Source organism: Undibacterium sp. Ji42W, assembly GCF_049340405.1.
Lineage (GTDB): Bacteria > Pseudomonadota > Gammaproteobacteria > Burkholderiales > Burkholderiaceae_D > Undibacterium.
Map to the genome: position 1 here is coordinate 230,083 of NZ_JBMPOV010000009.1, position 115,343 is coordinate 345,425.

The 115,343-nt window shown below is 50.7% G+C and carries 90 protein-coding genes and 1 pseudogene (2 of these 91 only partly in view); 43 read left to right on the forward strand and 48 right to left on the reverse strand.

Annotated features, from left to right (window positions below; all coding sequences use genetic code 11):
* From hydA to ACO0LG_RS20405, 3 genes are all read left to right on the forward strand, one after another.
* Nucleotides 1–790, forward strand: partial view of a dihydropyrimidinase gene (gene hydA / locus ACO0LG_RS20395; RefSeq protein WP_423029391.1) — the 3' portion only. The gene continues 623 nt to the left of window position 1, outside the view; 790 of the gene's 1,413 nt are visible here — the last part of the coding sequence; its start codon lies off the left edge, out of view; it ends in the stop codon at nt 788–790.
* A gap of 23 nt (nt 791–813) precedes the next feature.
* Nucleotides 814–2,058 carry a Zn-dependent hydrolase gene (locus tag ACO0LG_RS20400; protein WP_423029392.1) on the forward strand — a complete coding sequence of 415 codons (1,245 nt, stop codon included), beginning with the start codon at nt 814–816 and terminating at the stop codon, nt 2,056–2,058.
* A gap of 239 nt (nt 2,059–2,297) precedes the next feature.
* A complete protein-coding gene (locus tag ACO0LG_RS20405; RefSeq protein WP_423029393.1) occupies nt 2,298–2,858 on the forward strand; it encodes a hypothetical protein in 561 nt (186 codons plus the stop codon).
* A 237-nt stretch (nt 2,859–3,095) separates the two neighbouring features.
* Here ACO0LG_RS20405 and ACO0LG_RS20410 read toward each other — a convergent pair whose 3' ends face one another.
* Entirely contained in the window at nt 3,096–4,076 is a 981-nt protein-coding gene (locus tag ACO0LG_RS20410; RefSeq protein ID WP_423029394.1) for an alpha/beta fold hydrolase, read from the reverse strand.
* A 165-nt stretch (nt 4,077–4,241) separates the two neighbouring features.
* On the opposite strand from ACO0LG_RS20410, the gene ACO0LG_RS20415 reads away from it, so the two are divergent.
* From ACO0LG_RS20415 to ACO0LG_RS20425, 3 genes are all read left to right on the forward strand, one after another.
* A complete protein-coding gene (locus tag ACO0LG_RS20415) occupies nt 4,242–4,676 on the forward strand; it encodes an Rrf2 family transcriptional regulator (protein ID WP_423029395.1) in 435 nt (144 codons plus the stop codon).
* 12 nt (nt 4,677–4,688) lie between these two features.
* The gene (locus tag ACO0LG_RS20420; protein WP_423029396.1) at nt 4,689–5,252 is read left to right on the forward strand and encodes a hypothetical protein; all 564 of its coding nucleotides are present in this window, start codon (nt 4,689–4,691) and stop codon (nt 5,250–5,252) included.
* A gap of 189 nt (nt 5,253–5,441) precedes the next feature.
* The gene (locus tag ACO0LG_RS20425) at nt 5,442–5,657 is read left to right on the forward strand and encodes a hypothetical protein (RefSeq protein ID WP_423029397.1); all 216 of its coding nucleotides are present in this window, start codon (nt 5,442–5,444) and stop codon (nt 5,655–5,657) included.
* A 242-nt stretch (nt 5,658–5,899) separates the two neighbouring features.
* On the opposite strand, the gene ACO0LG_RS20430 is transcribed toward ACO0LG_RS20425, so the two are convergent.
* Both ACO0LG_RS20430 and ACO0LG_RS20435 read right to left on the reverse strand, forming a co-directional pair.
* A complete protein-coding gene (locus tag ACO0LG_RS20430) occupies nt 5,900–6,181 on the reverse strand; it encodes a LysR substrate-binding domain-containing protein (RefSeq protein ID WP_423029398.1) in 282 nt (93 codons plus the stop codon).
* The gene (locus ACO0LG_RS20435) at nt 6,172–6,462 is read right to left on the reverse strand and encodes a LysR substrate-binding domain-containing protein (RefSeq protein ID WP_423029399.1); all 291 of its coding nucleotides are present in this window, start codon (nt 6,460–6,462) and stop codon (nt 6,172–6,174) included. The genes ACO0LG_RS20430 and ACO0LG_RS20435 overlap by 10 nt, the downstream gene beginning before the upstream one ends.
* 255 nt (nt 6,463–6,717) lie before the next feature.
* Here ACO0LG_RS20435 and ACO0LG_RS20440 point away from each other — a divergent pair, with 255 nt between their 5' ends.
* The 5 genes and pseudogenes from ACO0LG_RS20440 (at nt 6,718) to ACO0LG_RS20460 (ending at nt 14,802) form a co-directional block, all read left to right on the forward strand.
* Nucleotides 6,718–10,314, forward strand: a complete 3,597-nt coding sequence (locus ACO0LG_RS20440; RefSeq protein ID WP_423029400.1) for a hypothetical protein — start codon at nt 6,718–6,720, stop codon at nt 10,312–10,314.
* Between the two features lie 17 nt (nt 10,315–10,331).
* Entirely contained in the window at nt 10,332–12,071 is a 1,740-nt protein-coding gene (locus tag ACO0LG_RS20445) for a pentapeptide repeat-containing protein (protein WP_423029401.1), read from the forward strand.
* Between the two features lie 154 nt (nt 12,072–12,225).
* Nucleotides 12,226–12,657 (forward strand): annotated as a pseudogene (locus tag ACO0LG_RS20450) (isochorismatase family protein); the annotation flags it as partial.
* Between the two features lie 221 nt (nt 12,658–12,878).
* Nucleotides 12,879–13,703: a helix-turn-helix transcriptional regulator gene (locus tag ACO0LG_RS20455; protein WP_423029402.1), complete on the forward strand. Its 825-nt coding sequence runs from the start codon at nt 12,879–12,881 to the stop codon at nt 13,701–13,703.
* Between the two features lie 19 nt (nt 13,704–13,722).
* Nucleotides 13,723–14,802, forward strand: coding sequence for a serine hydrolase domain-containing protein (locus ACO0LG_RS20460; protein WP_423029403.1), 1,080 nt, complete (start codon nt 13,723–13,725; stop codon nt 14,800–14,802).
* A 156-nt stretch (nt 14,803–14,958) separates the two neighbouring features.
* Here the strand turns inward: ACO0LG_RS20460 and ACO0LG_RS20465 are convergent, their stop codons facing one another.
* The 6 genes from ACO0LG_RS20465 to ACO0LG_RS20490 all read right to left on the reverse strand — a co-directional run bounded on the left by ACO0LG_RS20465 (nt 14,959) and on the right by ACO0LG_RS20490 (nt 24,434).
* Nucleotides 14,959–17,877, reverse strand: coding sequence for an HD domain-containing phosphohydrolase (locus tag ACO0LG_RS20465; RefSeq protein WP_423029404.1), 2,919 nt, complete (start codon nt 17,875–17,877; stop codon nt 14,959–14,961).
* A gap of 241 nt (nt 17,878–18,118) precedes the next feature.
* Nucleotides 18,119–21,472: a PAS domain S-box protein gene (locus ACO0LG_RS20470; RefSeq protein WP_423029405.1), complete on the reverse strand. Its 3,354-nt coding sequence runs from the start codon at nt 21,470–21,472 to the stop codon at nt 18,119–18,121.
* 6 nt (nt 21,473–21,478) lie between these two features.
* The gene (locus ACO0LG_RS20475) at nt 21,479–23,596 is read right to left on the reverse strand and encodes a putative bifunctional diguanylate cyclase/phosphodiesterase (protein WP_423029406.1); all 2,118 of its coding nucleotides are present in this window, start codon (nt 23,594–23,596) and stop codon (nt 21,479–21,481) included.
* A 124-nt stretch (nt 23,597–23,720) separates the two neighbouring features.
* A complete protein-coding gene (locus tag ACO0LG_RS20480) occupies nt 23,721–23,930 on the reverse strand; it encodes a hypothetical protein (protein ID WP_423029407.1) in 210 nt (69 codons plus the stop codon).
* Nucleotides 23,927–24,070, reverse strand: coding sequence for a hypothetical protein (locus tag ACO0LG_RS20485; RefSeq protein WP_423029408.1), 144 nt, complete (start codon nt 24,068–24,070; stop codon nt 23,927–23,929). The genes ACO0LG_RS20480 and ACO0LG_RS20485 overlap by 4 nt, the downstream gene beginning before the upstream one ends.
* Nucleotides 24,063–24,434 (reverse strand): hypothetical protein, encoded by a 372-nt coding sequence (locus ACO0LG_RS20490; RefSeq protein ID WP_423029409.1) that lies wholly within the window; start codon nt 24,432–24,434, stop codon nt 24,063–24,065. The genes ACO0LG_RS20485 and ACO0LG_RS20490 overlap by 8 nt, the downstream gene beginning before the upstream one ends.
* Before the next feature lie 327 nt (nt 24,435–24,761).
* Between ACO0LG_RS20490 and nirB the strand changes: the two genes are divergently transcribed.
* The 4 genes from nirB to ACO0LG_RS20510 all read left to right on the forward strand — a co-directional run bounded on the left by nirB (nt 24,762) and on the right by ACO0LG_RS20510 (nt 30,980).
* On the forward strand, nt 24,762–27,191 hold the full coding sequence (gene nirB, locus ACO0LG_RS20495) for a nitrite reductase large subunit NirB (protein WP_423029410.1): 2,430 nt from the start codon (nt 24,762–24,764) through the stop codon (nt 27,189–27,191).
* A gap of 24 nt (nt 27,192–27,215) precedes the next feature.
* On the forward strand, nt 27,216–27,560 hold the full coding sequence (nirD, locus tag ACO0LG_RS20500; protein WP_423029411.1) for a nitrite reductase small subunit NirD: 345 nt from the start codon (nt 27,216–27,218) through the stop codon (nt 27,558–27,560).
* A 170-nt stretch (nt 27,561–27,730) separates the two neighbouring features.
* Nucleotides 27,731–30,508: a molybdopterin-dependent oxidoreductase gene (locus ACO0LG_RS20505; protein WP_423029412.1), complete on the forward strand. Its 2,778-nt coding sequence runs from the start codon at nt 27,731–27,733 to the stop codon at nt 30,506–30,508.
* Nucleotide 30,509: 1 nt separating this feature from the next.
* Nucleotides 30,510–30,980 (forward strand): GNAT family N-acetyltransferase, encoded by a 471-nt coding sequence (locus tag ACO0LG_RS20510; RefSeq protein ID WP_423029413.1) that lies wholly within the window; start codon nt 30,510–30,512, stop codon nt 30,978–30,980.
* 4 nt (nt 30,981–30,984) lie between these two features.
* Here ACO0LG_RS20510 and ACO0LG_RS20515 read toward each other — a convergent pair whose 3' ends face one another.
* Both ACO0LG_RS20515 and ACO0LG_RS20520 read right to left on the reverse strand, forming a co-directional pair.
* A complete protein-coding gene (locus tag ACO0LG_RS20515; protein ID WP_423029414.1) occupies nt 30,985–31,626 on the reverse strand; it encodes a LysE family translocator in 642 nt (213 codons plus the stop codon).
* 34 nt (nt 31,627–31,660) lie between these two features.
* Nucleotides 31,661–32,032 (reverse strand): GFA family protein, encoded by a 372-nt coding sequence (locus ACO0LG_RS20520; protein ID WP_423029415.1) that lies wholly within the window; start codon nt 32,030–32,032, stop codon nt 31,661–31,663.
* Nucleotides 32,033–32,391: 359 nt separating this feature from the next.
* Between ACO0LG_RS20520 and ACO0LG_RS20525 the strand changes: the two genes are divergently transcribed.
* From ACO0LG_RS20525 to ACO0LG_RS20545, 5 genes are read left to right on the forward strand one after another with little or no spacing between them, the layout of a single operon-like run.
* Nucleotides 32,392–34,002 (forward strand): ShlB/FhaC/HecB family hemolysin secretion/activation protein, encoded by a 1,611-nt coding sequence (locus ACO0LG_RS20525; RefSeq protein ID WP_423029416.1) that lies wholly within the window; start codon nt 32,392–32,394, stop codon nt 34,000–34,002.
* Between the two features lie 11 nt (nt 34,003–34,013).
* Nucleotides 34,014–36,323: a CHAT domain-containing protein gene (locus ACO0LG_RS20530; RefSeq protein WP_423029417.1), complete on the forward strand. Its 2,310-nt coding sequence runs from the start codon at nt 34,014–34,016 to the stop codon at nt 36,321–36,323.
* The gene (locus ACO0LG_RS20535) at nt 36,320–39,493 is read left to right on the forward strand and encodes a beta strand repeat-containing protein (protein ID WP_423029418.1); all 3,174 of its coding nucleotides are present in this window, start codon (nt 36,320–36,322) and stop codon (nt 39,491–39,493) included. Before ACO0LG_RS20530 ends, ACO0LG_RS20535 begins: the two co-directional genes overlap by 4 nt.
* A 6-nt stretch (nt 39,494–39,499) precedes the next feature.
* Nucleotides 39,500–41,338, forward strand: coding sequence for a CHASE2 domain-containing protein (locus tag ACO0LG_RS20540; protein ID WP_423029419.1), 1,839 nt, complete (start codon nt 39,500–39,502; stop codon nt 41,336–41,338).
* A gap of 41 nt (nt 41,339–41,379) precedes the next feature.
* On the forward strand, nt 41,380–42,234 hold the full coding sequence (locus tag ACO0LG_RS20545) for a hypothetical protein (RefSeq protein ID WP_423029420.1): 855 nt from the start codon (nt 41,380–41,382) through the stop codon (nt 42,232–42,234).
* Between the two features lie 80 nt (nt 42,235–42,314).
* On the opposite strand, the gene ACO0LG_RS20550 is transcribed toward ACO0LG_RS20545, so the two are convergent.
* From ACO0LG_RS20550 to ACO0LG_RS20570, 5 genes are all read right to left on the reverse strand, one after another.
* Nucleotides 42,315–43,610, reverse strand: coding sequence for a GAF domain-containing protein (locus ACO0LG_RS20550; protein WP_423029421.1), 1,296 nt, complete (start codon nt 43,608–43,610; stop codon nt 42,315–42,317).
* A 326-nt stretch (nt 43,611–43,936) separates the two neighbouring features.
* Nucleotides 43,937–44,305, reverse strand: coding sequence for a hypothetical protein (locus ACO0LG_RS20555; RefSeq protein WP_423029422.1), 369 nt, complete (start codon nt 44,303–44,305; stop codon nt 43,937–43,939).
* A gap of 111 nt (nt 44,306–44,416) precedes the next feature.
* Entirely contained in the window at nt 44,417–44,881 is a 465-nt protein-coding gene (locus ACO0LG_RS20560) for a GNAT family N-acetyltransferase (protein WP_423029423.1), read from the reverse strand.
* A gap of 22 nt (nt 44,882–44,903) precedes the next feature.
* Entirely contained in the window at nt 44,904–45,554 is a 651-nt protein-coding gene (locus tag ACO0LG_RS20565; protein ID WP_423029424.1) for an FMN-binding negative transcriptional regulator, read from the reverse strand.
* A 3-nt stretch (nt 45,555–45,557) separates the two neighbouring features.
* Nucleotides 45,558–46,019 (reverse strand): OsmC family protein, encoded by a 462-nt coding sequence (locus ACO0LG_RS20570; RefSeq protein WP_423029425.1) that lies wholly within the window; start codon nt 46,017–46,019, stop codon nt 45,558–45,560.
* An 83-nt stretch (nt 46,020–46,102) separates the two neighbouring features.
* On the opposite strand from ACO0LG_RS20570, the gene ACO0LG_RS20575 reads away from it, so the two are divergent.
* Nucleotides 46,103–47,620 carry a PLP-dependent aminotransferase family protein gene (locus ACO0LG_RS20575; RefSeq protein WP_423029426.1) on the forward strand — a complete coding sequence of 506 codons (1,518 nt, stop codon included), beginning with the start codon at nt 46,103–46,105 and terminating at the stop codon, nt 47,618–47,620.
* A 14-nt stretch (nt 47,621–47,634) separates the two neighbouring features.
* On the opposite strand, the gene leuA is transcribed toward ACO0LG_RS20575, so the two are convergent.
* The 4 genes from leuA to ACO0LG_RS20595 all read right to left on the reverse strand — a co-directional run bounded on the left by leuA (nt 47,635) and on the right by ACO0LG_RS20595 (nt 52,006).
* Nucleotides 47,635–49,347 carry a 2-isopropylmalate synthase gene (gene leuA / locus ACO0LG_RS20580; protein WP_423029504.1) on the reverse strand — a complete coding sequence of 571 codons (1,713 nt, stop codon included), beginning with the start codon at nt 49,345–49,347 and terminating at the stop codon, nt 47,635–47,637.
* A gap of 629 nt (nt 49,348–49,976) precedes the next feature.
* The gene (lgt, locus tag ACO0LG_RS20585) at nt 49,977–50,780 is read right to left on the reverse strand and encodes a prolipoprotein diacylglyceryl transferase (RefSeq protein WP_423029427.1); all 804 of its coding nucleotides are present in this window, start codon (nt 50,778–50,780) and stop codon (nt 49,977–49,979) included.
* A complete protein-coding gene (locus tag ACO0LG_RS20590) occupies nt 50,774–51,691 on the reverse strand; it encodes a LysR family transcriptional regulator (RefSeq protein WP_423029428.1) in 918 nt (305 codons plus the stop codon). The genes lgt and ACO0LG_RS20590 overlap by 7 nt, the downstream gene beginning before the upstream one ends.
* An 84-nt stretch (nt 51,692–51,775) precedes the next feature.
* Nucleotides 51,776–52,006: a TIGR04438 family Trp-rich protein gene (locus ACO0LG_RS20595; protein WP_423029429.1), complete on the reverse strand. Its 231-nt coding sequence runs from the start codon at nt 52,004–52,006 to the stop codon at nt 51,776–51,778.
* Between the two features lie 154 nt (nt 52,007–52,160).
* Between ACO0LG_RS20595 and ACO0LG_RS20600 the strand changes: the two genes are divergently transcribed.
* Nucleotides 52,161–52,469: a c-type cytochrome gene (locus ACO0LG_RS20600; protein WP_422953199.1), complete on the forward strand. Its 309-nt coding sequence runs from the start codon at nt 52,161–52,163 to the stop codon at nt 52,467–52,469.
* Between the two features lie 204 nt (nt 52,470–52,673).
* On the opposite strand, the gene ACO0LG_RS20605 is transcribed toward ACO0LG_RS20600, so the two are convergent.
* Nucleotides 52,674–53,819 (reverse strand): branched-chain amino acid ABC transporter substrate-binding protein, encoded by a 1,146-nt coding sequence (locus tag ACO0LG_RS20605; protein ID WP_423029430.1) that lies wholly within the window; start codon nt 53,817–53,819, stop codon nt 52,674–52,676.
* A 145-nt stretch (nt 53,820–53,964) separates the two neighbouring features.
* On the opposite strand from ACO0LG_RS20605, the gene ACO0LG_RS20610 reads away from it, so the two are divergent.
* Nucleotides 53,965–54,483, forward strand: coding sequence for an Lrp/AsnC family transcriptional regulator (locus tag ACO0LG_RS20610; RefSeq protein WP_423029431.1), 519 nt, complete (start codon nt 53,965–53,967; stop codon nt 54,481–54,483).
* Between the two features lie 186 nt (nt 54,484–54,669).
* Here ACO0LG_RS20610 and ACO0LG_RS20615 read toward each other — a convergent pair whose 3' ends face one another.
* From ACO0LG_RS20615 to folD, 6 genes are all read right to left on the reverse strand, one after another.
* Nucleotides 54,670–55,974, reverse strand: coding sequence for a D-amino acid dehydrogenase (locus tag ACO0LG_RS20615; RefSeq protein WP_423029432.1), 1,305 nt, complete (start codon nt 55,972–55,974; stop codon nt 54,670–54,672).
* Nucleotides 55,975–56,138: 164 nt separating this feature from the next.
* Nucleotides 56,139–56,540: a hypothetical protein gene (locus tag ACO0LG_RS20620; protein ID WP_423029433.1), complete on the reverse strand. Its 402-nt coding sequence runs from the start codon at nt 56,538–56,540 to the stop codon at nt 56,139–56,141.
* Nucleotide 56,541: 1 nt separating this feature from the next.
* Complete coding sequence (locus tag ACO0LG_RS20625; RefSeq protein WP_423029434.1) at nt 56,542–56,961, reverse strand: DNA polymerase III subunit chi; 420 nt, start codon at nt 56,959–56,961, stop codon at nt 56,542–56,544.
* A 6-nt stretch (nt 56,962–56,967) separates the two neighbouring features.
* Nucleotides 56,968–57,573 (reverse strand): DUF4124 domain-containing protein, encoded by a 606-nt coding sequence (locus tag ACO0LG_RS20630; RefSeq protein WP_423029435.1) that lies wholly within the window; start codon nt 57,571–57,573, stop codon nt 56,968–56,970.
* An 18-nt stretch (nt 57,574–57,591) separates the two neighbouring features.
* Nucleotides 57,592–59,655: a M3 family metallopeptidase gene (locus ACO0LG_RS20635; RefSeq protein WP_423029436.1), complete on the reverse strand. Its 2,064-nt coding sequence runs from the start codon at nt 59,653–59,655 to the stop codon at nt 57,592–57,594.
* Between the two features lies 1 nt (nt 59,656).
* On the reverse strand, nt 59,657–60,502 hold the full coding sequence (folD, locus tag ACO0LG_RS20640) for a bifunctional methylenetetrahydrofolate dehydrogenase/methenyltetrahydrofolate cyclohydrolase FolD (protein ID WP_423029437.1): 846 nt from the start codon (nt 60,500–60,502) through the stop codon (nt 59,657–59,659).
* A 391-nt stretch (nt 60,503–60,893) separates the two neighbouring features.
* On the opposite strand from folD, the gene ACO0LG_RS20645 reads away from it, so the two are divergent.
* The 5 genes from ACO0LG_RS20645 to ACO0LG_RS20665 all read left to right on the forward strand — a co-directional run bounded on the left by ACO0LG_RS20645 (nt 60,894) and on the right by ACO0LG_RS20665 (nt 73,464).
* Nucleotides 60,894–63,683 carry a TonB-dependent receptor gene (locus ACO0LG_RS20645; protein WP_423029438.1) on the forward strand — a complete coding sequence of 930 codons (2,790 nt, stop codon included), beginning with the start codon at nt 60,894–60,896 and terminating at the stop codon, nt 63,681–63,683.
* A gap of 417 nt (nt 63,684–64,100) precedes the next feature.
* Nucleotides 64,101–66,797 carry a pyruvate dehydrogenase (acetyl-transferring), homodimeric type gene (aceE, locus tag ACO0LG_RS20650; protein ID WP_423029439.1) on the forward strand — a complete coding sequence of 899 codons (2,697 nt, stop codon included), beginning with the start codon at nt 64,101–64,103 and terminating at the stop codon, nt 66,795–66,797.
* Nucleotides 66,798–66,933: 136 nt separating this feature from the next.
* Nucleotides 66,934–68,262 carry a dihydrolipoyllysine-residue acetyltransferase gene (gene aceF, locus ACO0LG_RS20655; protein WP_423029440.1) on the forward strand — a complete coding sequence of 443 codons (1,329 nt, stop codon included), beginning with the start codon at nt 66,934–66,936 and terminating at the stop codon, nt 68,260–68,262.
* A 14-nt stretch (nt 68,263–68,276) separates the two neighbouring features.
* Nucleotides 68,277–70,391 carry a dihydrolipoyl dehydrogenase gene (gene lpdA / locus ACO0LG_RS20660; protein ID WP_423029441.1) on the forward strand — a complete coding sequence of 705 codons (2,115 nt, stop codon included), beginning with the start codon at nt 68,277–68,279 and terminating at the stop codon, nt 70,389–70,391.
* A 190-nt stretch (nt 70,392–70,581) separates the two neighbouring features.
* Nucleotides 70,582–73,464, forward strand: coding sequence for a M16 family metallopeptidase (locus tag ACO0LG_RS20665; protein ID WP_423029442.1), 2,883 nt, complete (start codon nt 70,582–70,584; stop codon nt 73,462–73,464).
* Between the two features lie 82 nt (nt 73,465–73,546).
* Here ACO0LG_RS20665 and ACO0LG_RS20670 read toward each other — a convergent pair whose 3' ends face one another.
* Entirely contained in the window at nt 73,547–74,590 is a 1,044-nt protein-coding gene (locus tag ACO0LG_RS20670; protein WP_423029443.1) for an SAM-dependent methyltransferase, read from the reverse strand.
* Nucleotides 74,591–74,876: 286 nt separating this feature from the next.
* Between ACO0LG_RS20670 and ACO0LG_RS20675 the strand changes: the two genes are divergently transcribed.
* The 3 genes from ACO0LG_RS20675 to ACO0LG_RS20685 all read left to right on the forward strand — a co-directional run bounded on the left by ACO0LG_RS20675 (nt 74,877) and on the right by ACO0LG_RS20685 (nt 77,681).
* On the forward strand, nt 74,877–75,983 hold the full coding sequence (locus tag ACO0LG_RS20675) for an HD-GYP domain-containing protein (protein WP_423029444.1): 1,107 nt from the start codon (nt 74,877–74,879) through the stop codon (nt 75,981–75,983).
* Between the two features lie 21 nt (nt 75,984–76,004).
* A complete protein-coding gene (locus tag ACO0LG_RS20680; RefSeq protein WP_423029445.1) occupies nt 76,005–76,547 on the forward strand; it encodes a GNAT family N-acetyltransferase in 543 nt (180 codons plus the stop codon).
* Between the two features lie 156 nt (nt 76,548–76,703).
* Nucleotides 76,704–77,681 (forward strand): GGDEF domain-containing protein, encoded by a 978-nt coding sequence (locus tag ACO0LG_RS20685; RefSeq protein WP_423029446.1) that lies wholly within the window; start codon nt 76,704–76,706, stop codon nt 77,679–77,681.
* Between the two features lie 18 nt (nt 77,682–77,699).
* Here ACO0LG_RS20685 and ACO0LG_RS20690 read toward each other — a convergent pair whose 3' ends face one another.
* From ACO0LG_RS20690 to ACO0LG_RS20715, 6 genes are read right to left on the reverse strand one after another with little or no spacing between them, the layout of a single operon-like run.
* Nucleotides 77,700–78,374 carry a hypothetical protein gene (locus ACO0LG_RS20690; protein WP_423029447.1) on the reverse strand — a complete coding sequence of 225 codons (675 nt, stop codon included), beginning with the start codon at nt 78,372–78,374 and terminating at the stop codon, nt 77,700–77,702.
* Nucleotides 78,375–78,397: 23 nt separating this feature from the next.
* Complete coding sequence (locus tag ACO0LG_RS20695; protein WP_423029448.1) at nt 78,398–79,651, reverse strand: hypothetical protein; 1,254 nt, start codon at nt 79,649–79,651, stop codon at nt 78,398–78,400.
* 2 nt (nt 79,652–79,653) lie between these two features.
* Nucleotides 79,654–80,394, reverse strand: a complete 741-nt coding sequence (locus ACO0LG_RS20700) for an outer membrane lipoprotein-sorting protein (protein ID WP_423029449.1) — start codon at nt 80,392–80,394, stop codon at nt 79,654–79,656.
* A 13-nt stretch (nt 80,395–80,407) separates the two neighbouring features.
* Nucleotides 80,408–81,625, reverse strand: coding sequence for an ABC transporter permease (locus ACO0LG_RS20705; protein WP_423029450.1), 1,218 nt, complete (start codon nt 81,623–81,625; stop codon nt 80,408–80,410).
* Nucleotides 81,622–82,299, reverse strand: coding sequence for an ABC transporter ATP-binding protein (locus ACO0LG_RS20710; protein ID WP_110255816.1), 678 nt, complete (start codon nt 82,297–82,299; stop codon nt 81,622–81,624). The genes ACO0LG_RS20705 and ACO0LG_RS20710 overlap by 4 nt, the downstream gene beginning before the upstream one ends.
* On the reverse strand, nt 82,296–82,943 hold the full coding sequence (locus ACO0LG_RS20715) for a hypothetical protein (protein WP_423029451.1): 648 nt from the start codon (nt 82,941–82,943) through the stop codon (nt 82,296–82,298). The genes ACO0LG_RS20710 and ACO0LG_RS20715 overlap by 4 nt, the downstream gene beginning before the upstream one ends.
* Nucleotides 82,944–83,199: 256 nt before the next feature.
* Between ACO0LG_RS20715 and ACO0LG_RS20720 the strand changes: the two genes are divergently transcribed.
* Nucleotides 83,200–84,321, forward strand: a complete 1,122-nt coding sequence (locus ACO0LG_RS20720; RefSeq protein WP_423029452.1) for a DUF2855 family protein — start codon at nt 83,200–83,202, stop codon at nt 84,319–84,321.
* On the opposite strand, the gene ACO0LG_RS20725 is transcribed toward ACO0LG_RS20720, so the two are convergent.
* Complete coding sequence (locus ACO0LG_RS20725) at nt 84,318–85,115, reverse strand: substrate-binding periplasmic protein (protein ID WP_423029453.1); 798 nt, start codon at nt 85,113–85,115, stop codon at nt 84,318–84,320. The genes ACO0LG_RS20720 and ACO0LG_RS20725 overlap by 4 nt on opposite strands.
* Nucleotides 85,116–85,336: 221 nt before the next feature.
* On the opposite strand from ACO0LG_RS20725, the gene ACO0LG_RS20730 reads away from it, so the two are divergent.
* The 3 genes from ACO0LG_RS20730 to ACO0LG_RS20740 all read left to right on the forward strand — a co-directional run bounded on the left by ACO0LG_RS20730 (nt 85,337) and on the right by ACO0LG_RS20740 (nt 87,435).
* Entirely contained in the window at nt 85,337–85,717 is a 381-nt protein-coding gene (locus ACO0LG_RS20730; RefSeq protein WP_422978289.1) for a tautomerase family protein, read from the forward strand.
* A 120-nt stretch (nt 85,718–85,837) separates the two neighbouring features.
* Complete coding sequence (locus ACO0LG_RS20735) at nt 85,838–86,422, forward strand: TMEM175 family protein (RefSeq protein ID WP_423029505.1); 585 nt, start codon at nt 85,838–85,840, stop codon at nt 86,420–86,422.
* Between the two features lie 5 nt (nt 86,423–86,427).
* Complete coding sequence (locus tag ACO0LG_RS20740; RefSeq protein WP_423029454.1) at nt 86,428–87,435, forward strand: alpha/beta hydrolase family protein; 1,008 nt, start codon at nt 86,428–86,430, stop codon at nt 87,433–87,435.
* 5 nt (nt 87,436–87,440) lie between these two features.
* Here the strand turns inward: ACO0LG_RS20740 and ACO0LG_RS20745 are convergent, their stop codons facing one another.
* Nucleotides 87,441–89,441 (reverse strand): hypothetical protein, encoded by a 2,001-nt coding sequence (locus tag ACO0LG_RS20745; RefSeq protein WP_423029455.1) that lies wholly within the window; start codon nt 89,439–89,441, stop codon nt 87,441–87,443.
* A gap of 161 nt (nt 89,442–89,602) precedes the next feature.
* Entirely contained in the window at nt 89,603–92,947 is a 3,345-nt protein-coding gene (locus ACO0LG_RS20750; RefSeq protein ID WP_423029456.1) for a S41 family peptidase, read from the reverse strand.
* A gap of 345 nt (nt 92,948–93,292) precedes the next feature.
* On the opposite strand from ACO0LG_RS20750, the gene ACO0LG_RS20755 reads away from it, so the two are divergent.
* Nucleotides 93,293–95,074 (forward strand): glycoside hydrolase family 44 protein, encoded by a 1,782-nt coding sequence (locus tag ACO0LG_RS20755; protein ID WP_423029457.1) that lies wholly within the window; start codon nt 93,293–93,295, stop codon nt 95,072–95,074.
* Nucleotides 95,075–95,170: 96 nt separating this feature from the next.
* Here the strand turns inward: ACO0LG_RS20755 and ACO0LG_RS20760 are convergent, their stop codons facing one another.
* Complete coding sequence (locus ACO0LG_RS20760) at nt 95,171–96,181, reverse strand: NADP-dependent oxidoreductase (RefSeq protein ID WP_423029458.1); 1,011 nt, start codon at nt 96,179–96,181, stop codon at nt 95,171–95,173.
* A gap of 168 nt (nt 96,182–96,349) precedes the next feature.
* Between ACO0LG_RS20760 and ACO0LG_RS20765 the strand changes: the two genes are divergently transcribed.
* A complete protein-coding gene (locus ACO0LG_RS20765; RefSeq protein WP_423029459.1) occupies nt 96,350–97,243 on the forward strand; it encodes a LysR family transcriptional regulator in 894 nt (297 codons plus the stop codon).
* Here ACO0LG_RS20765 and ACO0LG_RS20770 read toward each other — a convergent pair.
* The 3 genes from ACO0LG_RS20770 to ACO0LG_RS20780 form a co-directional block, all read right to left on the reverse strand.
* The gene (locus ACO0LG_RS20770) at nt 97,226–99,247 is read right to left on the reverse strand and encodes an alpha/beta fold hydrolase (protein ID WP_423029460.1); all 2,022 of its coding nucleotides are present in this window, start codon (nt 99,245–99,247) and stop codon (nt 97,226–97,228) included. The genes ACO0LG_RS20765 and ACO0LG_RS20770 overlap by 18 nt on opposite strands.
* Before the next feature lie 138 nt (nt 99,248–99,385).
* A complete protein-coding gene (locus ACO0LG_RS20775; protein WP_423029461.1) occupies nt 99,386–100,576 on the reverse strand; it encodes an acetylornithine transaminase in 1,191 nt (396 codons plus the stop codon).
* 274 nt (nt 100,577–100,850) lie between these two features.
* Nucleotides 100,851–101,876, reverse strand: a complete 1,026-nt coding sequence (locus tag ACO0LG_RS20780; RefSeq protein WP_423029462.1) for a CDP-6-deoxy-delta-3,4-glucoseen reductase — start codon at nt 101,874–101,876, stop codon at nt 100,851–100,853.
* 12 nt (nt 101,877–101,888) lie between these two features.
* Here ACO0LG_RS20780 and ACO0LG_RS20785 point away from each other — a divergent pair, with 12 nt between their 5' ends.
* Entirely contained in the window at nt 101,889–102,797 is a 909-nt protein-coding gene (locus ACO0LG_RS20785) for an NAD-dependent epimerase/dehydratase family protein (RefSeq protein ID WP_423029463.1), read from the forward strand.
* On the opposite strand, the gene ACO0LG_RS20790 is transcribed toward ACO0LG_RS20785, so the two are convergent.
* Genes ACO0LG_RS20790 through ACO0LG_RS20800 form a run of 3 tightly spaced genes read right to left on the reverse strand, consistent with a single transcriptional unit; the run spans nt 102,731 to nt 108,121 of the window.
* Nucleotides 102,731–105,463, reverse strand: coding sequence for a CHASE domain-containing protein (locus tag ACO0LG_RS20790; RefSeq protein ID WP_423029464.1), 2,733 nt, complete (start codon nt 105,461–105,463; stop codon nt 102,731–102,733). The genes ACO0LG_RS20785 and ACO0LG_RS20790 overlap by 67 nt on opposite strands.
* Nucleotides 105,464–105,486: 23 nt before the next feature.
* Nucleotides 105,487–107,268 (reverse strand): GspE/PulE family protein, encoded by a 1,782-nt coding sequence (locus tag ACO0LG_RS20795; protein ID WP_423029465.1) that lies wholly within the window; start codon nt 107,266–107,268, stop codon nt 105,487–105,489.
* Nucleotides 107,269–107,302: 34 nt separating this feature from the next.
* On the reverse strand, nt 107,303–108,121 hold the full coding sequence (locus ACO0LG_RS20800) for a spermidine synthase (protein ID WP_423029466.1): 819 nt from the start codon (nt 108,119–108,121) through the stop codon (nt 107,303–107,305).
* On the opposite strand from ACO0LG_RS20800, the gene ACO0LG_RS20805 reads away from it, so the two are divergent.
* Together ACO0LG_RS20805 and ACO0LG_RS20810 are read left to right on the forward strand one after the other, a co-directional pair.
* Nucleotides 108,080–108,859 carry a hypothetical protein gene (locus tag ACO0LG_RS20805; RefSeq protein ID WP_423029467.1) on the forward strand — a complete coding sequence of 260 codons (780 nt, stop codon included), beginning with the start codon at nt 108,080–108,082 and terminating at the stop codon, nt 108,857–108,859. The genes ACO0LG_RS20800 and ACO0LG_RS20805 overlap by 42 nt on opposite strands.
* A gap of 33 nt (nt 108,860–108,892) precedes the next feature.
* Nucleotides 108,893–109,324, forward strand: a complete 432-nt coding sequence (locus ACO0LG_RS20810; RefSeq protein WP_423029468.1) for a hypothetical protein — start codon at nt 108,893–108,895, stop codon at nt 109,322–109,324.
* A gap of 45 nt (nt 109,325–109,369) precedes the next feature.
* Here the strand turns inward: ACO0LG_RS20810 and ACO0LG_RS20815 are convergent, their stop codons facing one another.
* Nucleotides 109,370–109,930, reverse strand: coding sequence for a DNA-deoxyinosine glycosylase (locus tag ACO0LG_RS20815; protein ID WP_423029469.1), 561 nt, complete (start codon nt 109,928–109,930; stop codon nt 109,370–109,372).
* A gap of 221 nt (nt 109,931–110,151) precedes the next feature.
* Here ACO0LG_RS20815 and ACO0LG_RS20820 point away from each other — a divergent pair, with 221 nt between their 5' ends.
* Nucleotides 110,152–110,658, forward strand: coding sequence for a DUF3016 domain-containing protein (locus ACO0LG_RS20820; protein WP_423029470.1), 507 nt, complete (start codon nt 110,152–110,154; stop codon nt 110,656–110,658).
* Between the two features lie 75 nt (nt 110,659–110,733).
* Here the strand turns inward: ACO0LG_RS20820 and htpG are convergent, their stop codons facing one another.
* A complete protein-coding gene (htpG, locus tag ACO0LG_RS20825) occupies nt 110,734–112,641 on the reverse strand; it encodes a molecular chaperone HtpG (RefSeq protein WP_423029471.1) in 1,908 nt (635 codons plus the stop codon).
* A gap of 292 nt (nt 112,642–112,933) precedes the next feature.
* On the opposite strand from htpG, the gene ACO0LG_RS20830 reads away from it, so the two are divergent.
* Together ACO0LG_RS20830 and ACO0LG_RS20835 are read left to right on the forward strand one after the other, a co-directional pair.
* Nucleotides 112,934–113,713, forward strand: coding sequence for a hypothetical protein (locus ACO0LG_RS20830; RefSeq protein WP_423029472.1), 780 nt, complete (start codon nt 112,934–112,936; stop codon nt 113,711–113,713).
* A 197-nt stretch (nt 113,714–113,910) separates the two neighbouring features.
* Nucleotides 113,911–114,156, forward strand: coding sequence for a hypothetical protein (locus ACO0LG_RS20835; RefSeq protein ID WP_423029473.1), 246 nt, complete (start codon nt 113,911–113,913; stop codon nt 114,154–114,156).
* Between the two features lie 128 nt (nt 114,157–114,284).
* On the opposite strand, the gene ACO0LG_RS20840 is transcribed toward ACO0LG_RS20835, so the two are convergent.
* Together ACO0LG_RS20840 and cysS are read right to left on the reverse strand one after the other, a co-directional pair.
* Nucleotides 114,285–114,905: a hypothetical protein gene (locus tag ACO0LG_RS20840; RefSeq protein WP_423029474.1), complete on the reverse strand. Its 621-nt coding sequence runs from the start codon at nt 114,903–114,905 to the stop codon at nt 114,285–114,287.
* Between the two features lie 107 nt (nt 114,906–115,012).
* Nucleotides 115,013–115,343, reverse strand: the end of a protein-coding gene (cysS, locus tag ACO0LG_RS20845) for a cysteine--tRNA ligase (RefSeq protein ID WP_423029475.1). 1,043 nt of this gene lie beyond the right edge of the window; only the last 331 of its 1,374 coding nucleotides appear in the window; its start codon lies off the right edge, out of view; the stop codon is at nt 115,013–115,015.

The following is a 115,343-nucleotide window of genomic DNA, read 5'->3' on the forward strand; positions in this document are numbered from 1 at the left end:
CTCACTGTCACGCCCGCCCATGGTAGAAGGCGAAGCCGCTCAGCGCGCGATTGCCATTGCCAACGTGCTTAACACGCCGCTGTATATCGTCCACGTATCCTGCCAGGAATCGCTGGACGCCATCACCCGCGCCCGTGCCCATGGACAGCGCGTGTTCGGTGAAGTGCTGGCAGGCCATCTCGTTGTTGATGACAGTGTTTACAAGAACCCGGATTTTGTCCAGTCCGCAGGCCATGTCATGAGCCCACCTTTCCGCAGCAGCCATCATCAAGAGGCATTGTGGCAAGGCCTGCAAGGCGGCAATCTGCATACCACCGCCACTGATCACTGCACCTTCTGTGCGGCCCAAAAAGCCGCAGGCAAGGATGACTTCACCAAGATACCCAACGGCTGCGGCGGCGTAGAAGAACGCATGATGATCTTGTGGGATGCAGGTGTGAACACAGGTCGCCTGACGCCATCAGAATTCGTCAAGGTCACCTCCGCCAACTGTGCGCAGATTTTCAATATCTATCCACGCAAAGGTGTCATTACTGAAGGGGCAGATGCCGACATCGTGCTGTGGGATGTCAATGGCACCAAGACACTGTCCGCCAAAACACAATTCTCCAAAGGCGACTTCAATATTTTTGAAGGCCGCACCGTCAAAGGCATACCAACCCACACCATCAGCGGTGGCAAGCTGGTGTTCAAACAAGGTGAATTAATGGCAGAGATGGGAGCAGGGCGTTATATCAAGCGTCCGTCCTTCTCGCCCATGTTTCAAGCGCTGAATAAAATGCGCGCTTAAGGACTTACTGTAAAGGATTCAACATGTCTACCGCAAATTTACGTATCAATGGAGACCGCCTCTGGGCCTCATTGATGGAACTGGCACAAATCGGTGCCACCCCAAAAGGTGGCGTCAAACGCCTGGCCCTGACTGATCTCGACAAACAAGGCCGCGACCTCGTCGTCTCCTGGGCCAAGCAGGCTGGCCTTGCAGTCACCATAGACCAGATAGGCAATGTCTTCATGCGCAGGGCAGGCAAGAACCCGGCACTGCCACCCATCATGTCCGGCAGCCATATTGATACGCAGCCCACAGGCGGCAAGTTCGACGGCAACTACGGCGTGCTGGCCGCACTCGAAGTGGTGCGCACCCTCAATGACCACAACATAGAAACAGAGGCACCAATCGAAGTCGCCTTCTGGACCAATGAAGAAGGCTCACGCTTCGTTCCCGTCATGATGGGTTCAGGCGTATTCTGCGGCGCATTCTCGCTGGAAACAGCTTACGCCGCCAAAGACACCGAAGGCAAAACCGTAGGCGATGAGCTAGCACGCATAGGCTACAAAGGCACAGAAGTGCCAGGCCAGCATCCCATCGGTGCCTACTTTGAAACCCATATAGAACAAGGCCCGGTACTCGAAGATGCCGACAAGGTCATCGGCGTTGTCCCCGGTGTGCTTGGCCTCTCATGGTACGACTGCATCGTCACCGGCATGGAAGCCCACGCAGGCCCCACCCCCATGGCCCTGCGCAAAGACGCCCTGCAAATCTCCACTAAAATCATGCAAGAAGTCGTCAACATCGGCAACCGCTACCCGCCCTATGGCCGTGGCACGGTAGGCATGGTGCAGGTGTTCCCCAACAGCCGCAACGTCATCCCCGGTGAAGTCAAATTCAGCATGGACTTGCGCAATGTCTCCGCAGAATTACTGGACACCATGCACAATGAAATCCTCGCCTTCGTCGACAAAACCAGCAAAGACAGTGGCCTGAGCATCAGCGTAGAACGCGTATCCTACTACCCCCCATGCCCTTTCCACCCAGACTGCGTCAACGCCGTGCGAGAAGCTACAGCTACCCTGGGTTACAGCACCATGGACGTCGTCTCCGGTGCAGGCCACGACGCCATCTACACCGCCAGACTGGCCCCGTCAGGTATGATCTTCGTGCCCTGCAAGGATGGCATCAGTCACAATGAAATTGAAGATGCAAAATCAGAACACCTGGAGGCCGGGTGCAATGTGTTGTTGCATGCGATGCTGGGGCGTGCTGGGGTGGTCGGATAATTTATTTTACTCAAACAAATTTTGCTAAGCTCCTGATTTATCAAGAGCGTCTGCTGCAATTTTTTTTGAGAGAGGAATTCGTATGGATTTAACATTATTTTTGAATTCCTCTCTTGTGATGATCTTTATTTCACGGTATTAATAAATAAATATTTATTTTTGATACGGCTTGATTTTCAGAATATGAATATATTTTGTGTAGTATGGATAACTATTTCAATTCTGGATGATTAGTGAGTATGAAGACTAAATTACTGTTAATAGCATTGCTTCTCTGTCTTGGCGCCTGCGATAGCACAACTTTTGATAATGCCATGCGAAGGGCAGTTCGTGAAAAACTCAAAGACCCCGATTCGGCGAAATGGGGAGAATCATATGCCTACAAAAATCGCGCCTGCCTTGAAGTCAATTCCAAAAATTCCTTTGGCGGTTATGCAGGGAAGCAGGTTGCCTGGTTAAGAACATTTGATTCTGGAGCAAGCTGGTATGTCAATAAAATTGAGGAAGCCGAGTGCTTCGAAGCACCAGTAAAGAAACTTGCTGAGAATGATGAGGCTGAAAAAGTGGCTGAGGAAAAGGTGCTGGAAATACTTAAATCAAAAGCTTATAAAATCACCGCTCAAGAACTATCAATGCTGGACAAAAATAGCCCATCAACCGATAAATGTCTGTTACAAGCACAAGACGCACTGACTTCAAAGAGGCTGGCTATTCAGGCAAACGAAGTAGAAAAGTTTGCATGGGAAATGGAATATGAAAATAAGATAAAGCTTGTCATTTCTGGTGATTGTAAAAGTTAATGATAGTGCAGGCGGCAGAGCTTGCTTGAATGTTTAACCAAGTACAGATCGCTTCTCATTGCTGAGTATGCAAAGTTGGGGTAGGGCTGTAGTGGTGAAGTATTACATCTTAAGTGATTTATGCAGGATTTGAAACTATGCTCGCTGCAAAACTGGAAGATATCAGATCTGAACCAGTTTTACAGCGAGCATTATTTTTGCGAGTTGTAATGGCGAAAAGTGGGAATTTTTTGCTATTTAAAGCGCATGCAAAAAATCAATAATCGCTTTATTGACGACCTCAGGTTTTTCTTGTGGCACCCAATGGCCACACTCAGGTATCCTTATACAGCCGCGTAACATAGGTGCCAGTGCAGGCATGTTTGCGATGATCTCTTCCATGCCTGGCATGTTTAAACCCGCATCTGCTTCACCTGCTATATATAGTGCACGTACATCTACCCGCATGCCTATCAAGGCAGATTGTAATTCCCAGTTTCTATCCAGATTTCTGTAGAAATTCAAACCGCCGCGAAAGCCGCTGATGGCATACGCTTTAATATATTCATCCAGATCAGCTTGTGAGAGCCATGTCGGTAAATGTAGAGGTAAAGGCAGTGATGCAAGCAAGCCATAGTCACGCGACACCATACTGAAGGGATTCGCTGCGGCCTGGCCTGGCTCATCACTTCTTGCTTCAGCGGATGCTGCGCAGAGTATTTTACGTAAGGTGCTTGCGATGTCTTTTTCAAATTCCTTCTCTGCCACGCCTTCATCCTGAAAGTACAGGGTATAAAACAGTTCTAAGGCCGTTTGTGGAAATAATTTCGTCGGTGGCATGGGTGGCTGCCCCATCAGCGGCACACCGATTCCAACCACGCCACGAAAACGGTCGGGTCGCATCAGTGCTGCCTGCCATGCCAGTGTCGCTCCCCAGTCATTGCCGACGATCACCGCATCTTTAGCACCAAGAGTATCGAGAAGCCCGACCATATCGCCCACCAGATGCATCAAGGTATATTGATCTACCCTGGCTGGCCTGTCTGATCCACCATAGCCACGCAAGTCCGGCGCGACAACATGATATCCAGCAGCCGCCAGTGCCGGAATCTGATGCCTCCAGGCATAAGAAGTTTCCGGAAAACCATGGCACAGCAAAACAAGCGGCCCCTCACCCTGTTCTGCAACATTCATAGTGATGCCGTTCGCTTGCACCTGGCGATATGTCAAGTTAGTCATAAGCACTCCATAGGTTGGTACGCACTGCATTCCCATTCGTGGGGGGAGGGCAGCGCAGTAATTTTCTCATATCGCAATATTTGAAGTTACGATATCACGTAAAAAAGTATACTGCAACTCCACATGTTACGATATCGTATCGAATTGCTGGCTATGGACATAAAAATGAGACTCGATTACCGACTGGCGCGCATGCTACATGTACTGATACATATCTATGGTCGCCAGGGGGCTGCTACATCAGAAGACATTGCGAGAATGCTTAAAACCAATCCGGTCGTTGTAAGACGCACCATGTCGGGTTTGAGAAATGCCGGTTATGTACGCTCTACGCAGGGGAGAGGCGGTGGCTGGGAAATCATTGTGGATCTGAAAAAGGTCAGCGTGCTTGACATCTATCAGGCCCTTGACCGCCCAGCAATCTACGCCATGGGTGCAGCAGATGATCACCCTGATTGTCCGGTAGAACGGGCCGTCACCAGTGTACTTGACCGTACTTTTATGAATGCCGAAAAAGCCTTGCTTGAAGAATTTGGCAAGCTTATGCTGTCCGATTTTATTCCGGTCAGCAATCTCAGGGCTGGTAGTTCTTATAATTAAGGGATCAAAAAAATGATTTTAGAAATTTCCAATCTAAAGCAGCGCATGTCTGAAGGTGGCAATTGGCAATCATTTCATGATGAAATTACCGCTTTACATACAAAAGCCACGACTGAAGAAGAATATGTAATTTTGCTTGAGGCCCATGCAATTCTTGTCGAATTAAGTAAATCTTGTTTTGATGATGCGACTTATCGGAGACTGCTACCAATAATTGCATCTGAATATCTTTTGTTGCTGAATAAAGAAGCGACGCAGAACGGATTAGTAAATTCTAATTTGTTAGAACGTATAACACGGAGAGAAGTAGAAACAGGCAGACTTGATCCAAATGATGAGTTCAGGAAACTCGCTGTGGCCGGAGAGGATATGATCGGCAAAACTTCAGGTGTAACTGCTCATAAGTGCAAACATGGAGATTGGTTCTTCTATGGAATGTCATTTGCTACTATCCTCGTTTACGGGCTTGAGATGATTTCGTGGTCGCCACTTTGGTTGATCGTGATAGGTCTTGTAGCTGGTTGGAAAATCAACGAACGCGAACGAAGTAAAATTAAAAATCTGCGGGCTCATTAAAATAGATACTTTCTAATTACATACGCATACTGATTCTAAATTCTAATCTGCGAGAAGTCCTTCAACTGCCATTGGACATCATCATTTAGTTATGCCACGCGCCCGAAACGGAAATTCCGCAGATTATTAAGTCGCATATCCAACCCTTCCTAGATGACTATATCCGGCTGATAGTTCAATACTGTCAGCATGAATTTTAGTCTTGTCGGTCTCTCCGGTCGCTGTATCTTTACCTTGCCTGCGGATGGCAAAGTCAGTTCTGTTGCGGGCAATGCCACCCTTGAACTGTTCACAGATAGCACGACGCTGCGCACACCTAAATTTGAGAGCGTCAAATCATGGACCTTGGAATCGCTGTTCGAGCGAGCGGACTTACTGGCCGGCCATGTCATCGCGGATTGCTGATAGCCGAGAAAAAATTTTCTGATTTCCTGTTTATTCGTTCTTCTTTCCAGAAAAACACCCACAATCGCATCAGCAACGGCCCTGACCCACGCAGCGCGGGCAAGATGCGCCTTGCATGACCAGCCACACATCATAGCTGTCTTTCTGCTCTGGTCACAGGCGGGTGAGTAGTGGATCGTTCTCTGCGATGTGGACTGCCAGTTCCGCAATGCCCATGCCAGCACGCACGGCTTCCAGCATCATCATCGCGCTGCTGACTTCCATGGTGACGCGGGCGTTGGTGATGGGCAGGCCGCAATTTTTTCTGCGTGGCGGGGTGCGATGCGGTGCTGGTAGGTGATGATGTCGTGGCCTTCGAGGCCTTTGCTGTCTGCTGTTACTTCATGTTCTTTCAGATAGGATTTTGCCGCGAACAGGCCCAGCTCGCGCTTGGTCAGGTGGCGGGCTATGAGGCCGGGGTCGGTGGGTCTGACGAGGCGTGCGGCAATGTCGGCTTCGCGCCGGGTGAGGTTGCTCAGTTGCATTGGGTGCTCAGTACGATGCGGATATCGGGATGGCTGGCGTGCAGCTTTTGCATGGCGGGGATGACGAAGTGGCTGGCCATGGTATCGGACGTGGCAACACGCACTACGCCTGACAGGTGGTTGTCTATCCCGGCGACTTCACGCTGTATTTTGTCCGAGGCTTTTCCATCATCTCTGCGGCTACCAGTGCATGTTCGCCTGCTGGTGTCGCCACATAACCTGAAGGTGCGCGCAAGAACAGTCGCCCATTCACGGCTTGCTCTAGCGCGATAAATCGCCAAGAAAATCCAGGTGTGGTTTCAATCCATGATTAAGCCAGTCATTCCTGTGTTCATATTTGGACAGGACTTACACATCACCACACTATAAATTTTCCAAACTCGTAACAATTTGTAAAAATTGTTCTTGTGATCACTGCCCGAATAATGGATACTTTGCCAGCTTCCATTTGCTTTTCTGCCTTTTCTGTTCGTCCCATCCATTTTGTTTATTTGCAGTAATTCTCTACGTTGATTTTTTCATCAAAGGAAATATGCATGGCTTTGCTTGAGCGCGCGACTGAGCGCCACCTTCTTCATTTTGATCTAGCGCGGCATTTGCCGGCCCGCACTTCTGACCCTTCTGAATCTTCTGACGCTGCTGTCACCGACTCCAATACCAACACCTTGCATGCTGCTGGCCCTGCGCCCAGCTTCAAGCTGCATGTGGCGATGAATGAATATGATATTACGCCGCATACTGAACAGTCGCTGGTCGAGGGGCGGCAGAAAAATGGTTTCCTGAAAATGGTGCCTGACGAAGTCGTCAGTCATTATGCCGAGGTGCCTTTGCCATCTGATGCGGTGGCGTTGATGTGGGTGACTACGCCAGTGATCGTCGATGGGTATGAAACCGAGCGTACGATTTCCATGGGTATCCATGTGCCTCGTGATGCGCGGTTGCGCGATGTCAGGCGCAAGCTTTTGCGTGCCAATCCTGATAAGGCCTTGCACCCCAAGCTTGCTTACCGTCAGTTTGGGCAAAATTTCTTGTCGGCGCAATTGCAGGCGCTGGAAACTACGCCTGACCATATCGCCAATTACCAGGATGCGTATGAGACTGCGGTGGCGTTGCTGTTCAAGCATCCTGAGCTGATCAATCTCAACCAAGCTGCTGTTGAAGGCGGGCCGGTGACGGTGATCGAGGCGTGTATACGGCGCGCCCTGAATGAATTCAACCTGCTGGTGCTGAGGATACTTGAGCATCCTGATGACTGGTCAACGGTCGAGCGCGTCTATGACGGTGACCAGCCCGCAGTGGACGATGACGGCAAGCCGGTGTTTACCATGGGCTTGCATCAGGATGTGCTTGATGCTGTTAGCAAGGCGCTGTCGCGGGCGCTGGTGTATGCCAGCCAGGCAGAAGAATTGCGCGGTCAGACCTGGTCTACCCAGTACGGCACGACAGATGCTGCCTATGATGGCAAGGTGCAGCCCAAACATAAACTGCGTGCTGAAAAACTGCGTGGCGCAAACGATGTGCGCTGGAAGCTGAAGAACCTGACGCCAACCGACGGCCTGGTGTTCGAGCCTGATGTGCGTTACCAGGCAGCACCTGCGGGCAGCAACTGGCGGGCCGAGGGTACATGGTCTAGCCGTGAAGATAAACCCGCCTATGCCTTTGATGAAGAAGCGCAAAAGGCGCTGGCCGACCAGAACCTGTTTGTCGTACTTGATGATATGACGGGGCCACTGCGGCCCTTGCCTAACACTCCAGGCCATTATGCGGCGCTGGTTGTTTCGCCCAGCGGCAGATATGCGCAGGTTGAATGCATGCTGATGGGGGGCGGTACGATTTTGCAGTATCTGATCACCTCGAATGGCGTTGGCTTTGGCAAATCATATTTTGCGGTAGGCAAAGTTGATGAAGCCAAGAAAGTGTTTCACTTCCCCATGCTGTCCAGCGGTGCCAATGGCAATTTGACCATCGTGGTGAAAAACCACTGGTTGCGCCATTTGTCTTGCTATGTTGAGTTTCTCGATGCCAGCGGCAAGGCCAAGGCACCTGAGAACTGGGCTTCACGCTTCCCCTTGCTAGACTCAGTGTTTGACGGCGACACCTATAAACGCTATGTGGGCATGGTGGACCCGGTAGAAACCATTATGGGTATCCCCCTGTCTGCTGATTCATCTCATTTCAATGTGCCGGTGCCGCATGATGCCGGCACCCTACGTTTCACCTGGGGTGGCCTGGGTTGCGGTGCGAATGACCCGGTGGCTTGCCCGCCAGGCGTGATCATGACGGTGGTCATAGAAATGGCGCTGCCGACGATGTTGCTGGTGGCGGGCGCCGCCCTCACGGCATCGGGCGGCATGATGAAACTGCTGAAGCAAAAGCCGGTCTATGGTGCATTGCTGGCAGCCTTTGTCGGGATGTATATCGGTTTTGCTGACAACCCTGCCAAGGCTGCGTGGACAGTGGGTAAAAAGCTGCTGGTTGTGCTGGCCAAAGCAGGTCTCGGCCAGGTAACACAAATCATTGCCGAGATGATCGCCGTTGGCGCTGCCAAGAAAGCCATCCCCTTCATCAACGTTGCCCTGTTACTGGCCGATATTGCTGCTACTGCGGCGCAACTGGCGCAAACTACCAGCGCCATGCGCCAGTCACCACGCGCCCACGTTACTGAAGTCACCCGCAGCATAGACTTGCGCATCACAATCACGTCCAGCAAGCTGTACAAAAAGTTTCCTGATCACCATCATCATTTGAGTGTGGTGATCGCTTATGACAATGGGGCAACCTTGCCCAAACTGGTCAAGACCTTGCCGCCAGAAACCATTAGCGACGATATCTCCGTTAGCTTTGATGGGGTGCCTGCGGCGGGTAATTTGCGCGTGCTGGTATTCTTCTATGCCGAGAATGGCTGGCAATCGGGGCAGGGGGCGAGTGGCTGGCTCAAGGCCGAGGGCAGCAATGGCCAGGCTGTGCTGACTGTGCCACCTATAGAAATCGACATCAATGAAGTGCCGCTCGGTGCCTGGTCTGTGTATGAACACCAGGAAAAAATCGTCATGCAAAATGGTGAGCATGTCTGGCAGGCCGGGCCCGCACCGCTGGCGACCATGAAGTCGCCTTCCAGTCAGCATGGCATCATCGAGAAGCTGCATTCCATCACCATGGCCCAGTATCCGGAAATGATAGGCTATGCCTGGAAAGCCACTGACCTGCACCTGCCGCCTGACGTGGCGACCCGGCCTGCGACCAATACCAGCATGTACACCACGCAAAACCTGTCGGTGCTGCAGCATCCGCAAAAAGCGTATGCCACCCAGCATGTGGGCTTTACCGGTGGCGGCGGCATAGGCTATGACGTGGTGTCGCCTGATGATGGCAGCGGCCGCAATTTCCTGATTGACCCCAGTCGTGGTGTCTATCATGAAACCAATAATCCTGACGGCGGTTTCCATTTGCGCCGGGTGGCTTTGCAGTATGGCCGCGTGCCAGAATTTAACGCCACTGCCAACCAGAGTTGGGGGCGTTTTCCTGACAGCATAGACCAGATGGTAGTACACCCGCATGGTTATGTATTTGGTATCAGCCGCAGCATCCACAAAATCTTCCGCATCAGATTGTCGGCACAGGCTGGCAGCGATAGCGGTGCGCCGCTGGCTACCCTGATGTCGGGTGAGGGCAAGCGCCATGGCCTCATCAAGACACCTGTGGCAGTGGCCCTGGCTGTTGACGGGCGCGTGCTGGTGCTGGAGTCAGGCAATGCCCGCGTCCAGTGTTTTGATGTGAATGGCAACCCGGTCAATTACTTTAGCAACCCCGAGGGCAAGGCACTGGCCAAAGTGCCGGTGATGGCGCTGCGCCCGGGCAAGCTCAATCTGCTTGATATGGCGGTTGAGGCCAAGGGCCATATCTTTATACTTGGTCATACTGGCAGTGGTGCCAAGCCTGAAGACTATCGCATGGATTTGTATGACCCGGCTGGTGTTTTCCTGGCAAGCACGGGCAATTTCACTGCGGCGCGTATCACGGTTGACCTGCTGCGCAACTTGTTTGCGCTCAATTATGAAGTGCTGGCCGGCAAAGATGGGCGGCCCGAACCTGGTATCAGCCACTGGCGTCCACCTGCACCCCCACAACACTGAGTCAACAGGATACGACTATGAAAACATTCGCCGGAAAATTCCAGTTCACCATCGGTGACCATAAGCTCATTTTTTGGGAGCAAAGACTGGGTCTGATCAGTAAAAACCGTACCACCATCCGCAAGAATGGCAGCGACACCTATGTGCCACTGCCAGCCGATGCGGGCAGTTTTCTTGCTATTGCCAAGGGGGATGGCACATTTGTGCTGCAAGCCAGCAACGGTGAGATTGTCAGCTTCAACGAGAATACCCCGCATTTGATTGCCACCACGCTGCCGACAGGCATGCCTCTCTATCGCGTGCCCGTCCGCGCATTACGCCTGAAGCTTGACCGTTTGCGTAACCCTGTAGGCGGCAAAGTCAATCTGCGTTTTTATCTTGAAGGCCGGGATTCGACAAAACTGTTTGACCTGATATGCAACCCCCATTTTGTCGAAGTCGACAATATCAGCAATGCGCGTCACCTGAGCAACCTTAACAGTGTTCCTATGCAGGGTGACACGAATGCTGTGTGGACAGCCGTGCAGCTTGGCGATGGCGTAGACCAGATGCAGGCCAGCAAGACGGTTACGCATTTTGATTTTACGCCGGCTGGTGCTGCCATCGTCGAGTTGTCCGGCGAAAATCTGGCGGGCATCAATTTTGGTCACGCCAATTTTAGTCGTGCTTTGCTCAAGGACACCATTCTTACCGGTGGCACCTTCAACAAGGCCAGTTTTAGTCGCGCGACACTTAGCGGTGCCGACTTTAGTGGTTCGTCCATGACTGGGGTAGATTTTACTTTCGCTACGATGAAGGGTACCAGGCTCAATACGCTGACCGGTGGTAACTGTGATTTTTCTGACTGTGACCTGCTCACGGTGATCAATAGTGCACCACTGGTGCTAACTTCCACCGCTGAAGCACCCATGCGATTTGTGCGTAGCCAACTCAAATATTCCCTGATAGGCAAGACCTGGAGCTATAAGATACTGGCTTATGCGAAGATCACTGACCGGCCTGCCGCCATAGACGATCTGAACGCCACCTTCGCTGATGTTACTGCCGTTGACCTGAGCGGGCTTAGCGGGGCCAGGGCCAACTTCAATAATGCCATCATGCGTGGGGTGAAGCTATCGAATGCCAACCTGCCTAGCGCCCAGTTCAAGGCCAGCATCCTTGAAACCACACTGGAACTGCCCGCCGCAGATTTCACCAATGCCAGCCTGACCGGTTGCAGCTTTGAAAATGCGCTCATCTCTGGTGCAAGCTTTTCAGGTGCGCGCATGGACGAAACGAAATTCGACGGCGCCACACTGCGTCTTGCCAACTTTAGCAATGCTTATCTAAAGGCAGTCAGTTTTAGCGCTGTAGAACAAAAAATGATGACAGGAGTCGCTTTTACACGCGCCTTTTTGGTTGGATGCGACTTCAGTAATGCTGACTTATCGACCTATGACACCATCGCAGTCAACATGACCGGTGCTTATCTGCAAGGTGCTAATTTCACAGGTGCTAAGCTCGATGGTACTTTCTTGACTGACGCTGGCATTTCCGAAGGTGAAGGTAGTCTCACCGTCAATATTGGTGAGATTACTTTCCCTGTCACTTATGAGGCGACGGAGATTGATCCAGAACTCTCCACCAGCGCCAATACCACCTGTCCGATAGGTGCAGCTGGCCCTTGTACTGGCAACAAAATGCATACCCACAAAACTTTTCCGACCTCGTGGCCACCGCCAGCGCGGCTCAAGCAGTTGCAGAAGAAACGACGGTAATCAGGCAGGGGGTGGTCAGTGTGTGAAAAAGGTGAAGCTGAGATAATTAGTCCGCACCAGAGAACAGAATGACCAACTCCCTGAAGTGCCGGGGGCCTCATGCTCTTTGCTGTAAACAATAAATGCAAGGTCCGGCTTTTTTGAGAGAGTCGACATGAGTAAAGATATCTGCAAACGTTTGAATAAAGATGATGCAGTGATTTACTGGTTGACCACCAGACTGGCTTGTTGTCAATGGTAGGTGATATCCGGCCTGACTAGTTCAAGAACAATGTGCTGGCGTTGGCTGACGTAGCGAAGTTTTAATTTGCCAACGATATTGACTGCCAGTGTTGAAGATAGAACAAATGACCAGTTGGGGCCGGAGTTGTGTGAGATTCTCCAGGAGGTGCCTTTCATCGCAGGTCATGTACAAATCAATACCTGGGACAATGAAGACTTTGTTGCTGCAGTCAAGGCAACGGGCCGTAAGCAAATCATCACCGCTAGTGTGGTGACTGAAGTGTGCGTGGCTTTCTCAACCTTGTTGGCATTAAGTGGGGATTATGAGGTGTTTGTGATGACCGATGCATCTGGCACCTTCAACGACAAGAAAACGAGTTTGCGCTGATGCACAGTAGCCTTCGACGGGAATCCGCAAAAAATCCCAATGCGGCACCTCGATGTCCAAATCGAAACCGGATAAAAATATTATTTTATGTAAAAAAATCATTAGCTTACGATTCCCTGATGTGAAAAGGCTGGACACTATTGATATATATATTTAGGCTTATCTTCATATTTAAATCACTCAGTCCTGGCAAAATCATGGTCATTCGCCGTACTCGTACCGAATTTTGGGGTACAGACCCGCAGAGGCTTGAAACGCCGGGCTTCAGCTTTCACCTGATGGCAGCCAATCCGCCCGAAGATGAAGTGCAGACGCATATGCATGAAGAGGCGCATTTTGTATTGGTTTTGTCCGGGGCCTACATGTCGTCGGCCAAACATGCTCCCGTCATTTCAACTACACCGTTGCTGATTTTCAACCCCGCTGGTACAACGCATCGAGACAGGTTCCTGGGTGGGCGTGGCCGTTTTCTCGCGATTTCTGGAGGCGACACCGAAGGTTTTGGTTTTGCCACGTCCTTGCGTGATCTGTATGCTTTGCAGGTGGCTACACGTGTAGCGCTTGATTTTGAAAGGCAAAATCTTAGCCAGTTACAACTAGAAGGAAGTGTGCAACAACTGCTGGCCGCGTGCAGCCCTTTGACTTCTGACGAAAGCGGGCGCGCATCTCAACCCCCTGCCTGGCTCAGGGATGCTTTTGAAATGATTTTTATCAGCGACGATCCCGATCTGAGCGTTGCCAATGTCGCTGCCTTTGCAGGCGTGCACCCGGTTCACCTTGCGCGTGTATTTCGTCGCTATCTGCATTGTTCTCCGGGCGAATATTTGCGTGGCAGGCGGCTGGAAAGGGTCGCCGCCGTTATCGGCGCTGCCACCGCTTCCCTGGCAGATGCCGCCTGTGCGACTGGCTTTGTCGATCAGGCCCACATGACCCGCAGCTTTCACCAAACCTTTGGCCTTACCCCGGGTGACTGGCGCTCAAGGCGCGCAGAACAGGATGTTTCGCCGATACAATCCGGCTGAGCAAATAATTGCCATAATCATGGCTTACCATCTGATTGTCCTGATACCTGTCATGAAATTTTACCTGTGCCCACGAGCGAAATGTGCTTTCGTTTTCATCTGCTTCATGCTGCTGTTTTCTCCAACGCACGGGCAAGAATCCCGGCCCGATAACAAACTCAATACCATACTGGCGCAATGGGATCAGGACGAGCATAAAGACCTGCACAGCGTCCTGATCCTGCAACAAGGTAAAATGATCGCTGAGCACTATTACAACGGCGCAACGGCAGCGTCTCTGCATGATGCCCGCTCTGTCGGCAAAAGCATCACATCCTTGCTGCTTGGAATTGCCGTGGACCGTGGCAGCATACGAAGTACAAGCGAGCCAGTGTGGCACTATTGGCCTGCCAGCAAAGGCAGTGTGGCAGGCGAGGCGACTCTGGCCCAAGTGCTGAGCATGCGTTCCGGCCTGGCTGCCTATGATGCTGACCCGGCATCTCCAGGCAATGAAGAAAAGCTCGATGCTGCATCTGATCCGCTCGCTTTTATTCTCGCATTGCCAGGAGACGGCATTCCTGGCAAAAGCTACCGCTATAACTCCGTCACCGCCTGTCTGGCTGGCATTACAGTCGAAAAAGCCACCGGACAGGACCTGGAATCATTCGCCCGTACAAGCTTGTTCCAGCCAATGGCTATCAGCCATTGGCAGTGGGGTCGCGATGTGGCGGGGCATCCCAAAGGGCAGGGCAACCTGTCGCTGACCGCGCGAGACTTCGCCAAAATTGGTCAACTGGTGCTCGATAAGGGTATGTATCAAGGCCAGCGTGTCATCAGCGCTACCTGGATAGAAGCCATGCTGACACCGCAGGTAGTTATTGCTGATGTAGATAATTATGCCGACAACTATGCTTATTTCTGGTATTCGAAAACACAGATAATCAAAGGGAAGACTGTCTCTGTCTTTTTTGCATCTGGCAACGGCGGTAATAAAATCTATGTCATCCCATCTCTTCATGCGGTCGTCGTCGTCACCTCCAGCGCCTATGGACAAGGCTATGGTCAGCGCCGTTCAGAAAACATCCTGAGGTCGATTCTTGCAGAAAAATTGAATCAATGATGTTGATCGCAGCTACGGCTACATCGCAGGATGACTTCACCATTCGGAAGCTTATGAAAACTGGAGCAAGCGGTATTTCATGATAGCTAGCTAGTGTGACCGAGCTACTGAATAAATGCTTCTCTCATGTTTTGCGTCAACTCGCCTGGTACAGATTCACACATACGCATGTATATCAAACTCATCAATCTGTTCAGGATTCATGAACGTCTTTCCGTACTCCAGATAAACTCCTGATTTCAGGAATAAAGCAAACAATTCACCATCAATGTGCTGGTCTTTTTTCATGAAGCTCATGATCTTGACGGCTTCTGACAGTGTTTTGCCCTTTTTGTAGGGGCGGTCGGCGGCGGTCAGGGCTTCGAAGATGTCGGCTATCGCCATCATGCGGGCGGGTACGCTCATTTCTTCTGCGTTCAGGCGTTTCGGGTAGCCAGTGCCATCCATTTTTTCGTGATGTCCACCAGCAATTTCCGGCACCTTGGCGAGGTGGCGTGGGAAGGGAAGCTTTTCCAGCATCATGATGGTTTGTATCATGTGTTCGTTGATCTTATAGCGCTCTTCTTCTGACAGGGTGCCGCGTGCTACTGATAGGTTATAGACTTCGCCGCGGTTGTAAAGGTGTTCTGGCACCTTGACCTTGAAACCCCATGGGTTGTCGGGTGCGATGGTGTCGCGGGCCGATCTTGCGAAGATATGTTCGACCTTGTCGCTTAGCAGTTGTTCCTGCACTGGCAAAGAAGGTTCTGTGGTGCGGTTCTTGCGTTCTTTTTCATCGTGTGAAATGCCGATGCGGTCAGACAAAGTTCGTAGCCAGTGGCGTCCGGCGATGTCTTGTATGCGCGCGATTTTATCAGAGGCCATGAATTCGCCACCTTCATTGCATTCGGCGATGAAGGCGAAGTCACTGTCTAACTGCGCGAGGCTGTCGTCGAGTTTTTTCTTGAGCTCCGCCGCATCATTGCCAGCACTGTCCTTGGCAACGGCTTGCCAGTAATCGATATGGGCATCGCGTTTCAAGACTTCAAAGCGCATGCGGATTTCATGGATGCGGTCGTACAGGGTCTCGAGTTTTGTCGCTTTGTCGACAATGTATTCTGGCGTGGTGACTTTGCCGCAGTCATGCAGCCAGGCAGCGATGTGCAGTTCTTCCCATTCTTCATCGCTGAGCTGGAAACTGGCAAACGTGCCTTCGGTCTCTTTGCAAGCGGCCTGGGCCAATAACTTTGTCAGTAAAGGCACGCGCTGGCAATGGCCGCCGGTATACGGGCTTTTGGCATCGATGGCGCTGGCGATCAGTTGTATGAAGGCTTCGAGCAGGGCTTTTTGTTCCTGTATCAGCCGTTGGTTTTCTATGGCAATAGCGGCCGCACCTGAGACTGCTTCTGCCATGGCTTGCCTGCCGGGGTCGATATCGGCATCATCAATGACGAGGGCGATTGCGCCGACCAGGGTGTTGTTTCGGTCCTTGAGGGGGATGGCAATCAGGGTAGTGGTGTGGTCGGTGGCCGGCAGGCTACTGAAATAACGGGCCAGGTCTGCTGCCTGCAACTGGCAGATGCTGCTACGGGATTTGCAAGCCAGGATGACGGGGTGGTTTTCATCTGCCATGCTAATGCTTTGCGTACCAGTTTCCAGCACCAGATGATCAACATAGGTTTGCACGGTGTGCATGGACTTGTCTTGCGGCTGGTAAAGATAGAGTATGCCGGATTTTGCTCCGGTGATTTCTGACATTTCTTTTAGCACGCGCGCCAGTAGTTTGTCGTAATTGGTTTCTGATGCCAGGCTGCTGGCAATGTCGAGGAAGGAGCGTATCGTCGATTTCATACCGCGCATGGAGTTGCTGAGGTCAGCAATTTCCTTGATGCGGGACTGTATATTGATGGGGCTTTTGAAATCGAAGCGGGCGATCTTGCTGGCTTCGTCATTCAATTGTTTCAGCGGGTTCGATGCCAACCGGGAAAAATAAATGGTGATGCCCACACTGACCGCCAGCATGACCAAGAAGAGGATGCTGGTTTGCTTGCGCATCCTGATGATGTCGGCCAACAATTCTTCATGTGGACTGGCGATCAGTATGCGCAGGTCGTGGCCGCCTGGAACCTGTATCTTGCCCTGGTAGGTGGCCCATGTTTTTTCTATGACATCCAAGGTCTGGCTACTGTCCTTGCTGCTATCGAGTTCCCGGATACTGTTAAGTACGGGTGCATTTTGCTCAGCCAGGGTGGGCATGCCTTGCGTGCCATCGAGCTTGGTGACAATCTGCGGCTTATAGGCTGGCTGATTGCCGTTTTGCCAGGCCAGTAATTGGCCCTTGCTGTCTATCAGGGCTATCCTGGTGGATGGCGTGACATGACTGTTCCTGATGGTTTCATGGATCGTGGGCATTTCTATATCAATGCCAACCACTGCATCGGCACCAACTATTTTTTGTGCATAGGTAATACCTATCTGGCGGGTCGTGAAAAAATAATACGGCTCGCTGACATGGGCCTGCTCAGGGTTTTTCATTGCAGTTTCATACCAACCACGCTGGCGCGGATCATAGTTGCGCAAGGGAATTTGCTGGCGGTTGATTTCATTGAGCCTGTCATCCAGATAGACTATATGCTCAGTCAGTTTTCCTGTATCCATGCTGGTGCTTTGTACTATCCAGTCGGTTTTTTCTGGCGCTTTGAATACTTCCTTGCTGCCATTGGATTTGGCATATTGGCGCAACAGGAAAAATTCGCCGTTGGCAAATCCCACATAAGCGGATGTCGCTGATTTGACACTGATGATGGCCTTGGCCATGTAGTTGACGTGGGCGAGGCGTTCATTGAGGTCTTTGCCCGAGACGGGATGTGACTGCGCCAGCATTTCCGTCTGGTTTTTTACCGGCTCATAAATGTCTTTGACATTGCTGGCAACTTCATTGCCTATCAGGGCATAGCTGCTATTGGCCTGTGCCAGTATGATCGTGCTCATGCGGCTGAATTGCATGGTACCCATGGCAATACCAAAAACGAGAATCAGGGCGGTAAAGAAATACGAGATGTAGATATAGAACTGAACATTTCTGGTCGCACGCATTGCCTGTTCCGCCTGTAATGGTGGGTGATGCGGTGGGAGAAGTGATGCTATTTTCAAAGCAGTAATCAGACAAAGATGCCGCTTCAGTGAGCATATCTAAAAAGCAAGAATTATGGTAGTGATTTATTCATCAATACATGAAACTTTTTAGCATCTAGTGCCGACAGACAATTGCCGTGGGGCGAGATGTAATGAAGATGGATTACTTTGGAGATTGCCTGGTGGATTACTTCAGGGCATTTCAGGAGATGGGCAAATCCACATAAAACCTGGTGGCTTGTCCTGGTGTGGATTCAAAGCCTATGGTGCCGCCCATTCTTTCCACCAGTTCACGGGTGATGGCAAGGCCCAGGCCGGTGCCACCGTTTTGTCTGGTGTCGGAGGAATCTGCCTGGGCAAATTTCTGGAATATCCTGTCGCGGAATTCATGGGGTACACCTACGCCGTGATCAATGATACTGATACGTAGCACAGGCAATAGCGGCAGCTTGTCCGCACGTTTTTCTGCTTCGATATTGACGACATCATTTTCTGGCGAATACTTGATGGCATTCGACAGGAGATTGGACAGGACCTGCATGAAGCGCTGGGTATCTACCGTGATGCTGATATCGGGCAGTTGTTTTGCCAGACGCAGGCTGACCCCGCGTTCGCTGCCAAAAGTCTGGTTGGCATCGACTGCCTGTTGTAGCAAGTCGCGGATCGCAATGGTTTCGAGTCTGAACACCATCTTGCCTGCGGTGAGTTTTTCCATATCCAGCAGGTCATTGATGAGGAAGGTCAGGCGCTGGCAATTTTTATTGGCAACATCGAGCATCTGTTTCATGCGGTCAGGATATGTGCCAAAGACGCCGCCAGAAATCAGGCCGAGTGCGCCTGAGATTGAGGTCAGTGGCGTGCGCAGTTCATGGCTGACCGTGGAGATGAATTCATTCTTGATGGTTTCGGTACGTTTGCGTTCGGTAATATCACGCATCAGGGCGATGAACAGGGGTTGCCCCAGACGAGTGACTGTCGATACCGACAAATCGATGGGGAACAGGCTGCCATCCTGGCGACGTGCTTCCACTTCGCGGCCTATGCCTATGATGCTTTGTATGCCAGCTTCTTGTGCTTGAATAGTGTTGTCGTCATGCGCAGGACAGGGGATGATGTGGCGTATGCTGCGGCCCAGTAATTCGTCAGCCGCATAATCAAAAATATGAGCGGCTGCATTATTGACACTGAGGATGATTTGCTGGTCATCAAAGGTGATGATGCCATCAAGCACATGGTCGAGTACGGCACTGGTGTGGGCGGCCTGGTCACGCAAGTCTTCTGCTGCGGCTCTTCTCTCGCTGATGTCCTGGAAGGTACCATATACGCGCACGCATGCGCCGCCTTCAAATTGCGGGAAGCCGATGACATGTACCCATCTGTCATTACCCCTGGCAGTGCGTATGCAGAATTCGCAATCAAAGGAGATGTTTTCGCGTATGGCACGGGCAAATAGCGTGCGTATTTCTTGCTGGCTTTGCAGACCTTTGTAGAAAGAAATTGCATTATCAACGCCACATACAAAGTCATCATCTACTTCATGTATCTGCCGGGTGACCTTGCTCCATTCCAGCTTGCGGGCTTTGACTTCAAAATCCCAGGTACCAATACGGGCGGCTGTATTGGATTTTTCCAGTAATTCATAGGCGTGTTCGAGTTCTGCCTCAGCCTCTTTTTGCTTGGTGATGTCAGCATGGCTGCCTGACATGATCAGTGGTTCACCATTAGGGCCCCAACTGACAACGCAGCCACGGTCATGTATCCATATCCAGTGGCCGTCCTTGTGACGCATGCGGCTCTTCAGGTCGAAGTATTCTATCTCGCCCCTGAAGTGCTGCTCTATCATGGCACTGGTCAATTCCAGGTCGTCGGGATGGCATAGTCTGAGCCAGGTATCGACAGTAGTAGGTTCAAGTTCTGCCAGAGTGTAACCCAGCATCTCGGCCCAGCGCTCGTTATACACGGTTTCACCGGTAACTATATTGCACTCCCAGGTACCGATATTGGTACCCTTGATGACATTGATCAACTGGCGTTCAGTTTCATACCTGTGCTTTTGCGCGCGTGCCGCACTGATCAACTGGCCCAGTGTGCTAAACAGGGGATTGAGGAAATCAATCACCCACTGATGATAGGCCTCTGGCTTGTTGGCTATGCCTACCAGCGCAATCAATTGACCGTCATATTGCACAGGTATGCACAAGAAACATTGTAAGGCATCGAAATGCGCCGGGAATACCTGATCGAGCGCGCCAGCAGCCAGCGCATTGTCGATGACGGGCTGACCAGATTTGAGGGCAGCACCATACCGTGACTTCAATTGCAGGCAAGCCACATCCCTGGCTACAGTATCCAGGCTGGTGCTGGAAATATGTGAGGTGGCGGTATTCCAGGCCAGCATCATGCTTTTCAGGGCCGGATTGCTGACGGTATTATCTTTGACTTCGCAGATAAAACCATAGGAGCTGCCTGTCAGCTTCAAGATTGCTGCCAGCAATGATTCAAAGCCTTTTTCCTGGTCGGTTTCGCGGATGAATAAAGCTTGCGCCATGGCGATGGCATCACTGAGTGCACGCTGCTTTTGTAATTGCCGGTCAAGCTCCTGTCTTTTCATAACACCGGTAATCCAGTCAGCCAGCAGACGTACAAATTCTGTTTCTACTTCTGAAAACGGGAATGACCTTGGCTCGGTATGCCAGATGCACAATGCGGCATCGTCCCTGGCATTGATATGCAGGCGCAGGCCTATCAGGCATTGTATCTGTACTGGTATGGTGTTTCTGTACTTGCTATCCGCCAGGTCTGCCGCATGAATGAGCCCCTTGTGTGCATCTTCTGGCAGTATGCACAGTGGTGCCGAATGTGAAAGCGCCATTTCAGGATGCAGCGAATCCCCGGACTGGCAGACCAGGCTGGCTTTGCCGCCGGCTTGTACGCGGCTGATCTGAGCACAGCTCATGCCCAGATAGTCGCAGGCCATGGCCAGGGTCTGTTGCAGGGCTGCTTCAGGGTTTTGGTGCGACAGGGCAGTGATGGCAGTCAGCGATAGCAGGGCATGCAATTGTCTTTGCTGTTCCTCGCGAGCAAATTCACTCTCTACACAATCAGCGAGGTCACGCAGGGCAGCCAAGTCTTCTGCGCTGAGTATGCGCGGTTTGGTGTCGATGATGCACAGGGTGCCCAGACTCTGGCCATTGCGTGCACGCAAGGGTGCACCAGCATAAAAGCGGATATTGGGGGCATCGCTGACCAGAGGATTGTCGCTGAAACGCGCATCCTGGCTGGCATCGGCGACATACAGGATATCAGGCTTGAGTATCGCATGGCCGCAGAAAGAAATATCTCTCGCCGTCTCGCTGACATCCAGACCCTGTTTTGACTTGAACCATTGGCGCTCGCTATCGATGATGGAAACCAGGGCGATGGGCGTCTTGAACAAATGGCTCGCGAGCCGCGTCAGCCGGTCAAAACGCTCTTCTGGCGGTGTGTCGATTATGGCGCAGGCTTGCAGGGTTTGCAGGCGCAATATTTCATCGACAGGAAAATCAGGTGCTTGCATAGTGAATCAGTCGCCAGCGTGGCTTGCCAGAGCATCCAGCCATTTTTGTAAGCCTTCGCCATACAGAGGTTTGCTGGCGAAATAGCCTTGCATGGAGTCACAACCAAGCTGGCGTAAGCATTCCCGTTCTGCTGCGGTTTCTATGCCCTCGGCTATCACGCTCAGGCCCAGGCCATGGCCCATTTCTATAATGGCCTTGACCAGGCCCTGGGTCGCTGGCAGTTGATCTATGTCGATGACAAAGCTGCGGTCTATCTTGAGTTCACTGACAGGCAGGCGTTGCAGGTAAGACAGGGAAGAATAGCCGGTACCAAAATCATCAATGGATAAATCCAGGCCGATGGCGCGCAGGCGGTTCAGCAACTCTATGGTACTGCCGGGGTCCTCCATGATGCCGCTCTCAGTAATCTCCAACTTCAGCAATTTTGGGTTGAGCTCATATTGACGCAGCAGTGCGGCTATTTGATCTGGGAATCTGGTGTCGCGTAAATCATGGGTGCTGACATTGACTGCGATGGTCTGACCAGGATATTTGTCTTGCCAGTTCTTGAGCGTGACGATGGCCTGTTCCAGCATCCACATGGTGAGCATGCTGATATAACCGGTACGCTCGGCAAACGGAACAAATTCTGCTGGCGAAATAAAACCACGCACAGGATGTTGCCAGCGCACCAGTGCTTCAAAACCATACGCTTTGCCAGATTGCAGATACAGCTTGGGTTGCAACCACATTTGCAATTCTGAGCCCCTGACGGCAGAGCGCAAATCAGACAAGAGGCTCAGGTGGGTCAGGCGTGAAGCCTCCTGCGCATCGGTATACCAGGCAGATGAGTTGGCGCTGCGTTTGGCGGCATACAGGGCAACCTCGGCATTGCGTATCAATGTCATCAAGGGCAACGGTGTGGTTGCGGTGATGGCAAAGCCATACACCAGGCTGACATCGACAGAATGCTGGCCGCATCTGACCGGTTCATCCATGGCTGCATCTATGCGTTGATGCAGGTCTTCTAGCGCGGCGTTGGAAACATCATGGCAGAGTATCGCAAATGCACCGCCAGCCAGTCTGGCCAGCCAGGGTTTTTGCACGACGGCGTCCTGGCTGATGACAGTTTTAAGACGCAAGGCCACATCTGAGATAACAGTGTCGCCAGTATCAAACCCCAGTGTTTCGTTGATGACCTTCAACCGTGCCAGGTCCATCAGGATAAATCCCTGGTATGGCAAGCCCTGTCCTTCATGGATCTTGAGCAGCAGGGTGCGGTTGGGCAGGCCGGTCAGGCTGTCGTAATAAGCCAGGCGCTCGACCGTTTGTTCGCGTATGCCTATGGCTTCTGCCATGGTATTGAGGGCTTCGCCTACGCGCGCGACTTCTTCTGTCTTGCTGGGAATAAAACGGGTCTGGTAATCACCTTTGGCAATTTGCAGGGCGCTGCTTTCCAATCTTGCCAGAGGCCTGACTACGCTGCGGGTAGTCAGCCAGGCCAGCACCGCTGCCAGGACTACGCCAAAGACAGACAGCATGGCGACCATGGTGCCGGTTTTTTCCAGTTCCAATTGCGCGTCAGCCTGATGGGCCTGGATTAATTCCTGTTCTCGCTTGAGAAATGTTTTGGACTGATCGAGCAAGGCATCCAGTGCTGGTTTGACGCGCGTGCTAAAGCTGGCTTTGGCAGCATCCTGACCTTCGTCCTCGAGTTGATTGACAGTATCAAGATAGTGCTGCTGATAAATTGCGCGCTTTTGCTTGAGCAGTTTGAGGCTGTTTAATTGCTCGTCGTCACTGAGGCTGGCCTCGAGATCGCCGATGAGCTGGTCTATGCGGCGATTTTTTTCATCGACGATGGTGTATTCAGGTACCCGTTGTTCATAAGGAACTGTCAGGAATTGCAATAAGGCCCTGCCGACGTTTTCTGTAGCAACGCTGAGTTCTTGCACATACAAGAGACTTTGCACCTCTTTGCGGGCAAATTGCTCATTGCGCGCAGTCATGTTGCGGATTTGTGAAATTGGCAACAGCAAGACGATGCTGAACAGTATCAACAACAAACCATAGCTCAATGCCAGCCGCATGCCTATACGGCGCAAGCGCAGGAGCTGGATCAGGCGTTGAAAGCTGTTAGACATGAATATGGCCGCAATATAGTCTTGAGTCTTGGTCTTGTAAAAAGCTGTGGGCACACAAGCGCCTGCTACTACAGGCTTATGTTAATGCACTATTAACAGCGAGGGCAATACTATTGTGCAGGGATCAACGGGCGATCAGTATATACAACATCAGCACATTGGCGACGATGGACAAGACTGCCAGCATGCACCAGGTGGCCAGCGGATCGTGCTGTGCCAGTGGTTTGGCTTGCGGGGGTGGCAGGTGGTAGATGATGGGTTGCACCGCGTTCCAGTGCCAGGCATGGCGGCAAAGCACCAGGTTGCGCGCCAGCGTTTCTTGCCTAATGATCATCCCAGCCAGGCGACTATGGCGAGGTTGGCAAAAATCGATAGTCCTATTTGATAGCTCTCAGTAATCTGGCCTGAATAACCCATGCTGGCAGCCAGATAGAAACCTCCTGTGCCACCTGCCATACTTACGAGGCTAGTCATGACACCCATCTCTCAGCGAAAGCGCCGGGGTACCAGCTGGAATACTGCGCCATTGCCCTTGCAAACAGGGTAGCAAAAGCAGTGCCCAGATGTTCCGATGGATACCAGCACCTCTCATCAAAATACGCAGCAAAGCTCCAACCAATAATGGCTTAGCAAACGTCAGGCCTTTTTTTTGCGCTGCTGTCAGGCTCAGGTCTTTGGATATTTGTATGGCGAGTGGCCCAGGCAATACCAGTCCATGAAGCTCAGATCGAAATAAAAGAAAGCCGCTCATCAAGTGACCGTATGCCCGGCTTTCCAAAAGGATGTTTTTTGCATGGTCGCTCCGCTGTAGTTTGACCATGCCACTTGCAACTGCCATGCCAACAAATTGTGCATGCGTACGGCATTAAGCATCAAAATTGACCAAGTAGTGCTGCTCAATAACTAGGCGCGCATAAAATAAAATGGTGCAGTGCACTGTTTTGGCTAAGTATTATTTGGTTTTTATCGGGATTTTCTATTTAATTTTGTGTTTGCCCCATTTAAGATGACTTTGTTCCCGGACGTGTTTTTTTCAGTGCAAGTACCTGTGCAATAAAGCCAATCAATGGATGAATCAGCTATTGTTCAAGCAGGGAAATGATAATCTAAAGCAAACTGGCATTGCTCTTGCTTAACGCCTGAGGAGACAAGCAAAGGAGCAGCCATGAAGAAACTTAAGCTAGTGATGGTAGGGAATGGTATGGCAGGTGTGCGTACTCTGGAAGAATTAATCAAGATCGCACCCGACCTGTATGACATTACCGTATTTGGTGCAGAACCTTATGCCAATTACAACCGTATCCTGCTATCACCCGTATTGGCAGGCGAGCAAACCATTAAAGACATCATGCTCAATGATGTCGACTGGTATGAAGAAAATAATATCACGCTGCACCTCGGTAAAAAAATCACCAAAATAGATCGCCATAAGCGCATCGTGATTGCAGAAGATGGTACTCAGACTGAATACGACCGTCTGTTGCTGGCGACAGGTTCTAATCCTTTCATGCTGCCTGTACCTGGCAAAGACCTCAAGGGCGTGATTGCCTACCGCGATATCTACGACACCAATACCATGATAGACGCGGCAGAAAAGCATACGCATGCCGTTGTCATTGGCGGCGGCCTGCTGGGGCTGGAAGCCGCCAATGGCTTGAAAATGCGCGGCATGAGTGTCTCTGTCGTGCATTTACCTGGCTGGCTGATGGAGCGTCAGCTTGACCCCATTGCAGGCAAGATGTTGCAAAAATCTTTGGAAGACCGTGGTCTTCACTTTTTACTGGAAAAAAATACTGAAGCCATCATTGGCGATGATGATGGCCACGTCAAAGCCATACGCTTTACTGACGGTCTCGAAATCCCTGCGCAACTGATCGTCATGGCTGTCGGCATACGTCCTAACACGGCGCTGGCAGAATCTGCCGGCCTGTATTGCAACCGTGGCATCACCGTGAATGACACCATGCAGACTTATGATCCGCGCATTTATTCTGTGGGTGAATGCGTGAATCATCGCGGCACGGTGTACGGCCTGGTCGCACCTCTGTTTGAAATGGCCAAGGTTTGCGCCAATCACCTGGCGAATTTTGGTATAGGGCGTTACCAGGGTTCAGTCACATCCACCAAACTGAAAGTGACAGGCATAGACCTGTTTTCTGCCGGCGAATTCATGGGTGGTAAAGATACCGAAGAAATCATCTTGTCCGACCCCATAGGTGGCGTCTACAAGAAACTGGTGGTGAAAGACGACAAACTCATAGGCGCATGCCTGTATGGCGATACCGTGGATGGTAGCTGGTATTTCAAACTGCTGCGCGAAGGGAAGAACATTTCAGAAATCCGTGATTCACTGATGTTTGGCGAGTCCAACACCGGTGACGTCGGCCATGAAGGCCATACCAAGGCTGCCGCCATGCCGGATGAAGCCGAGGTCTGTGGCTGTAATGGTGTTTGCAAGGGCACCATCGTCACGGCCATCAAGGAAAAAGGCCTGTTCACACTTGACGATGTGCGCAAGCACACCAAGGCATCGGCATCCTGTGGCTCTTGTACTGGCCTGGTAGAGCAGATCATCATGTTTACTGCCGGCGGTGATTATTCGACGGCCTCAAAAGTCAAACCCATGTGCGTTTGTACTGATCATAGCCATCAGCAAGTACGTGATGCCATCAAGGCCAACAAGCTCTTGACAGTCTCTGGCGTGCAGGAATTCATGGAATGGCGCACACCTAATGGTTGTTCAAGCTGCCGCCCGGCCATCAATTATTATCTGATTTCCACATGGCCGCGTGAAGCCAAGGATGATCCGCAATCGCGCTTCATCAATGAACGGTCACATGCGAATATCCAGAAAGATGGTACTTACTCCGTCATCCCGCGTATGTGGGGTGGTGAAACCAATGCCAGCGAATTGCGCAGGATTGCTGATGTCGTTGATAAATTCAAGATACCGACAGTCAAGGTCACCGGTGGCCAGCGTATTGACTTGCTGGGCGTGAAGAAAGAAGACTTGCGCGCTGTCTGGCAAGACTTGGGCATGCCGTCCGGACTGGCTTATGCCAAGGGTTTGCGTACCGTAAAAACGTGCGTGGGCAGTGAATGGTGCCGCTTCGGTACACAAAATTCTACACTCATGGGACAGCAACTCGAACGTGAACTGGCGCGCATGTATGCGCCGCACAAGGTCAAGCTGGCCGTGTCCGGTTGCCCGCGTAATTGTGCTGAGGCAGGTATCAAGGACGTTGGTGTGATTGGTGTTGATTCTGGCTGGGAAATTTATGTGGGGGGCAATGGCGGCATCAAAACCGAAGTCGCGCAATTCCTGGTCAAGCTGAAAACCCATGAAGAAGTCATGGAATATACCGGCGCCTTCCTGCAACTGTATCGCGAAGAAGGCTGGTATCTGGAGCGCACGGTACATTATCTCGCGCGTGTCGGCCTGGACTACGTGAAGAAAATTATTCTGGAAGACCATGGCCGCCGCAAAGATTTGTATCAACATCTGTTGTTCGCACTGGAAGGTGAATCTGATCCATGGCATGAACCGGAAAAAGCCCAGGTCGATACACGTCAATTCGAACGCTTGCCAGCATAACGCTATTTTTTGAGAGGGAAAAACATGGGTCAGAATTGGCAAGTCATTTGTCGCGTGGAGGATATCCCGGTACTGGGGGCACGCGTCGTTGCGCGTGCGGCCAAGCCAGATGTCGCTATTTTCAGGAATACAGAAAACAAGGTCTTTGCTTTGCTGGATAAATGTCCGCACAAAGGTGGGCCGTTATCGCAAGGTATCGTCTTTGGTGAAAAAGTGGCCTGCCCTTTGCATAACTGGAATATAGAGTTGGTCAATGGCTGTGCGATTGCACCCGATGAAGGATGCACGCAAAAATTCAGCCTGAAAGTAGACGCAGATCAGGTATATCTGGATGCAAATGAGTTGCGTACACTTGCAATAGAGGCTTAGGGAGCAGGACATACGCAAAACCGCCCCAGCGTCGTTGCAGCTCCAGCAGTTAGTAAAATTCGGTACTAACGTACTGTCTTCGTCGCTGCGCCTTGATGGGACAATTTTGCGTAAGTCCCACAACACCACGCTGTTGAAAAATCTTATACGGCGTGTATTTAAAGGCATGTATGACTGAAACCAAATCTACCTGTTGTTATTGCGGCGTTGGTTGCGGTGTCATAATTGAAAGCGAAGGCGGGCAGGTTGCAGGGGTACGTGGTGACCCGGATCATCCCGCCAATTTTGGCCGCTTGTGCAGCAAGGGCAGTACCCTGCATCTGTCGGCAGATGTAAAGATACAGCAACAAGTCAGGGCGCTATATCCTGAAATGCGTGATCTGGTTGCAGGGCGTGAAGAAGTGCGCGGACAAGAACGTCAGCGCAGTGACTGGGATACGGTCATTGCCAGCATGGCAGGCAAATTTGCCGACACCATCAAGACACATGGCCCGGACAGTGTGGCGTTTTATATTTCCGGTCAGTTGCTGACCGAAGATTATTACGTCTTCAATAAGCTTGCAAAGGGCTTGATAGGTACCAATAATATCGATAGCAATTCGCGCCTGTGCATGTCCAGCGCAGTAGCTGGTTATAAGCAAACGCTGGGTGCCGATGCACCGCCGACCTGCTATGAAGACATAGACCTGGCAGAAGTCATTTTCATCGTCGGCTCGAACACGGCTTATGCTCATCCGATTTTATATCGACGCATTGAACAAGCGAGGGAAAAAAATCCTGCGCTGAAAGTGATCGTCGCTGATCCGCGCTGTACTGATACCGCGCGTGAAGCCGATTTATTCCTGCCTATCTTGCCGGGTACCGATGTCGCCCTCTTCAACGGTATGTTGCATCTGTGTTTGTGGGAGGATTTAATCGATCTTGCCTATATCCAGGAACATACTGAAGGTTTTGCAGAACTCAAGCAAACAGTGCGTGATTACACGCCTGCAGCAGTCGCCAAGACTTGTGGTATCAAGGAGGCTGATCTGGTACAGGCCGCGCGCTGGTTTGGACAGTCCAAAGCCAGCCTCTCGCTGTATTGCCAGGGCTTGAATCAATCTTCATCAGGGACTGCAAAAAATGCAGCCCTGATCAATTTGCATCTGGCTACCCATCAAATCGGCAAGCCGGGTGCAGGTCCGTTTTCCCTGACTGGTCAGCCCAATGCCATGGGCGGTCGTGAAGTGGGTGGCATGGCTAACCTGATGTCGGGTCACCGCGACCTTGGCAATCCCGAACACCGCGCAGAAATTGCCGCTTACTGGGGAGTCGATGACGTACCTGCTACTCCGGGAAAAACCGCAGTGGAGATGTTCGAAGCAGTCCGGCAAGGTGAGATCAAGATCATCTGGATAGTCTGTACCAATCCCGCGCAATCCATGCCTGAGCAAAACTTGATACGCGAAGCCCTGCAAAAAGCCGAGCTGGTGATTGTGCAAGAAGCCTATGCCAGCACGGCTACCGTGCCATATGCCGACATCCTTTTACCAGCCAGCACCTGGGCAGAGAAGACTGGCACTGTCACCAATTCAGAACGCCGCATATCCCGCGTGCGCCCCGTCATACCGGCACCGGGTGAAGCAAAACACGACTGGCAAATCGCCAGCCAGTTTGCACAAGCGCTGGCTCGCTTGCTGGGCAAGTCACCGACAAACTTCAAGTACGATAGCGACGAACAGGTATGGAACGAGCACCGCGACAGCACCCGTGGCCGTGACCTGGACATCACAGGTTTGTCTTACGCGATACTGGAACAGCAGGGACCACAGCAATGGCCCTATCCGGCTGGTGCCATCACTGGCAAACAACGTTTGTATGAAGATGGCATCTTCCCCACAGTCAATGGCCGTGCACGTTTCATCAACACCGCGTATCAGCCAGTCAAGGATGGTGTTGATGCACGCTATCCATTCTCATTAAATACCGGACGACTGCGTGACCAATGGCATGGCATGAGCCGTAGTGGCACCGTGGCGCAGTTGTTTGCCCATGTGGCCGAACCTGGTATCAGCATGGAAGCGACAGATATGCAAAGACGTTTCCTCAAAACAGGTGACCTCGTACATGTCAGTAGCCGCCGTGGCACGGTTATTTTGCCGGTAGTTGAAAGTGATGAGCAGCGAGCAGGTCAAGTTTTCATCGCCATGCACTGGGGTGAGGAATATGTCTCAGGCCGTGGTCACGCGCAAAATGCCAGCTATGGGGTGAATGCCCTGACATCACCGGCAATCGACCCCATTTCCAAGCAGCCAGAGCTGAAAGCTGCTGCGGTCAAGATTTTGAAAGCAGAATTGCCCTGGCGTTTTGTGGTGTTTGCATGGCTCGATAGTGACCATGCCTATAGTATCCAGGCTGCCTTGCGCCCTTATATGCGCGAGTTCGCCTATGCATCCTGCACACCATTTGGTCGCGACAAAGTGGGTGTAATTTTCCGCGCTGCCAATGAAGAAGCGGTAGCAGCTGAATTACTGGAAAAAATCGAGAAGATTTTTGGTATAAAGGGCGCGGACGTCTTGCGCTATGACGACAGGCGCCGCAGTGTTTCGCGCCATATCCTGGTAAAAGAAGGTGGTCTGGCTGCTGTGGCGCTGGCTGGCGATGTGTCTGCTGAGAGTTGGCTCAAGGACTTCCTGCAAGCACAGGAACCTGTCGCCAGGCTGGGACGCCTCTTGCTCATGCCCAGTACAACGGCACCGCAGGGTTTTGCCGCCCGTGGCAAAGTGGTGTGCAGTTGCCTGAATGTGACTGATATCGAAATCAATAAGGCGCTTGGCGATATGGAAGGGCTGCCGGCCGATATCCTGAATGGTTTGCAAATCAAACTCAAATGCGGTACGAATTGTGGTTCCTGTGTACCGGAACTCAAAAAAATGATCAGTTTTAATATCCAGGAAAAAGTCTACTAATATGAAAATTGAGAGAGTAGATCCAGCTTCAGAGGCTGCATGCAGCTTGATTGCCTTGTCTGATGCTTATATGGGAGACTTGTATCCGACAGAGAGTAATCACTTGGAAAGTGTCAGCGCACTGGCGCAGGACAATGTGATCTTTCTCGGATGCTATATCGATGAAATTTTAGCTGCTTGCGGTGCCGTCAAAATCCTGTTTGATGACGATGAGCAGTTAAGTTACGGTGAAATCAAGCGCGTGTTTGTGCCGGATGAATTTCGTGGCAGAGGTTTATCCAAGCACATCATGCGTGCGCTGGAAGATCACTTGCTGGACCAGGATATCCGCGTAGCCCGCTTGGAAACCGGTATCAGACAGCCCGAGGCGCTGGGCCTATACTTTCGCCTCGGCTATGCCGAACGGGCTGCTTTTGCTGATTATGAAGAAGATCCTTTGAGCGTCTTCATGGAAAAGATTTTATCTGCCTGAATTCTTACGCTGTCTGCCTGCGCAAACTCAACAACATCGTCCCGAAGGTAATGAAAGCCGCACCGACTACGCGGTTGATCCATTTCACAAAACGCGGCTTGACCAGTACGTGCATGGCACGCGCAGCCAGTTGCGCATACATCAGGTGGGTCAGGTAAGACAGGCCCATGAAGATCGCCATCAATGCAAAAAACTGTGGTGCCAAAGCTTCGCCCGGCGCAATGAAATGCGGGAACAAGGCTGTAAAAAACATCAGGGCTTTGGGATTGGTGGCAGCTGTCAAAAAAGCTTCAGAAAATAATTTGCGCGGACGCGGCCTGCTATCAGCTGGGCCGTTCTGCGAATCATGCGTCAATGCGCTGCTTTTTCCAAATAACTGCTTGGCACCGATATAGAACAGGTAAATTGCACCAGTGGTCTTCACGGCTGCAAATAGCATGGCTGATGAATTCAGCAAAGCACCCAGGCCCAGAAATGCGGTAGTAGAAAGGCAAAAGATACCGCATACATTGCCAAAGGCCGACCACATGACTGCACGCGCACCATAACTCGCCCCGTTTTTTAAAGATAGCAAGGTGGCCGGGCCGGGGCTGAGTATCGCAAGGCTGGCGATGGCAGTGAAGGCAAGCAGGGTTTGGGTTTGCATGGCTGATTCCTGTATTGATTAAAAAAATAGCGTTCTATGTCATCTTTGCGCCAGTGGCTTGCCGTACCGGGATACCGGCAGGGTCAAAATCCTCGAGGCAATAGACATTGATACCAAAATTGTCTGGCGTCACACGTTTGCGATGAAAAGGGTAGATGCCGCAAGTCTTGCAAAAATAATGATGGGCGGTATTGGTGTGGAATTGGTACTCGCCCAATGATTCCGTGCCTGCCAATAGCTTGAATTTGCTTTCATGTACCTTCACCATCAAGGCATTCTTGCGACGGCAAATCGAGCAATCGCACATGGTCAGCTCAGGAAAATCGGTCTCTATTTCAAAGCGCAGCGCGCCACAGTGGCAACTGCCCTGATATTTTTGCATGGGGCGCGAGCCTGTTATTTGCATTTTTGCTACTCCTGAGTCTTCGTTAAGAATCATCTTAGAGCATGGAGGCCAACGTGTACCGGTACAATTTACTGCAAGATACTGTGCTGCCACGGTCTTTTTACCATGCCAATTTTATGAGAGGTTTCATGCGTGATTCGTGAGGAATTATTCAAGCTTGCTGCAAAGCCTTGTCTGCCTGTTTCAGATGTGTCCAAATGTAAGCCATACCTTGGTATCGTTGTAATGATTTGGCAATAGACTTATCATGCCGGGTCTGCGCTGCAATACTATGCCCCTTTATTTTTCCACCACCTCATGCAAGCAATTTTTCACACTATGACCGCACATCTATATCTCAGTACTGGCGGCCAATAAGTATGTGGAATTCTATTTTTGCAAGACCTGCCATTTCAAAACCAGCGCTGATCGCCGCCTGTATTGCTTTTGCGTGGCTGAGGGCAGGCACCGCGTTCGCCAATGATTTACCTCCTGTACAAACTGTAGCCAGGGATGTGCTGGTCAGGGAGTTTCAATTCAGTGGCAACGCAGTCATCAGTACAGCAGAATTGCAGGGCATGTCGGCAGCTTATCTTGGTAAGGGTGCCACTTATGCTGATCTGGAAGAATTGCGCACCCGTATTTCGCGCCTGTATGTGGAACGTGGTTACCTCAATTCTGGCGCTGTCCTGGTCGTGGCAGAGGGCAGCGAGCCTTTTCCATCAGGCATAGTCAGCATACGTGTGATAGAAGGGCGTATTTCGGAAGTCCGGGTAAAGGGGGAAGAAAGGCTGCGGCCAGCTTATCTGCAACAGCGCTTGCTCAGGGATGACGAAGTATTCAATATGCCAGTCTTGCAAAAGCGTTTCCAGCTCTTGCTGACTGACCCACTGTTTGAAAAAATCAATAGCCGCATTATCCCCGGTGCCAAGGCAGGTACGGCGATACTGGACATTGATGTTGTGCGCGCCAAAGCCTATGGCCTGAATTTCTATGCCAATAACTACCGTGCGCCATCCATAGGCTCAGAAGTGTTGGGTATATCAGGATGGGTACGCAATCTGAGTGGCTATGGCGACTATCTGGAAGCCAGTGTCGCCCATAGCGAAGGTGCTGATCCTGTACATCTGGGCTGGACCATGCCTGTGAATAGCCGTGGCACTGCATTGAAGCTTGGTCTTGATAAAGGCAGCTCTTCTGTTGTTGGTGAATCGATGGCGGCGATCGATATCAAGAGCCGTAGTTCGGGTTATGAAATTGGCATGAGCCAGACTTTGTTGAACAGCCTGCAAAGAAAAATCGAACTCGGCCTCAGCTATAGCCAGCGCGATAGCCAGACCAGTTTATTGGGCGAGGTGTTTTCCTTCACCCCTGGTGAGCCCGATGGTTATTCAAAAACCAAAGTAGTACGCTTTTCCCAGGAATGGACAGAACGCTGGGAAACCCAGGCGCTGGCCTTGCGCAGTGTGTTTGCTTTTGGCCGCAATAATATAGATAACAGTGATACCAGCTTACAGGTACCTGATCAGCATTACCGCATCTGGACAGGGCAACTGCACTATGTCAAAAACCTCGGCAAAGCCGGTGATCAAATGATCTTGCGCGTTTCTGCGCAGCAAACACCAGACCGTTTATTGCCCATGGAAAGATTTTCAATGGGTGGCGTTGCTACTGTGCGTGGTTATAGAGAAAATGCTGTCGTACGCGACCGCGCCTGGTTGTTGAATGCGGAATACCATTACCCCTTGCCTGTGTGGCTGGAAGCGACGCACAAATTCAAGCTCATTGCCTTTACTGATCTGGCGACAGCCAGCAACCAGGGCGAGGCCGCACAAAGACTGGCCTCGATAGGTGTGGGCATGAACTGGCAATGGCAAAACTGGGCTGCCGACTTGTTCCTGGCCAGGAAACTCATTGCTCTCCCGGGACAGAACAGCGGCAACTTGCAAGACCATGGCCTGCATGCCCAATTGACGTACCATTTATTTTGAGGCGGCGGCATATGCGTAACATGTTTGCCTCACCAGCCAAATGTATCCTGATTGCCAATGTACTGGCAATGTCTGTTCACTTGTTCGCATCTGCAAACGATACCGCGCTGGATCAGGGCGTGCGTGAGTGTGCCAGCGGTAGTTATACGCAGGCATTGTCTGTCTTGCAAGCTGCTTATGCCAGGGCTGATCAGACTGCAGATAAAGTCAAGGTAGCATCTGCACTGGCGCAGACTTATATACAGACGCACCAGGCCGCCAAGGCAGAGCCTTATCTGGTATATGCCTTCGATCATGCCAGCAGTAAACTGGACAGGGCAGGTTATGCGATTGATGTTGCCAACTGGCAGCAGCAACAGGGGCATGCGGAGCAGGCGCGTTACTACTACGATACGGCACTGCAATTGGCGCCATCGGATACCGTAATTGCGATCAGTGTCGGACTGAACCGGCAAAAGCTGGAAGTAAAAAATCTGACCCCGACAGCCAGGCTGGAAAACCTGCAGGCATTATGGCAACGACTGATACAAGCAGGAGAACAGCCACAAGCTGCCCGCTATAGCCTGAATCTTGGTGTGCAAGCCAAGGCTTTGGGCGAAGAAGGGCAAAGCATGGCTTTTCAGGCATTTGATCATGCGCGCGAACTCGCGGCAAAACTGGGCCAGGCAAGATTGCAACTTGAAGCGCTGGACCAGCTTGGACAGCTTTATGAAGACGCACATCGCTACGATGACGCCCTGGCCTTGACAGACAAGGCATTGCTGGCTTCACAGGGTTTGGAAGCGCATGATCTGCTCATCAATATCGAATGGCGTCATGGCCGTATCTTGCGGGTGCAAGCAAAAAGTACAGAGGCAATCGCCGCCTATCAAAGAGCGCTTGAGCATATAGAGGCGATACGCACCGACATACCGGTAGAATATCAGGATGGCCGTTCTTCGTTCCGGGAAACGCTGGAGCCTGTGTATCTTGGGCTGGCAGATTTGCTACTGCAGACATCCGCGCAATTGGATGGTGTGCAAAAAAATACACAATTGCGTCGCGCCCGCGATGTGCTGGAATTGCTCAAGCAAACCGAATTGCAAGACTATCTGGGCGACCGCTGCGCTATTGATACTGCCAGGGCCAATCGCAAGAATAGCAAGAATGATGTGATTGCTGATGATACCGCGATACTCTATCCCATCATCCTGCCCGACCGGCTGGAGCTTTTGCTGGAAACAAACAAGGGCATGTACAGCCAAAGCATAGCTGTGTCAGCCACAAAGATGCGCGCTGACGTGCTGGATTTCGGCAATATCCTGAAAGATAATCTCTCATTCAAACCGCAGGCAAAACGTCTTTACCAAGCCTTGCTGGCACCAGTTGATACCGAATTGATGCAGCAAGGTATACGCACATTGGTTATCGTCCCAGATGGCGTATTGCGCCTTTTACCTTTTGCAGCCCTGCATGATGGCCAACAATTTGCCATAGAAAAATATGCGATCTCCGTGGTGCCAGCTCTGAGCCTGACCAACACCAGTGTGCGCAGTCGCGATGGGGCAGCATACAAAACGCTACTGGCAGGCATGAGTGAACCGGGTGCCGTGGTTGATAAACTGCCTGGTGCCATGGTCGAGCAGTTGCTGGCAGCTAATCCACAAACGGCTGCAAATGGCAGACAAGTTGCCAGAGCTGTGCTGACGCGCAGCCTGCGTAACTTCCCCAAGGCAAGCGAAGCCACTATTTTGAACAAACCAGAACAGCATCAGCAATTGCAACAAATGCTGGCTCTCGCAGGCGTTGATGAAGAAATCCGCACACTGGAAAAACTGACCAGCAGCCAGACTTTGTTGAATGCGAAATTTACCGCTGCAGCATTCAGTCAAAAAGTCAAAACAGGTGATTACCAGATCGTGCATATTGCTTCACACGGTGTGTTTGGCGGCACTGCCGACAGTACCTTTGTCATGGCGCATGATGACTTGATCACCATGGATAATCTGCAAGGTTTTTTACGGGCAGGCAGCATGAAAAACCAGGAGCTGGAATTATTGACTTTGTCGGCCTGTGAAACCGCTGAGGGTGATGACAGGGCACCACTGGGCTTGAGCGGCGCAGCTCTAAAAGCCAGGGCCAGGAGCGCACTGGGTTCATTGTGGCCAGTATCCGATGATGCGGCGACTTTGCTGATGGGCCAGTTTTATCGCCATCTGGCAGAACCTGCCACGAGCAAGGCGCAAGCTTTGCAAAAGGCACAATTGGAATTGATGAAGAATAATCAGTTCAGTCATCCATTTTATTGGGCACCATTCATCATGGTAGGGAGCTGGTTATGAAGACTAAGCGATTACATAGATTGGGCATGCTCAGGTTGAGCCTGTTGATGGCTTTTGGAAGTATCCCTGCATTTGCTTACGCCGGTGCCACCACTGATGGCACGGTGGGTGCCGTACAAAACCTCAGTGGCAATTTTGTCGTGCCGCAAAGTCTGGGGTCGACAAGAGGCGGCAACTTATTTCATAGTTTTAAAAACTTCAGTATAGAAAATGGCGAATCTGCTACCTTCACTACCACGACGGCTTTGCAAAATGTCATAGCCCGTGTCACTGGCGGTGCGGCTTCGAACATCAACGGCTTGTTAAAACTCAGTGCATCTGCAGGCAACCAGCCGCATTTTTATTTCATCAATCCTGCTGGCGTGATTGTTGGTGCAGGGGCTGCCATCGATGTACCCTCAGGTTTGCATATCAGCACAGCAGACTATGTGAAATTTATAGATGGTAATTTCTATGTCGATACCACCAAAGCCAGTACCTTGTCTGCGGCTGCACCTGAAGCTTTTGGTTTTTTGGGTAATAATTCTGCCACTCTCGAATTCAAGAATGGCGCGACAGTCAATGTCCGCCCGCAACAGGCGCTGACCTTGGCCGCTGGCGATATAACGATCAATGACGCAAGCTTGCTCGCCCCCGGCGCGGCAGTACGCGTGGCTGCAATCGGCAAGAGCAAGCTGGAAGTCGGTTTTGCTGGTGATTTTCCGGTAGCGAGCGGTAAGTTGAGTGTCATCAACGGTGGCACTATCAATACATCGGTGAGTGGCAATGTCGATGGTGCTCAGGTGCGGGTACAGGCAGGGGATATCCTTATCGATGGACAAGATGCACGCAAGCCTACTGGCATTTTTAGCAATGCCAATGATGGCGGTGCCAGGTCGGGCGATATACTTATTGCCGCTAGCAAGCAACTCATCATAGCCAATGCTGGCCGCATTTCCACTTCCAGTTTCAGTGCTGGTAATGCTGGTTCCATCCGACTTGATGCAGGTAGCGTCAGCATGGATGGTAAGGGCCAGGTAACAGGTATTTTCAGCCAGGCTAATGAGGCTTATGGCAATGCAGGCAATCTTGACATCAATGTGGCTGGCAAACTCAATATCCTGAACGGTGCCGTCATTTCGTCATCGACCTATACCTCAGGCAATGCTGGCAATGTGCGTGTGAATGCCAGCGACATCATGCTGGATGGCGCAGAGGCCAATGGCCCTTATACAGGTTTGCTCAGTACCACCAATAAAGGCTCAGGCAATGCTGGCAATGTCGAGGCCACCGCCACAGGCAAGCTCAGTATATTGAATAGCGCACAAATCTCTTCTGCTACTTATTCTGCGGGGCAGGGTGCTGATGTCAAAGCCACTGCGGCAGAATTGCTGATCAATGGCAATGGCGTCTCCACCGGCATCAACAGTATTTCTGGTGCTGCTGGCAACGCCGGTAATGTCAGTGTCAATGTTAGCGGGACCACCACGATATTTTCTGAGGGGGGTATTTCAACATCTGCATTTGATACAGGGCAGGCTGGCAAGATCAGGTTTGCTGGTAATAGCCTGAGCATTGATGGCCAGGGACTGGAAGCGGGTATCTATAGTGACGCAGGTGATTTCCGCACCGCAGCCAGCTTTCGTGGTGGTAATGGCGGTGATATTGATGTGAGTCTGACAGGTAAATTATCACTGACTGGTGGTGGGCGTATATCCACCACAACTTACACACTCGGCAATAGCGGTTCTATCAATGTGGCTGCCAACTCTGTGGCTCTTGATGGTGACGGCAGCGGCATTCTGGCAGAAACCATAGGCATGGGTAATGCGGGCAATATCACCGTCAAAACCAGCCAGGCTCTGCAAATACAAAACGGCGCCAGAATTTCTTCTGCCACTCACTTTGTTGGCAATGGCGGCAGTATCAGTATTGATGCTGCCAGTCTTGATATTGATGGCAAGAGCCTGGCGACCGGCATCTACAGTGATGCAGGCACACAGGCTCAAGGCAATGCCGGGAATGTAGCTGTCAATGTGGCAGGTAATCTGTCATTGAAGGATGGTGGTCAGATATCGTCCGCGACGACCAGTTATACCACTGGTTCGGCTGGTACCGTGAAAGTCAATGCTGCCAACATCAATCTGGATGGCAAGCTCAGCAATCCCATCAAGGACGATGAGGGGAATCCCAAGGTCTTGAGTACCGGTATCTTCAGCAGCGCCAATGCCGGTGATGAATCTACCAGCAGGTCTGTCGGCAATGCTGGTACCGTGAATGTCACTGCGGGCCAACTGCAGATGAGCAATGCAGCATTAATTTCATCGAGTGCTTATGCCAGGGGCAAGGCGGGTGAAGTCAATGTCAATGCCGGTAAAATCCGTGTGGAGAGCAATGCCATTATCAGTTCTGAAGCTGGCGCTGCATCCAGCGGTTATACAGGCAATGTCAATATCAAAGCGACAGATAGCCTGAATCTGGATCAGGGCATAATTTCAATTAGCAATGCTGCGCAGGTCAGCGCCGACAAATTGCCAGCCAAAACCTTGCTGGCAATTGTTGCTTCGGATATCACATTGCAGCGAGCGCAGATCACTGCTTCTGCCAGTGGCAATGTGGCGGCCAGTGATATCCGCCTCAACTACGCTCAGCGCCTGCTTGCAAAAAACAGTCATATCAACACCAGTGCTTTTGAAGGCAATGGCGGTGCCATTACTGTGCAGGGTAACGGCGCTTTGATACTTGAGCGCTCACAAATTACTACCTCCGTCACAGGTTTGCAGACTGGTAACGGTGGTGACATCAGCATCAATGCACCAGCTTTGATACTGCGTAGTGGCTTCGTCCAGGCAAATACCGCGGCCAAGGCTGCCAGTGGTGGTAATGTAAATATACAAGTCAACGCCACCATCGTCAGTGGCAATCAATTGTTGCTTGGCGGTGCTCCATTAAAATTTGATGGTAGTGGCAAGAATTTGATACAGGCGGCTGCACCTGATGGCGTAAACGGGGCTGTCAGATTGAGTAGTCCACAAGTTGATTTCTCTGCCAGCCTGGTGAATTTGAATGTGCAGACTTATGATTTTTCTGACCTGGCGGCAGACTTGTGCCGGTTGGGTAGTGGTAGTTCCCTGAGTCTGGTTGGAAGAGGTGGCTTATTACCGACTGCCACTGGTTTATTGAGATATTAAGGTGCCATGACCAAGTCCAGACGCCTGCAGGATTTCTTCACCCCGCGCTTGCTGCAAGTGCTGGGTTTGCTGGTGTTGCTTGTTGCGACCGCAATCTTGCTGCGTTTGCCAGCGGTCATTGCGATAGACAATAAAATTCTCGACCTGCAATTCAAATTGTCGCGTGAATACTCTCCTCAAAAAATAGCCATAGACCCTGTCGTGGTAGGGATAGACGAGGCCTTTCTTGATGAAGTCGATGAGCCACTGAGCCTGAATCATGCGCATCTGGCCAATTTTCTGAAAGCCATGAACCAGGCAGGGGCCAAGGCAGTAGGCATGGATTTGAGTTTGCCTGAAAAACGCTTTGACAGTCTCATTTCTACCCGCAAGGACGCAGTTGATTTTCACAAGATATTGCTGAGTGGCCTGCTCGACAGCATACAAAGCACACCGCTGGTTACGGCCAAAATCTGGGATTTGAAGCATGTGCATTATCGCGATATGCAGGTGGATTACGCCGCGGTACTGGGCATGCAGGGCGAACAGTTCCAGGCTGTTGCCTCGGCTGAATTTTGCCGCGATAGTGACCAGCGCATACGCCGTTTTCCGGGACGGGACTGCCAGCCTGACCGCAGTGAGCGTGGCCTGGCGACTGAAATAGCGGCCGCAGCAGGCGTACGAAAGGACTGGAATGGTCTGATCAATTACCGTCTCGGTGAGCGCTTCAGATATGTCCCGCTACAAGAAGTCTTGAAGCTTGCCGGGGAGGGTAAAAAAGAAGAATTGAAAAAACGCTTTGCAGGCAAAGTCGTCTTGCTCGGTGCAACCATGGATGCGACTGATCTGGTGGATTTGCCAGTGTCGCTGGCAGCCTGGTTGCCAGCGAATGATCCTAATCCTGGTGTGCTGGCTCATGCACAGTTATTGCGCAGCATACTGAATCAGCGTTTATTGCAGCAGGCTGGCACGCTCAGTCTGTTTGCTTTGTGTACCTTGTTTGCCCTGTTCTGGCTGGGTCGCAGCATACGACTTAAAGTGCTGGTGTTTGCAGTGGCGACTGTGGGCCTGTTCGCAGCCAGCGGCATCGCTATGCAATATGATGTGTGGTTGCCGCCAACGGCAGTTTTTCTGACCGGCTTGCTGGCCCTGGGCAGTAGTAGTATATGGCAAGCCTGGCAGCATTACATCGACAAGCAAAGGCTGAGCAAGGCTTTTTCTGGCCGTGTCAGCCCGGCGGTCATGCAGGAAATTGTTGAGGGGCGTATAGACCAGACTTCACAAAGCAGGCGTTTACATGTTTGTGTTCTGTTTTCAGATATCCGTAGTTTCACCACTTTGTGTGAACATGCACAGGCAGAGGATGTGGTCAGTCTCTTGAATCGCTATTTTGCCGTCATGAGCAAGATCGTGCATGAACATGGCGGTACCATAGACAAGTTTATTGGTGACGGCATGATGGCATTTTTTGGCGCACCCAAGCGACTCGACAATCCAGCACAAAATGCCTTCAATGCCGCGCAGGCGATGTTGGCTGCATTGGATACATTGAACCTGGAATTCGCGGCAGAAGGCAAGCCTGCATTGCAGATAGGGATAGGCCTGCATGCGGGCGATGCAGTCATTGGCCAGGTCGGTTCAGCAGAGCGGCACGAATATACGGCCATAGGTGATACCGTCAACACCGCAGCAAGGATAGAGGGCTTGTGCAAGGACGTGGGTTATCCTGTCGTCTGTTCGGAGGCCGTGCTTGCCAGCGTGGCAGAAGCTGACACGCTGACTGCGCTTGGCGATAAAAACCTCAAGGGACGTTCTGCCATTGCCGTATGGGGCTGGCAGCCGGTATCTGCGGTTACTGAAATTTAAATGCCGCAATTTAATTGATGGATGTGATGATGAAAAAAAGTATGAGTGGATTGAGAACGTATCTGGCCATCATAGTCAGTCTCGTCGCAGTGATGACTTGCAGCCTGGTGCGTGCTGAAGCTGCCCTTGGCATGGTGCTGGATGTGCAGGGCAATGGCAAGATGGAAGTCAATGGCACGACATCCAAACTGCAATTGCTGGCTTACCTGCAACCGAAAATGCAAATTACACTGGAGGCCGGTGCCAAGGCTTCGTTGTCCTTATATGCGACACGCTCAGTGTACCAACTGGCTGGCCCTGCGACGGTGACGATAGAAAAAGACGGGGTCACCAGCCTTCAAGGGCAAAAAGCAGTCGTCCGGCCCATGGCAGAAAAACTGGTGCGAGCGGCGGAAACCAGTAATGTGATTGCTGGTGCCGTGCGCATGCGTCAGGTGCCACCGCGCATCGTTACCGTCACGCCCGAAAACAATTCTTTACTACTGGGCCAGCGTCCTGCATTTAACTGGATTTCTGCTGAAGCGGCAGAATTTGACATCAGTATTGCTGACATGGATGAGAAACTCATCGTCAGCGAAAAGACCAAAGAAAATAACTGGCAGTTGCCGGAGAAAATAAAGCTGGAAGAAGGCGCAATTTACCGCTGGCAAGTCACTTATATTTCAACTAAAGATGGCAAGACATATACTGCCAGAGCTGAATTCAAAATGGCCAGCAAAGCGGAATTCACTAGCCTGAATGAATTGAAGCCGGAAGACAATGCAGGCATTGAAGACTGGGTGATGTATGCAGCCATGCTGCAAAGCAAACGTGCTTTTGGCGAAGCCAGGCAAGCCTGGCAACAGATCGCCAGGCAGCGGCCAGACTTGCAAAAACTGTCCGAAGCTGCACCTTAGATTCGCTATTTATAAAATGAACTCTAAGAAAAAACGCCACGCTCCTCAAAGAGCGTGGCGTTTTACCTAAGCGATGCATTTTATGCGGCCGTATTCATGCCGGTATCAAGAAAATCGACATGGAAATCAACAATCACCTGACCTGCGATACGCTGGACAGAGCCATCCTTGTGCATGCGACTTACTGTTTTGTCTTCGCGCGAGCGTACATCAATCTGGAATTCAGGATGACTCTTGGCAAAGGCATCCTGTATGGTTTCCCTGACTTGTGCGATCAAGGCTTTTTCTGAGGCAGAGACAGTATCAATTGCATCCTGCGCCGTTTGTTCGGCAGCGGCGACAGCAGTTTCATTATCACCGAAGAACTGATCTACCGTTTGCCTGAATTCTCTTTGAGTTGTTACAACATACTGTATTTTAGCGATAGGGAACAGGCTATGCACAATGCGCGACGCCATGACACGTTCAGGGTCAGTCGTCATGACGGTCAGGCTGTCTGCATTTTCTTCGAGTATGACCCAGTGATGATCTTCTACATAAGCGCGCTTGAAGTTTTTGAGGGCATCCGGGCGGGCACGGTCAGCTTTGTAAGGCTGGTATTCACATTCAAAGAATGTCGCCAGTGAATTGCCTATATCTGTCAGGTTGACTTCAAATTCGTCAATGAGGATTTCTTCCACATCCACACCTTTGCGGCGTGCCGCACGCGCAGCAAGGCCCAGTTCAGGTATCGACAGTATTGATGATTTGATCAGTGAATCAAACTTGGTATGAATAACTTGTGGCGACATCAGACGCTGGGCGAAAGCCACAGCCAGGGTATTTCGCAGGTATTTGAAACCTTCTTCCAGCAAGGGCGGGAACTGGCAATCATTGCGGTTATTGATCAGTTGCAGTACGCCCAGCAATTCATTGCTTTGCTCATGGATCAGCGGGCCGACCAGCATGTGCTTGGTGCGAAAGCCAGTGCGTTGATCAACACGGCGCAAAAATTCCAGCTTGGGTGAGTGCTTTCTGAGTTCAGTCTCGTCATACACATTCAGAATATTGACAGTCTGCTTGCTCATGGCGACAAAGCCAGCCACGCTTTTTTCAGAGATAGGCAGCGCAAAATCCTTGAATGAGGTCAAGCCAGTCTTGACCTTGGATTCGATGGCATTTTTTTTATAATTGACCGAATACAGCGTCAGGCGTTCACAATCAAACAGATTGCAGATTTCCTGGGACAGATCAAGCATGATTTGCTCGATATTACTGGTCGAATGGATGGCATTCGTAATGTTTTGCAAATTCTTGAAGAAATGTAAGCGGGCATGTACGTCCTCTTTATCATAGACATCATACTTATCTTGCTGGACACGGCGTACAAAACTCATAAATTTGCTTTCATCGATGGGAATTCAATCCCGACTATTTTGCCACAGCCGGGCTATATCGTCATTGCGACACTGATAAGCTTCAGCGAGTTTTTTGTAAAAGCCTGTACCGACAATTGCCTTCGGGAAAATGTCCGTCTTATTTTATGGCTATTTTCATAAAGAAGGGGGCATTTCTGCTCACCTTTGTCTGAATATTAATTACCAGATTGTGATGCTCCTTTACAGAAATTGAATTTGACCAGTTTGGTCAGGCAGATGCTCCCATTTTCCTGAAGTTCAGAGGGTTTAGAGAAACTTATACCGCAGAACGGCAAATTTTATGATTAAAAGATGCCAGGCAACTGACTCGCCAAACCAACCATGCTGATGGCCAGCACTATTATTGGCTTGATTGCCGGAATAGGAAAGCGGGGATGTCCAGGTCTGGCAGGTGGCACGACCATCCATAAGCTATCCGGCAAGGGGCGATAACGCATCAGGTCGCCCCGCCATTGCACCAGATATTGTTGTGATTGATACCAGTATTCCAGCTCGGCATGCAGCCAGCCAGTGGTAAAGCCCTCATCCTTGCCAGTGATTTCCTCTCTGCTGCTGAGTACCCGCACCTGTACTTTGGGCCAAAGGGCGATTTGTAATAATCTCGACCCGTAGGCCATGCCAAGTACACATACGAGCAGGAAAATCAGTTTCATAAAAAGAGCAGCGCGAATAGAGATGTTTAATGGGAAGAGATATATTGCCTACCCGCGCTGGTCTTGTAAATGAATGAATTGCTTCATTTACTTACTTATTTGCATATTTATTTATGCTGCCAGGATTTTTTTATAGAGTATAAATCCCGACCGGTCTGCCACCTGACGATATAGCTTTTGGGCCGTTTCATTGGTTTCATGGGTTCCCCAGTAGACAACTGTAGAACCAGCCAGCTTTGCCTGTTCATACACGGCCTCTATCAATGCCCGCCCCACACCCTGGCCACGCTTATCAGTGCTGGTGAACAGGTCATTCAGATAGCAACTGGCTTCGATACGGCTGGTGGTCCTGTGGTACAGGTAATGTGCCAGTCCTACCAGTTGCCCATCCTGCTCAGCCACTAGAGCGTGTACCGGTTCATAGACGTCAAAAAACCTGTCCCAGGTTCTGAGCGTCACTGCTTCTGGCAAGGCATTTGGGCCGGTGCGTTCATAGAACTGGTTATAGCCCTCCCATAGCACAGACCAGTTGGCGAAATCTTCTTCGGTGATGGCACGGACTACGACTTTACTCATTTCTTTTCCTTATCATTTTGTTTTATTCGGTTTCAAACAATTGCTGCTCCATGACATTTGCCAATGCGTGCGAGGCTGGGTCATGTTGTCCGCGCAATCCATCCACCATACTCACCCTGTCCTGCGTGCTTTTGTTCTGGCTGGCTTTCCATTTGCCACTGATGCGACGCACCGGGATTTCTATGCCGACTATCATGTCCATCATGCGGTCTACATATTCTGCAGGAGCATCGCTGACTCTCCATGGCTGGTCGAACTTGTACTCAAAGTTATCGCTAAGGTCGTTAAGCAGACTTAAAAATTCCTGCCTGTCTTCGACGAGGCGCATGGGTCCATGGGCATGCACAACCGCATAGTTATAGGTGGGTACGACGGCACCGCTGCGCTGCTTTTCTTCATACCAGCGCGGGCTGATATAGGCTTGCGCGCCCTGGAAAATCAATAGCGCATCCTGACCTGAACCGGCATTTCTCCACACCGGATTATTGCGTGCTACATGACCGCGCAAGACACCATATGGTGCATCTGCCGCTGGTGGCGAGATAATGAAGGGAATATGATTCGCCTCCAGTTCACCATCCTGCAAGCTGACCAGCGCAGCCAGTGGGTGAGCCTGTATCAGGGCGTGCAAGACTTCAATACGTTCTTCAGAAAAATGACCGGGCATATACATGTCTTATTCGATTTCTATGATGACTTCAGCATGGATGGAGTTGGCGATATAGCAGTGTTCATGCGCCATATGATGCAGTTCTTCACGTTCCTGCAAATTGGGGTGCTTGTCACCACTATAGCTTTCCTGGGGGCGCAGGTGGATACGGGTAATGGCTTGCTTGCCCTTGGCATTTTTATCCATGATGCCTATCGCCAGGTCGCGGTATTGATCCACCACATAGCCGCGTTGACCAACGAAGAATAAATAAAACAGCATGTGGCAAGATGCTAGTGCCGCGACGAGGGCCTCTTCCGGATCGACATTTTTTTCTTCCGACATCGGTACCGGGACGGATAAAGGGGATGAAGATGCCGGCACCACCAGACCGCCATCAAATTCCCATGCATGTGCACGACTGTAACGATTGTCGCTAAACGCCTGTTCACCACGGTCCCATAAGATTTTTGCCTGATATTGATGCATTTGATACTCCTCTGCCATGAATTTGCGTTAATCTTATGCCTGGTATTGGCTATTGAAAAGTACCAATTTTATAAAAAATAAGAATGCCAATTTTGATGAGCGTGCATATTTCTCAAATGATTGCCGGGATTGCCCTGGACAGGCAAGGCAGCCAGCCCTTGTACAGACAGTTGTACGCTGAAATACGAAAAAGTATATTGGCTGGCCAGATGCTGCCTGGTATGCAATTGCCACCCAGCCGCGCGTTTTGCCAGGTGTTGAATATTTCCCGGCAAACGGTTTTGAATGCTTACGATCAATTGCTGGCAGAAGGGTATTTGCGTGGCTCAGTTGGGCAAGGGACTTTTGTGAATGAAGATTTACCTGCGATTGCAGAACGTGGCAAAGCGACGATCAGCGATATACCAGCGGCACAATTACTGGACAGGATTTCAAGACGTGGACGACAGCATATAGACCCACGCGGCAGCACACGCTTTCATCAAGGCAGTGTAAGAGCATTCAGGGTCAGCATGCCTGACCTGGATTTATTCCCATTTGATATATGGGCGCGGCTGGAAGCGCGTCATTGCCGCCATCCCAAAGGACAACTGGGTTATGGCGATCCTGCCGGTCATCTGGCTTTGCGTGAATTGCTGGCGGTGTATCTGAAGGCAGCGCGTGGGGTGAACTGCGCGCCAGAACAAATCCTGATCACATCCGGCTCCCAGCAGGCCTTGTATTTACTGAGTACCATGTTGCTGGACCCGGGTGAGAAGGCTGTTGTGGAATATCCTTGCTACCGCGGCACGACAGCCGCCCTGCATGCATCGCAAGCGGATATCTGTGCTGTACCTGTTGATGACGAAGGCATGGATGTCGAATACGCAGCGATGCATTATCCAGATGCCAAGATCGCCTTCGTCACACCTTCCCACCAGATGCCCTTGGGTATGACCATGAGCCTGCAAAGACGCATGGCCTTGCTTGAGTGGGCGCAGGCAAATGCAGTATGGATAGTCGAAGATGACTATGACAGTGAATACCGTTTTGGCAGTTCACCACTGGCATCCTTGCAAAGCCTGGATACACATCAGAGTGTCATTTATGTAGGCACTTTGTCCAAGGTTCTTTTCCCTGGCTTGAGGCTCGGTTACCTGGTACTACCAGAAAAATTACTCGAACCCATGATACAAGCCAAGGCAGTCATTGATAAACATACCAGTATCATGCCGCAAATGACACTGGCCGACTTTATTGCGGAAGGCCATTTCGGCAGGCACATCAAACGCACCAGAAAAGTCTATGCCGACCGCCAGGCTTGCCTGATCGATTGCCTGGAAAAGGAATTGGGAGATGAATTGATCTGTGGAGCGCAAGACGGAGGGCTTGATCTGGCTGTGTATTTCAAGCAGGTTGACGATGAAGAGCAGATCATAGAAGCAGGACAAAAAATAGGGCTGGAATTGCGTGGGCTGGGGCATTATGCTGATGTGCCCGGAAAATTGGACAGACCGGCAGAAAGTCCTGGCGGCCTGTTATTGGGTTTTGCTTCACTGGATTGTGCAGAGATAGAGCGCAGCGTCAGCAAACTGGCTACGCTCTTCAAAGCCGCTCATTAGCGATCCGGCAGCGATCAGGCGGCGATCATCTGCATTACCGTATCTGCGTTTGCATGGCGGTTAATCACGCTGATGATGGCGCGCATGCTGGCCGTTGCAGCATCATCTGCAATGCCCGCACCATGCTGACTGCCACCATCATTGACGCGTGCTTCGATGATACTGATGTACTGCGAGCGACCATGCTGCGTCACCTGCTGTTCTTGTTTGTCGATGATTCTGACTTGATATCCAAGGGCCTGGCAGGCATTGAGCTGTGCTTCAACAATACCATGACCTGTACCCTGGATAGCTTGTGGCTGTCCATGGTGCAGCAGATCGACATGCAAGGATACTTGTGCCGGATCGGATGGTGATGTCCTGTGATGCAGGACGGGGTTTGCATGATGAGCTTGATAACTGATGGGTGTTGCTGGTGCCAGATAGCTGTCGCTGAAAATCTGGTGTATCTGTTGTGCTGTCATTTCCTTGCCGCTGTCGTCGGCCACCGCTTGCACGACACGACTGAATTCAATTTGCATGCGCCTTGGCATGCTGATGCCATATTCCTGTTCCAGCAAAAATGCCATGCCGCCTTTGCCAGACTGGCTGTTGACGCGTATCACGGCGTCATAATTGCGGCCAAGGTCAGCCGGGTCTATCGGCAAGTAAGGCACTTCCCATATCGCGTCTTTTTGTTGCTGGGCAAAGCCTTTTTTGATCGCATCCTGGTGTGAGCCAGAAAATGCGGTGAAGACGAGATCGCCGACATAAGGGTGACGTGGATGTACAGGCAATTGATTGCATTCTTCCACACATTGCCTGACGCTATCGATATCAGAAAAATCCAGGCCAGGGTCAACGCCCTGGGTATACAAATTCAAGGCCAGTGTGACGAGATCGACATTGCCAGTACGTTCGCCATTTCCAAACAGGCAGCCTTCAACCCTGTCTGCACCGGCCATGACAGCAAGCTCGGCTGCGGCGACTGCCGTGCCCCTGTCATTGTGCGGATGCACGCTGAGGATGATGGCGTCGCGTTGCACCAGATTCCTGTCCATCCATTCGATCTGGTCGGCATACACATTCGGTGTCGCGCATTCGACGGTGGTTGGCAAGTTGATGATCATCTTGCGTTCAACGGTGGGCTGCCAGATTGCGGCAACGGCATCACACACCTCTTTGGAAAAATCCAGTTCTGCCATGCTGAAGGTCTCTGGTGAATATTCAAATACCCATTCAGTCTCAGGCATCGCATCGGTAAGTTGCTTAATGAGGCGGGTACCATCAGTGGCGATCTGTTTGACTTCTTCACGCGATTTACCAAATACGATACGGCGGAAAGCCGGTGCTATCGGGTTATACAAATGCACGATCGCCCGTTTTGCGCCACGTACGGAATCGATGGTGCGGCGTATCAGGTCTTCACGGGATTGCGTCAATACTTCTATCGTTACGTCATCTGGTATACGTTGTTCTTCGATGAGTTTGCGGACAAAGGCAAAATCAGTTTCTGATGCAGAAGGGAAGGCTACTTCAATTTCTTTCAAACCTATCTTCACCAGCATTTCAAAGAACCTGAGTTTTTTCTTGGCATCCATGGGTTCTATCAGCGCCTGGTTACCATCACGCAAATCCGTACTCATCCATATCGGTGCTTTCGTGATGCTACGGCTGGGCCATTGCCTGTCATGTAAAGCGATAGTCGGGAAGGCTTGATATTTTTTAGCTGGATTACTCATCATGATGTTCTTTCCTTGGGCTGGCACAGTGCCTCAGCAAGGCGCTGATATTTTCAATTTGTTGAATGGATAGTAATGTGGCGGTGCTAAGCTAACTGGCTGCCACAGAGATACGCGAGGCCGGTTAACCGATCAGTAGTCGTAGCGCTAGCAGTCCGTAACGACGTTGCAGCGCAGACTCTGGACGGGCAAAGCCAGACATGACGCTGATTACGCCTGCTGAATTCTTTGCTGATGTGCCTGATGGTGTCATGCTGTTTTTCCTGATGTCAGGAAGCCTGTGCTGGGTACTACTGGGGTATAAAGGTAATTTTTGATACTGGTGTTTTAATCTGGCAGGTATGCCAATTAAAACTGGACAAGCTGCTTACTTATAGTAGCGAGCTTGCTAGAGATGGTAGTAGAACTAGAGAGGCAGACACAGACGACAGCGCTGCTTGCAGCTTGGCGCTGGCAGCAGTTTTTCTTGCAAATGTCGATGTCAAAAAAGAGTTCATGCAATTACTGTAAAAGATTTTGCCGGTACACGTCAAGCAATATTTTTGTTTGCGTTTGGGGACTTTGGTTGATTGGAATTTGATCACTGCGATCAAACCCCAATCATGCACACGATGAACTATGCAAAAATCAACTTTTCAGGGAACTGATTTTTTATTGTTCCTGTAGGCGAAGCCCAGTAGTAACAGCCCGCCGATAATCATGGGGAATGACAGCATCTGCCCAGCCGAAATTGTCGCACCGAGAATATTGACTTCATAATCCGGTGTGCGGAAATATTCTGTGAAGAAACGGGCGCAGCCATACAGGGTGACGTATAAAGCACCCACGGCCAGCCGCGGCCTGGCTTTGGACGCATATATCCACAAGATGACGAATGCCAGCAGACCATCTACCAATGCCTGGTAAATCGGTGAAGGGTGAACCGGGTGGTCGATACCCGGCCAGATCATCGCCCAGGGCAGGTCTGCCGATGCGATGCGGCCTGGCAATTCATGATTGATGAAATTACCCAGGCGACCAGCAGCATAACCCAGCGGCACCAGCGGTGCGATGAAGTCATACACGTCTGCAAGATGAAACTTAGCTTTGCGTGCCCACAGCGACATGGCAATCAATACGCCGATGAAGCCACCATGGAAAGACATGCCTCCTTTCCAGACGGCAAATATTTCCAGCGGGTGTTCCATGTAGTAAGAAAAACCATAGAAAAACACTTCACCGAGGCGGCCACCGAGTATCACCCCTAGCACACCAAAAAACAGCATGTCGTCTATATGCTCGCGTGTCCATCCTTGTGCCGCGATATGCGGTTGTTTGAGCCGGACGCGGCCCAGGGCAATGAACTGGGCAAAGGCGATCAGGTACATGATGCCGTACCAGTGCACAGAAACAGGGCCCAGATGGAAAGCGACAGGATCAGGATTTGGATGAGTCAGCATGGATGATTTGGTAAGTTAAACAAGTGCGCAAATGCGGCCAGTACAGCAGAATGATTGTCCTTGCGCCAGGCCAGGCCAATTTCAACCGTGGCGCTGACTTCTGGCAAATCGAAATACAAGACGCCAGGGCGCTGCAAATTTGAGACGGATTGTGGCACAAGTGCGATTCCCATGCCAGCCGAGACCAAACCGACGATGGTTTGCATCTGTATTGCTTCCTGGCCGATCGCGGGTGTCAGGCCCGCAGCATGGAAGCAACCGAGGATGGCATCATGCAAAGCTGGGGCGATTTTGCGAGGGAAGAGTATCAATGGCAAGTCAGTGCAATCGCTAAGGCGCAGTTGCTGGCGTCCTTTTGCGTGGTTTTCTGGTACTGCCAGCATCAGTGGTTCAGACAGCACTTTTTGATAATTGAACAGGTTTTGCAACTTGTCTGGAAGTGGCGGTATCAAAAAACCTGCGTCAATTTCGCCATTTTCCAGCGCCTGCAATTGTACGTCTGTGGTTGCTTCTCGCAATTCTATGTGGACATCGGCATGATGGCGGCGAAATTCCCGCAGAGCAGGCGGCAGTACGCTGTAATCAGCAATAGACACAAACGCCAGGGATAAGTGACCATAAGTGCCGCTGGCGGCTCTCTGTGCCAGTTCAGGCAGGGATTGCGCCTGTGCCAGCAAGCGCCTGACTTCCGGCAGTAGCGCCATCCCGGCCGATGACAGCGAGATATTGCGTGTATTGCGGATAAACAGCTCTGCCCCAAGAATGGCTTCCAGCGCCTGTATGGCTTGCGACAGAGGTGGCTGAGTCATATGCAGACGCGTTGCTGCCCGGCCAAAATGCATTTCTTCTGCAACGGCAAGGAAGTAACGCAACTGACGCAGCTCAAGATTTCGTAATTCGGGTAAAGACATCTGGCAAGTCAGCCGGTATTTTGTGTTGTGTCAGGATGCTGCAGATACGCAAAAAATAGTCCGGGAAATATCCAGGTGCTGTCATTAGCGGCGGGTGTTTTTGTCAAAAGCGCGTTTAACGCGTTCTTTCTGGATTTTTTCAAAATGTGCGTGATCTTTGCGTTTGTCCAGGCCCAGCATGCGCTCAAGAACTTCAAACCAGGCAAATGCTGCGCCAGCACCACCAATGATCCACCACCACGACATAGTGGCAAAAAACCATACATCTGCCAGCTTCAAGACGAGCATGATGAATAAAACGATGATGATGAACATGGGATACATCCTTTTTCTGGGGAAAACCTTCAAACTCTTTGTTACAGATCACAGAGTTTCCTTAATTTTACTGCAGGTCAACCCCGGTATGTGGATAAACGTTAAAATTATCAAAAGGCGGTAGAATAAGTGAGTTTTTAACCTGGAGAAAGCAATGAAATATTCCTTATTGGTAGGTTCGGTGTTGGCAATGATGGTTTCTGGCTCGGCTTGGGCGAATGCTGATCTGGCAAAAGCAAAAAACTGCATGGCCTGTCACGCAGTCGATAACAAGGTTGTGGGTCCTGCTTTTAAGGATGTGGCCAAGAAATACGCCGGCGACAAGACTGCTGAAGCCAAACTGATACAAAAGGTATTAAAGGGCGGCTCAGGTACATGGGGCCCGGTTGCCATGCCACCAAATGCCCAGGTAAGTGATGCAGAAGCAAAAACCCTGGTTAAATGGGTGTTGAGTTTGAAATGAATTCTGGTTTGATATGGATAAATTGATCTGTATCAAACTGATGAACAATAAAAAACCTGGCATAAGCCAGGTTTTTTATTGTTCATCATATCTGCTTGTTGAACTTTTTCAGTTTCGCAAGAGCTTGCAGTTTGTCGCTGCAAGCTCTTGTTTGGTGCAGATATTATTTAAGCCGCTAAATAAGCCACTAAATAAGCCGCTAACTTACTTGACTACGCGCAGCAGATCACGTTTGCCGCCTTTGTATGTGTACAAAGTCAGAGTGCCGTCTTTGATATCGCCTTTGTCATCAAATGCGATGTCGCCTGTTACGCCTTTGTAGTTGATTTTCTTCAACTCTGGCAGGTATTTGGCTGGGTCAGCAGAGCCAGCTTTTTTCATTGCTTCTACCATGACCATGACGGAATCATAGACATACGGTGCGTAAATCTGGACGTCTATACCAAATTTTTTCTTGTACGCAGCTTTCCAGTCATCATTGACTTTCTTCTGTGCATCCAGAACACCGCCCGCTTCGGCGCAAACTACCTGGCCTTCGCCTATGCCGTTGTCAGCCAGTTTAACCAAGTCAGCAGTACAGATACCGTCGCCGCCCATGAATTTAGCTGTGATGCCCAGTGCCTTCATCTGACGCAGCATAGGACCAGCAACCGCATCCATACCACCGAAGAAGATGACGTCTGGGTTTTTAGCTTTGATTGTGGTCAGGATGGCGCTGAAATCTGTAGATTTATCAGTTGTATGCTCTTGCACAACAATGTCAGCACCTTTGCCTTTGGCGCCTTTGATAAATTCTTTTGCCACGCCTTCGCCGTATGCTGTTTTATCATCAATCACAGCGACTTTTTTCGCTTTGTTGATTTGCACGGCAAAACGGCCCAGTGTGCCGCCCAGTTGGCCGTCATTCGCTACTACGCGGAATGCACCTTTGAAACCCTGTTTGGTGTAGTCAACGTTAGTTGCAGATGGGGAGATTTGAACGATGCCAGCATCGTTATAGATTTTGGAGGCAGGGATAGTCGTACCGGAGTTCAAGTGACCGATAACGCCGTTTACTTTCGCGTCAACCAGTTTTTGTGCTACGGTTGTGCCTTGTTTTGGGTCGCCAGCGTCATCTTCAGTCAGCAATTCGAATTTGGCTTTTTTGCCGCCGATCATCACGCCTTTGGCGTTCAGTTCTTCGATCGCCATTTTGGCGCCGTTTTCATTGTCTTTACCCAAGTGGGCGATCGCGCCGGAGATAGGGCCAACGTGACCAATTTTTACAACCAGATCTTGAGCTGCCGCAGCACCAGCGAAAGCGAAAGCAATTGCGCCAGCCAGTGGAATCATTTTAGTTTTGAACGACATGAACATACTCCTAAGGATTAAAAAGTAGGATAACAGTACTGCATCTCTGACTTATTCAGATAACTGAACAGCAAGAAGGTACAACAGAAAAAATATTTCGCAAAGCTATTTTGTGTGGTTTTTTCTCCAAACTGACGTTTTTTATATGCCCCAATATCGCACCCTTGACAAGCTTGATCGCAAGCTCCTGAACCTCCTGCAAAAAGACAACCAAACCCCGACCAGGGTACTGGCCGACAAGCTGCATATCTCCCAACCCACCTGCTTGCGCCGCATACGGGAACTGCGTGAAGCAGGTGTCATCAGTGCCGAAGTAGCGATGGTCGATAGCTTCGCCCTTGGCTATGGCATGCTGGCTTTTCTGGAAGTATCGCTGATCAATCAGTCGGATGAATTCATGCGTGAATTCGAGACCCGCATGAACAAGGAAGCCGAGGTCATGCAATGCTATTTTGTGTCTGGGGAATACGACTATTTCCTGGTGGTTCACATCATTGACATGGACGCTTATTACCAATTTGTGCGGCGCGCCATTTCCGGCTCTGGCAATGTGCGGCATTTTCATTCCCGTTTCCCCATGAAACGTGCCAAATTTACGACACGGATTGCATTTGACGAAAAAGCTGAAGAGTTAACTGTCCGCACCAGCGGTAAAGGCAAATGATTTAGCCTCTTAAGCCAATAACGCAGGAAGAAGTATTCGGGATGACAAAAAGAACGCAAGTCGTCAATAAAAAGATTGGCAACTTGCGTGAGGGGAAACTTTTATCTGCATGCATTTCTGATGAATGTGTTGCAGTTTGCTGACAGCCTTGCGCCAGCTAGGTTACACGTTTGACCTGTGGATGAATCAGGCCGGGAGCAAGACGTTGTTGCTACTCCTGCGATCCATGCCAGTAAAGGCGAAATCCACATCCGGCTGCAGACCGGAAACGATGTCTGCAATGGCGCGGCCAGAACCTGCTCCCATGGTCCAGCCCAGCGTACCGTGGCCAGTATTAAGGTAAAGATTGCCTATGCGGGATTTGCCTATGTAAGGAACATTGGACGGTGTCAGTGGCCGCAAACCTGTCCAGTAAACCGGATTGTCGTAATCGCAGGCGTCCGGGAACAGCTCCCGCGTGCGTCTGGTAATAGCTTCGCAGCGGGCCGTATTCAATTCCCTGCCATAGCCATTGATCTCGCAGGTACCTGCAACACGCAGGCGGTTGCCGAGACGAGACACCACCAGCTTATAGCCGTCATCTGTCAACGAAATAACGGGAGCCTGCTCAGGATTGGTAATTTGATAAGTGGCCGAGTAACCTTTGCCTGGGTAAATCATCAGAGAGATACCCAAAGGTTTTAACAGGGTTTGTGAGTGGCTGCCCATGGCAACCACAAAAGCATCGGCATGCAAAGTCTTGTGACGCCCGGCTGCATCGATGATTTCTACACCTGTGATCCTGGCACTTGCACCCGTGCCCTCGGACAAAAGACGGGTGACGGTCGTGTTGAACTGGAATTGCACACCTGCTGCTGCAGCTTTGGCAGCCAGGCCAGTGGTGAATTGATATACATCGCCTGATTCATCGGTTTCAGTATAGTCACCACCAACGATTTTATCGCGTATGCCTGCCAGTGCAGGTTCCCGGCGTACCACTTCATCGGCATCGATAGAATCGCGTGGACATCCCAGATCGCGCATGAGTTTTGCCGCAGGCAGGGAAATGTCGAACTCTTTTTGATCTGTATAAAAATGCAGTATGCCCTTGCTCAGGTTGTCATACTGTATGCCGGTTTCTTCACGCAGGCTGCGCAAGGTCAGGCGGCTGTATTCAGATATTGCAACGATCTGGCGGATGTTTTCTGCCGTGCGGCCAGGTGTGCATTCGCGCAGAAAATTCAGGCCCCACAGCCATTGCAGCCATTCTGCACGCGGGCGGAACAACAGAGGCGCATCTTCTTTGCCCAGCCATTTTATGACCTTCATCGGCGCTGATGGATTGGCCCATGGTTCAGCGTGTGAAACAGAAATCTGGCCGCCATTGGCAAAGCTGGTTTCTTGTGCGGCACCAGGCTGGCGGTCAATAACGATGACTTCGTGACCCTGCTTTTTTAAAAACCAGGCAGACGATGTGCCAACTATGCCGGAACCGAGAACGATGACTTTCATGGGGAATCTCCTGTGTTTCATCTGTGTTGCATTTTGTATGCGATGCAGGAGATTGTAGAAATACTTTGCTTTCTCAGGTAATCAGAAAGCTACTTCAGATTTTTATTTTTAAACACGGATGGAGTTTTTGTGTTTAAAAATAAAAATATTATTAATTATTTTGATTATTTAGGTGACTTTGCCTTGGTGATTTCCTGCGTCACCGCACGGGTGATGACTTCTTCCAGGGTTTTATGCAAGCCAGAGCGTATTTCTGTTGATAAATTAGCTACGGCAATTTGTAAAACATCGGCCAGGTTGTCCCTGATCCTGTGTTCAAGGACGAAATCAATGCGGGTCAGCACCTGGCGCAAGACGTTTTCACGCAGGCTTTGTTCCAGTGTCTGCCAGTCTTCTTCTGTCTTACCAGGATAATGATTGGTAGCACTTTCATAGGCAGGCTGTGCCGTACCATCAATGCCTGCTTTATCCGTTGCAGTAACTGCTTTGGCGGGTGGCGTGAGGAGTTCTTCCGGCTTGATGACTTCGGTCAACACAGGAATGCTGGCGTCTATTTGATTATTCATTTTATTTCGCCACGGAGTGGGTAAGAGTATGACCTTGTTGCTGGTAGTGACGATAGCGCTCACGCCCGGCCAGTTTGTCTGCATCATCGGCAGAGATGACTTCTATCATGCGTTCAAACTGGCCGAAATTGGCAGGCGTGGCAGCAGTCAGGTTGATCAGCAATTCATAATGCGGACAAGTGGCTTGCTCGTCGTGGCTGAGTACGATAGGCGTCATGGCAGACAAGGGGTCACTGAGCATCACATGCGGCAAAAAATCAGCCTCAGTGAGTGTCCACAAGGCTTCGTTCAGTTGCTGCAAATAAGCACGGTCATGGTGGTACACCACCATCTTGCAATTGGCTGCATGGGCCTTGCGTATCAGGCGGCAAGAGTAATTCAGTTTGTCCGCCACATTGCTATGAAAATCGATGCGTGTCATGCGAACTCAAAATTTAAAGCCATCATCTGGCTTCTTGGGCTGGGGAGTCGCTGCCTGTCTTGCTGCATCCGGTGCTTTGGGCGCGGCTGGCGGTGATGGCGGGGCAGCAGGTTCTGCCGCTGCATAGCGGTAGTCCTTGGGCAGTTTGCTGGTAGCTGGGTAGCCCGCTTTGCTCAAGGCATCTTTCCATTCATCCATGCTGTAGCCGCGGAATTTGACATTGGCAATCACCAGTAATGGCAATTGCACATCGCCACTGACTTGCTTTATTTTTTCCTGGTCTGCTGCCGTGTTAATGGTTTTTTCGTTAAATGGTATGCCCAGGCTTTTTAGCAGATTGCGGCCATCATTGCATGGTGAACAGCCATTGGCTGAGTACAGTGTGACCGGATTTTTTGCAACAACGATTGCCAGTTCCTGCGGCAGGTTACCGCCTTCCAGAGTATCGGGCAGTTTTTTCTTTTCTGTCTTTTGATTGGCAGCAGGCGGCTGATCGCTATACGTGACTTTGCCGTCTGGCCCTACCGATTTATATAATTGCGCCTGTGCTGCTGTCGCCATAAAAATGCTGCAAAGCATGCTACAGATCAGGATTTTTTTATTGAATGTCATCATTTTCTCCTTCAAGACTCAGGCACTCATGCCATTGTGACGTAACAAGGCATCGATGACCGGCTCGCGACCACGGAATGCCTTGAATGAAGCAAGGGCAGGGCGGGAACCGCCAGCTTCCAGGACTTCGGTTTGAAATTTTTTGCCGACGGCACGGGACAAGGTGCTGCCTGCTTGCCCTGCATGCTCCTCAAAGGCGGCATAGGCATCCGCTGATAAAACTTCTGCCCACTTATAACTATAATAACCTGCCGCATAACCGCCAGCAAAAATATGGCTGAAAGAATGCTGGAAGCGATTGAATTCTGGCGGCTGCATGACTGACACTTCTGCGCGCACTGCCTGCACAATGTCCTGCACGCTTTGAGATCCATTTGGTTCAAAGGCATCATGCAAACGCATATCAAACAGGGAAAACTCAACCTGGCGCAGGGTTTGCATACCAGACTGGAAGTTTTTAGCTGCAATCATCTTGTCGTACAGTACACGCGGCAATGCGGCACCGGTATCCACATGAGAAGTCATGTGTTGCAGCACATCCCATTCCCAACAAAAATTCTCCATGAATTGCGATGGCAATTCAACCGCATCCCACTCGACACCAGAAATGCCTGAGACGGACAGATCATCGACCTTGGTGAGCAAATGGTGCAAGCCATGACCAAATTCATGGAACAGCGTAATCACTTCGTCATGGCTGAACAGGGCCGGTTTTGCCACGCCATTCATGGTGACAGGGGCGCTGAAATTGCAGGTCAGATAAGCGACCGGTGTTTGCACTCCTTGCGCTGTCAATCTGCGGCCGCGTGCGTCGTCCATCCAGGCACCACCACGTTTGCCATTGCGAGCATACAGGTCAAGATAAAACTGACCGATCAGCGCGCCATTTTTTTCAAGCCTGTAAAACTTCACATCCTTGTGCCAGACAGTTGCCTCGTCTGGTTTGATATCGACTGCAAACAGGGTCTGGATGACGCGGAACAAGCCATCGACAACCTTATGCTCAGGGAAATATTCTTTTACTTCCTGCTCGGAAAAGGCATAGCGTTGCTGGCGCAGTTTTTCGGATGCATAAGCAGTATCCCAGGCTTGCATATCGTTGATGCCCAGTTCGTCTGCCGCAAAGGCGCGTAATTCTTCCAGGTCTTTTTCTGCATAAGGGCGGGCGCGTTTTGCCAGGTCTTCCAGGAACTGGCTGACTTGCGCCGGTGACTCGGCCATCTTGCTGACCAGGGATACTTCGGCGAAATTTTGATAACCCAGCAGCAGCGCTTCTTCTTTGCGCAGGCGCAGCAGTTCGGCCATGATGTCGCTGTTATCCCATTCTGCCTTGCTACCAAGCTCTGAAGCCTTGGTCGCGTTTGCGCGGTAAATGGTTTCGCGGATATGACGGTTTTCTGCGTACTGCAACAACGGGAAATACGAAGGGAAGTGCAGTGTGAATTTATAGCCGGTTTTGCTATCGGCTTCTGCTGCTGATTTGGCAGCCTGCAAGACATCCTCTGGCAAGCCTTTGAGCTCGGCCACATCTTCGATGAAGAGGCCGTAGTCATTGGTTGCATCCAGCAGGTTTTCAGAAAACTTGGTCGACAGGGCAGCCTGTTTTTCTTGTATCTCTGCATAGCGCAGCTTCTTGGCCTCGGCCAGTTCTGCACCACTCAACTGAAAATCGCGGATCGCATTCTGGATGATGGTTTTTCTGGCTTGCGGCAGGCTGGCAAATTCAGGTGCTTGTTGCAAGGCTTTGTAGCCGGCAAACAGGGCGAGATTTTGTCCCAGCTCTGTCCAGAACTCCGTAATGGCTGGCTGGTTTTCATTGTAGGCGGCGCGCATTTCTGGCGTATCGACAACCGCATTCAAATGACCGACTATCCCCCAGGCGCGTCCCAGTTTTTCTGTGGCGTTTTCCAGTGGCTCTACAAACCTGTCCCAGGTAACCGGGCCAGTGTTTTTTTCCAGTTCTGCAATCACTGCACGGTTTTCTTCCAGCAGGGCGGCAATGGCTGGTCCTATGTGCTGGGCCTGGATGTCAGAAAAACGCGGTAAATCGTTAAAGTCGAGCAGGGGATTGTCTTGGGTCATATTAAATTCTTTCAGCGGCTTCTATGGTGTTGACCAGCAGCATGGTGATCGTCATGGGACCGACGCCGCCTGGTACTGGCGTAATATAACCCGCGACTTCTGTGCTTGGCAGATAATCAACGTCACCGCAGAGTTTGCCTTCATCGTCGCGGTTCATGCCTACATCGATGACTACCGCGCCAGGTTTGATCATGTCTGCCGTGACGATATTGCGCTTGCCGGTAGCAACGACCAGAATGTCGGCATTGCGCGTGTGCGCTGCCAGGTCACGGGTCTTGGAATTACAGATGGTGACAGTAGCGCCAGCTTGCAAGAGCAACATGGCCTGCGGTTTGCCCACGATATTCGAGGCGCCTACCACGACCGCGTTGGCGCCGCGCACAGGATAATCTATTGATTCCAGCATCTTCATGACGCCATAAGGCGTGCAGGGGCGGAACAATGGCTGGCCGGTCATCAACAAGCCAGCATTGCTGATATGGAAACCATCGACGTCTTTTTCTGCCGCAATTGCTTCGATGACCTTGTTGGCATTGATGTGGGCAGGCAGGGGCAATTGCACCAGGATGCCATTGATCTTTGGATCATTGTTCAGGCGGGCAATGTGTTCAAGCAGTGCTTCTTCGGTCAAATTTGCATCATATTTTTCCAAAACTGAGTAAAAACCGCAGTCTTCACAAGCTTTGACCTTGTTGCGCACATACACCTGCGACGCTGGATTCTCACCAACCAGGATGACAGCCAGGCCAGGCTGCTTGCCTGCGGCGGTCAGTTTGGCGGCACGTTGTGTTACATCGGCACGGATCTGTATGGAAAGCTGGGTACCACTGATGATTTGGGCAGTCATGGTTTTATAGGGCTATGTTAGTGATAGATAAGGCTGGATTAGACAGGATTATAAGGTATGGCGGCACATGGAGCATGTCTGCAAATCAAGCTTGCGCTGTTGACTTCAATTCGGGCCATTTAACATTGTTTTTCATAGTGAAAAATTATGTAATTAATAATCAATTTTTGGTGTTGAATTACCTTTATGTAAGTCTTTTGTGTCAATTGGTTATGGAATTGTATCGCTTTGTTGTTTTCTGTCCGCATTCTCTGCGTATTCATTGACTTCAAATTTCAAGAATGGCTTCATACATATTGTGAAAATTAATTTTCAAAATATTTTTCATCGTGGTTGATTGGTTGGCTTCGCCGCGATGTAACACCAGAAACAAACCCCCTAGGAGAGAGATATGCTGAAGGAAAAGGTAATTTCAAGATCGCTGCGCGTGATGTTTTCAGGCGGCTTGATGATGACAGCAGGTATGCTGGCACAACCTGCATTTGCGCAGGATGACGCCAAGGTACAGCGCGTAGAAGTAACAGGTACCAGTATCAAACGTGCTGAAGCTGAAACTGCATCGCCGATACAAATCATCAGCCGTGCAGATATCGACAAGTCTGGTAAGACGACAGTTGCCGAATACCTGCAAACCCTGACTTCCGACGGTGCTGGTTCTTTGCCAACCAGCTTCGGTAACGGTTTTGCTGCCGGTTCCACCGCCATCTCTCTGCGTGGCCTGGGTGCCACTTCCACGTTGGTATTGCTGAATGGCCGCCGCATGGCGCAGTTTGGCCGTGCTGATGATGGTCAAAAAGCATTTACAGATATTTCTACTATCCCTATGGAAGTGGTTGAACGTATCGAAATCCTGAAAGATGGTGCTTCATCCATCTACGGTGCAGATGCGATTGCCGGTGTCGTCAATATCATCCTCAAAAAGAACTATGAAGGCATCACAGTCAGCGCGACTGCCGGTACTTCCGGTTCCCGCGATGCCAATCAGATCAAAGGCTCCATCACTGCCGGTTTTGGTAACCTGGACAAAGACAAATACAACATCATCCTCAATGCTGAGGCTTACAAATCCAATGAGTTGATGAACAGCCAGCGCTCTGATCGCGACTGGATAGGCACGGGCGACTGGCGTCGCTGGGGTTACCCTATGGTGACTGTGGGCTCTTTCACTTCCGGTTATATCGCCGGCAATAACAGCGCGCAACCAAATCCTGCCGGTTCCCTGCGCGATCCCAAGACATTGAACTATGTGTCCCTGCCAGGTTGCTCGACTTTGTCGGCAACAAAAAATCAGGATCCGAATGGTGGCTGTCTGTGGTATGCAGATCAGTTCCGTACCATGCTGCCACAAATCGACGGTGTGAACCTGTTTGCCCGTGGTACATGGCAGTTGAATGATGATTTGCAAGCCTATGCTGAATTTGGTTATTCCCAGCGCAAGGCAGCGTTCACTGTAACGCCTCCTTCTACATCTGCCAACGTGTTTTTCCCTTCAAATCCTACCAATTTGAACGGTAACATCAACTACGGTAACACCATTCTGATGTCGGCTTCGCATCCGCAAAATCCGTATGGCGCTGATGTACGTCTGCGTTATTCTATGTTTGACGTTGGTGCGAACCGCCGTATTGCTGACAACTCTTTCTACCGCGCTGTTGCAGGTCTGAAAGGTACGATGGCTGGTTGGGATTTTGATACCGCTATTTTGCATTCTGAATCCAAACTGCATCTGGACTACACCAACACCATCAACATGGCTGTGTTGAAGGCTGCTTTGGGCGATCCCAAGAGCCCCTACTTCCCATACTACATAGGTACTCAGGCCAGCAAAAACAATCCGGCTTTGTATGCAGCCATGGTCAAGACAGCGACTATCGACGCGCCTACCAAGATGGACATCATCGACTTCAAGGCTTCCCGTGAATTGTTCGCTTTGCCGGGCGGTATGATGGGTCTGGCGGTCGGTGCTGAATATCGCCGCGAATCCTATGACATGCCTTCCCTGGACGGCAGTAAAGATGGTTCCATCAATGCCAGCTATGTAGCGGCTAAGGGTGATGAGACAGTATCTGCGATCTATGCTGAGTTGCTGGCTCCGGTCATCAAGTCTCTTGAATTGTCCGGCGCGCTGCGTTACGACAAATATTCTCACTTCTCTTCTGTGACACCAAAAGTCGGTGCCAAATGGACTCCAGTGAAGACATTTGCGCTGCGCGGTACGTATTCTGAAGGCTTCCGTGCACCAAGTGCTCCTGAATCTGGTACAGAAAGCTTTAGTGCAGGTACGGCATCTGTGCGCGATCCAGTGCGCTGCCCTAACGGCACACCATTGCCAGGCGCACAGGCTTCTGATTGCGCTGCGACTTTCACGGGCTTCAAGGTCGGCAATCCTAACCTGCAACCAGAAAAATCCAAAGGTTACACGTTGGGCATGGTCTGGGACCCTTTGCCAGACACCAGCTTCGCGATTGACGCCTGGAAGATTCGTCGTAACAACGAAATCAACTCCATGTCTTTCCAGACAGCAGCTGGTTTGCCAGGCGTGTTGCGTCAGGATAACAACCTGACCATCAATGGTGTTGTAACTCCAGGTACAGGTACTATTATCGGTGGCGCAGCTCCGTATGCCAACTCCAGCTACACTGAAGTCAAGGGTGTGGATTTGAACGCCAAACAGCGTATCAATCTGGGTGAGTACGGCAAATTGACTGCTGACGTCAATTGGACACACGTTAATTCCTGGTTGCGGGTTGATGGTGCTGTACAGCATCAATATGCTGGCACGCACGGTAACTGTGATACATCCAACTGCGCAGGTACACCAAAAGACAAAGTCAACTTCGTACTGGGTTGGGACAGAGGACCATTGAACATCACTGGCGTGGTCAGTTATCGTGGTTCCATGAAAAACATCCCTGAAGAAGGCCAGCCTTGCGCCAACAAGTTTGCTGACGGCACAGATGCTCCAGCAGGTTGCACACTGGCTTCCTTCACCACCCTGGATGTGTCTTTCCGCTACAAGGTAATGAAAAACCTGGAAGTTTTCGGCTCCATCGCCAACCTGTTTGACAAGGTTGCACCACTGGATCCTCTGACTTACGGCTCAATGGGCTTCAACCCTATGGACGGCAGCGGCGCAATTGGCCGTTACTTCAAAGTTGGCTTGAAATATCAATTCAAATAAAAAGTAGTTGTAGTAAGTTTTACGCTGATTAAGGCGATTGAGAGGGTGATGATTTATTCATCGCCCTTTTTTATTTGAGGTTAAAAAAAGACAAAATACTTGTGCAGGTTTGAAGCAACATTGATAAACAAGTAAAAATAATAAGCAATATTCATGCTAGTTTGTTTTTGGGTTGATTTTGCAGTGCACACTAAGTGTTTCTAATGATTTTTTATAGAAGCATTATTGAAAATATAAGGAAGTTTTGAAGATAAATTGCTGCGATGCGGCATAAATTTCACATTGTGAAATCATATATCGCTATTTGAAAAATTAAAAAGTCCTGTTAAAATACTTGCGAGAACAAAAAACTAGCCGTAATTTGTCGATTCGCCCCGCGCGTTTCACCCAAGCGCGCAATAACAGGAGACCCCTTCTATGTCACCCCAGATAGACCAGGTGCTGGCCCAGGCCGTAAATGATCCCGATGTAGTTGAAACAAATGAGTGGCTGGATGCGCTTGAAGCAGTCATAGAGGCCGAAGGCCCTGAACGTGCGCACTACCTGATGGAGCGTATGGTTGACCTGGCGCGTCGCCGCGGTGCCCATATCCCGTTTTCCAGCAATACTGCCTATGTGAATACCATTCCGGCTGACCAGGGCGAGCATTGCCCAGGCAACCTGGAAATCGAAGAGCGCCTGCGCTCTTACATGCGCTGGAACGCGATGGCCATGGTGGTCAAGGCCAACCGCGTTGATGGCGACCTTGGTGGTCACCTGTCCAGTTTTGCCTCGCTGGCAAATATGCTGGGCATAGGCTTTAATCATTTCTGGCATGCGCCGACGGAAGACCACGGTGGTGATCTGCTGTACATCCAGGGCCATTCTTCCCCAGGCATCTATGCACGCGCCTTTCTTGAGGGCCGTCTGACTGAAGACCAGTTGCTGCATTTCCGTCGCGAAGTCGATGGCAAGGGCCTGTCTTCTTACCCGCATCCAAAACTGATGCCTGACTTCTGGCAATTCCCTACCGTATCAATGGGCCTGGGCCCATTGATGGCGATCTATCAGGCGCGTTTCCTGAAGTATTTGCACGCACGCGGTATTGCTGATACAGAAAAACGTAAGGTCTGGGCCTTCTGTGGTGATGGTGAGATGGATGAACCAGAATCCATGGGCGCAATCGGCATGGCTGGTCGTGAACAACTGGATAATCTGGTGATTGTCGTCAACTGTAACCTGCAACGTCTGGATGGCCCGGTACGCGGCAATGGCAAGATCATCCAGGAACTGGAATCTGATTTCCGTGGCGCTGGCTGGAATGTCGTCAAAGTGATCTGGGGTAGCGGCTGGGATGAGTTGCTGGCGAAAGACAAGGACGGCATCCTGCAAAAAGTGATGATGGAAACCGTTGATGGCGAATATCAGAACTACAAAGCCAAGGATGGTGCCTATGTACGCGCCAACTTCTTTGGCAAGCATCCAAAACTGCTGGAAATGGTCAGCAAAATGTCGGATGACGACATCTGGCGCCTGACCCGTGGTGGTCATGACCCACACAAGATTTATGCTGCATTCAAAGTTGCCCAGGAAAACAAGGGCCAGCCTACTGTCATCCTGGCGAAGAGTATCAAAGGCTTTGGCTTTGGCAAATCCGGCGAAGCGCGCAACACCGCGCACAATACCAAGAAGCTTGATGACGAGGCTATTAAGGCCATGCGAGACCGCTTCCAGTTGCCGATTGCGGATTCTGAATTGCCAGCCATCCCATTCTTCAAACCGGCTGACGACACGCCAGAAATGCAATACCTGCATGCGCGCCGTAAAGAACTTGGTGGCTACCTGCCGCAACGCCGCCAAAAAGCCGACGAAGCTTTGGTGGTACCAGAACTGACAGCCTTCCAGGCAATGCTGGAACCAACGGCTGAAGGTCGTGAAATTTCCACCACTGCGGCTTATGTGCGTATCCTGACAGCCTTGCTGCGCGACGCCAGCCTGGGCCAGCGCGTGGTACCTATCATGGTCGATGAATCCCGTACCTTTGGTATGGAAGGTCTGTTCCGCCAGATCGGTATTTTTAGTCAGGTCGGTCAGTTGTATGAGCCGGTCGATAAAGACCAGGTCATGTACTACCGCGAAGACAAGGCTGGTCAGATTTTGCAAGAGGGTATCAATGAAGCCGGTGGTATGAGCTCATGGATCGCTGCGGCGACTTCGTACTCGACCAATAACCGCGTCATGATACCGTTCTATACGTATTACTCCATGTTCGGCCTGCAGCGTATTGGTGATCTGGCCTGGGCTGCTGGCGACATGCGTGCACGCGGCTTCCTGCTTGGCGGTACAGCTGGTCGCACGACACTGAATGGCGAAGGCTTGCAGCATGAAGATGGTCACAGCCATGTATTGGCATCCACTATTCCTAACTGTATTCCTTACGACCCGACCTTTGCGCATGAAGTGGCAGTCATCATGCATGATGGCCTGCGCCGCATGGTGACCGATCAGGAGGATGTGTTTTACTACATCACCCTGATGAATGAAAACTATAGCCACCCAGGTTTGAAAGCCGGTCAGGAAGAGGGCATCATCAAGGGGCTGTACCAGTTGCAAAAATCTGAACAAACCACCAAGCACCGCGTGCAGTTGATGGGCTCAGGCACTATTCTGCGTGAAGTGATTGCCGGTGCTGAATTGCTGCAAAATGACTGGGGTATTGCTGCCGATGTCTGGTCTGCACCATCCTTCACTTTGCTGGCCCGTGATGGTCAGGATGCTGAGCGCTGGAACATGCTGCACCCGACTGCAGAACCACGCGTGCCTTACATCGCTCAATGCCTGAAAGACACGACAGGCCCTATCGTCGTCGCAACCGACTATATGCGCACTTTTGCTGAACAGGTACGTGCCTTCATACCTAAAAACCGTAGCTACAAAGTGTTGGGTACAGATGGTTTTGGCCGTTCTGATTCCCGCGCCAAACTGCGTGAGTTCTTTGAAGTCAACCGTTACTTCGTGGTCATCGCTGCCTTGAAAACACTGGCTGATGAAGGCGCCTTGTCTGCATCCGTGGTGGCGCAGGCAATTGCCAAATACGGTATCAATGCAGATAAACCTAATCCGGTTACTGTGTAATTTTACGTCTGGCACCCACCAACATTTCTTGCCTCTTTCATTTTTAGGGTGAGGCAGGATGAGCGTGAAGACAGCGTAAAAACCTGGCTTCACCCCAACCGCCCTGTGATTGCGCAGGGCGACAATGGAGAAAACTATGAGTAGCGTAGAAGTCAAAGTACCGGATATTGGTGATTTCAAGGAAGTTGAAGTCATTGAGCTGATGGTCAAAGTCGGCGACACCATCAAGGTAGATCAGTCACTGATCACCGTAGAATCAGATAAAGCCAGCATGGAGATTCCATCCAGCCATGCCGGTGTGGTTACAGAAATTAAAGTCAAGGTCGGCGACAAGGTTGCTGAAGGTTCTTTGCTGGTCGTGGTGGATGCTGCAGCAAGTGCAGCAGCACCAGCGGCTGCTCCGGCAGCAACTCCTGCGCCAGTAGCTGCAACGCCAGCACCAGCGGCTCCTGTACCTGCCGCCCCCGCACTGGCACCGGCCCCGGCTCCAGTCGCAGCAGCTCCGGCTGCACCTGTAGCGACAGCCAGCGCAGGCAAAGCCCATGCCTCACCATCCATACGCAAATTTGCGCGTGAACTGGGTGTAGACCTGAGCCGCGTTGCCGGTTCTGGTCAAAAAGGCCGTATCACGCAAGAAGACGTACAAAACTTTGTCAAGGGCATCATGGCAGGCAGCACAGCTGTTGCTGCGGTTTCTGCTCCGGCAAAAAATGGCAGTGGCGTTGGCCTCGATGTATTGCCATGGCCATCGCTGGATTTCAGCAAGTTTGGTGCGACCACGACTTCACCTTTGTCACGTATCAAAAAACTCAGCGGCCCGAATTTGCACCGCAACTGGGTCATGATCCCGCATGTCACGCAATTTGATGAAGCGGATATCAGCGACCTCGAAGAATTCCGTAAGTCTTCGAATGAAGCCCTGGTCAAATCCGGCGTCAAACTGACGATGCTGGCTTTCGTCATCAAGGCCAGCGTTGCCGCACTCAAAAAATTCCCGGCATTTAATTCTTCGCTTGATGCGGCAGGTGAAAACCTGATCCTCAAGCAGTATTACAACGTCGGCTTTGCAGCAGATACGCCTAACGGCCTGGTGGTGCCTGTCGTTAAAAATGCAGATCAGAAGACATTGTCGCAAATCGCCGTTGAAATGGGCGAGTTGTCTGCCCAGGCACGCGATGGCAAGTTGAAACCTGCTGACATGCAGGGCGCAACCTTTACCATATCTTCACTCGGTGGCATCGGTGGCACGGCATTCACGCCTATCATTAATGCACCTGAAGTGGCGATCCTGGGCTTGTCCAAATCCAGTATCAAACCAGTCTGGGATGGCAAGCAATTCCAGCCGCGCCTGATGTTGCCTTTGTCGCTGTCGTATGACCACCGCGTCATTGACGGTGCCATGGCTGCCAAGTTCACCGCTTATCTGGCCGATGTACTGGCCGATCTGCGTAAAACCCTGCTGTGAACGGAGACCAGACTATGAGCACTATCGAAGTCAAAGTACCCGATATCGGTGATTTCAAGGAAGTTGAAGTCATAGAATTGCTGGTCAAGGTGGGTGACACCATCAAAGTCGATCAATCACTGGTGACAGTGGAGTCCGACAAGGCCAGTATGGAAATCCCATCCAGCCACGCCGGTGTCATCAAGGAATTGAAGGTCAAACTCGGTGACAAAATTGCTGAAGGCAGTTTGTTACTGGTGATTGAAACTGAGGGCGCTGCGGCAAGTGCAGCACCTGCGGCTCAGGCCGCTCCCGCAGTTGCGGCTGCTCCAACCCCGGCTCCCGCTGCCGCTGCCGCTCCTGTGGTTGCAGCACCAGCTGGGCCAGTTGGTATCATCGAAGTCAAAGTGCCTGATATTGGTGATTTCAAGGAAGTTGAAGTCATCGAAGTCATGGTCAAGGTTGGCGACAGCATCAAGGTAGATCAGTCCCTGATTACAGTCGAGTCTGACAAAGCCAGTATGGAAATTCCATCCAGCCATGCCGGTACTGTAAAAGAAATCAAGGTCAAGGTCGGTGACAAGGTTGCCGAAGGCAGCTTGTTGCTGTTGGTTGAGGCTGCAGGTCAGACAGCATCTGCTCCTGTCGCAGCTTCAGTTGCTGCGGCAACTGCACCAGCAGCGTCTGCCGTGGCCGCACCAATCGCTTCTGGTTATACTGGCAAGGTCGATGTTGAATGCGACATGATGGTATTGGGCGCTGGTCCTGGTGGTTATTCTGCAGCCTTCCGTTCTGCCGATCTGGGCATGAATACGGTGCTGGTCGAGCGTTATTCCACGCTAGGCGGTGTCTGCCTCAATGTGGGTTGCATTCCATCCAAGGCACTGCTGCACGTCGCTGCGGTGATCGATGAAACTGCATCGATGGCAGCGCATGGCGTGACCTTTGCCAAGCCAGAAATCGACATCGATAAACTGCGCGGCTACAAGGAAGGCGTCATCAAGAAAATGACGACTGGCCTGAATGGTATGGCAAAAGCCCGCAAGGTCAATGTAGTGCAGGGCGTGGGCCAGTTCCTGAGCCCTAACCATATTGAAGTCACCGCGGCAGATGGCAGCAAGAAAACCGTGCAGTTCAAGCAGGCGATTATTGCCGCTGGTTCTTCTGTCGTGAACCTGCCTTTTGTACCGGCTGACCCGCGTATCGTTGACAGTACAGGCGCACTGGAATTGCGCCAGATACCGAAGCGCATGCTGGTCATCGGCGGCGGCATCATTGGCCTGGAAATGGCGACCGTGTATTCCACCCTGGGCTCACGCATTGATGTTGTTGAAATGCTGGATGGCCTGATGCAGGGCGCAGACCGTGACATGGTCAAGGTCTGGCAAAAATTCAATGAAAAACGTTTTGACAACATCATGTTGAAAACCAAAACGGTTGCTGTTGAAGCTTTGCCTGAAGGTATCAAGGTCACGTTCGAAGCTGCCGAAGCTGGCGCAACTGCACCTGCACCACAAGTCTATGATCTGGTACTGGTGGCAGTAGGCCGTAGCCCCAACGGCAAGAAAATTGCTGCCGACAAAGCAGGCGTAGCGGTGACTGACCGTGGCTTCATCAATGTCGACAAACAAATGTGCACTAACGTGCCGCATATCTTTGCGATTGGTGATCTGGTTGGCCAACCCATGTTGGCACACAAAGCCGTGCATGAAGCCCACGTTGCAGCCGAAGCAGCATCCGGTGAAAAAGCCTACTTCGATGCCAGCGTGATTCCATCGGTTGCCTACACTGACCCTGAAGTCGCATGGGTAGGTATGACGGAAGATGAAGCCAAGGCCAAAGGTGTGAAGCTTGAAAAAGGTCATTTCCCATGGGCGGCGTCTGGCCGTGCCGTGGCGAATGGCCGTGACGAAGGCTTCACCAAATTGCTGTTCGATGCAGAAACCAAGCGCATCGTCGGTGGCGGCATCGTCGGCACGCATGCTGGTGACATGATAGGCGAGATCGCCCTGGCGATAGAGATGGGTGCTGATGCAGTCGATATCGGCAAGACCATCCATCCACATCCTACCTTGGGTGAGTCGATAGGTATGGCGGCAGAAGTGTATAAAGGCGTCTGTACAGACTTGCCACCGCAACGCAAGAAGTAAAACGTAATTCAGTAGTAGTATAAAACAAAGCCCGGATGCAGTTTCCTGTATCCGGGCTATGTTTTTTGTCCTTGAATTTGTCTTCAGAAGCTGTCTTCAAAATCTGAACTTGTTCTTGTATTTTCAGTCATAGACCAATAACATCGTTTATATTTTATAAATCTATAAATTTATTAACCTGGGGGATACAATGAAATTCTTTGCACCATGTGCTATGACGCTGGCCCTTGCCAGCATCGTCTATCCATCGCTTGCACAAAGCCAGGGCGCGGCTGCACCAGCGCCAGCACAAAAGCCCGCAGGCAGGGCACAGACAGGCAAGGACTTGCTGCCATTTCAGGCAACCGAGAAGCTCTTGCCCAATGGGTTGAAAATCATCATTGTGCCTACCGGCTTACCGAATCTGGTCTCCCTGCAAATACCAGTGCAGACTGGTTCACGCAATGAAGTCGAGCCCGGCAAATCCGGCTTTGCCCACTTCTTTGAGCACATGATGTTCCGCGGCACCAAGGAAATTCCGGCAGACAAATACAAGGACATCCTGACTGCCACAGGTGCACGGCAAAATGCCTATACCAGCGACGACCTGACCAATTACCACACGACCTTTTCCAAGGAAGACCTGGAAACCATCCTGAGGGTAGAGGCAGACCGCTTCCAGCATCTGTCGTATAGCGAAGATGACTTCAAGACAGAGTCTCGTGCGGTATTGGGTGAATACAATAAAAATAGCGCCAACCCCATCAGCAAGCTGTTTGAAGTCACGCGAGATACCGCCTTCCAGAAGCATACTTACAAGCACACCACCATGGGCTTCCTCAAGGATATTGAGGATATGCCCAATCAGTTTGCCTACTCCAAGACTTTCTTTGACCGCTGGTACAGGCCTGAATATACTACGCTCATTGTCGCAGGTGATGTCGATCCCAAGGCGACCATTGCCCTGATAGAAAAGTACTGGGGCAAGTGGCAGCGTGGCAAGGTGCAAGCACCTGTACCTGTAGAACCGGCGGCGAACGGCCCGTTCTATAAACATGTGCCCTGGCCAAGTGCGACCCTGCCTTATGTGACAGTGTCCTTCCATGCTCCAGCCTTCTCGGTCACTAACAAAGAACACGCTGCCTTGCGCATGCTGTTGTCGCTTTCTTTTGGTGCGACTTCTGATCTTTACAAGCGCTTGCAGCAGGATGAACAAAAAGTTGACCAGCTGTTTGATTACACGCCAGACAATGTAGATCCGGGCCTGGCGACCATTGCTGCGCGTGTCAAAAAGCCGGAAGATGCAGTTTATGTCAGGGATGCGATATTGAAAAAAGTCGCTGCACTATCGCAAGCGCCTTTGTCAGACAAGGAGTTGGAAGATGCCAAGTCCGCGCTCAAATATGGCGTGATACGCAGCCTCGACAATACTGACCAGATCGCTGGTACTTTGGCACGCTTTGTTCACTATAAACGCTCCTATGCCACTATCAACCAGTTCTATCAAGTCATCGACAGTCTGACACCTGCCGACTTGCAAGCCGCTGCTAAAAAATACCTGGTCGATGAAGGCATGATAGTCAGCACGCTCTCCAGTAATGCCTTGCCTCCTAACATTGCAACGCTGCCAAAATTGGCCAGTTTCACGGAAAAGCCTGACTATAGTAAATACAATGTGCTGGTACAGGCATCCAGGTTGCCGCAGATACGCTTCAAGCTGGTATTCAATGCAGGTTCTGCACAAGACCCGGTAGGCAAAGAGGGCCTGGCGCGCATGACTGCAGCAATGATAGAGGGTGCCGGCTCCAAAGACCGCAAGATAGATGAAGTCAAGAAAGCCCTGTTCCCCATGGCGGCCAGCTTCTCTGCCCAGACTGACAAAGAAATGACCAGCTTCACCGGTTCAGTGCACAAGGATAAATGGCCAGACTATATGCGCATCGCCATGCCGCAATTGCTGGAGCCAGGCTTCCGTGAAGAAGACTTTCGCCGTATCAAGGATGAGCAAAAGAATGCACTCTTGCTCGACCTGAAAGACAATAATGAAGAAGAGTTCGCCAAAGAGCGCCTGCAAACCAAGGTCTTTGCCGGTTCTGCCTATGCCCATCCGGTATTGGGTACGCTGAAGGGTATAGAAGCCATCACCCTGGATGATGTCAAACAATTCTGGAAACAGGCATACACCAGCGGTGCACTCAATGTCGGTATCTCCGGCGACGTCAATGATGAGATGGTCAATACTCTAAAGCAGGTTGTCGCCAAACTGCCAGCTGGCAATGGCCTTCCTGCGATTGCTGCGCCAGTTGGCAAGGCTACGCAAGGTCTGGATGTGGAGATCATAGAAAAAAATACCAGGGCAACGGCAATATCCCTGGGTTTGCCTATCACGGTCACGCGCGCCCATCCTGACTTTGTATCGCTATGGGTAGCCAAGACCTGGCTGGGTGAACACAGGGCCAGTTCATCCCACCTGTATCAGCGCATCCGTGAAATACGTGGCATGAACTATGGTGATTACGCGTATATTGAAGCCTTCCCTGGTGGCATGTTCCAGTTCTTCCCGACTGCCAACCGGGCCCGCCAATCGCAGTTGTTTGAAATCTGGATACGCCCCGTCGCACCTGAAAATGCACACATGGCCTTGCGCGTGGCAATTACTGAACTCGATAAAATGCTCAAGCAAGGCTTGAGCAAAGAACAGTTCGAGATGACTCGTGCCTACCTCATGAAGAATGTTTTCATGATGACGGCCACCCAGGATCAGCAACTCGGTTATGCACTCGATGCGCAATGGCATCACACGCCAGAGTTCACCAAGATGATGCGCGATAAACTGGCCACGCTCACTGCAGAAGAAGTCAATGCCGCTATCAAGAAGCATCTGAATGCTGAAAACCTGTCCGTCGTTGTGATTGCCAAGGATGCTGCTGATTTGAAAGAGAAACTGGTCGCAGATGCGTTCTCACCTATCAAGTACAATTCCGACAAACCCAAGGAATTGCTGGACGAAGACCAGGTCATCGGCAAGCGTAAGCTGAATATCAAGGCTGAGGCTGTCAGCATTACGCCAGCGAGCAAGGTGTTTGCTGACTAAACTTGATTAGTCCTTTGTAATTAAAAAGCCCTGCAATCAATGATGATTACAGGGCTTTTTAACAGGCGGGTATTGTTAAGAACTAAGCTGCTTTTTGCACGATCAAACCTATCGATGTCACTACGTATTTTTCGATTTGCAAACGCAAATGCGTGTCTTGTATGTAGGGTGCCATATCGACATGGCCATCTGCAAAGCCATCACCCTCATCCCAGTCTATTCCTATATGGTGGCCTTGTGATTGCAGGGTCGTGATGATGTCTTCGATATCGCGTTTGCGGAATAAGACAGTCGAGCCAGCGGCTACCGTATCTTCATTCGATGACATATTGAATTCTGTCGTGTGCACTGCAATGCCACCGGGCTTCAGGCAATGCATGGCATTGTAGACAAATTGCTTGCCATGTTCGATGGAACCCAGATGTTCAAAGGCGCAGGATGACCACAGGAAATCGAATTTGCCATGCAGCTCTTCACTGATATTGTTCATATCTGCAAATTTGAATTCGACCAGCCTGCGCAATTCTTTTTCATCACAGAGATTACGCTGGTTGATAGCTTCAAAACCATTTGCGTGTTGAGTGGAATCGACCCAGCCCTTGGCTTGTGCTTCTTCAGTGAACAAATCCGTGGCGATGATGCTGGCACCATGTGCTGCGAAGATGGCAGTCAAGGGTTCAGTACCGACAGCAAATCCCAGGCCAAGCTGGCCTTCTTGCAGCATGCCGCGTTCTTTCAAGGCCTGGGTGATAAAAGCCCATTCCCAGATTTTTCTGTGCATATGACCAGGCCTGTCACCCATGCGCACAGTCCAGTATTGAAAAACTTCGGTGCGCATCATCTGCTCTGTGCACATGGATGATTTCAACAACTCTGTGCGGACAGGTGGTGGTGATTGCACGTAATCATGAGCGGGCTTGAAACCATCTTGCCAGGCACGTACAGGTATCAGTGGATCTTCCACCTCTACATGTACCGGTATGAGGGGCTCTACCTGAACCACGGGAGGAACGGGTGTTGGCGTCACAAATTGCTGGCGAATTCTAGCTGCCAGGCCAGATTGTCGGAACTCAACCGGTAGTACGCGCCAGACTGGTAACACTAGTTTCAAAATGCTGGATTTCATGAGGTAAATCTTGACCTGAATTAAGTAATGTACATTTATTCTACATTTGGCACGATTATAGTGCCCACTGTCATTTTCTCTATAATAGCAATTGATTTGCCAGTCTGACTATTAAATTTTTCAATTGACACAGTAATCACTAAATAAGGATACATGCGCTCACAAGAGATGCTGAATCGCGAATTGAAAAAGAGTTCGCAAAATAATTCCTGCCCGTCATATAAGAACGCTGCTTTGAACTATAATTTTTAGTAATATTGACCTACGACAATCAGGAAAGCCCAAGATGAATACAGCCAGCAGTGTTGATAGTTTCACTTGTCCTGAATTTCTGTCCATGGAGCGCAGCATCATCGATGACTTTATCGATTGCACCCGTGAAGCTTGCGAAGAAGCAGAGGCTTGCGTCAAAGAGTTGGATAATCAGGGCGGGACGGCTTATGTACACCGACTGTTCCGTGCCATGCATTCCCTCAAGGGCAATTGCCAGATGGTGGGGTTGATCCCCTTTGTCGAATTATTGCACAGGCTGGAAGAAATCGTCGCCAGGGTCAGGGCAGAGCAGGACCCTTATTTTCGTGAGCTGGGTGAGTTCTTGCTGTTGGCCATTGATGAAGTCGAGGATTTGCTCAATGACCTGATCGCCAACGGGCACACCAGCGATGTCAGGCGCAAGAAACTGTATGAACTATGCGATGCCTTGCAAAAAACCGTTGGTGGCGGTTTGCAGGCCCAGCAATTCAAGGACGCGATTGCAGCACTGGATGGCAAAGTCGCCAATAAGGAAAACGTCGTCAAGGCTCCGAGGGTGTTGCTGGAATTATCAGATGACATGGCGATGATGTACAAGTTTGCCCAGCAAATCGATAACCTCAGCATCTATAGAAAAAACCGCAGTGAACAAGCGGCACAATTGACCGAAGCACTGAATGAGGCCCTGGGTTTGCCAGTCAATGCGCAGCAATTGAAGGCGGCCTCACTGATGCATGATATCGGTATGGGATTTATCCCGCATAGCATCTTCAATAAGGAAGCCGGTTTATCCAGGGAGGAGTTGAAAATCGTGCAGGAGCATGTAGTGACGGCCAGCCAGATTCTTTTGCGCTTCGGCGGCTGGGATGACGCTGCACGCATCGTACTGGATCATCATGAACGCTACGATGGCTCAGGCTACCCGAACGGTTTGAAGGCAGAACACATACATCCTGGCGCAAGGATACTGGCGATAGTCGATACTTTTTGTTCGGTTACCAATGAACGCTCTGACCGCAGCTACAAACGTAGTTTGCTGAGTGCCATTTCCGAAATCAATGCCAATATTGAAAGCCAGTTCGATCCCGCCATGGTAGAGATGTTCAATGATGTAGTGCGCAAACTGATTGCCAGGCAATGATATTTGAGCAAACCATACAGTATGCAGATAAGTAAAGTACCTGAAATTTCTCACAAGGATGTAGGCCTGCGCAGTATTCGCCGCAGTGATGCAGCAGATTGGTATGACTATCTCAAAAATCCGGACGTGATCAGGCATACCAGCTGGAACCTCAGTGCGGTAGAGGATCTGTTGCCGCAGTTCGATGCATATGAGGGCGATACACCTGATACGCCCATTCGTCTCGCCATCGTCACCAGGGCAGAAGACAGACTGGTAGGCACCGTCGGCTTTCATACTATCTCCGGCATTAACCGCAGTGCAGAACTTGCCTATGATCTTGCATCAAAATACTGGGGCAAGGGTGTCATGCAAGCTGCGGCAATGGCACTGTGTCAATGGGGCTTCCGGCAGGCTGGCTATAACCGCATCCAGGCGACTGTGCTGGAAACCAATTCCCCTTCCATACAACTGCTGGAGCGCATGGGCTTTGAACGCGAAGGCTATTTGCGGGCTTTTCGCATGGTGCGAGATACCCCTGGTAATTTCTGGATGTATGCATGTTTACATCCTGATATTGCCTGATATTGCTGGCAGATAAACAAATCTTTACACCGAATTAACAAGACTGTTTTTTTCATGCAAAGCCTGTTGCATAGTGTTGGACATATGCTTGTCGCTTGAGTTAGGCTGGTAGTGAACAGGTCCCTGCCTTGCAGGGGCAACAGCCGGGAAAACAACATGTTGTTAAAACGCTCAAAAGAAGAAGTCGTCTTGCTCATGCTTTGCGGCCTGAGCATACCGAGCATTCTCCCTTTCGGCATAGTGCGTCTTTTCCAGGGCAATTTTTTGATGGCGACAGTCGATCTGCTGATCGTACTGGGCATGTTGTGCATCATTGTTTTTGTCTGGCGCACGCGCAAGGTACGCCTGGCGGGTATTGCCGTAACGGTGTTTTACTCCATGGGCATGCTGGCCGCCGTGTATGTCAAGGGCGTGCCTATTGCCTATTGGGTGTATCCCACCATGATCGCTGCCTTCTTTATACTCAGGGCGAAAGAAGCGCTGATCATCAATAGCGTTTCATTGATCGTGCTGGTCGTGATCTTGCGCAATGCCATGCTGTTGCTGGATTTGTCCAGCCTGGTTGTTACGCTGGTGTTGATCAATCTGTTTTCTTATATTTTTTCTGACCGCACCAGCCTCCAGCATTTTGAATTGAACCAGCAGGCAGAAAAAGACTTTTTAACCGGTGCTGGCAACCGCCGTGCGTTTGACAAGCAGCTACAGACTATCTGCGCCAAGGATGAAGTGCATACCGATGTTTGCATCCTGATACTTGATCTTGACCACTTCAAAAAAATCAATGACCAGTTTGGCCACATGGTGGGTGACCAGGTCCTGATACAGTTTTGCGCATTGCTGCGTTCACGCATACGCACGGCAGACTGCTTTTTCCGCTATGGTGGCGAAGAATTTGTCGTGATTGCCATGGGGGCCGACGATATTGCCGCAGCCAGGTTTGCCGAGGAATTGCGCACTCTGGTAGAAAAGGCACAATTGCTGCGTGATTATCCGGTTACCGTTTCCATAGGCGTGGCAAAGAAAATCGTAGGAGAAGATGGCCTGGCATGGTTCCAGCGTGCTGATACCATGCTTTATGAAGCAAAACTGGCCGGGCGTAATGCGGTGCGCGTGGCTGCCAATGACAGCGTTTGAACTACAAGCTCAAGCCTGCTAGTCTGGCTGATCGGTGGAAGCAGTAATGTCATTGGCGACGACGATCTGTTTTTCCAGCTCACTGTCAGGACGATAACTCCAGGCTGGCATGAACAGCAATACAAATAAAGACGCCAGTGCCGTAATGACACTGATCCAGATGACAAACTGGTTGGCCGCTATGCGTTCAGGGTAGATATGAGTGACAGCGCCCAGGCCTATAGCATTCGCCGCTGCCACCAGCACTGCACAGGCATAATCCTGGAAACGCCTGGCCTTGTTGGCACTCTTGGCCCAGCGTGGATCAGTGTTATAGCTGGGCAGGTGCAAATGGGCATCTTCCAGCCTCTCCAGCGTTGCCAGGAAATGGCGCAAATTCGTGATCGAGCGTTCTGCCTTGTAATTCAAAAATGTCAGGCAAATCGATGCGACAGGAAAACCCATGACCAACCATTCTACTGGCAGCTTGCTGCTGGGCTCTCCAGGCTTTAATGCCACCAGCGCTGCCAGCAGGCTGACCACCAGGGTCACATACAGGGCCAGCGCCTGATGTCTTTGTGCTATGCGGGTATTGACTTCCTGGTTGGCGGCGATGAAACGGTAATTGGCATCAACATGGGATTTTGACATGGGGCGGCTTTCAGCGATTTGGAGCAAGCCGATATTATCGCTTAAATCGTCGCTGAAATTCACGCTGAAACTGCCCGTGCCTATATTCAAAATGCCCAAGTAGCAGAAACATAGGCCGTTTTGCTATCTGGCAGTTGCGCCAGTATTGCCTTGCCTGGCCCGCCATAAATACGCAAACCAACATTGATACTGATGCGGTCACCCTGCCAGCCCAGTGCAGCTGTGATGATGCGGCCATTGTCTTCTGGGGTCCAGAGTACATCCAGCGAAGGTTGCCAGTCATTCTTTTGCCAGCTCCAGCGTGCAAACACATTCTTGCGACGGATATTGCCAGAGGCAGACAGCGCCTGGTTTTGCCAGGCCAGGTTATAGCCAATTATTTGCTGCATTTGCGGCAAGTGATTGACGCTGCCCTGCAAAGCAAGGTTGCGCTTGTTCCAGTTTTGCCACTCAGTATCTGACAATGCGGTGCCATCCCACCAGGCTTCGAGGAAAAAACTGTGTTGCGATTCCGTCGTGTAGTTTGCACCCAGCATGGCTTGCACGATATTGTTTTGCGTATTATTTTGCCATGGGCTGGTGCGTTGCAGTAATGTGGGATCTGCATTCATGCGCAAGCCCATATTTCTTTGCATAAAGCGCAAGGAGCCGTGCACCTCCATTTCATCCGTCGCCACCCACGAAGCAGCAGCACCCAGGCTGCCACCGCTCTTTTGACCATAACGGCCAAAGCCATGCAAGTCAACGCCACCAGCATGATGATAAACCCGTGCTGCCAGGGCTTGCTCATCAGCCACATCCGTTGTTGCAGCGTGGCCAGGATTGACCCAGACCGTGGACACCGAAGTATTTGCATTGAAATAATCCAGACTGGCCACAGGTTTGCCGATGACGGTAGTGCTGATCAACGAGCGACGCTTTTCCTGCGCCACTACATCATTCGGGCGAAAACCATAACCCACATCCCAGGCGATGGTTTTTTTACCAGCACTGAACTGCCATGCGCCATCACCCAGGCTGCCATACAGTTCATTGAGCCATCCCGTGGCCTGGGTGCGCCCACCATCATTCATTTGCCCCTGCAAGGTGGCAACAGCATTGATACCTTTGCCACTGGCCCGCAATTCGGTTTCCATCACCCCCAGTTGGGTATTCCTGCTGCTCAAGCCAGGGGCGAGTTGATTGGCAATTGCCAACTGACTGGCGCTATTGCTGGTATAGCTATTGACCAGACCACGCACCTGACCGCTGAAGTCTGTATCTTCAGCGATGGCAAAAACAGGCGTGCAAAGCAGAGCCGCAAGCAACACTCTCAACGCAGGATTTGTAAGATCTGACATACTTACTCCAGGCTGGGGTTCTTGGCCAGGAACATGGGGTTCAGCCATTGTTCAGGCACCGTCTTTTGTTTGCGGCTGAGATAGCGCACGCGTGTTTCTTTATGACTGCTCAATTGATCCAGCAAGATCATCTCGGACACAGCAGTCGGTGCTTGCGGTTTGTCCAGTACAAAACTGGCTTGCTTGGCGAGTTTTTCTGACTGCACATACAAATCCGCTTTGATGGGCTCATGGCGGAGCTTGCCCAGCCACAGTTCTATGCGCTGATAAGCCACGGATTTACGTACTGCGTTCAAGCTCAGATGTACACAGGCTTTGTCGTCGCATTTTTCTTCTGCAACGATCTTGCCGGCGTAGTCTTGCGACCAGCTCATGGTGGCAATGTCACCGATAGAGGCATCTCCCAACAATTTTTGCATGGGCGTGATGCGAAGAGGGCGCTGGCTACCAGGCAAGAGCATCCAGAAATCATCACCCAGCATCAAGACCTTTTGGCCTTTTTCTGCCGGGCTTTTCATGAGTACCAAGGATTGATGATTAGCTTGCGAAAATACCAGATAGTTTCTTTCTTTTTCCTTGCTGCCATCTTTGGCAAAGGTAGTGATCTCGGTTTCTACCTGCATGTTTTCTGTACCGACCCTGAACTGATCAGCCGCTTTCAGGTAGTCACTGACTTCATCTGCCCTTGCCAGACCTGTTGCTGCTGCCAGCAGCAAGGCTGCGATGTATATGGTTGTTTTCATTTTTATTTCAGTCTCAGTTATGTGACAGTGCATCCACGATGGGCTGTTGCAGGGTTTTGCGGGCGATGAAGGCTGACGACAGCATCGACAAGCTAATCATCACGAACACCGTGATGGCATACATGGCAGCATCAATCGTGATCAGTAAGGGGTAACCGCTGGAGCGGCCAGGTGGTGGTGGCATTTCTACCGGGAATACGATGAGCAGCAGCGCAACGGTAATCGCCAGCAAGGCACCGACGATGGCACCAGTACCGCCAAGTATCATCCCTTCAAAGGAGAAGCTGCGTATCAATTGCCCTGGCAAAGTGCCCATGGCGCGTAGTGTGCCAACTTCACGGGTACGTTCTATGATAGCCATGGCCATGGCATTGGCAACCACGAACACCACGATGACACTGATGATGACACCGAGTGCACCAAAGATGCGGTTATATAAATCACGTACAGATTTATAAAAGAAGGCTTGTTCCAGCCAGCTTTGTACCGTCAGTTCAGGAAAGACTTTTGCCAGTCTGGCTTGCGCAGGCAAGGTCGCATCCATGGTGTTCAGGAATACACCGAGGCTGGAAATACGCTGGGTATTCAACAGCTTTTGTGCAGTCTTGATATTCGAATACACCAGGCGTTTATCGAGGTCAGGCACACCAGTAGATACCAAGCCCTTGACGGTGACATCAACGGCGTTCAAAGCACCGTCAGTCGTGCTGGCCATCAGTGTCAGGCTGCTGCCGGGTTTGGCTTTCAGGCTGCGTGCCAGTGCGTCACCCAGGACGATTTCTGCCTCTGCTGATTCGGTTTGCAGCAGTTCACCTTCTTTCAATGACAGGGTGGGGCCTTTGACCGAGAATTCAGCATCCGGGTCTATACCTACCGCCATCATGATCGTTGACTTGTCGCCATTGCTGATCAGGCCGCTGTATTCTATGCGTGGCAAGACATAGCGCACGGCAGGGTCTGCCAGTAGCTTGCTTTGCAGGGCAGCTGCATTTTCCAGACCATATTGCAAAGGTACATCCTGGTCGCTGGTGAAGTGCTGAGGCTTGCCTATGATGAGGTGGCCAGTGCTGCGTGCCGATATCTGCGCCAGGCCTTCATAAGTCGAATAGGCAAAACCACCGGCCAGCAGGATGGCCGCTGTACCTAAAGCTGCGATCACCACGGTAACGGCAGAACGGCGGCGGTTGCGCAGGGTATTGTAAAAGGCAAATTTGAGCCAGCTGAGTTTCATTGCAATCTCCCATCCAGCAGCGACACGATGCGGTCGCTGCGGCTAGTCAGGCGGTTATCATGGCTGGCGATGATGAAGGCCACGCCTTCAGCATGACCACGTTCACGCATCAGGTCCAGCACCTGGTCGGCAGTGTGTGAATCCAGACTGGCCGTGGGTTCGTCGGCAATCACCAGGCTGGGGCGTTTGATGAGTGCGCGGGCAATCGCCACCCTTTGACGCTGACCACCAGAGAGGGCATCCGGCAAATGCTGGGCATGCTCATGCAGGCCAACGGCCTTCAATTGTGCAGCCACCCGCTCACGTCGTTCTGCTGCTGGCACACCCGTCAGGAAGAGTGGGTAATCCACATTCTCTGCCACTGTCATGACAGGTACCAGGTTAAAGCTTTGAAATATAAAACCTATGGTGTCGCGTCTTTGCAGGGTTTTTTGTGTTTCATTGTATTCATTGATGTTGACACCGTTGAGCAAGATGTCGCCGGCGTCTGCATGATCTATCAATCCACACAGGTTGAGTATCGTGCTTTTGCCGCTGCCAGACGGGCCGGTCAGGGCCAGCAATTCACCACGCTGCAGTGTCAGGTCCACACCTTGCAAAGCCTTGACGACATGGGCACCCAGTTGATAGGTTTTATGAACTGCATGCAGTTCTATGGCAGGTGCCAGGCTCATGATGAGATACCTTTCAACATGGCCTTGGCTGCATCTGCCTGTGGCGCATTTTGTTTGACCACTTCACTCAGGTAACGCTTGGCATCTTCAGGACGTTTTTGTTCATTCGCAAGACTGGCAGCGCGCATCAGTACTGATCCACGAAAACCGGGTTCAGCCTTATCAAACTGCTTGTGCTCCAGCACTTCATTCAAGAGCTTGACCCCACGCGGGCCGCGGTTCATGAAAGCCGGCACGGCCAGGAAGGTGCTGGCGGCAACATATTTGACTTCCAGTATCACTGGCGTGCTGCCATGCGCTTGCGCATTGTCATTGGCGGCGGCTAGTTGCAGGGCTTTTTCCAGTATCGCCATGCCATCTTCTGCATAAGACATTTTTTTCCAGGGGAACATCGTGGTCACCGCCAGCCTGCCTGTGCTGGCACCGGCATAGGCCATGATCAAAGGGCTGGTGGGGTCTTGTTTGAGCAAGTCATTGAAAGCATTTGCTGCGGCTTCTTCACTACCCTTGGCAGACTGGGTGAATTGCTGGAAGGCGGTTTGGAACTGCTGCTCAGAAAATGCCATGGCCTGGCTGCTGACTAGCAAGGCCAGGCTGCTTACCAACAGAATTTTTTTACTGGTAGTGAGGTGAAATGCGCGCATGTGTATCTCCTGTTTGTTTACATGTGATTGGTGTTTGCGACAAGTAGGAGATTAAAGTCGGGCCGTTTCAGCCTCAATGGGGATGCGATGAGGTAGATAAGTTTGCCGTGAACGGTAGTAAAAATGGCGCGAATGGAAGAAGCATTGCGCGAGCTTGTTTGGTCAATAATGAAATATCGGCGAGACAAGAAAAATTTCCTGAATCATGTGATACTAGATTTTCAATGTACACTCCCTGATAAAAATGACCGAGACCATGAAAAATCCAGCCAAAGAATTTATTGTCAATAAAAGCAATTTATTGGAATCCGTATTCAAGCCCCTGCATGTGCCTTCTGGAGCTGAATTGCAAGAGGGTCAAGTCGTATTGCAGGTTGAGCGGTTTGCGTTCACGTCGAATAACGTGACTTATGCCGCCTTTGGCACTGCCATGCAGTACTGGAATTTTTTTCCTACGGATGATGGCTGGGGCAATATCCCGGTTTGGGGTTTTGGCGATGTGCTGGCTTCGAAAGCAGAAGGAGTCGAAGTTGGAGAACGTTTTTATGGTTACTACCCCATGGCTACCCATTTGACGGTACAGGCGACGCGAGTGTCCCCTGGTGGCTTTGTCGATGGTGCAGAACACAGGCAGGCAATGCATGGGCTGTACAATCATTATGTCAGGACTACGACAGATCCTGGCTACACCAAAGAGTCTGAAGACGTACAGGTCTTGTTGCGCCCCTTGTTCATCACCTCATTCATGATCGATGATTTTCTTGAAGACAATCAGTTCTTTGGTGCGCAGACAGTGTTGATCTCCAGTGCCTCCAGCAAGACTGCTTATGGCCTGGCATTCATGCTGTCGCTGCGCAAGGATAAGACTTGCAAGATCATAGGCCTGACTTCGCCGGGTAATCTCGAATTCGTGCGAAATATGGCTATATATGATGATGTCATCAGTTACGACCGAGTCACTGAGTTGGCTGCTGATCAGGGCGTAGTGTATGTCGATATGGCTGGCAATGGACAATTGCGCAGCCAGTTGCATCATCATTTCAACGACAACATGAAATACAGTTGTGCTGTGGGTGGCACGCATTGGGAAGAATTGAGTGGCGGATCAAACCTGCCCGGCGCAAAACCTACCCTGTTCTTCGCACCGGCGCAAATCAAGAAGCGCATGACAGACTGGGGGCCAAATGGCGTTCAATCCCGTTTGGCACTGGCCTGGCAGGCTTTCATGCATCCGGTTATGAGTGCAGAAAAACCCTGGATGCAGGTGATACATGGCCAGGGGGAGACGGCAGTGCGGCAAGTCTATGACGATATGCTGAGTGGCGCTGCAAGGCCGGATCAGGGTAATGTCCTGACTTTGCTCGAGGCAGGGCTTTAGTTTTTCCAGAGGGCGGGCAAGTCGCCAGACTTCCTGCCCTTGATGATGGCTGCATTAATCTTATTGATCACATCTGATCTGGTATTGATACCAGAGGTGAAATGGATAGGATCGACCAGTAGGGGTTTGGTAAATACCTTGATACCATAGTTCATCTGTGTCTCGTTACGCAGGTTCTTTTCATCCAGGTAAAGATTGAGTTCTGCTTCCAGGTCTTTGGCATTTGGCATGCGTGAATTGACCAGCATGACATCCATGCGGCCCGATAAAAGTTTCTTCAGGCGCGAGCTGTTTTGTGGTTGGTCTTCTTCTACGCGAAACATGACATTACGCAATTTATCAATATCATCGCCGAAGCGTATGCCCCTGACTATGCCGACTGATTTACCTTGCAAATCGCTGGTGCCGGCATATTTCATGTGCGTATCGTCTCTTGCCACGACCCAGACAAAATCTGAAAAAACGGCATCTGAATAGCGCATGGTTTTCAACCGTTCACTATTTTTCGATAAACCAAATCCCAGTCCTTCACCCTTGCCTATGTTTTCTATGACGCGGGGCAGGGGATAGCGACGCACCTCAAATTTCACATCCATGGCGCGTTCAAAATAGGCGATGATTTTTTGGTTCTCTGGCCGGATGGGCGCAATCTCACCATTTTCATCGCGGGTTTCTGCGAGTAGCAAAGGCAGGATCGTTTCAGCATGCGCTGTTGATTGCAGGCAGTATAGACAGAGCAACATCCCTATAAAACGGGACGCGCTCAGCAAAACGGCTTGGTGCTTGTCTGACATGCAATGTTTTCGTGCGGAAATGATGTGCGATGATACCTTCGCTGATATGCGCTTGTATAGCTGTCTTTAGGTAAGGATTTGTTAAGCGGCGCCTGACATAACCTAAATGCCGGGAAGCCTAACTAAAATAAACATAAACAATTTCAAAAGAGCTATTTAATTTGCTATTATGGAAATAAGCTTCTTTAAGAAGTCGCAGTTTTTGTAGAAAAGGAGACATCATGCCCCTCGTCACCATTACCGTCTGCAAACCCAAGTCCCTGCTGTTCAAAGAGACTGTCCTGAATGCCGTGCACGCGGCATTGATAGAAGCGGGTGTGCCAGAGAAAGACAAGTTTCAGCGCATACTGGAACTTGATACCGAAAACTTCCGCTTTGATACCCACTACCCTGATCTGCACAAGGACAGGAACCAGGACTTTGTTCTGATCGAGATACTCTGGTCAGTCGGGCGCAGTGTACAGATCAAGAAAAAGTTACTGGACACGCTCATGAAGCGTCTTTGCGACAAGAGCATGAATCCAGAAAACATCATGGTCTGCTTCAGGGAAACCGCCTGGGAGAACTGGTCGTTCGCTGGCGGCAGGCTATTGCACACCTGAGGCGCTGACCACATCAGATGCGCATCCGCACGCTTACTCTGGCGTCACAAAGTTTTTTGCTGGCGCTGGACAAACATATCCGTCAGAATAATTAAAGTTTAACAAGACGGAGCAAGCATGATGGGCAAAACCAGACTGGAAGCATTCAGCGATGGCGTGATCGCTATCCTGATCACCATCATGGTGCTGGAAATGAAGGTACCGCATGGCGGCACACTGGAAATCCTGCTGCCTGTGTGGCCGGTATTCCTCAGTTATATACTGAGCTTCGTCTACGTGGGAATTTACTGGAATAACCATCATCATATGCTGCACACCTGCCGCAGGGTGACCGGCGGTATTTTATGGGCTAACCTGCATTTGCTGTTCTGGCTTTCACTGATTCCATTTGCTACTGGCTGGGTAGGCGAAAATCATTTCGCCCCTATCCCGGCGGCCTTATATGGCGCGGTTTTGCTGATGTCGGCGATTGCCTATTTCATTCTGCAACAGCAGATCATTGCTACTCAAGGCGAAGATTCATTGCTGAAAAAAGCGGTGGGCGCAGACTGGAAGGGCAAGCTCTCGCCAGTGGTCTATGCTACAGGCATGATGCTGGCTTGCTGGTATCCCCTGTTGGCGATGGCAATGTATGTCACGATGGCCCTGATATGGCTGATACCTGACCGCCGCATAGAAAAAGTTCTCAAAAACCACGAAGAGTAAATCCCATGCGCATGATGATATTTGCCGCGGCTTTGGTGACAGTCATTTTTTGCACATCGGCCATCGCGAGGCAGGCCGATTATGATCAGGATATCGTACTTGCTACCAAGGGCGGCAAGATTGATGGCAGCCTGCTCATGCCTGCCAATGGGGTGAAGCCGCTTGTTGTATTGATGATTGCTGGTTCTGGCCCCACTGACAGGGATGGCAATACGGTCGGACTGCAAGGCAAGAATGACTCACTGAAAATGCTGGCAGCATCCATGGCACAGGCTGGGGTAGCATCGGTACGCTTTGACAAGCGTGGCATCGCTGGCAGTGCAGGTGCAGCAGCATCTGAAGCTGATTTGCGCTTTGAAATCTATGTGCAGGATGCCGTGGCCTGGATAAGGCTGCTAAAAGCAGATGCACGGTTTTCTGGTGTTGCCATACTCGGTCATAGCGAGGGCTCGCTGATCGCCATGCTGGCTGCGCAGCAAGAAGCCGTCAAGGCATACATCTCTGTAGCAGGTCCGGCGAAAAATGCTGCCGATGTCTTGCGGTGGCAATTGCAAGGCAAATTGTCACCGGCGCTGGCTGCCAGTAATGAAGAAATCCTGAGCGCTTTACAGGCGGGCAAAACCTATGCTGAAGTACCGCCAGAATTAAAGATGCTGTACCGCGCTAGCGTGCAGCCATATCTGGTTTCCTGGTTCCGTTACACGCCGGAAAAAGAGATCGCCAAATTGACTTGCCCGGTCTTGCTGGTACAGGGCGACAAAGACATACAGGTGGATGCGGCGCAATTGACAGCGCTTACACTTGCCAAACCAGATGTTGAAAGCCTGCTGGTACACGATATGAACCATGTGCTGAAAATCACAGGCGATAATACTGCACAACAAATGGCTTCTTATACTGATCCGGTTTTGCCTCTGGCTCCTGAATTGACTAAAGGCCTGAATTCCTTTTTGCGTGACAGGCTTAAAAGCAATCTCATGACCAGTCGCTTGCCGTATAAAGTGTTGCCTTGATTTGTTCAAATATTGACGTTGATGTTACCGGCCGCATCTTCTTTTTCTGGCTCACCCAGTTCTTCTGCCTGGTGATAAGCCGCGTCAGCCTCTGCATCATGACGCTGGCTCTGCGCATGTTCATGCAGATCGAGGGTGACGGGTTCTACCACTGTGACCGGCTCAGGCGCTGTGACTTCGTCACTCTCTGCCGACCGCAGTTTGTCTATGCTATCAGCCTGTATGCCGTCCTTGACCCTGTAGGCAGCGACTGCGGCAGAAATCAGAGGATTGATGCTGGCCTGTATGCTGGTGACCGCATTGGCTGTGATTACTGCGCTATTGCTGACAGGCGTGGTTTGTTCAATTGCAGTAGCGTTGGCTACAGGGGTGACAACTGTTGTTGATACCGGGTTGGCTGATGCCGCCTGACTGTTCGCCGCTATATTATTCGCAGCAACCGTGGCCTGGTTGATGGTGTCCAGCGTCTTGCTGACTTCATCAAATGTGGAAGGGGTAGCAGCCGTTGCCTTGCCATTATTTATCGTTGCACTGCTGTCTGCATCAGAAGCAGCGTTCTCATTTAATTTCGTTGATTTTGCAGCTACCTGATTCTCCAGCTGACTTTCTGTCAGCAGTGACGATGGTGTCGTGGCGTTGGCGGCGAGTTTATTTTCAGCAGCCAGAGTGCCCTGTGGTGTGGTGCTATCCAGATTATCTGATGACAATGTTTGTGTTGCTGTTGGCGTGGCGGCTTGTGTGGTGGTTTGTGTTGTGGTTTGTGTATTCAGTGCCTGTGAAGACGCATTGGCAGCAAGATCAGTGGCATCTGTTGTAGCTGTTGCAGTTGCATTCGTACTCGTGTCCTCAGCTATTGCTTGCGTATTCAATGCCGCACTTGAGGCATCGGTGCTCGTATCTGGGGCGGGAATAATCGTTGTTGCCTCAGCAGGGGTATTTGTTGTCTCTATATTGGATTGAATGCTAGCTGCAACATTATTGGTCGCGGACAAATTTGCGGTACTTGTTGCTGGTGTTGGCGGTATGCCAGGCGCTGCCTGCGTTGCATTGTTTGCGGATTCAGTATTTGCGCTGGTGCCTACTGCCTGCGAATTTCTGGTGATATCAATGGCAGCGCGCAAGGCTTCATCTTCCAGAGTCTGTTGCAGTTGTATATCGGCTGTACTTGTGTTGGTATTTGAAGTCGTGGATGCGTTAGCGGCCGTATCGGCTGGAGCATTCACTGCTGCTTCATTCAACGTGTCGGGTGAGACTGTGGTGCTGACATCGTTGGTATTGGCATTGCTGGTTGAAATTGAATTTGCCACATCAGTGTTTTCAGTCGCACTCGCATTAGTAGCATCAGCAGCGACAGTAGCCAGCAGATTGCCAGAAGCCAGTTCCTGATTCTGTGTAAGGACCGTGCTCTCCGCGCTGCCCAATACCTGTAATGCCTGCGTCAATAATGTTGCCGTTCCTTCAGGCTTTGCGGTGAGTGCATTTTGAAAAGCATTCACATCCAGCATGAGCAAGCTATTGCTGTCTGGCTGGGCAGCATTTTGCAAATTGATTCCTATGTCAGCTAACTGCTCGAACAGGCTACTGCCGTCTGCATTTTGTGCACCCGCATTCATTACCTGCAATAGACTGTCACTACTGTCAGGTATCAAAGGGTTTTCAGTCAGACTTGAATTGCTGGCTTGCAGTTGATTGAATGCAGCGACAAATGAAGTTGCAATCGCAGTGATCTGGGCAATGTCTGCCTTGGTTTGCGCTGTATCTGTCTGATTCGCAGCATTAACAGTTGCTGAGACATTGGCGGTCTGCCTGCTTTGCAGGCGCGCCGTGTAGGCCAGCAATTCACCCAAGGGAGAAACGTCGACAGTGATGTTATCGCCGCGTATCGAATCAAGCAAGCCGGGATTGCTGCTTGTTATGGGGAACAGCGGCTTGATCGTACCGCTATTGATGGCGGATACTGCTTGCAATGTTGATGTTGTCACTGGACTGATGGGCGAGATAATCATGCGCTACCTGCTTTCCGAGAACTTACTTTTATACGTATTTACAGTTTATATCTGCTTTCGTAAATACTCTGTACGTTGCCTCACTTAAGGCAAAAAAATATCCTCATCGTGTTTAGCTATGAGGATATTTTAAGCGGCAAGAAAAATTACTTGGCTGACATCTATTTCAATGGTGGAATGACTTGCGGCACCATGGCCTTGACCGGCTGTTCTTTCAATTTTTTCTCCAGCAATTGTATTGCTGCTTCCAGTTGCTGGTCTTTGCCGTTGAAGGTTGCGTGCGGCAGATTCTCTACTTCGACATCTGGTACGACGCCTATGCCTTCTACCAGCCAGCGGCCATCCATGCCAAACTGGGCGTTTTCTGCTGCCCTGATCATGCCATTGTCAGACAAGGTATTGTTATCTGACAGCCAGACACCTGCACCGGCGGTGCGTTTGCCTACCAGCGGCCCCAGCTTCAAGGCCTTGATGCCGGCGGCAAAGGTTTCGCCATCAGAATAAGTCAACTCATCTACCAGCACCACCAGATGGCCACGGAAAGTTTGCTGCATATTGGTGTACGGTGCAGAGGTTGGTGATGCCCAGTAAGCCCATGCCTTGCGCAAGAGTTTTTCTATGATCCAGCTATCGATATTGCCACCACGGTTGCGGCGCACGTCGATGATGAGTCCATCGCGTTCTATATTGCTGTAAAAGTCACGGGCAAAGCTGTTGATGTCTTGTGTACCCATGGCACGCAAATGCAGGTAACCAATACGGCCTTGCGATGCCTTGTTGACTTCCTCGCTACGGCTTTGTTCCCAGTCGCTATAACGCAGATTCGCATGCTTCATCATATTGACAGGTGTGACGATGACCGCACGGGCGGCCTGTTCACCACGCTTGACATGCAGTAATACCTGCTTGTCTGCCTGGTTGATCAGCAGGTCTGATATGTCGCGCGCTTCAAGCACAGCCTGACCATTGATGGCGGTGATGATGTCGCCTTCCTTGATGTCCAGATCGGGTTGTGATAGAGGGGTACGCTCGGATGGCAATTCAGCTTCGGTATGATAGATATGGTCGATGCGGTATCCACCATTGGTCCGGCTCAAAACCGCACCGAGTGAGGCAGCTTGCCCTTCCGGCGCGGCGCGGCGCACATCCCCTGGGCGGCTTTGTGAATGCAGGGTGCTGACTTCGCTGGCCATCATGCCCAGTACATCATTCAATTCAGCCCTGTCGGTGATACGGTCTATCAGCGGGGCATATTTGGTACGTACCTTGTTCCAGTCTACGCCACGCATTTTGTCGTCAAACAAGAAGTCCCTGTGCATGCGCCAGGCATCGGCATACATTTGCTGCCATTCAAGTTTGGGGCTGAGGAAGAAAGTCCAGTCGTTCATATTGACTTTGGATTTGCTGACATCACCCGGTTGTTTTGCACCTGCTTCGACAACATAGAATTCATTTGGGCCAGTGCCGATTTGCTGGCGGTAAAATACATGTTTCTTGTCGGCAGATAAATCAAACTGGCGTATGTTGCCAGCAAAAATATCAGGCTGTGGAGAAGTCTTGCTGATCGCCAGGGTTTTTAAAACAGCCTTGCCATCAGTGCCTTCCAGCTCTGAGAAATAAATACGCTTGTCGTCTATCGCCAGATCACGGTAATTACCATAGGCAAGCGGCACCTGGTACAAACGCTCGACCAGACCAGCATACTGTATTGCTGGCAGGACAGGCTTGGCGGGTTTCTTTACTTCTTCAGTTTTGTCGGTAGGTTTGTCTTTTGACTTGTCTGCGCTCTTGTCGTCGGTTTTTTCTTTGTCCTTATCTTTTTCTTTATCCTTGTCTGCTGCTTTGTCACTAGACTTGCTTAACTCATCGTCTGCTTTGAAAGGAAAGCGGTTACCTGCTTGCAGAGCCAATGCATACAAGCCGGTACGCTTTTCAAAGTGCGGGCCCATATTGCGGTCACCCCAGGGCGCGCGGTTGCTGACCTGGAAATTACGTTCTGAGTAAAAATACAGCCAGCGTCCATCTGGCGAAAATACCGGTGCGTGTGAGTTATAGCGGTCGCTGGTGACAAAGTGAATTTGCTTGCTTTCTACAGAATACAAACCTATCTGCGGTCTCTGTAATTTATTGTCAGCCCTGACGATGGCGATGGTTTTACTATCGGGTGACCAGATCACTTCTTCCTGTCTTTCCGCACCTATCTTGCCGGCATCATCAATTATCTGGTTGGTCTTGGTTGCAAGATCCAGCAACCACAACTTGCCGCGCTTGTCGGAATGCGCCAGCCATTTGCCATCAGGGGAGGGGATGATACGATAGCGGTGTACGTCACCGTTGCTCGTCAGGACTTCTGGTTTGCCGAGGCCGTTGGCAGGAAATTTCCAGATTTCATTTTCACCAGTAGTATCGACGATGGCATATACGGATTTGTCATCATGTGAAAACACGGCTTCGCGGGCGCGGGCGTTTTCTGGTACTGGCAAGTCTATGCGTCTTTGCGGGCCTGAACCAGCAATCGTCAGGCGGCCGCGGACGGTGAACAGCAGACGCTCTTCTTTGCCAGCGATTTCTATATTCGATACATACTCCATAGGGTTTTTGATCTGGCGCTTGCGCTGCTGATCAAAGTCGGATACCAGGTCTATATTCAGGGTCTGGTCTTTGGCACTGCTGATGTCGAGTACATGCAAGTCGGCACCCAGTTGATAGGCTATCTTGCCATCGGCTATGCTAGGGTTGCGTACATCCCATTCCTTGTGTTGGGTCAGGACGCGGGCATCTGTGCCATCAGGATTGGCGCTCCAGATATTGAAGGCACCATTGCGGTCGCTGATAAAGTAGAGCTTGCCCTTCCATAGCATGGGGCGACGGTTATTGCTTCTGTCGTCGGCAAATAATTGCGTGGCTTCGGTCTTGGCCTGTACGTCATAACGCCAGACTTGTGCAGTAGCACCACCGCGATATTGCTTGGCGTTGTCATTCGTCATGTGCAGGCCAAAGCGGGTGAAGTACAGATACTTGCCGCTATCGTCGAGCACAGCTTCATTCGCATCTGCCACCGGAAAAACCCTGCGCATCAGGGTTTGTGGATTGATGGCGGCGATGATGCGGTGCGAAGCCGGGCCGCTACTGTTCAATGTTGTTACCAGTACTTCACCATTGGCAGTCCAGCCTAATACGGATACCTGGTCATTTTCAAAACTGATGCGCTTTGGCACACCACCTGCCATGGGCATGACATAAGCTTCGGTCGCCCCTTCATAAGCGGCTGAAAACGCCAGCCACTTGCCATCTTGTGAAATGGCGGGCAAGACTTCTGCTGCAGGATGGCTGGTCAGCCTTTGTGCCTGGCCACCGCTGCTTGCCACTTTCCATAGATCGCCTTCCGCAGTAAACACCACAGCATCACCACGTATGCTGGGGAAACGATAATACGCTGGTGCAGCAAATACAGTTGTTGCCAGACTGGTCAGGCTAAGAGCGAGGGCGAGTTTGCTTAGTCTCATTGTTATTCTCGAAAATGGGTTTGAATGGTTTTTTTAAAATACTTGTACAAATTAAAAGACAAATGACAAAGTGGTGCTGCAAACAAAAACAGCCTCAAGTACATGCAAAGGCTGCCTCAAGTACATACAAAGGCTGGGTACAAGCTATAAAGCTATATCAACAACGGGGATTTGCAACATTCTGTAAGTAGTTTTTTGCTGTGACCAAGGAAGCGCACGGGTAATGTGTCTTATGGTTACATTTACCCGCCGGATATTTCTTGAATTGTTAAAAACTATGAAGTACCCTGAATATTAAATTTCCACTTGGAAATAATTTATTGACGAGCAGACCAAGGGTGCATCATGAGACAAGTCAGCTTGTGCAAAGTTCTTTTAATTCTGGGCATTTCGGCAGAAATTTCGACAACGTCGGCACAGAATGTCACATTCTCCATTGATACCCAGGCAGAGCGCAAGACCATCAGCCCCTTGATCTATGGTTATAACGCCTATGCCGATGGAACAGGCCGCGCTGGCTGGGCCAATCAAGGTGGGCAAGCCAGTTTGCAAAGCTTGAACCTGCGCTCGCGCCGCCTGGGCGGCAATAATATGACCAGTTATAACTGGGAAAACGGTGTCAGCAATTCCGGTAATGACTGGTGCCATTCATCCAATGCCGGTGTCAGCGCTACTGCCGGGGCGGGTAATCCCAATTCAAATAATGGCTTGGCCTACTACACGCCGGGTGCTGCATTGCAAAGTTTTCAGGACCAGTCGCTGGTGCTGGGCACTTATTCCTTGTTGCAGTTGCCTGCTGCTGGCAAGCTGCCTAAAGACATTATCAATCTCAATCCACCAAGTACTTGCTTGGGTTCCCAACTGTGGCAAAGCACTGCCGGGCCATCGAATGTGGATACCGCACGCTGGGTCAATATCGTCAATGACAAACCGGCTGCGGCTGGTGGTCTGAGTCTGGCACCAGGTTTGAATGATGGCGTGGTTTATATCGATGAAGAAATCAATTTTCTTATTCAGAAATATGGCAGTGGTGCATCCGCAAATGGCGTCAAAGGCTACGAACTCGATAATGAGCCAGACCTGTGGCACCACTGGACTACTAACAGCGGAGAAAGCGGTACCCATGCGAATCTGTATCCAACGCTGACTACGGTCACTGATGTCTTGCAAAGAAATATCAGTCTCGCAACGACAGTCAAACGCATGGACGCCAGTGCAGAAACCTTTGGGCCGGCAATCAGTGGCTACCTCGGTCTGTTCAGCTTGTGGGCGGTATGGGATGGTTCAGCCTCGCATCAGCCATCTGACTGGGCACAATACAATGTAGAACCTTATTACAGCAATAATACTGGCGATCGTTATCGTTACAACGGCATGGCCATGGCGAATGCCTATCTGGCAAAAATGAACCAGGCTTCGCAAAGCGCTGGTCGCCGTTTGCTGGATGTGTTTTCTTTCCACTATTATCCGCAAGCTTCTTACAATGCCACTGACCGTGTGCAGGCCGCGCGCAGTCTGTGGGATGCTACTTATGTAGAGCCTAGCTGGATTACCCAGAATGGCAATGGTTTCACTGATGGGCGCTCTCTGCAAATGCTGCCCAAGCTACAGCAGTCTATCAATGACTTTTACCCCGGCACGAAACTGGCCGTGACTGAATATGATTTTGGCGGCAAGAGCGATATCACTGGCGCGATTGCACAGGCAGATGCACTCGGGGCCTTTGGCAAACAAGGTGTGTATCTGGCGACTTATTTTGGCGATGCAGAACAGTACATTGCTTCTGGCTTTAAAATCTACAGAAATTACGATGGAAATAAGTCGGTATTCCCAGCGACTTCTGTGAAAGCGGTTTCCAGCAATAATAGCAATGCAGCAGTGTATGCAGCAGTTGATCTCAATGACCCTAATGTCATCCACGTCATTGCCATCAACCGTCAGAGCAGCAATGTGACGAGCAGCTTTCAACTCAGCCACCCTGTGAATTTGAAATATGCGCAGGTCTGGGGTGTCAGTGGCAGCAGCACCAATATCACTGCCAGGAGTGGGCTCAGCAATATCTCCAAGAACAAGTTCAGTTATACATTGCCAGCCTTGTCTGTGCTGCATTTTGTACTGAAGCCTTAAGTAATGAGGCTTAAGCAAAAAAAAGCCACCAGCATGCTGGTGGCTTTGCACTTGATGCCTATTATTGATGCTTACTATCAATGCTTACAATCTTCCTTAGACTCCAGCAACTTTCAAGATCAACTTGCCATTGTTTTCACCAGTGAACAGTTTTTGGAAAGTCTCAGGGAAATTTTCCAGGCCTTCGACGATGTCTTCACGGCTTTTCAATTTGCCAGACATAATCCAGCCACCCATGACCATCGCCGCTTCCATGGCGCGTGGGTAAAAGTCGGATACCATCACGCCTTTCATGGTGGCGCGTTTGACCATCAGGTTCAGGTAGTTTGATGGGCCTTTGATGGGCGTCGTATTGTATTGAGATATCGCGCCGCAAATCACCACGCGGGCACCAAAGGCCAGTTGCGCCAGGGCTGCGTCCAGGATATCGCCACCGACATTATCAAAATACACATCTATACCTTTAGGGCAATCCTGCTTCAAGGCGGCGCTGACATCTTCGCTCTTGTAATCGATTGCGGCATCAAAGCCCAGTTCTTCTGTCAGGTAACGGACCTTGTCTGCGCCACCGGCGATACCAACAACACGCGCCCCCTTGATCTTGGCAATCTGCCCGACGATGGTACCGACTGCACCAGCCGCGCCGGATATCACGACCGTATCACCTTCCTTGGGTTGACCGACTTCGAGCAAACCAAAGTAGGCAGTCATGCCTGGCATGCCCAGTGTACTCAGATACAGTGGTAGCGGAGCCAGTTTTGGGTCTATCTTGCTAATGCCATTGCCATCAGAATAGGCATATTCCTGCATACCCAGTATGCCGCTGACATGCTCACCGACAGCAAATTTAGGATTATTTGATTCAACGACCTGGCCAACAGCCAGTGCGCGCATGACTTCGCCTATCGCCACTGGTGGCATATAAGAATTTTTGCTCTCATTCATCCAGCCGCGCATGGCTGGGTCGAGCGAGATGTACAGGTTCTTGATCAGCACCTCGCCGGCCTGCAATTCACGCAATGGCTCGGTGACATGATTAAAATCGCTGGCTTTGACACTGCCTTGTGGGCGTGCTGCAAGTTTGAACTGAGAGTTGATGGCGTTCATGTTTTGGTCCTTGTCGGCTAGTGAGGAAATATTGGGAGTTTGTCGTGGCAGCGCGCTGCTGACCATGCAAAGCAGTATAGGATGCTTATTGTTGCTTGATAAGTCAGGTATATTGCATAATATTGTTGTCTAAATCAGGACAATGTCGGGGCAAAAAAGAGGGTACCTATGCTGAATCCACAACACCTGGCCGTATTTGCCACCATCATCCGCGCCGGCAGCATCAGCAAAGCGGCCTTGCAGCTGGGCTGCGGCAAGTCCTTGTTATCTCGGCAATTGGCGAAGCTTGAGCAGGATCTCGGTGCACGCCTGATACAGCGCTCCACCCGCAAGCTGACTCTGACCGAGATAGGTGAGCAAGTCTTGCACGAGGCACAGCGCATCGATACTGCTTTAGCCAACATAGAACAAATGGCGGGACAACACCAGCAAGAAGTGAAAGGGCGCTTGCGTGTCACTTGCCCCATACCTGCGGTTTCACGGCTGGTGCCAGTCATGACGGAATTCTGCAGGCGTTATCCACAAATTGATTTTGCCCTGCAAGTCGAGGACAGGCTGGTCGATCTGATTGCCGAGCAAATTGATGTTGCCATCCGTGTCTCTCATCTGGATGACTCCAGTCTGATCGCGCGCAAGCTCGTCGATAGTCAGCGCATACTTTGCGCATCACCTGCGTACCTGGCCAACGCCGGACATCCCGTTGTGGCAGAGGACCTGGCACAACATGCCTGCCTGTTGTATATCTATGCGGGCCGCGCCAATGATGAATGGACTTTGCTTCAGGATGGTGAGGTGAAAAAAGTCAGAGTGAGCAGCCACTTCCAATCCAATAATGGTCTTGCCCTGGTGGCTGCCGCCTGCTCAGGGGCAGGCATCATGCTGATCGATAAACTCATCGTCAGCAAGCACTTACAAAGTGGTGAGTTGGTGGCAGTGTTGGACAATTATCAATTGCCCAGCGGCTCACCGGTGTATGCAGTGTATCCAGCGCGTGACTGGCTGGCATTGAAAACGGCCACTTTCGTGGCCTTTTTGCAGGAAAGATTATTTGTCGGCGTCTGATACTGCCAGCGGCTGGCCTTTGCCTATATTCTGTTCAAGGAATTTTTCTACCCGTCCCCAAAAATCGATATTATTTTTGAGCAGGAAAAAGCCATGGCCTTCTTCCGCATATTCAACCCATTCGACATTGGCATTTTTTTCTTTGATTGCTTTATAGAATTTGGTGCCATGATCTATCGGTACCCGGTGATCGCGCTTGCCATAAGCCATCAATAAAGGGCGGGTCAGTTTGTCAATATTTTGCAGAGGGGAGGTGGCTTTCAATTGGGCGGCATCCTTGACCTGGTCACCTATCAGCACTGGCATGCCATACCATTTCCACTCGTCTGAAAAATCACTCCAGTGAATGTCGTACAGCAGGTTGATGTCGGTCACACCTACCCACTCTATGCCACAACGGAAAATATCAGGATCTTTGATCAGGCCCATCAGCGTGGCGTAACCACCGTAACTCGCTCCTGCTATGCAAATACGTTTTGGATCAACATAACCCTGCGCGACTGCCCATTTGGCAGCGTCAGCAACATCATCCTGCATGGTCAGTCCCCATTGCTTGATGCCAGCACGAAAATGCTTGGCGCCATAACCTGTGCTGCCACGATAATCCGGCTCTATGACGGCATAACCGCGAGATGCCAGAAACTGCGCTTGTGGATTCCAGTTCCAGTGATTGCCACGCAGATAAGGACCGCCATGCACCAGCACCACCGCAGGCAGGTTCTTGCCTTTACTGTTTTGCGGCAGGGTCAGGTTAACCGGTATTTGCAGGCCATCGCGCGCCGTGTAGTTCAGCATTTGTTTTTCAGCCATTTGCTCAGGTTTGATGTCAGGTTTGCTGACACCCAGGCGTACCAATTTTTTTGAGCTGAAGTCAAACAGTTGCCATGTGCCAGGCGCGATATCCGAATGAGAGTAGACCAGAGCGATATTGGTTTTCAGGTCTGAAGGGAAATGCAGGGAGTTATGGGTATCTGGCAAAAGTGCATCAATCTGCTTTTGTTTTTCCGCCATGGATTCGTCAAACCATACGGTCGCAGGTCTCCTCATTTCATAGCGCAAACCCAATACTTTCTTTTGGGGGCCGTTGTAAATCAATTGACCAGAAAAATCATAGCCTTTCAATGAAATGACAGGTTCTGCTTCGAGCTGATTCTTTTCCAGATCAAAGCGATACAAAGAACTCAGGTCGTTTCCATTATTGGCGCGTACATACAAATCACCTTCCGGGCTGAAAAACATAGGCGTAATCCTGTCATCTGATGTCCAGCTGGATGTCGCCAGTTTGCGCCAGGCGTTTGTCTTCGGGTCTTTATAGTTAATGACAGACTTGTCTTCTTCCGTTGTGACTGCAATGCGTGCAACACCGGCCTTGTCTATCAACCAGGAGTTGACCTTGCCAGGACGCGGTATCAATTCGGTATTGCCCGTGATGGTGTTCAGGCGATACAGGTCATAAATGTTGGAGCCTGCTTCCACAGCTTGCGTGACATAAATATCAGGTGAGCTGGAGCCATGGGCAATGTCAAGGTAATGGGTGTACCAGGGCAATTCATGACCTTCCACCTTGGTGCGTACACCGGTGAACTGGTGCGTGACTAGGCGTATGCGCTTGCTACGGTCTTTGTTAACGGCATACAGGCCATGACCGAAAAAGCGCTGAGCTTCCTTATATTGCAAGTCAGTCAGGTCATATACCAGCCGCTCATTATTGATCCAGTGAAAGGAGTTTAAGTCCTTGTCTTCATAGTTCGCGATAATCTCAGGGCGTAGTTGGCCCACTTCCAGTACTGCCAAAACCATGCGGTCATTCGCACCTTTCATGATCATGGCGATGTTTTTGCCATCGGGAGAAAGGCGCGCATCACGGAACTGGGGTTCTTTGAAAAAGCTGGCGATTGGAATAGGCTCGCTCGCTGCATACGAAACCGGCACATGAAACAAAGACATGCTACTGAAAATACCAAGGGCGATCTTGCAGGCGAGAGGCTTATAAAAATTGTTCATGCACGCTTTCATTGCTGGAATGGAATTGTGCATTATATACATATTAAAAAATGTTAAACATGATTTAGAAGCAATATTTTTGTCGTAAAAAAAGCCTGCACAGCGCTTGCTGTGCAGGCTTTTCAAAGAGTGCTGATATCAATTTTTGACTTGTTTGATCACCACACGCAACATGCTGATCAATTGATCAATTTCCTCCTTCGTCACATTCAGTGCCGGCATGAAGCGTAGCAAGTCTGGGCGTGGGGAATTGATCAGCAAACCAACCGGTTCCATGTCGCGTGCTGCTTCTACCAGTTTGCCGCCAATGTTTTCACCCAGCTTCAGGGCGCGCAGCAAACCAAAGCCACGCTCGCCTTGCATGCCAAACTCTGCAGACAGTTGTTCCAGTTGCTGGCTCAGGTATTCTGCTTTTTCCTGAACCGATGCCAGGAAGCCAGGTTTGGTCAATTCCTTAAACACAGCAATGCCAACGGCAGCCATCAGAGGCGCGCCATTGTAAGTGCCGCCCTGGTCACCAGGGACAAAGCAGGCTACTTCTTCACGGCACAGCAGGGCACCCAGCGGCACTCCACCGCCTATGCCCTTTGCCAGGGTCATGATGTCTGGTTCTATATTCGACAATTGATAGCCAAACAATTCACCAGTACGGCCCATGCCGGTCTGCACTTCATCAACGATGAGCAGCAGGCCATGTTTCTTCGTCAACTCACGCAGGGCTTGCATGAATTCAGGGCTGGCAGGGATCACGCCGCCTTCGCCTTGTACTGGTTCCAGCATGATGCCTACAGTTTTGTCAGTGATCAGTTTTTCTACTGACGCGATATCGTTCAAATCTGCTTTAGGGAAGCCACTGACTTGCGGGGCAAAAATCGTGTCCCAGCCTGGTTTGCCGGAGGCCGACATCATCGCCAGGGTACGGCCATGGAAACCGTGGTCAAAGGTAATGATTTCAAAGGCGCCATTCTTGTTTAACTGACCCCACTTGCGTGCCAGTTTGACTGCGCCTTCGTTGGCCTCTGCGCCGCTGTTGGTGAAAAACACGCGGTCAAAGCAAGAGTTCTTGGTCAGCAAATCGGCGAACTCCACCATCGGAGCATTATAGAAAGCCGGGGAGGGGTTCAGCAATTTTTTCGATTGCGTTACCAGCGCATCATGAATCACGTCAGGGCAATGACCCAGGCAATTGACTGCCCAGCCTTGCAGATAATCCAGATATCGCTTGCCCTTGTGATCAGTCAAGTACATGCCCTTGCCTTCAACGAACACGAGTTCGGGGCGTGGGGTGATGTACATCAGAGAATTTACGTTGTACTGACTGAATTCCATTTCAAGACTCCTAAGGTCGTTACAGTGGGTGGGGATAGACAAAAACTCAAGGTAAAAAAAAGCCACAGGGCGGAACCTGTGGCTGGATATTTGTGGTGCAGCTTTTTACGCGCACGCTCACTCCTACATCGGCCCAGGCTCGCTTGGCGAGTTGCGACGTCGTGCAATATTTGGTGAGGACATGTCAGTAAAAATTTTCATAGAACGGATAGTAGGACTTTTTGCGCGACGCGTCAAAATAAATTTCGGCACTCGCGCAAAAAATTTGTTGGTATCAATTTGCCAGGTCAGCCTCTGAAGTAAACGAATCGGCATAGAATTCTTCTGCAGGTAATTGGCAATGTTCCGTAAAGTCACGCTTGGCGGAATCTACGACTATAGGCGCACCGCACGCATAGACTTGATAGCCAGACAAGTCTGCATGATCTGCTATCACTGCCTGATGCACAAAACCGCTACGGCCAGTCCATGCATCTTCAGGCAAGGCGTCAGAAACGACAGGGATATAGGTAAAGCCAGGTATTTGCTTTTCCCATTCCTTGCACAGCGCATGCATATACAGGTCAGCAGGGCGGCGGCCACCCCAGTATAGGCTGACCGGGCGTTTGGATTCCAGGTGTATCAGGTGTTCTACCAAAGCCTTGATCGGGGCAAAGCCAGTGCCGGAAGCCAGCAGGATAATTGGCTTTTCACTATCTTCACGCAGGAAGAACGTACCTTGCGGGCCTTCAAAACGAAGGATGTCACGCTCTTTCAGGGTAGAAAACACCTGGTCGGTGAACAGGCCACCTGGCATATGGCGCACATGCAGGGTGATATGCTCATCCAGATGCGGCGCATTTGCCATGCTATAACTACGGCGCTTACCATCCCTGAGCAGGAATTCTATGTATTGACCGGCGCGGTATTGCAGCCGTTCATTGGCAGGCAATTGCAGGGCGATGAGCATGACATCGTGTGACAGTTTTTCCAGTTTGGCAATGCGGCTGGGCATTTTCTTGACCGGGTAATCACCATCGGCAACGATTTCGCGGGCTTCTATAGTCAGGTCCGATTGTGGCTTGGCACAGCAAAACAGGGACATGCCCTGGGTTTCTTCCAGCTCGGTCAGTGCACGTTGCTGGTGCGGGCCATGTTGCACAGTTCCGCTGGCGATCTTGCCCTTGCAAGAACCACATGCACCATTTTTACAGCCATATGGCAAGATGACGCCTGCGCGCAGCGCTGCCGACAATACGGTTTCATCTTCTTCACAGCTAAATTGACGGCCACTGGGGGTGACGCTTACTTGAAAAGTCATACTATCCTGAACATGAATAAACAGTTTAAACAAATTGGCAAGCCACGCTTGCTTATCATAGGTTGTGGCGACGTGGGCATGCGCCTCTTGCCATTATTGCGCCAGCATTTCCGTATTTTTGCGCTGACCAGCCAGGCTGAACGCTGTACAGAACTGCGTACTGCCGGCGCTATCCCCTTGCTGGGCAATCTTGATCAGCCAGACAGCCTGGCCCGCCTCAAGGGCCTGGCAGAGTATGTGGTTCATCTGGCACCACCGCAATCAGAAGGCAAGACCGACAGACGTACGCAAAATTTGACCGCCATTTTACCTGACAAGGGCCACCTTGTTTATATCAGCACTACTGGCGTGTATGGTGACTGTGCGGGAGCCTCGTTTGATGAGACCCGCAGCGTAAAGCCACAAAACGCCCGCGCACTGCGCCGCGTGTCGGCAGAAAACTGCCTGCGGGCCTGGGCCAGGCGCCGTCAATCCTGTCTGTCCATACTGCGAGTGCCTGGCATCTATGCGGCTGGGCGCCTGCCGCTGGAGCGTTTGCACAAGGGTACACCTGCACTCGTTGAAGCTGACGATGTATATACCAATCACATCCATGCAGATGATCTGGCGCAATTGATCAAACTGGCCTTGTTCAGGGCGCTGCCCAACCGTGTTTATCACGCTGTCGATGACAGCGACATGAAGATGGCAGCTTATTTTGACCTGGTCGCTGATGCGTTTGCATTGCCGCGCCCGCCACGCTTGCCGCGTGCCGAACTGGCGCAACAGGTCAGCCCTGTATTATTGTCTTTCATGTCAGAATCAAGGCGCATGCAAAACCAGCGTATCAAACTGGAATTGGGTGCGCGCATGCGCTATGCCTCGGTGGCAGAGGGCGTCTCGGCAGCGGTGGCTGCAGTTACGAGTGGCAAGGTGATATAGAAGCAGGAGCCGAGGTTTTCTGTACTGGTGAAGCCGATCTGCCCGCCCATTTTTTCTATCATGGTCTTGGTCAAGCTGAGACCCAGGCCGGTTCCTGCGTATTTACGGGCTGCCTTGGCATCTTCCTGGGTGAACTTCTGGAAGATGCTGCTCTTGAATTCTTCTGAAATACCGATGCCGTAGTCTTGTACTTCTATGCGCACCTGATTCTGGTTGTGGTTCAGCGTGACGCGCACATCAATTTGCCCATGTGGCTGCGAGAACTTGATGGCATTCGATAGCAGGTTGGACAAGACTTGTACAAAACGCTGTGAGTCCACTCTGACCTGGGTAGCAGGATCTACCGTTGAGTCATACTGTATGCCTATCTCAAAACTTTGCGCATAACCCAGGTTGGACTGCAAGCTGCTGTCTATCAGTTCGGCCAGGGACAGGGTCTCGAAATGGAATTGCATGCTGCCATATTCGAGCTTTTCAAAGTCCAGCAAATCATTGATGAGTGCAGTCAGGCGTTTGGCATTGTCATTTGCCATGACCAGCATGGACTGCGCTTTTTCCGGAATATCGCCGGCGACGCCGCCTGCCAGCAGGCCCAGTACGCCGCGGATAGATGTTAGTGGCGTGCGCAACTCGTGCGACACTGCAGAGACAAATTCATTTTTGAGTTTTTCTACCCGTTTTTTCTCCGACAGGTCATGCACGATGATGACATACAAGACTTGCATGCCCAGGCGCACACGGGTAATGGCCAGTTCTACCGGTACGTCATGACCATCCTTCTGCTTGGCCAGCAATTCTTTGCGCTCACTTTTTCCCGCTACCTCAAATTGCCTTTCACGATTGGTCGTATGTAAATGGGTAGTCAGAAATTGCAGCGATTCAGGGTCGGGAAAAAGGCTGAACATGTTTCTACCACGCAGGCTACCGTGCGTATATTTCAACAGCACCTCGGCAGAACGGTTGGCTGATTCTATGATGCCATGTTCATTCGTGGTCAATATGCCTTCTGCCGCATTATCGAGGATGGTACGCAGCCTTTCTTCACTGTCATGCAGCTCTGCGGTTCTTTGTGCAACCAGATTTTCTATGCCAAATGTATGCGCGGTTGCGACCAGCAGGTAGGCACCGAGCAAGCCAGTGAACAGCAAGCCACCTATCATGGTGATCCATGTGATCCAGGCGACATGGGTGCGCCAGTATTCTGATGAAGGCTGTGCCAGTAATGCGAATTGTCTGCCGCCAAAATTGATGGTGGACTGGAATAAATAAGTCGGGGTCAGCCCACTGATTTCATCAATGAATAGGCCTTTCTTGCCAGGGTAAGAAAGATCATAGAATTTGATACGCACGCTGCGCATGTCTTCATTGGAGAGAATTTCCCTGACCAGGTCTGCCATGCGTATCATGCTCACGGCTGTGCCTGAGAACGCTGCCTTTCTTTGTTCCATGGTTTCTTGCGGTTTGCCATTTTCATAGACTGGTGCAAACAACAGTACATGCAATTGTTCCCTGCCATCCGTCTCGTTTGAAATCAGTGGGTCGGTGACCGTCAGGTGGCCACTGTCACGCGCATCCTCTATCGCAATCCTGCGTGCAGTGGTAGAGCCCATGTCATAACCAAACATCTGGTGATTCTCAAAGAATGGTTCGATGTAGCGGATGGGATAGTATTCATCCCTGACGCTGACTTCCACGAGTTGATTAAACTCATTCATCTCCTGTAACTGGTAATTGGCAAAGCCTTCACGCAATACTGTCACTTCAAAACTCTGGCGTTGCTCAAGATCTACCTTGGGTACCCACGACAGGAAGGAAATCGCTTTCTGGCTTTGCAGGGTGTGGCTGACAAAAGTGGCAAAGTCACTGCGGCTGACTTGCAGGGAACTGGCATACAGGCGCTCAATATTGCGCATGATGTCAGCATGCGTATCAAGCTTGTTTTGCAGGTTCTGGCCTATGCGCTCGGCTTTCAGACGGAATTCGAGTTGCTGTTTTTGTTCTTCGCGGTAACGCGTAAAGGCAAATGCGGTAATGACCAGCATCAGGCAGATCAGCAGCGGTACCAGCACGCTCCAGCGCCTGGCATACCAGATTTCGCGTGGCTTGCCATAGATTACCATGATGATGGGGGTAATCGTCAGCACACCAAAAGTATCGCCTACCCACCAGCCTATCCAGTTATTGAAAAAATCCTGCCAGGGTATGATACCCAGGGCGACTAGCGCAGTGACGCTGATGCTGGCATTGATCAGGCAGGCAACCACGCCACCATAGATGAAAAACTGAAAAATTGCCTTGTCTGAATCCAGCGCCAGGTTGTCGTGTAATTTTTTCAGAATCAACTTGCAACCTACCAGGGTTTGCAGGCTGGCACCGGCAGCGACTATGGTAGAGGCAATAAGAGCATTGGTATTGATGCTGCCAAAGATATTCAGGTTAATAAGCAAGTTGGCAACGAATGCGCCAACTGCCACCCCCGGCATGAGGCGGTAACCGCCGGTAAGCACCATGCCCAATGCAACACCGGCAGAAGGATAGATTGCGATGGAGTAGCCTGGCGGGATGGCAAGCAACAGGGAAAGGCGTCCAAGTGCCGCATACGATATGGCAAGCACCAGCATTTGCCATAGTAGTTGTCGCGTATCACTTTCCGGTGTCGAACGCATCCCTGCCTTCCCAGAAGACTAAGCTAGATCAGTGATGAAGTGACTTTCAGAACCTCATCTGCCGTGGTAACACCTTCGATGATCTTATATGCGCCTGCAATGCGCAAGGGTTTCATGTCATCCTTGATGCTTTGCGCACGCAGCGCATGGATATCGGCACTTTCTGTAATCAATTTGCTGAAAGGCAGGGTGACTGTCAGTAACTCATATAAACCGGTACGCCCCATGAAGCCGGTCTGGCGACATTCCGGGCAACCTACGGGTTTATAAATTTTCTCGGGTTTGCTGATGCCCCAGCCCTCGGTCAGGGTATCCCAGACTGCATCCTGTAATTCACCTTCTGGTGATTTGCAATGGATGCAGAGCGTCCTGACCAGGCGCTGGGCCAGTATGCCTATGATGGTTGCCTCAAGTAAATAATAGGGGACACCCAGTTCCAGCAGGCGCATGATGGCCGACGGTGCATCATTGGTATGCAGGGTGGATAAGACCAGGTGACCCGTCAGCGCGGCTTGTATGGCCATTTCTGCAGTTGGCAAATCGCGTATTTCACCCACCATGATGATGTCAGGATCCTGACGCATGAGGGCGCGTATGCCATCAGCAAAGCTCAGGTCTATGGCAGACTGTACCTGCATCTGATTAAATGAACCTTCCACCATCTCGATAGGATCTTCGACGGTACAGACATTCACGTCTGGCGTCGCCAGCGCTTTAAGCGTTGTGTACAAGGTGGTGGTTTTACCGGAACCGGTAGGCCCTGTGACCAGGATAATGCCATGCGGTTTGCTGGTCAGATGATCCCAGCGCTTGGCATCATTCAACGGGAAGCCCAGTTCCGGCAAGGTCTTGACGACGACTTCGGGATCAAAAATACGCATGACCATTTTTTCGCCAAACACTGTAGGTAGGGTCGACAGACGCAACTCTACCTCCTGGCCTTCGTTGGTGCGGGTTTTGATACGGCCATCCTGTGGGCGGCGTTTTTCAATGACGTCCATGCGGCCCAGCAATTTGATACGGGCTGTCATGGCGATCATGATGGTGGCAGGGACCTGATATACCTGGTGCAAGACACCGTCGATACGGAAACGGATTACGGAGATATCGCGCTTGGGTTCAAGATGGATATCTGAAGCACGCTGGTCAAAGGCAAATTGCCACAGCCAATCGACTATATTGACGATGTGCTGGTCATTTGCATCAACCTGTTTGTTGGTCTTGCCTATCTCGATCAGTTGTTCAAAGTTCTGACGTAGATTGGTGTCATTCTTGTTTGACTTGCGTGCGTCCTTGATAGACTTTGCCAGAGAGAAAAACTGGACGATGTATTGCGAAATCTCCAGCGGGTTCGCCATCACCAGGCGAATCTCCTTGCGGCTGAATTTCAGGATTTCATCTTGCCATTCGGTATTGAATGGTTCCGAGGTTGCGACCACAACGACATTGGCCGCAGATTCCACAGGCAGAATATTAAAGCGTGTCGCATAAGAGGCCGACATGACATCCGATACGCTGGTGAAATCAATCTTCAAGGGATCAATGCGGTAAAAAGGCAAATTTACCTTGACGGCCGCCCATTCCGTCAGCCAATCCAGCGTCAGCAAAATATGCGGTGAAATGGCCGAATGCAACCTGGCCTGCGCAACCGCAGTCAGGGGATGCATGCTGGTAGGACCATTTTTCAATAGACCCTGGGTCGCATGGAACTGGGTCTTCGCTTCATCTTTGAGGATGACGCCATCGGCCATCAGCCAGGTGAAAATTTGTTGCAGGTTCAGGCTGCGGTGTGCGGGTTTATTCATACTATATAACCGTTTCCATCAAATTATTTTGACATTATTTTGGATCGCAGGCTGCCTTGAGTCCGTTCACCCAGGATTTTGCAGGCAATTTGTTACTGGCCTTGATCTGGTCCGCTTTTTCGTACAGATCAGGGAAGTTCAATTCGGGCTTGCGCTTGAATGCCAGGGCAACCACATTGCCATCGTGCACTTCCGGCAGGCATAGCACAGTGTCAAAGGCAAAGCGCATGGCTTTCAAGTTGCGTGCATAGCTGGGGTGGTCGCCAAACAGGTTGACTGTCAATATGCCGTCGTCCTTCAGGCAGTTTGCACAGGCTTGATAAAACTCAGCGCTGTCGAGTACCGGGCCACGGGCCGTGGCATCGTATAAATCTACTTGCATGGCATCAATGTGGCCATGATTATTGTCATCGTTGACAAAGTCCATTGCATCCATTTCCAGCACCCGCAGGCGCTCATCATTGGCGGGCAATTTGAACATGCTTTCACAAATCGCAATGACAGATGGATTGAGTTCTACAGCGGTGACCGTGGCATCTTCAAATTGACGGTAACAGAATTTGGTCAGCGCGCCAGTTCCCAGACCCAGCTGCACCAGTTGTTGTGGCGTATCGATGAACAGCATCCAGGCCATCATCTGTTGCGCATATTCGAGTTCTATGGCGTCAGGCTTGCGCAGACGCATTGCGCCCTGCACCCATTCGGTACCGAAATGCAGGAATCGTACCCCATCCATTTCAGACAGAGTGACAGGAGCAAATTTGGGTTTGCGATTGGCCTTTTTCGGGGCAGCGGCTGTGGGGCCAGAGCGGTGATTGGCCTCGGCTTCTATGGATTTTCGTTTGATCAGCATCCGCTTATTTTAACCTTCATAGTGTTTATCGAAAGCAAATTTACATTTTCCATACAAGTTGTAATGAATTTTGACGGAAAAAACATAAGAGAAATTGCTTTTGCGCAATTATACGTCTATGCGACTGCGCTGCTAGCGCTCTTGCAGACATTGGATTGTCAGCCAGGCCATGGCGAGCTGCCTGAGGTAAAATCGTATGTTGCTCAAATTGACACGTATCTTTTCACTTGTCCGCTCACTTTATTTCCTTATTTTTCCGCTTCTCACATGCAATTTAAAAAATCAGCCGCTGCTGCCTTTATTTTTGTCGCTTTGCTTGGACTCGCCGCTTTTTTCCTGTTTGGCCGTGAACCAGTAGATCCAGCCAAACCACAGGTTTTCAATGCCGATACCGCCATGCTGGCGATTTTTGGCACATATAACGAAAAACAACACGGGGTATTGCTCCCTGAAAAAAATACTGCATCCTGGGATATGGGTCAGGCAGACATCCTGGCCACGGTCCTGCTGGTAGATATCTATACTGAGGCCGGTAAAAAGAAAGCAGTGTTGGTCGTGCAGCGCCAGCAAATTCTTGGCGGTGTTGTGGAAGAGAGTCATGCCACCGCCCCGGTCATTTCTGTGTATGTGTTTGCCTACAACGGCAAACAATGGTTGTTCGAAAAAGGCAAGAAAGAAGTTGCTGCCTATGGTGCAAATGGCATGGCACCTATGGCGAGCCTGATTCGTCTAGGCTAGGATAAATTTGGCCTTTTGTTCGAAGGCGGAGACATGCATCAGGGCTATACCAATGACTATGCCTTCATCGTGTCTTTGAGCGACGCCAAACCCGTCATCGCGCTGGAATTGAATATGGGTGAGAGCAATAACGGTGCCTGCACCGACGATGTGGAAGAGCAGGGGCCGCTGATGCAGGCATGCTGGGAAAACACCGGTAAACTTAGTTTTCTGCAGAATGCGGCTGATGCATACTATACCGTCAAGCTGAGCACCACAGGCAATAAGCCAGAGGGAGACAAGCCGCCATCAACAACCAGGCAGCAGGATACTTATTTTGTGCATACAGCCAGTACCTACAAGGCCAGCAAGGACCAGCGCTTGAAAAACGCCAGCCCGGTTACTGAAGATCTGATCAAAAATGCCGGTGAAATGAAAAAGCAAAAGCGCCCTGTGGCCGGTGATGCCAGCAAACCAGGAGCTTAGTTCATTAAAGTCTGCTACATATTTTGTCGTGGTATCGCTTTTCAGTTAGTCAGAAGCTTGCAAAGCGGCTTGCCAGTCGCTCAGTTTGTCAGCAAAACTGCGCGTTGCGTGGGCCGGTGAGGACGATGGCAGTATCAGCGTCTGATAGCCACGTTGCTGGAAGTAAGTCGCCATTTTGCCGGCAGTCTGGCCATTGAAGCAAAGCTTGCGCAAATGCGGATGTGTTGCTTGCAAGCTGCTGAAGTCATTGAGTTTGCCCTCGCGTATGGCCGAGTCCAGGCTGCCTGCCCGCACGCAGGAATGAAATACGTCCCATAAACCTATGCCATGCGCCAGCAAGCCTTGCAGGCGCTGTTCATAATCAAGACCTGTCAGATCGGTTCCCAGGGAGCCTGAGACCAGTCGCCAGAACTGGTTTTGCCTGTAAGCATAATATTGCGTTGCCGTGAGTGAGGCTGCACCAGGGAAGCTGCCCAGTATCAGGGTATGCGTGTGCTCGTCTATTACAGGAGGAAAGCCCTGCAGAACAGGTGTTTGCAAAGGGACTTGCCCAGGCGTGCCTGACGGGTTCGAGACATCTGAGGCATGTGACTTTGGTGCTTTCATAAAACTGATATCTGGGCAGATTGGTCAATTGCAAGCGCATAGTGCTTGCGGTCCTTGTGCGGCAGCAGCGATCCGGCGACAGCAGTAGTGGATAAACTTTGTGACAAAATTCATGATAACTGATGACAAAGCTGTCTGGCTGTTTTCGTGCTTGTGGGCTATTCTTGAAGCATGACGAAAGCTTGAAATTGACTCGCAGTAGAATGTGACAGGGGGAAATGATGAAATTGATGATAAGTGCAATATTGCTGGCAGGTGCGATGGTGGCGCAAGCACAGGCTGGCGAAGTGAAAGTAAGCTGGCAAGAGCCTGAGAAATTTACCGACATTCGTCCTAGCAATGAATCCAAATCAGGCTTCCAGGAACGTATGATCAAGGAACTTGACCAGATATTTGCCGACCTGGCAAAAAAACTGCCTGATGCTTACCAATGGGATGTGACCGTCACCGATGTTGACCTGGCAGGCGATGTACGCCCATTTTTCCGTAATACGGTCGGTGACATTCGGGTTATCAAGGATTTGTACTGGCCACGCATGACTTTGACTTTCGACTTGAAAGACGAAAAAGGTCAAAGCATTGCTTCGGGTACAGAAAATATCAAGGACATGAATTTCCTCATGCGTTCTGGCCTTGCGACTGGCAATTCCAGTTTCCGCTATGAAGAACAGATGCTGCGTGACTGGTTTGCCAAACAGCAACGCGACAAGATTTTTCCTTCACGCTGAGCTGTCACAAAAAAAACGGACTCAATATTGAGTCCGTTTTTCATCAAGCAGAGATGAGAGAATTTACTTATTCATTTACTTGTTCAGCAACATCTCATTTAGACGCTTCACAAAACCGCTAGGGTCGGTGAGGTGGCCGCCTTCTGCCAGTAAAGCCTGGTCAAACAACAGGTGTGCCCAATCGTCGAACTTGGCTTCTTCATACTTGAGTTTCTGCACCAAAGGATGGTCAGGGTTTACTTCAAGTATAGGCTTGGATTCTGGGGCACTTTGACCCGCAGCCTTCAGCATGCGCGCCAAGTTCCCGGACAAATCATGTTCGTCCGCTACCAGACAGGCTGGTGAATCTGTCAAGCGGAAAGTCACGCGTACATCCTTGGCTTTGTCGGCCAGAGCCGTCTTCATTTTTTCGACCAGGTCCTTGAACTCGGTCTGGGTTTCTTCATGCTGTTTCTTCTCTGCTTCATCTTCCAGTTGACCCAGATCCAGGCCGCCTTTGGCAACGGATGCCAGTTCCTTACCTTCAAAATCAGTCAGATAGGACAACATCCACTCATCGACACGGTCAGTCAGCAATAGGACTTCAACACCCTTCTTACGGAAGATTTCCAGGTGTGGGCTGTTCTTGGCCGTTGCATAGCTCTCTGCCGTGACATAGTAAATCTTGTTCTGGCCTTCTTTGGTGCGACTCAGATAATCGGCCAGAGAGACGTTCTGTACATCGCTGTCATTATGGGTAGAGGCAAAGCGCAAGAGTTTGGCGATGCGCTCTTTGTTGGCACTGTCTTCGCCAACGCCTTCTTTCAGGACCTGGCCAAACTCGCCCCAGAATGTGGTGAACTTGTCTTTCTTGGCTTGAGCGTCGTCACCGTCTGCATCTGCCAGATCTTCCAGCATACCTAGTACGCGTTTGGTCGAGCCTTCGCGTATCGCCTTGATGTCGCGGCTTTCTTGCAGGATTTCGCGTGAGACATTCAAAGGCAGGTCATTGGAATCAATGACACCTTTGACAAAACGCAGATAGACTGGCATCAGCTGTTCGGCATCATCCATGATGAAGACGCGTTTGACGTACAGCTTGATGCCGCCACGCTTGTTACGGTCCCACATGTCAAATGGTGCGCGCGCAGGAATATACAGCAATTGCGTATATTCGCTGCGGCCTTCAACACGGTTGTGCGTGTGTGTCAGAGGTGCTGAGTAATCATGCGAGACATGCTTGTAGAATTCATCGTATTGCTCAGGCGTAATTTCAGACTTGCTGCGTGCCCACAAGGCACTGGCCTGGTTGATGGTTTCCAGTTCATCTTTCAAGACCTGTTCTTTTTTCTCTTCATCCCATTCTTCTTTCTGCATCTTGATAGGCAGGGAGATATGATCGGAATAAGTACGGATGACGGATTTGAGCTTCCATGCGGACAGGAACTCATCTTCGCCTTCACGCAGGTGCAATGTGATGCTGGTGCCACGGCCTTCTTTGACGATGTCTTCGACGCTAAAATCGCCAGCTCCTTCAGATTCCCAACGTACCGCCTGGTCTGCTGGCAAACCAGCGCGGCGGGTTTCTACGGTGATACGGTCGGCAACGATAAAACCGGAATAAAAACCAACGCCAAATTGACCTATCATAGCCGCGTCTTTTTGCTGGTCACCAGATAATTTTCCAAAGAATTCCTTGGTGCCGGATTTGGCGATCGTGCCCAGATGCTCAATCGTATCAGCCTTGCTCATCCCTATGCCATTGTCAGAGATGGTGATGGTGCGGGCTTCTTTGTTGAAGCTGACCTGGATTTGCAAATCAGGGTCGTGTTCAAACAGGCTGGCGTCATTGATGCCTTCAAAACGTAATTTGTCGGACGCATCAGACGCATTCGAGATCAGTTCACGCAAAAAGATTTCCTTGTTTGAATACAAGGAATGGATCATCAACTGCAATAATTGTTTGACTTCGGCCTGAAAGCCCAAGGTTTGCTTTTCTGACATGGTTTCCCTCAAAGATTTCTTTGGTAGTTAAGTAATATTGGCAATGACTTGCCTGCTGCTGTTTTTATAACATTGTTGGTAGCATTGCTTGAGCAGGGAAGGTGAGGCCGCTTTAACATATTTCAAGATGGTTGCGTAAAAGGCATGACAATATAATTCTTCAATGAGTGGCTGGCTTGTTCGTTTCGCGGGCATTTGTATTTTTTACAAAAAATAACTAGACTCCCACTATCGGTGCATATTGTTTGCGTGCGTGTTCCTTTGATTTTTCACATAGCCATGGATAGCGACAATGTTGCTTAAGGTAGCTAAGGCAGTGAGTTCACTCTGTTTTTGTCTGTTCAGCGCATACGCACCTGCGCTGGGTGCGGTCAACCTGTATCTGACAGAAGTCGCTCCTTTCGCTTTTCATAAAGATGCAAAAGATGCCAAAGGTGGTTATGACGGCATCAATGTACGCATCGTCAATGAATTGCGCAGGCGATCTGGCATGCCGCTGGACATTGTTGTGGTGCCAAGTGCCAGGCATATCGTGATGTTCCCAGCGGAGAAAGAAGCGTATAGCATTTCACAATCAGAAAATTTCACGGACCAGGATGGTAGTGTTTTATCTGAAGTCACCCAATTCCCGATCCTCGTGGTTGCCCAGCGTGGGGCTGTGCTGAAAAACTACGAGGATCTGATCGCTTTGTCCATGGACAAAGGCATAGGCATGATGCGCAGACTGAGTTATGGTACTTTCGGTCAGGATGAGCGTGTGAAAAAGGTCGAAATCAATACGTTGGAAAATGGCATGCGTATGCTGGAAGCCGGACGCATCTCTGGCATTGTTGGTAGCCAGCCCGCTATTTTGGCAGCAGCAGAAAAAAATCCATCTGCAAATGTATTAGGTCCCGGTCTTGTTATTTCCTACGGTTCTCATGTTATGCGCGTCAGGCCGGAGTTTGCGTCCAGTGCAGCCTCAAAAACCATCAGCGCGACTTTGCTTGCGATGAAAAACGACGGCAGTATTGCGCGCATACTTGATGATTTTTTAAAAGACCCAAAGGCTGGTTTATCAGCGACAAGATAGCCTGCTCAGGCATCCCCGCATTTTGCATTGTCCTGTACCTACAAAGTTCCTATCACTCGCAGCCTGGTGCCCATCGCTACACGGCAAACCAGGATAATGGTCCGAACAACCCGACTTACGGGGCAAATCCGCAACTCTTGCCTGAACATGCCTTGGGTACTGACCTGGCGTATGAGTCTTGTTTCGCATGGGTTAAAGTGAGCAGCAATCATTTCGCATCATTTTTTAATTTGAAGATAGTCAGCAATGTGCAGGTCACGGCTGGTCTGCGCAGCTATACGGGCGTCAGCCGTATTCTTGATGTATATGGATTATGGACGCTGGGAAAAAAGACGCAACTGCGCCTGTCTGTCAATAATCTCTTGCATCATGATGTGCTGCAGTCTTCGCAATTCAGCGATCAGGATGGGCGAAAATCACGTAGATCAGTCCACACCGGGTAGTGCCACGATACGCCTGCGGTTTGAAAGGAGTTTATAAAAAAACGGGAGAAAACATCTCCCGTTTTTTTCTCAGTATTCGCTCACTACTTGTTCACTATGTTCTTGCTATTTGCTTATTAATTTACTTATTATTTCGTACCCACACCCTTGAATTTTTCCGGATCAAAATCAGCGATGTCGATTTTGCCAAAATGTTTTGGGGGTGTATAAATCTTTTCCTTGGCTTTTTCCGGGTCACTTGCATGGAAGGATGATTCAGACACTTTCACCAATTGCCAGGAGTCATCCTTGCGCGAATAATTGAATTGATATTCATTTGCCCAGCGCCAGGCACTACCGCCGTAGTGGGATACGGTGAAACTTTTCTTGCTGGCTTTCAGGCCGGCAAATGGATCACCCATCATGCCGCCACAAGTTGAGCACAGCACGATTTTTTCATTGGTCTTGACCAGCTTTAATTTACCATCGGCCTGACGTATGGCGATATGCAGGGGACGCTGTCCTTGTTCCATATCTTCATCTGTGGCGTTCTTCTTTTGTTTTTCGAGGATGAAGACATAATCAGTCTTGTCGTCACCATTCAGGTCAGTACTGACAAAGGCCAGCAATTTGGTATTGGCGGTAATGAAGGGGCGCAAATCTGCGGGAACATCCTTACCTTCTATGTAAGTACCCGCCAGGCTGATGGCGGGTACTATCATCATGCTGGCGATGACAGTCATTTTTTTGAGCAGCTTGATGCTTTGCATGGCAATCCTTTTAAAAGAAAACAGGGGAAACCATAGTTTCCCCTGAGTTGTCTTGAATAGTCCTGAATAATCCCGAATAATCTTGCGCTGAGCAATACGATAGTTGATTACAGCTTTTTGATTTGCATGCCTTCGGCCTTGTCTTCCACTTCATAGCCCAGAGCATGCAGTTCACCACGCAAACGGTCAGCCTCAGCCCAGTTCTTGGCCTTGCGTGCAGCCTGGCGTTGTTCTGCCAGACTTTGCACTTCCGTTGGGATAGCCAGCACAGCAGGTTGCCATTGTGCCAGACCCAGGCCAAATACCTTGTCGAATTCTGTCAGCGTGGCTTTTTTGTCGGCATCAGACAAATCGGCTTTCAGCATTTCCCAGACTAGTGCCAGGGCACGGGGTACGTTCAGGTCTTCATTGATGAAGGTAGTGAATTTCTCGCGGTAT

What these genes read in the sequence shown, in the direction of transcription:
- ACO0LG_RS20400 (WP_423029392.1), top strand. Translation starts at nt 814, where the DNA reads ATGTCTACCGCAAATTTACGTATCAATGGAGACCGCCTCTGGGCCTCA.
- ACO0LG_RS20405 (WP_423029393.1), top strand. Translation starts at nt 2,298, where the DNA reads ATGAAGACTAAATTACTGTTAATAGCATTGCTTCTCTGTCTTGGCGCC.
- ACO0LG_RS20410 (WP_423029394.1), bottom strand. Translation starts at nt 4,076, where the DNA reads ATGACTAACTTGACATATCGCCAGGTGCAAGCGAACGGCATCACTATG.
- ACO0LG_RS20415 (WP_423029395.1), top strand. Translation starts at nt 4,242, where the DNA reads ATGAGACTCGATTACCGACTGGCGCGCATGCTACATGTACTGATACAT.
- ACO0LG_RS20420 (WP_423029396.1), top strand. Translation starts at nt 4,689, where the DNA reads ATGATTTTAGAAATTTCCAATCTAAAGCAGCGCATGTCTGAAGGTGGC.
- ACO0LG_RS20425 (WP_423029397.1), top strand. Translation starts at nt 5,442, where the DNA reads ATGAATTTTAGTCTTGTCGGTCTCTCCGGTCGCTGTATCTTTACCTTG.
- ACO0LG_RS20430 (WP_423029398.1), bottom strand. Translation starts at nt 6,181, where the DNA reads ATGCAACTGAGCAACCTCACCCGGCGCGAAGCCGACATTGCCGCACGC.
- ACO0LG_RS20440 (WP_423029400.1), top strand. Translation starts at nt 6,718, where the DNA reads ATGGCTTTGCTTGAGCGCGCGACTGAGCGCCACCTTCTTCATTTTGAT.
- ACO0LG_RS20445 (WP_423029401.1), top strand. Translation starts at nt 10,332, where the DNA reads ATGAAAACATTCGCCGGAAAATTCCAGTTCACCATCGGTGACCATAAG.
- ACO0LG_RS20455 (WP_423029402.1), top strand. Translation starts at nt 12,879, where the DNA reads ATGGTCATTCGCCGTACTCGTACCGAATTTTGGGGTACAGACCCGCAG.
- ACO0LG_RS20460 (WP_423029403.1), top strand. Translation starts at nt 13,723, where the DNA reads ATGGCTTACCATCTGATTGTCCTGATACCTGTCATGAAATTTTACCTG.
- ACO0LG_RS20465 (WP_423029404.1), bottom strand. Translation starts at nt 17,877, where the DNA reads ATGCGTGCGACCAGAAATGTTCAGTTCTATATCTACATCTCGTATTTC.
- ACO0LG_RS20470 (WP_423029405.1), bottom strand. Translation starts at nt 21,472, where the DNA reads ATGCAAGCACCTGATTTTCCTGTCGATGAAATATTGCGCCTGCAAACC.
- ACO0LG_RS20475 (WP_423029406.1), bottom strand. Translation starts at nt 23,596, where the DNA reads ATGTCTAACAGCTTTCAACGCCTGATCCAGCTCCTGCGCTTGCGCCGT.
- ACO0LG_RS20480 (WP_423029407.1), bottom strand. Translation starts at nt 23,930, where the DNA reads ATGATCATTAGGCAAGAAACGCTGGCGCGCAACCTGGTGCTTTGCCGC.
- ACO0LG_RS20485 (WP_423029408.1), bottom strand. Translation starts at nt 24,070, where the DNA reads ATGACTAGCCTCGTAAGTATGGCAGGTGGCACAGGAGGTTTCTATCTG.
- ACO0LG_RS20490 (WP_423029409.1), bottom strand. Translation starts at nt 24,434, where the DNA reads ATGGCAGTTGCAAGTGGCATGGTCAAACTACAGCGGAGCGACCATGCA.
- nirB (WP_423029410.1), top strand. Translation starts at nt 24,762, where the DNA reads ATGAAGAAACTTAAGCTAGTGATGGTAGGGAATGGTATGGCAGGTGTG.
- nirD (WP_423029411.1), top strand. Translation starts at nt 27,216, where the DNA reads ATGGGTCAGAATTGGCAAGTCATTTGTCGCGTGGAGGATATCCCGGTA.
- ACO0LG_RS20505 (WP_423029412.1), top strand. Translation starts at nt 27,731, where the DNA reads ATGACTGAAACCAAATCTACCTGTTGTTATTGCGGCGTTGGTTGCGGT.
- ACO0LG_RS20510 (WP_423029413.1), top strand. Translation starts at nt 30,510, where the DNA reads ATGAAAATTGAGAGAGTAGATCCAGCTTCAGAGGCTGCATGCAGCTTG.
- ACO0LG_RS20515 (WP_423029414.1), bottom strand. Translation starts at nt 31,626, where the DNA reads ATGCAAACCCAAACCCTGCTTGCCTTCACTGCCATCGCCAGCCTTGCG.
- ACO0LG_RS20520 (WP_423029415.1), bottom strand. Translation starts at nt 32,032, where the DNA reads ATGCAAATAACAGGCTCGCGCCCCATGCAAAAATATCAGGGCAGTTGC.
- ACO0LG_RS20525 (WP_423029416.1), top strand. Translation starts at nt 32,392, where the DNA reads ATGTGGAATTCTATTTTTGCAAGACCTGCCATTTCAAAACCAGCGCTG.
- ACO0LG_RS20530 (WP_423029417.1), top strand. Translation starts at nt 34,014, where the DNA reads ATGCGTAACATGTTTGCCTCACCAGCCAAATGTATCCTGATTGCCAAT.
- ACO0LG_RS20535 (WP_423029418.1), top strand. Translation starts at nt 36,320, where the DNA reads ATGAAGACTAAGCGATTACATAGATTGGGCATGCTCAGGTTGAGCCTG.
- ACO0LG_RS20540 (WP_423029419.1), top strand. Translation starts at nt 39,500, where the DNA reads ATGACCAAGTCCAGACGCCTGCAGGATTTCTTCACCCCGCGCTTGCTG.
- ACO0LG_RS20545 (WP_423029420.1), top strand. Translation starts at nt 41,380, where the DNA reads ATGAGTGGATTGAGAACGTATCTGGCCATCATAGTCAGTCTCGTCGCA.
- ACO0LG_RS20550 (WP_423029421.1), bottom strand. Translation starts at nt 43,610, where the DNA reads ATGAGTTTTGTACGCCGTGTCCAGCAAGATAAGTATGATGTCTATGAT.
- ACO0LG_RS20555 (WP_423029422.1), bottom strand. Translation starts at nt 44,305, where the DNA reads ATGAAACTGATTTTCCTGCTCGTATGTGTACTTGGCATGGCCTACGGG.
- ACO0LG_RS20560 (WP_423029423.1), bottom strand. Translation starts at nt 44,881, where the DNA reads ATGAGTAAAGTCGTAGTCCGTGCCATCACCGAAGAAGATTTCGCCAAC.
- ACO0LG_RS20565 (WP_423029424.1), bottom strand. Translation starts at nt 45,554, where the DNA reads ATGTATATGCCCGGTCATTTTTCTGAAGAACGTATTGAAGTCTTGCAC.
- ACO0LG_RS20570 (WP_423029425.1), bottom strand. Translation starts at nt 46,019, where the DNA reads ATGCATCAATATCAGGCAAAAATCTTATGGGACCGTGGTGAACAGGCG.
- ACO0LG_RS20575 (WP_423029426.1), top strand. Translation starts at nt 46,103, where the DNA reads ATGCCAATTTTGATGAGCGTGCATATTTCTCAAATGATTGCCGGGATT.
- lgt (WP_423029427.1), bottom strand. Translation starts at nt 50,780, where the DNA reads ATGCTGACTCATCCAAATCCTGATCCTGTCGCTTTCCATCTGGGCCCT.
- ACO0LG_RS20590 (WP_423029428.1), bottom strand. Translation starts at nt 51,691, where the DNA reads ATGTCTTTACCCGAATTACGAAATCTTGAGCTGCGTCAGTTGCGTTAC.
- ACO0LG_RS20595 (WP_423029429.1), bottom strand. Translation starts at nt 52,006, where the DNA reads ATGTTCATCATCATCGTTTTATTCATCATGCTCGTCTTGAAGCTGGCA.
- ACO0LG_RS20600 (WP_422953199.1), top strand. Translation starts at nt 52,161, where the DNA reads ATGAAATATTCCTTATTGGTAGGTTCGGTGTTGGCAATGATGGTTTCT.
- ACO0LG_RS20605 (WP_423029430.1), bottom strand. Translation starts at nt 53,819, where the DNA reads ATGTCGTTCAAAACTAAAATGATTCCACTGGCTGGCGCAATTGCTTTC.
- ACO0LG_RS20610 (WP_423029431.1), top strand. Translation starts at nt 53,965, where the DNA reads ATGCCCCAATATCGCACCCTTGACAAGCTTGATCGCAAGCTCCTGAAC.
- ACO0LG_RS20615 (WP_423029432.1), bottom strand. Translation starts at nt 55,974, where the DNA reads ATGAAAGTCATCGTTCTCGGTTCCGGCATAGTTGGCACATCGTCTGCC.
- ACO0LG_RS20620 (WP_423029433.1), bottom strand. Translation starts at nt 56,540, where the DNA reads ATGAATAATCAAATAGACGCCAGCATTCCTGTGTTGACCGAAGTCATC.
- ACO0LG_RS20625 (WP_423029434.1), bottom strand. Translation starts at nt 56,961, where the DNA reads ATGACACGCATCGATTTTCATAGCAATGTGGCGGACAAACTGAATTAC.
- ACO0LG_RS20630 (WP_423029435.1), bottom strand. Translation starts at nt 57,573, where the DNA reads ATGACATTCAATAAAAAAATCCTGATCTGTAGCATGCTTTGCAGCATT.
- ACO0LG_RS20635 (WP_423029436.1), bottom strand. Translation starts at nt 59,655, where the DNA reads ATGACCCAAGACAATCCCCTGCTCGACTTTAACGATTTACCGCGTTTT.
- folD (WP_423029437.1), bottom strand. Translation starts at nt 60,502, where the DNA reads ATGACTGCCCAAATCATCAGTGGTACCCAGCTTTCCATACAGATCCGT.
- ACO0LG_RS20645 (WP_423029438.1), top strand. Translation starts at nt 60,894, where the DNA reads ATGCTGAAGGAAAAGGTAATTTCAAGATCGCTGCGCGTGATGTTTTCA.
- aceE (WP_423029439.1), top strand. Translation starts at nt 64,101, where the DNA reads ATGTCACCCCAGATAGACCAGGTGCTGGCCCAGGCCGTAAATGATCCC.
- aceF (WP_423029440.1), top strand. Translation starts at nt 66,934, where the DNA reads ATGAGTAGCGTAGAAGTCAAAGTACCGGATATTGGTGATTTCAAGGAA.
- lpdA (WP_423029441.1), top strand. Translation starts at nt 68,277, where the DNA reads ATGAGCACTATCGAAGTCAAAGTACCCGATATCGGTGATTTCAAGGAA.
- ACO0LG_RS20665 (WP_423029442.1), top strand. Translation starts at nt 70,582, where the DNA reads ATGAAATTCTTTGCACCATGTGCTATGACGCTGGCCCTTGCCAGCATC.
- ACO0LG_RS20670 (WP_423029443.1), bottom strand. Translation starts at nt 74,590, where the DNA reads ATGAAATCCAGCATTTTGAAACTAGTGTTACCAGTCTGGCGCGTACTA.
- ACO0LG_RS20675 (WP_423029444.1), top strand. Translation starts at nt 74,877, where the DNA reads ATGAATACAGCCAGCAGTGTTGATAGTTTCACTTGTCCTGAATTTCTG.
- ACO0LG_RS20680 (WP_423029445.1), top strand. Translation starts at nt 76,005, where the DNA reads ATGCAGATAAGTAAAGTACCTGAAATTTCTCACAAGGATGTAGGCCTG.
- ACO0LG_RS20685 (WP_423029446.1), top strand. Translation starts at nt 76,704, where the DNA reads ATGTTGTTAAAACGCTCAAAAGAAGAAGTCGTCTTGCTCATGCTTTGC.
- ACO0LG_RS20695 (WP_423029448.1), bottom strand. Translation starts at nt 79,651, where the DNA reads ATGTCAGATCTTACAAATCCTGCGTTGAGAGTGTTGCTTGCGGCTCTG.
- ACO0LG_RS20700 (WP_423029449.1), bottom strand. Translation starts at nt 80,394, where the DNA reads ATGAAAACAACCATATACATCGCAGCCTTGCTGCTGGCAGCAGCAACA.
- ACO0LG_RS20705 (WP_423029450.1), bottom strand. Translation starts at nt 81,625, where the DNA reads ATGAAACTCAGCTGGCTCAAATTTGCCTTTTACAATACCCTGCGCAAC.
- ACO0LG_RS20710 (WP_110255816.1), bottom strand. Translation starts at nt 82,299, where the DNA reads ATGAGCCTGGCACCTGCCATAGAACTGCATGCAGTTCATAAAACCTAT.
- ACO0LG_RS20715 (WP_423029451.1), bottom strand. Translation starts at nt 82,943, where the DNA reads ATGCGCGCATTTCACCTCACTACCAGTAAAAAAATTCTGTTGGTAAGC.
- ACO0LG_RS20720 (WP_423029452.1), top strand. Translation starts at nt 83,200, where the DNA reads ATGAAAAATCCAGCCAAAGAATTTATTGTCAATAAAAGCAATTTATTG.
- ACO0LG_RS20725 (WP_423029453.1), bottom strand. Translation starts at nt 85,115, where the DNA reads ATGTCAGACAAGCACCAAGCCGTTTTGCTGAGCGCGTCCCGTTTTATA.
- ACO0LG_RS20730 (WP_422978289.1), top strand. Translation starts at nt 85,337, where the DNA reads ATGCCCCTCGTCACCATTACCGTCTGCAAACCCAAGTCCCTGCTGTTC.
- ACO0LG_RS20735 (WP_423029505.1), top strand. Translation starts at nt 85,838, where the DNA reads ATGGGCAAAACCAGACTGGAAGCATTCAGCGATGGCGTGATCGCTATC.
- ACO0LG_RS20740 (WP_423029454.1), top strand. Translation starts at nt 86,428, where the DNA reads ATGCGCATGATGATATTTGCCGCGGCTTTGGTGACAGTCATTTTTTGC.
- ACO0LG_RS20745 (WP_423029455.1), bottom strand. Translation starts at nt 89,441, where the DNA reads ATGATTATCTCGCCCATCAGTCCAGTGACAACATCAACATTGCAAGCA.
- ACO0LG_RS20750 (WP_423029456.1), bottom strand. Translation starts at nt 92,947, where the DNA reads ATGAGACTAAGCAAACTCGCCCTCGCTCTTAGCCTGACCAGTCTGGCA.
- ACO0LG_RS20755 (WP_423029457.1), top strand. Translation starts at nt 93,293, where the DNA reads ATGAGACAAGTCAGCTTGTGCAAAGTTCTTTTAATTCTGGGCATTTCG.
- ACO0LG_RS20760 (WP_423029458.1), bottom strand. Translation starts at nt 96,181, where the DNA reads ATGAACGCCATCAACTCTCAGTTCAAACTTGCAGCACGCCCACAAGGC.
- ACO0LG_RS20765 (WP_423029459.1), top strand. Translation starts at nt 96,350, where the DNA reads ATGCTGAATCCACAACACCTGGCCGTATTTGCCACCATCATCCGCGCC.
- ACO0LG_RS20770 (WP_423029460.1), bottom strand. Translation starts at nt 99,247, where the DNA reads ATGAACAATTTTTATAAGCCTCTCGCCTGCAAGATCGCCCTTGGTATT.
- ACO0LG_RS20775 (WP_423029461.1), bottom strand. Translation starts at nt 100,576, where the DNA reads ATGGAATTCAGTCAGTACAACGTAAATTCTCTGATGTACATCACCCCA.
- ACO0LG_RS20780 (WP_423029462.1), bottom strand. Translation starts at nt 101,876, where the DNA reads ATGACTTTTCAAGTAAGCGTCACCCCCAGTGGCCGTCAATTTAGCTGT.
- ACO0LG_RS20785 (WP_423029463.1), top strand. Translation starts at nt 101,889, where the DNA reads ATGAATAAACAGTTTAAACAAATTGGCAAGCCACGCTTGCTTATCATA.
- ACO0LG_RS20790 (WP_423029464.1), bottom strand. Translation starts at nt 105,463, where the DNA reads ATGCGTTCGACACCGGAAAGTGATACGCGACAACTACTATGGCAAATG.
- ACO0LG_RS20795 (WP_423029465.1), bottom strand. Translation starts at nt 107,268, where the DNA reads ATGAATAAACCCGCACACCGCAGCCTGAACCTGCAACAAATTTTCACC.
- ACO0LG_RS20800 (WP_423029466.1), bottom strand. Translation starts at nt 108,121, where the DNA reads ATGCTGATCAAACGAAAATCCATAGAAGCCGAGGCCAATCACCGCTCT.
- ACO0LG_RS20810 (WP_423029468.1), top strand. Translation starts at nt 108,893, where the DNA reads ATGCATCAGGGCTATACCAATGACTATGCCTTCATCGTGTCTTTGAGC.
- ACO0LG_RS20815 (WP_423029469.1), bottom strand. Translation starts at nt 109,930, where the DNA reads ATGAAAGCACCAAAGTCACATGCCTCAGATGTCTCGAACCCGTCAGGC.
- ACO0LG_RS20820 (WP_423029470.1), top strand. Translation starts at nt 110,152, where the DNA reads ATGAAATTGATGATAAGTGCAATATTGCTGGCAGGTGCGATGGTGGCG.
- htpG (WP_423029471.1), bottom strand. Translation starts at nt 112,641, where the DNA reads ATGTCAGAAAAGCAAACCTTGGGCTTTCAGGCCGAAGTCAAACAATTA.
- ACO0LG_RS20830 (WP_423029472.1), top strand. Translation starts at nt 112,934, where the DNA reads ATGTTGCTTAAGGTAGCTAAGGCAGTGAGTTCACTCTGTTTTTGTCTG.
- ACO0LG_RS20840 (WP_423029474.1), bottom strand. Translation starts at nt 114,905, where the DNA reads ATGCAAAGCATCAAGCTGCTCAAAAAAATGACTGTCATCGCCAGCATG.